The organism is Paenibacillus sp. ACRRY (genome assembly GCF_022346995.1).
Taxonomy (GTDB): Bacteria; Bacillota; Bacilli; order Paenibacillales; family Paenibacillaceae; genus Paenibacillus.
Genome location: NZ_JAKRNM010000004.1, coordinates 346030 through 461372, shown reverse-complemented (window position 1 = coordinate 461372; position 115343 = coordinate 346030). Strand labels below are relative to the sequence as shown.

The window sequence follows — 115343 nt, the reverse complement described above, 5'->3', positions numbered from 1 at the left end:
TCCAGCGTACTCGGGAAGCAGTTGCGGAACTGTGCGAGCAATCTCGGTCTGTGCTGCAGCTTCTTGTCCGCCTCCGCCAGAATATCTTGCACTGCCTGCGGCAACTCCAGATGCGGCATGGGAATCTTCGGTAATCTGAACTGTTCCATGGACGTAGTCTCCTTCGACATGAAGTGTGGTTTGATTGTTTGATGTCCTTTTAGGCACTTTTTATTATTGTTATTTTTGTTATCATAATATATAATAACGTTATTAAATGTAGTGTACTGTGACTTGGTAATGTCGTCAATTCGTAATTGCCACGAATTCACTTCAAATTAATATTCGTTTACATATGAAGGAGTCATGAACATGTCCCGCAAAGTATCCATTCAGACGCTGGCTGACCAGCTTGGATTATCGAAATATGCTGTTTCCCGTGCACTCAGTGGCAAGACAGGAGTCAGCGATTCTACCCGCGTCCGTGTGCTTGAACTCGCCAGAGCTCTGGGCTACCGCCAAAATACACCCGGAAGTACCGGTGTCTCCGCTGCTGTAGACCAATCGGAACCGCCATTCGCGCTCATCTGTATGAATCAGTTAAATCGCGGGGAGCCTCACTATTGGCAGCGGGTGTTGTCCGGCATGATCTCAGGCTGTAATGAACGGGGCTGGCATCATGCGATTGTATCTCCTTCGCTTGGTACCGGGGACGAACATACACCACCGGAACGGGCCATTGCTCCCCATCTGGACTGGGAACGATGTGCAGGCGTCATTGTCATGGGGGCCTTTCCTCATGCCGTTCTGCAGCGGTTAGCTCAGACAGGTCGTCCCATCGTGCTGGTGGATCATCAGGAACCGCTCCTGAACTGTGATACGATCAGCCATGATAATCTGGAGGCAGGCATCACCGTCGTGCGGTATCTACTGTCCCTGCAATCCCGCAGAATCGGGTTAATCACAGACGATGGCCGTGCGGCCAGCTTCGCACAGCGCAAGATCGGCATGGAACTGGCACTGAACCATTTTCATACAGACCAGGGTCACGCTGCCACATTCCGGGAATGGAATGTTCCTTATGAGCAAGGGGAATGGGTCGATCAGCTCGCTGCCAAAATCAAAAACATGCCGGAGCATGAGCGACCAGATGCCTGGATTGGCGTGAATGATGATATTGCTCTGCAATGGATGAACAAGCTGCAGGAGATGGGGATTTCCGCACCTCAAGACTGCCGCGTGATCGGCATTGATAATGTCCACTCTGCTGCAACGTCTTCCCCACCTTTGACGACAGTCAACCTGTGCAAGGAAGAGCTAGGACAGCGGGCCATTGAAGCTTTACAGAGACGAATTGAACGTCCGGGGACACCGAAAGAAACCGTCATGCTCGCCACTTCCCTTATTCCGCGGGAATCGGCTTAACTTGATATGCGTCCACCCCTTAACATCAGTACAATTTGTTGGATAGCAAAAAGGCCCCGCATGTTATTATGCGGGGCCTTACAACCTTTCTAATTTTCATGTTTCCTTCTGAGTAATAGTTCATGTTTGTTATTTTTGCCAAGGTAGGCTTGTAAACGATGGCAGATCTACTTTCCAATTCACATCGCGATATTCTCCGTTAACTAGCGCTGTTCTTTTTAAGGTGAATTTCGTTCCGCTTCCTTTGTAATAGCCGCGGACGATCAATTTCAGATTATCCGCAACATATTCTCCGTCAGTATTCGGCTGATCTGGAAAACCAATTACTTCAACGGGATACTCTTTCCCTTCCTGATCGACTGCCACCCAATGATCTCCATTAAAAGCATTTTGGAAAGACCCATACCCCTCCAATACAAGGGAGTATTCTTCCGTATCTCCGTTCGAAGCGTTATGAGAATCCAACAAAGATTTGTAATTGAAATCAGAAAATAAAATCTCATCTCCAAATTGTTCAAATTGTAGTACGTAGGTGTAAAATTCAGCATCCTCACGCATCTTCTCCAGGTCCACTTCCAAGGACTTCTCATCCCTTACCGGCATGGTGTACCCATCCAGGACAAAGCGAATCTTCTTCGCATTCACTGTCACAATAGCAGGGTCCCACGTCTCAGACAATCTCATCTGTCCACCATCCAGGCTTAACTGACTCGTATCTCTTAACCTGAATTTGGCTTGACGGGCATTTGTCCTGTTTCCGTTAAATACACGGTACTCATTAGTTTCAGGTATTTCCAGATGGTACAGCAATTCCATTTGTTTCTCCCAATCCTCTCCGACTTTGGCACGCAATTGATCACTCAGACTCACATTCATGTCAAGCCTGGTTCCGTTTGGAGTTCGCACCAACTGTGTCATATCCAATTTCAAACCTTCCGGCGTCGTATATGTGTTATTCATCGGAGCTTCGACAGCCAGTGATTTGGCTTGGGTCATATCGATATTGAACTGGAAGCTCCAATCCACCGTGACATCTTTGTCTTCGTACGATTGTGTCTCGAAATTAAAATAGCTTCCTATATTCAAATAACCCAGCTCCCCGCGTACAACCACCTCATCGGGGATTTCATCCTGCAGATGGTATACAAATCTCTGATATTTTGAACCATTCTGAATTGGATCCCCAAATGAAGCTAAGGATGCAATCGAGTTTCCTTGCCCATCTGTAATATGAATCCTTCCCATCGCGGGATAAACCGAATATATCGTACTCCCATCAGGTGCATTTTGCTGTACAGTAAGTACAATCTGTGAACGGTCCACAAGTACATCTTCGATCTTAAGCGTGTAACCCTGATCCTCGATATGAATATTTGGATTAACCACAAGACCGAGCGGCTTGAGACGTTTGTAATCATCAGCCAGATAGGAGTACTTCAGCTCCTCTGGTACAGGAATATTGGGAAGCGGAGGATTATTCACCGCGTTGACCGCAGGTTGTTCAGGTCCTACTTTATAATCCCTAGCAAACCAGGCTCCTCCTGCCAGAATTACAACAGCCGCTGCTGTAACCCCCATACGGCGTATCCAATGGGTTTTGGAAGACCTTTTCACGGAAAAATTCAATTCTGCTTCACGTTCCATGGACACACCATCCAGTTTTTTCATCACCTGAAGTGTAAAGTCAGCATCCGGCTCCTCGCGGAATAAATGCTGTTCCAATAACCGGTCCTCATTACTTGGAGTAGGCTTCATATGTGGCTAACCCTCCTTTGCGCTCCATCTGTTTCTTAAGCATCTTTTTCCCGCGGTACATGGCGTTTCGAACCTGCGCTGCACTCATGCCAGTGATATCGGAAATTTCTTCATAGCTCAGCTCATTGGTATATTTCAACAGCAGGACAAGCCGGTATGATTCTGGCAGTTGTTCCATCTGGCGGTATATTTCGCGCTGCATCTCCTTATGCAGCACATGCCTCTCCGGCGTTTCTTCACTGGCTGGCTCCATAACCGATTCATCTGCCGTCATGACCGGTTTCTTTTGCCTTATAAAATCCCGCATTCGATTCACAGCAATGGTATATACCCAGGAAGAGAAACTGCTTCCTTCCCTTCGGGACGGGAGATAGCGGTAGATCCGGATAAACGTGTCCTGTGCAAGATCCTGCGCATCCGGATGACTCGCGCCCATTCCGCGCAAAATGCCGTAGACTTTATTTTTATATCGATCCACGAGCAAGGCGAACAGTTGTTTGTCCCCCGCAATAATACGCTCGATGAGCTCCTCCTCCTGCATATGTTGAGTCATGTAATCCCCCTTCTCTACAGCTCATGCATGGTTCTGTACTATATAGACGGAAATACTTTCCAAAACTTCTCACTTTCTTCAAAAAAAGAATTCGCTCAAGTCCGGTTCAAAGCCGGTTGGGCGAATCCACTATAGTCAGCCTCAACGTTTCTCGGTAATAAAATCGCTAAGCTGTGAGTAAATAGCAACAATCTCATCCATCGACATGCGCACCAGTCCGCTCGAAGAAGGTGCAACGAATTCCTGAATTTCCGGGACAACCGGATCGTCCTGAAATCCCCACTCCACTTTGGCACGCTTGCTGTACTGGGTGTATACCCCTTTCCCGACAAAACAGGCGACGTCCGGTCGGTACTGCTTCAGCTTTTGCCGCAGAATCTGGCTTCCCTCCGCATATTCTTCACGTGTAATATCTTCCACGCCCCTCGTGGGCCGGGCTACAATGTTGGTAAATCCATACCCCAATTTGAGCAGATCCTGATCTTCTTCCGGATGATATAAACGAGGGGTTAAGCCGGAACGCTCGAGAATGCGCCAGAACCGATTGCCTTTATAGGCATAATGATGGCCGGTTTCGCCTGATGTAATGCTGGGATTGAATCCGATAAACAGAATCGATAACCCAACATCCAGATGATCTGGAATCATATTCACATGACCTCCCTAGTGTATAAAATGATATAATGGTTGAAGTATTTACGAAATCGGACTGAAATTTTCATGAAAAAGGAAGCTGAACAGATGATAGCAGACATCATGCTTGAAGTCGTCCTGCCCGTCTTTCTCCTAATCGGAGTTGGGTCCTGGATGCAGAAGGTGTTCAAGCTGGACTTGTACACCCTCGCCAAAATCAATTTCTATTGTATTACCCCCGCAGCCGTCTTTATGAGCATGTATCATTCCGATATGTCGGGTGAACTGCTCGGGACGGTCACTCTCTTCTACGCCATATATGTAGTTATTCTGTATATCGTAGGATCCGTATTCGCACGAACACTTCGATTGAACAAAGGCATGAAGGCCGCCTTTAACAACAGTGTCATGCTGGACAATGCTGGCAACTATGGCCTGCCGATCAATGCGCTTGTGTTTCGCGGAGACCCGCTGGCATCTTCCATCCAGGCTCTCGTGATGTCCCTACAGTCGTTGCTGACCTTCACGTACGGCGTATTATCCATCCAGGGTGCGAAGCTGAAAGGGAACTACCGTGCAGTCATTATTGGATTTCTCAAAATGCCGGTTCCCTATGCTCTCTTACTGGGGATTCTGTTCCATATGTGGAAGGTACCACTGCCAACGTTTCTGTCCATGCCACTGACGTATGCGCAGCAAAGCATGGTTGCTGTGGCACTGTTGACCCTCGGCGCGCAAATTGTCAAATACCCGATCCGGCTGTACCGTCTTGATGTGTATATTAGCACATTTCTGCGTCTCCTGATTGGCCCGGCCATCGGAATCTCCATCGTATTGCTTCTGGGTCTGGAAGGGATCGCCGCACAGGCACTGATCATCGCTTCCGGAATGCCTACCGGGGTGAATGCGTCCATTCTGGCCGAGGAATATGATAACGAACCCGACTTTGCCGCCCAAACGGTACTTATCTCGACACTCTTGAATATTATTACCATTACTGCACTCATTTCTCTTGCCAAAACGTTTTGATGCAACTAAAAAAGTCCATGCGCTCCGCCAGTCGGATGAGCTTGGACTTTTTTTGGTTATGACATATGCGATCTGTGCGAGTAACCCCTACTTGCACAGCCAAAAAGAAAAACTAGGATTCAAACGTCGTCCGTTCCGGAAACTTGCCGCCTTCCCTGAACAAACACCGGACCAGCCGCTGCGCCGCCCGATTGAAGAAAAAGCTGGGGTTGACCCCTTCAACCTGAACAGGTTCCAATTCCTTCACACTTTCCTTGATCTTGTTCATTTCAATCAGTCCCATCTTCCGCTCATTGGGTCCGAATCGATAAATAACCTTTTCATCGTCCTCCGTCTGTTTTACCAGCAGAATCATGGATGCCATGCAGGTTACCTCCTATCGTTACGTTATGAGATTCCAATGACTACTTGCTATATATAACATTATTACCCAGATAACCATGGAAGGATATAGGGCTTTGGTTCGTTTATATTGAAGTTAAGACTCCTGATTCAAATGTTCTTAAATGTAAAGTTTTTACAAATAAAACGAAAAACAGGCTCGGAATCTCATCCGAACCTGCCTTCATCTCAGCTAATGGAAGGTGTTTTTCACTATTTTACGGACCATCACAATCGTGGATCCACCTTCTCAGACTCCAGCGCTAACGTGGCAAGCACACATTCATGAACCCGCTCCACAGGCTCCCTGCGTACAAAACGCTCAACTCCCTCCATACCCAGAGCGCTTTCCATTAGGGCATGGCGTTCCTTCTTGGATGTTTTGCGTTTGGTGAGCCGGGACAAATTCTCGGGTGCCAGGTAATCCATCCCATAGATGATGTGCAAATATGCACGCCCTCGTACTTTAATCGCAGGTTGGATCATTTTGTTCCCATTCCATGTGCGGAAGGTTTCTGGCTTGATAACAATGCCCTCATGTCCTGCTGCCGTCATCTCATCCCACCAACGAATAACTTCTGCTTCATCCGCCTCACTCGTAATCACCCGATATTCCGTCTCCATCACGAAGCTGGACATCCGGGCGAACTCTCGGTTCTGCTCCATATGCCATTCATGTGTCTGATCCCAGAACGTTCCCGTGCTGTGAGCCAGGGTGTGGAACGGCGCTATACGGATATCCCCGAGTTCCTTCACATCCCAGCAGTAGTTCTGAAATACGTCACGGAATGTAGTCGCATTCCCCAGTTTGACTTCGGTCTCCTGCAACCATTCACTCACATCTCGTCCGGCGGCTTCCGCTTCCCGCAGTTTGTCCAGCACCGTTCCGCGATCCATGAGCGAAGCCTCGGCCACATGCGCATATTGCGAAGCAATCAGTTCCCGAGCCTTCAGGTTCCAGGGGACAATCTCCGCATCCAGCAATACAAACTCCGTCTGATGGCGTTCAAAATATCCGTCTGCGGTCAGATCTGCATGCAATCTGGTCAGTACCTTCTGTTCTGTGGTTGGGTCAAAAAAAGATCGCCCTGTCCGGGTCACAATGTTCCCCAGCATCGGTCTACCCACTCGCTGCTTCGCAGCTTCCTGATCGCGGAAGAGGAGCAGAATGGCACGGCTGCCCATATGTTTCTTCTCAGCCACCATGCGCGTAACACCCTGCGACCGGTAATATTGGAATGCATCCCGCGGATGCTCCAGATAGCCTTCCACCGAAGAGGCCACTGGCGGTGGGCTCATGGTAGGCGTGATATAGACCAATTCCTCCAGCGGTACGGTAAAGTGGGAGAACGTATCAATCGCCGTCCGGGCTACCTCACCCTGGATGGATATGTCCAGTCTGGATCCGGTCTGCACCGTAAACCCTTCCTTGAATTTCCGAAGGTTTGGCGGTGCAAACCGGCGCTGTTCCCAGCGCTTGAGCGGGCTATCCGGGTCTCCAGCATAATCCTGCAATGCCGCGACGCTAACGGACTCACGTTCCGGCATGCGCCAGCCCGTCAGCATCCCCCCAAATACAACGCCCTGATCAATATTGACCGTATCATTGACGATCGTAGGATATGGACGGGGATCATGTCCCCAGACGATACATTCGCCTGAAGCGTGATCCACGTACCATTCCTTCCGAACCGGCCGTCCATACTCATCATTTCCATCCACGTCACCATAGCGGCAGTAATCCTGAATGCGTTTGGATTGCTTTCCGATAAAATGATCCCGAATACCCGCGTGTGCCACAACCACCTGGCGTACCCCGTTCCGGGAGAATACCAGATGGGAAGGTGCATTCAGCAGAAACTCTCTTAGATCTGTGCGTATTCGCTGCGCTGGCTCTGTGCCATGTTCTCGTTCCAGGTCGCTCAGCTCCTGCTCAACAAACTCATCTCCATGACTAAGCGTAACGTCCCGACCGTCCAGATAACGGGCAATTTTCCACCCATGGTTGCTATCAACCATGTAGGCTAACCCTGCGGCACAATGCTGCTGCCAGAACATTAAACATGGAAGCGATGCAGGTCCGCGGCTGGATACGTCCCCAACCGAGACCAGCTTTCTTCCCTCAGGGTGACGGTATAACCCGTTTTCTCCCTCTTTTACATATCCCAAACGAATGATTAACTCGATCATTTCATCATAACAGCCGTGAATATCGCCAATGATATCAATCCCTACGCCCATGTCGACCATCAGTGGATTGGCAGTACGGGCAAATTCAAGTTCATCCGGCTGCTTCAGCACGTAATTGGCATCGAAGCCATCTTCACGGATGGTGCGCAGTGTGCGTTTGAACTGCTGCACCTGCTGCTTCACCCGCTGACGGCCACGTGGATAATCACGCTGAGCGTCCCGCTCAAGCAGCTCCTTCTCCGGAACATCGAGTACGATCGCAATGACAGGTACATGGGCTTTTCTCGCGAGATGAATAAGACGCTGACGATCTTCCGTATACAGATGGGTCGCATCGACCCAAGTCAGCTTGTTCAATCTGCAGCGTGTCGCCAGCATGGCTTCCATGGCTTCAAAAGCCTTGGCCGATACCTGCTGATATTCGGCATAGATCACATCCGCTTCGCTTCGCGGACGATTCTTCCAGTCCACATATTCATCATCTCCGACCAGCATGCGGAACTGATCCGAGGAGACGGCTTCCGTACGTTTGATGACTCCTTCCTTCACGAGTCGTTCCAGCAATGTGCTTTTGCCGCTATTGGACGGACCGACAAGCACGACGATGCCTGCATGAGGCAGGTGTATTTTGCGGCGTCTCTTATAATCCCTTCCTGCCATCGGATCATGAGTTGTTCTGCCTGTGTCCATTCCTTCTGCTGCTCCCCGGTTATCCCTCATGTTGATCTCTCCTTTCCTTCCTGAAAATCACCAGCTGGGTTGGCTGACCGAAGCCTTCTGCATGCTCGCCTATCCCGCTGATCTCAAAGCTGTACCCTCCCTGCTTCGTCCACGTCTCGCACTGGGCTTCCAGTTGCGCCCTGGTCCATTCGAAGCGATGGTCGTGATGGCGGAGGCTCTCCTGTTCCATTGCATATACTTCGTTGTATTCCTTGTTCGGGGTGGTCACGAGCAGGACTTCCGGCTGGTATTCGTTCATGATCGTATCCATGATGCCGTCCAGTCGGTAAGCTTCGATGTGCTCGATGACCTCGCACAGGATCATGACGTCCTGATGCTGCATCTGCTCATCAAAATAAAACAGTGAACCAATGACTGGCTCTGGCATAGCCGCGATCCCGCTTCGTCCTTCCAGCTTGGCGAAGCGTTCCATGGCCCGCAGCCGGGACTGTCCCGAAGGCTCCACAGCCAAGATGGACTCCACGCCTGGAATATAAGCTAGGCGGGCGGATAACTTGCCTTCGCCGGCACCCATATCCACAATGCGGCGCTTAAGCGGAAGGCCTGCAACCACATCTGTGATTGCACGATAGCGTAGTTCATTTAACCGAACGGGTGGTTCCTCCTGCTGAGACGGAACGCTAGGCCCATCGCCTTTTTCATAGGCACTCACGTAATCTTCCCCGGCATTCACCGCCTCCACAGGCGCAGATAGAACCCCCTCCTGACGCTCATACTGCCGAATCAATTCGGCGAACCGCAGTGTACGCTTGATGATCATTTCTTTCATCGGATGGCTGTCCAGCCAACCTTCTCCGTAACGCTTGATTTTATCGATTTCATCCTCGCTGATGAAATAATGTTTATAGTTATCAAGCACAGGAATGAGCAAAAATAACTGGCGCAGTGCATTCTGCACAGTGACCTGACCGCGAAGAATGATGCGGCGGACAGTGCTTTTCTTTTTCAGATCAAACGTATAGGTTAGCTCGTCTCTCTCCAAGGTCACAGCGTAGCCAAGTGGCGAGAACAACTCCTCAATGGCTTGATCAGGCAGATCCGATGCCACCGGTCCGAACGAGAGCTCCATGTCGAACGGATGCCCTACATACTGTACATAGGCTTCCTTCGGTTTGCCATTAAGTGCGGTCCCCAGTGCCGAACGTATGTAAGAGCAGAACAAGCTGCTGGTCACAAATTCACGGTCGTTAATATACTGCGTAATATCGTAACCATCCGGTGTGCCTCTAACCAGATCAACGGGATCAGGTTCGGCGTGCATCAACACTTCGGTTTCACGTTCTGTAGCTGTTGTATATACCATTCTTACGCGCACACTCTTGTCCGTTCGGTCATACACATTATTCGGATTCTTCGAGAGTAGATGCGATACAATGTCTGCTCCCTCTCCGCTTGCTTTCAATATCAGATGCATGGATTACTCCTCCTTCTTCCTACTCTTTATCCGCCCATGCTTCATCCAGCGCAGATCGGAAAATTCGATTCAGTTCTTCGTACTCTACAACCTGATCATTCATCATATCCGCAGCTATGTGTCCGAAATGCTCGATGTTCTCTGCCAAATAGGAATGAATGGCTGGCAGCTTCGGCTCCAGATCCAGTTCCTCTCCAGCTCTTTTCCTTCTCAATAGCTCTTGAATCTCGACATATAGGGCCGAACCCGCAGGTATAATCTCCTTGACTAACTCATCAAACTCCATGGGCGGCATGGTTTCATAACGTTCAATCCAACCGCAGGCGAGCAGCGGACGCAGCACATAGAAATACTTTTTGATCTTCACCTGCTCGCCTTGCAGATAATCCCGGAAGTTCCCTTTGGCCATATTCAGATAATGGTACATGCAGGACTTGGGCGAGAACGTAAGCGGAGACCATGCACGAATGTGCTCTGCCACACTGTACCGCTCGTCGTAGCGAATGGGCGATTGCAGCCACTCCAGCAGGGGTGGATTTGATTTTCGAAATAACTTCAGTGCCTTTTGCAGATCCCAGCCGTTGATATCCAGCTGATCACTGATCGGACGTTCAATCACATCCCGTTTATCTTCAATCGACAAGTACCACTCCAGCGGCCTCACGTACAGAAAACGCACATCATAATCACTATCCTGTGAAGGAAATCCCCAAGCCCGACTGCCTGACTCGCACGCATAGATAATGCGAATCTGTTCCTCCTGTTCAATCTGTGCAAGCTGCTGCCGGATGGTTTCTCTCATTTCGTCATGAATGTGGGTCATATCTGCCTACCTCCTTTATCTCTTCTGCTGCTCGCCACCGTATCTCTTCATACCCTCATTATGTCTAACCCATCCACAGAAGAACATGGTGAAAGTATGGCGACCTTTGTAAGTTTAAAATGAAACCCGCCACGCTTCCTGTTACAATGAAGGGATACAAGAAGTGGGGATCTCCACATTGCTTAATCCATATTTGCCTGACTCCAGGCCACCAAGGAGTGATGATTCATGGCCAAAGAAAGCTTTGACAAAGAAATTCAGTTTCTTCGCATGCTGTCTCTGACAAGCGGTGCATACAATCGCAAACAGTATGCCGAACGACTCGGCATCTCCGTACATACTTTTGATAAAACGACGCGCAGGTTAAAAGAAATCATGCAATCCGTGGCGGACCAGCACCACGGTTCAGAGCCGAACAAAGAGATGACGGACCTCATCCGTTTCCAATATGGGGAATCTGCGGAACCCCTGCTTCTGTTCCTTTTTCGGGCCAAATCGATGAAAGAAACAGAGGTTCAGCGGCTTTCTGTCATTTTACATACACTGCAAGGCAGCGCGCTGACCGCGATGGAACTGCTGGATGCCTGCTGCGCCGATCTGCCTGAGGAACTCGCATTACCTGACGAAAAAACGATCCGCACCGATCTGAAGTATTTGGAAGAAGTCGGTGTAATCCGGAAGGAACCGGGTGGCAGGCCTTATCGCTATATGCTGCAGCAGGACGTCCTTACCAAACTAACGGCCCAGGAACAGCTGGAGTTATATGATTTTGTGGACATCATGGCGAATACCCAAGTTCCCTCTGTACAGGGATATCTGCTAAGAGACAGCCTGAAGAAGGCAATTGCCGCAAGCTATCCCGAGCAGGAAGTAACCGAACCTTTTATATACAAGTACCATTATTATTCCCGCATTCTGGATGAGGCCCATCTGTACACCCTGCTTAGTGCCATTCGCCAGTGCAAGCGAGTCCAGTTTGTCTATTTTTCACCCAAAAAGCCATCCAGCTACAGCTCGCAGAATACGAATCCGCGATTCGAACGCGAAGCCGGCGGACATTCCAATCAGATCCTGCCGCTCGAAGTTGTATATGATCACCAGTATGGCCGGTGGTATGTCATTGGATATCAGGGACGCCGGGGGTTCGTGAAGTTTCGAATGGAGGGCATCACCCAGATGGAAGAACTGGATGCGGTAAGCTCAGAGTATATGCACGATCTCAAACAGCAATGGACAGAAGTCAGCCGGTACAGCTGGCTGGTGGATACGGCGAAGACGGTTACGGTTCAAGCCCGGTTTTTCCATCCTGAGAGCGGTCAGCGCAACTTCATTCTGGATCGGGTACGCCTGCAAGGCCAGTGGGGCACGATTACACCCGAAACCGATCATACCTTTCTCTATGAGATCCGGGTTAACGGTACGACGGAGATTAAACCATGGCTTCGGAGTTTTGGCTCCAGCTGCGAGGTCATTGCACCTCACAGGCTTCGTCAGGAGATGATTAAGGAATGGAAGGAGATTGCCCAATATTATGAATCTGTTCGAGAAGATGTTCAACTATCAGATCATGACGAGATTGAATGAAACTGGACTGTTCACCTGGACTTCACAGGAACGGGCCTGGCTCCGGATGATGCTGAATCACACTGCCGCCCAGGAAGCATTAAGTCCTTCCACTTACCATAAACTGCAAGAAATGCTGGATGCGGAGCCGGACATGAACCTGCAGGAGTACTTGACCGAGAAAGCCAAAAGCGAAGAACACAGCGTCTCCCATCCCCTGCTCAATCCACTGCGCAAAATCATAATGAACCATCAAGCTTTTCGACTAACGGGGCATGTTCGCAATGGACGAATCATTCAGGATCAATTCGGATTCCCGTACAAGCTTGAATATTCCATGGTTAAGAAAGAGTGGTATGTGCTCTGGTACGCCCCCCGATTCGGGAAACTGATGTCGACCAAGCTGCACAGCATTATCACTGTAGAGTCCGAGCACCTTGAACCGCAAAACGTCTCACGTTATACGGAGCAAATCCGCTATTTGACTGAGAAACGTAAGACAACCATCACGATTGAAGTACTGCCGGAGTTCAATCAGGAATTGTCACGCATTCTATATGCCTTCTCCTGCTTCGAGAAACAGGTAGAGTATATGGAAGCTCAGCATTCCTACCGGATTGAGCTGACGATCCCCCGAAGCGAAATGGATTATGTGTTGTCCAAAATGCGCTTTCTCGGCAAACGGGTGCGGATTGTAGACAACGTTGTGCTGCGCAATCGCATGTCCGAGACAGCAGCCAAGGTGCTTGCACGTTATGCAGCCCCCGAGGCTCAAGGTGAGCCAGACCTGACTTCTGAGGCCAAGGTGTCCACATAACAATGAACAACCCGAACCATGTGGTTCGGGTTGTTCATGCGCGCTATGTGGCAGCGGAGTTTCGTCTTTTGTTGATGGCATGCACACCCATAACGACAGCAATCAATTCATAGGTATCCAGCTGATCCGATTCGTTACTCAATACAAAAGCTCCTGAACTGAACCAGCCGCTCGTGCGCCTGAAGCTAGCCACAATTCTGCCGCCCATTCCGGTAACATCATATTCCTGGGAAAATGCCGGTGCAGATACTTCATAGATTCCTCGCGGTCCAGCATCGTATTCGTATCGTTTACTAAAAAAGCTCATTCTGGCTCGGAGGACCCCAAGATGTCCTCCATCCGCTGAAGTGACATCCCAGCGATTGCTTAACATCCCAAAACGACCGCTGCAGATCAGTCCCGCTGGACCAAACACATCTAGTGAAGATCCGAATAGACTTTTCAGATCCAGATGTCCGGCCTGCTCCTGATTCCCGTCCATAATTTCGGTGTATCCTGCGTTGAAAAAGTTATCTCTGAAGTAGAGTTCCATAACATCCTCCCCTTTTGCTGAAATTAAACCTGCCCGGTAAAGTCCACACTATATATGTATTTACGTATGTAAATTGGAAATGGCTTCACAACTTGTCGAATTCTTAGTATTCCAGCCATAAAAAAACGGACGATCTTGATCGCCCGTGTGGTTCATATCGCCCCGAAGTATGCTGCTAAACCTCTACTTTTTTATTATTCAGATATACAGCCACTCCAACCATAATTACTGCCACAATAATCTCAAATAGGATACTCCCCAGCCTTCCATCTGACCACAAAACTCCATTCGCTGTAAGTGTGATCCCTGTACTCTCTTGAGTAAACTGGAACAACTCGTTCGGGTTGAAACGACCAGCAAGAATGACATTCTCCAGCCAACTGATCAGATTGGTCAGCACGAAGAATGAGACGATACTAATCCACGGGCCTGCTTTCCACCTGAAGCTGCCTCCAATGGATATGGAGAGAAAAATCATGATGGTCATAAAGATGGCAACCCACCAAATAAACAACAGCAGAGTAAGCCAATCCGAAAGATGAATACCCGAAAGATGGATGTAGCTAAGAAAGTGCATTCTTGCATTCGTGGCAACATAGAGGAAATAATGAATGATGGCAACTGCTGTTAGCCCCAGCCCACACAGTGTACCAAATATTAGCGGAGACAATAGGTGAGACAGTCCTGTTACGGGTACGAGACGACGATTGTACGCACGGATGTTGGACCAGTATGTCTTAATCATTCTCACATAGATGGCTACACCTGCCCCCGCATAAGCAATAATACCAATAATTAGCCCTGCCACCTCGGACATGAACAATGCCAGACCGATCTGAACGATGATCAATACAACCAGCCCTGCCAACAGGATATTCCAATTCCTTCTAAAGTCATATTTCAACAATGTCATCATTCCGCATACACCTCCTTGAACATTTCATCCACACTTTTACCGTATTTCAGACGAAGCGTCTCAACCTCTTCCTGCATCACTTTCTCGCCCTCACGGATGAAAATGACTTCATCAAAAATCCGTTCAATATCGGTCACCAGATGTGTTGAAATCATCAGACTGCTGTCTTCGTCATAGAATTTTACGATGGCATCCAGAATTTTGCCGCGGGCAACGGGGTCAACACCGCCGATCGGTTCATCCAGCAAATACAGGCGAGCCTTGCGGGAAAGAGCCAGTGTTAGTTGAAGTCTTTCATTCATGCCTTTGGATAAGTGTCTTACCTTGTCACCCTCAGCGAGCTTCATAAAATCAAGCATTTCCCTGGCCTTTGCCTCATCAAAATCAGCATAAAAATCCCGGTAGTATGCAATCGCATCACGAACCTTCATCCATTTCTCGGTCAATGGACGATCCGGCATGAAGGAAACGAGCGATTTGGTCTCAAGCCCAACCGGTTTACCCGTGATCTGAATGGTCCCACTTGAAGGATGCAGCAATCCGGCAGCAAGCTTCATCAAGGTACTCTTGCCGCTGCCGTTGCTGCCAAGAAGCCCGACAATCCTGCCTGGCGCAACCGTAAGCGTAACATCGCTTAGTGCCCGCTTGCCGCCGTACATTTTACTGATGTGATTCAATTCAAGGATGTTACTCATGCCCTGCTCCTCCCTTCCCCTGTTCATGACTGTGCTGTGACGACTGACCTCCAGCAATGGCATCCGCAACGATCGTAACAATATCCTGTTCTTCAATCCCGAGCTCCTGCATGCCTGTCAAAAAACGCTCCAGCAGTTCTCCCGCCATTTCTTTTTTGATGGTCATTATTTTCGACTCCTCACTTGTGACATATCTGCCCAGACCCCGTTTCGTTTCGACCACTTCTTCCCGCTCCAATTCCTGAAATGTCCGTTGTACCGTGTTGGGATTAATCTGCAGCTCAGCCGCCAATTCCCGGACCGAAGGAATCTTATCGCCTGCCTTCAGTGTGCCTGTTACAATCTGTTTCTTGATGTACTGCATAATCTGCAGGTATATAGGTAAGTTGTTATCGAATTCCATAGCCACAAAGCACTCGCTCCTCTCTGTACCGGTGTGTTAGTTACATAGTACACTAGTGCTATGTTGTTGTAAAGCCTATTTATTTCTATCCTTATGCTGCAATTCCACATGGATGTCCTATGACTATGGGCCAAAATAAAAAAAGAGCAGATCATATAAGATCTGCTCTATCTTCAACCAAGCTAATTGGTGAACCAGCCTGGTACACCACTACGCCAATTTATACAACATCCAGAGGAACTTTACCTGCTGGTGCCGGGAAGGCTTTATTTAACCGTTCCACTTCTTCACTTGTTAAAACAATATCCATGGCTGCGGCATTCTCTGCCACATGAGACAACTGCACAGCTTTGGGAATCGCAAGCACATCCCCATCCCGGATAACCCACGATAACGCAATCTGTGATGTGCTCACTCCGCGGTCTGCAGCAATGTCGCGTATAACCGGATGCTCCAGCAGCTCGGTACGCAGCCTGCCTCCCTGAGCGAGCGGGCAGTACGCCATGATGGGAACATGCCTTTCCCGGAGCCAGGGCAGCAGGTCCATCTCAATACCGCGCGATGTAGCATGATACAATACCTGATTTACGGCGCAATGCTGGCCAGCCGGAATATTCCATAGCTCCTGCATGTCCTCCGTGTCCAGATTGGACACGCCCCAGCGCAAGATTTTACCCGCTTGCTTCAGCTCTTCCAATGCTTGAACCGTCTCTTGCAGAGGTACGCTTCCCCGCCAATGCAGCAGATATAGATCCAACCGGTCTGTACCCAGACGCCGGAGACTGTTCTCACAGGCTGTCACCATCTGTTTGCGATCTGCATGATGCGGATAGACCTTGGAGACCAGAAAAACATCATCCCGGCAGTCCGCTATCGCTTCTCCGGTGACTTCTTCCGCCCCGCCTTCAGCATACATCTCTGCCGTATCAATCACTGTCATGCCAAGTTCAATCCCGTTACGCAATGCTCTTACCTCTTGTGCACGGGCTGAACGGTCTACTCCCATGTACCATGTGCCTTGTCCTATGGCAGGCAGGGACGTGCCGTCAGGCAGCAGAACTGTACGCATCTTTTCTCCATGTGTTGCCATTTTGCATTCCTCCTATTCTTATGACGTATTTCGAAATCATGGCTTGTCGTGCTGGCCTGGCTTGTATACTTCACTCGCACGCTTCCATCGTCCCACCATCATGATATACAGCTGTTCCAGCGGCAACGACAGACTGCTCTGGGCAATATTCACCGTAGCATCCACCATCTGTGTATTCACAGTCATCAGCTTGCGCTTCACTCCGGTCTGACGATCCAGGAAGGCTTGCTCATCCTTTAGTTTAACTCCGATCATGGTCTGCCCCATCAACTCATACATAAAAATGTTCTCTACATCTTTCCACGGAATGAAGCCTCCCGACGTATACGAGGAGGAGTCCACGAATCCTTGCTCATTGACGACAAAGGAAGGTTCCTTCTTGATGATCTTCACCAAGCTGTATGCAAGACAGAGTCCAAAAAACAGGACGGAAACCAGACCTACAACCGCGGAAATGACAGAATCCCCTGTATCTGAAGAATCGCTGAACATCAAAAAAAATCCGGCCGCCACAAAAAGTGCAGCTCCGGCCGCAAGCCATGCCATTCGTTTACGGCTCGGATATTCCACATGCTGTTGTTCATAGGATGTCGACAATCTCGTGCTCCTCCTTTAATTCGAGTGAAATAGGCAATGATTTATACCTTCTATATAAGAGCAGTAATGTTAACAGACAGAAAACACATAGGTTATTAACCAAAACAAACCCACTTCAAACAGGACAATCCGGCCCCACTTCATCCCGTTCATGACAATTCAACCATTAGGATTCGCCATACGTTCAGTAATTCCTCCTGGGTACGATATCTGCAGAGCAGCAATCTTTATTCGTGAAGAAGCATGTTGTCCTCCCCCCTGCTTTCCTTTAATATAAATGGAAAGGTTAGGAAATTACACTTGTAAAACAAGGTGGGAGGATAATCAATGCACAGTCTGCGTGGCATCACATCGGAAGATCTTTATCAGATTACATGGGTGAATGATCCAACCCCGTCTCCTGGAGGCGAACAGCTGGTATATGTAAGTCGGAAGACGAATGACAACCGGGACGGTTACTCTTCTCACCTGAGACTCCTTCATCTGGAAAGTCAGAAGGACAGGGTATTTACCTCCGGTGACAAGGATCACTCGCCCTCCTGGTCGCCGGACGGGTCACAGCTTGCCTTTTTGCGGGAGCATGAGGGAAAAACACAAGTCTGGATCATTGCCTCAGATGGCGGAGAAGCACGACAAGTCAGCCAGCTGAAACACGGAGCAAGTTCCCTCGTCTGGTCTCCGGATGGCCAGGCGTTACTTGTGAAATCCTCTGTCGATATGCACAGTGAAGCAGAAGACGAATCCAATCCAGACAACAAACTGCCGCAAGAACTTGTTGTTGATCGAATTCGCATGAAATCGGACGGCGGAGGATTATGGAATGGCAGACGCTCTCACCTCTTCCGAATCTCGGTTGACGGCGGTGAAGCCGCTCCAGTTACCTCAGGCCATTTCGACGTCGGTGATTATGCATGGTCACCTGACGGAGCGTCCATTGCCTGGATTGCCCAGCTGCCGGAAGCGGGCGAGGAGCATAACGATTATGCACTGACCAATCATGTGTACCTAGCCAAAACAGACGGATCTGATATACAGCAGCTGACTCCGGAAGGATTCACCTTCAGTCGACTGGCTTATGCACCGGATGGACAATCCCTAGCCCTGCTTGCAAGTGATCGCTCTTACGGAAATGCCACTCTCGTGAAGCTCTACACGCTCCCGATCTCGGGTGGTCAACCGCTGTGCCTGACCCGTGACTGGGACGTACAGATGAATCATAGTATCGTCGGAGATATGCGCGCCCATCTGACGACAACGGGGCCATTATTCACTCGCGATGGCTCTTCCATTCTCTGTTTGGCTACCGTTCATGGCAGCGTCCGAATCGCACGTGTTGCTCTGGATGGCAGTCAAGCGGAGTATGTATTGCCTGCGGAGAAAGAGTTTTATCAGTTTGCGGAACTGGAGAATGGTGAAATGGTTGCCGCCGCTGCCGACACGCAAAGCCCAGGAGATCTCTTTTGGTATCCCAAGCCGGATGATCACGGAGCCGAGTCCATCCAGCTGACTCACAGCAATCCAGAACTGCAAGGAGAGATCCGGCTCAGTGTACCGGAAACGTTCTGGTTTGATACCTCGGATGGCCTGCAGCTGCAGGGGTGGATTATGAAACCAATCGGCATGGTAGATGGCGTCAAAATCCCAACCATTCTTGAGATTCATGGCGGTCCTCACATGATGTATGGCTTTACCTTTATGCATGAATTCCAGATGCTTGCTGCGCAGGGCTACGCCGTCGTCTATACCAACCCACGTGGTGGTTTGGGTTATGGACAACAGTTCGTGAATGCCTGTCGTGGTGACTACGGCGGTGGAGATTACCGTGACCTTATGGAGACCGTTGATTATGCCTTGTCCACCTATGAGTTCATTGATGAAACCCGCTTGGGCGTCACCGGAGGCAGCTATGGGGGCTTCATGACCAACTGGATTGTTGGACATACAGACCGGTTCAAGGCAGCCGTCACGCAGCGGTCCATCTCCAACTGGCTCTCCTTTTACGGTGTCAGCGACATTGGATATTTTTTCACCGAAGATCAGATTGGCGGCAATGCGTGGGAGGATACGGAACTATTATGGAAACACTCTCCTCTGGCTTACGTCGGGAAAATAAATACGCCCCTGCTGATCCTACATGGTGAACAGGACCTTCGTTGTCCGATTGAACAAGCTGAGCAATTGTATATTGCCCTGAAGCGCCGCAGACAAACGACCCGTCTCGTTCGTTTCCCCGGAGCTAATCATGAACTTTCCAGAGGCGGTCACCCTCATCTGAGAGTGAGACGTCTGGAGCACATCGCCAGATGGTTCAACGAGCACTTATAAGTTATTTCATGGGACAAGCCGAGTGAAGATACAACCATCGCAGGAAGGAAGTCATCGGGAAGATGGCGCTGCGGTGGTTTTTTTGTGTGAAATAAACCCTTTAGCCGAATAGCAGCTTCTGTACAGTGGATAGAGTTGAAAGAGAAGAAATGCTACATAGGTCAGTATTGATGTAATGCTCAGGTGAATAAATCCAATGAATTTGGACCATACCGTAGGGAGTTTAGAATCAGGTCAAGAGTTGCGAAAATAACAAATTTATTAGATAATTATCTGTCGATTGTGGTCGAATGAACGGATTAGAAGGGGGAACCTAATAATGAAGAAAAACACATTTGATGAGCCGATTAATCGTCTCTCTACCGGTTCGGAGAAATGGGACGCACTGGAGGAGATCTTTGGCGTGGCCGATGCGCTGCCTATGTGGGTCGCTGATATGGACTTTGCCGCACCACCATCTGTCATTGAGGCATTGCAGACACGGATGGAACATGGCATTTTCGGTTATACCATGCGTACGGATGCATATCACGAAGCGCTAAGAGGATGGATGGAACGCCGCCACAACTGGAAAATCAACGATGATTGGGTTGTGTTTACACCTGGGATTGTTCCAGCCCTAAGCATTGCCGTTCAACGTTTTACGGCACCGGGTGATGCTGTTGTGATTCAAACTCCGGTCTATGCCCCCTTTTACGAAGTGGTACGTGGCCAGGACAGAGAATTGATGACGAATCCCCTCCGTTTCGAAGACGGACGCTATTCCATGGATCTGGAACATCTGGAATCCTGCCTGCAGACAGGCCGAGTGAAGATGCTTATCCTTTGCAGCCCTCATAATCCCGTTGGACGTGTATGGTCTCGCGAGGAGCTTGAAGGCCTTGCTGCGCTGTGCGTGCAATATAATGTACTTGTGGTCTCGGACGAAATCCATGCCGATCTTGTGCACGAACGTGGCACGCATATTCCACTGTCCCAGGTTTCGGAGGCCATTGCCGATCTGAGCATCATCTGTACCGCACCAAGCAAAACATTTAATATTCCCGGTCTGTGTACATCCAACATCATTATTCCAAACGCCAGCTTGCGCGAATCCTTTACCCAGGGCGTTAAAACGATGGGCCTTGCCAGCATCAGCACACTGGGCGCCATTGCAGCCGAGGCTGCCTACAACGGAGCCGAACAATGGCTGGATGACTGCCTCGCCTATATCCGGGGAAATATGGAATACGTTCAGGAGTATGTCGCGAAACACATGCCTGATGTAGGCATTGATTTGCCTGAAGCGACCTATCTGCTCTGGATGGACTTCAACAAGCTTGGTGTTCCCCAGGAAGAACTTGTACGACTGCTCCTGAACGAAGCAGGTCTTGCCTTCAATGACGGCACCGTCTTCGGATCGGAAGGCACGGGATACATGCGCATGAATGTAGCCTGTCCACGGTCCACGGTTGAAGAAGCCATGCGCAGACTTTCCGTGATGGTGAATCAATTGAACAAACAAAACTAATACCTATAAAATAAGCCATCTTCCTTGATCAAGTCGAAGGAAGATGGCTTATTTTACAGCTAGGATACAGGCATGGGAATGATTCGGTCACAAAGTTTATTCAGCAGGTCAAGATCATGACTGATCACAAGCAGCCCCAAATTACGCTCACGAGCCGTATCCATTACAGTATGCCAGATTTGGGCCTGTGTGATGGCATCCAGCATTGTTGTCATCTCATCGGCAATCAGGTAACGCGTTTCCTTGCCCAGTGCGCGGGCCACGCAGAAGCGCTGCAGCTCCCCACCAGACAATTCACCCGGTCTGCGATCTAGCCATTCAGGCTGAATACCCAGAGCATTCAGAATCGGATGCTCCGTCATCTCAGCTTCATGTAATATACGGCGCATTCGCCAGCGTGGGTTGACTGCTTTTTCCGGGTGCTGAAATACAAGTTGAACCGGACAGGCTCCAGCTCGGGGAAGTGGCTTGCCGTCCATCAGCACTTCTCCTGCCATAGGTTCAGCATACCCTGCCAGGATGCGTCCCAGGCTCGTTTTGCCACATCCACTGGGTCCCCACAATCCGACGACTTGTCCCTGCTCCAGCTTCAGGTTCAACTCCCGAAATATCCAATGGTTCTTGTCGTATCCGTAACCGGCATTCCGTGCTTCAAGTGGCATGAACACACCTCACCTCTCCGCCTCGCAGCTTCCTCAATTCAGGATGTTGATCTGTACATGCAGATGTCGCAGCAGTACAGCGGGGTGCAAACGGACAACCGCTTCCCTTCCGCTGATTCGCCAACGGCTGAGAGCCCAGGATGGGCTGGAAACCATTTTGCGGCAAAGCATTCCACAGTGCACGTGTATAAGGATGTCTCAATCCATCTCCTATGCCTGCAAAATCGATGACCTGCGCGATCTCCACACAGGAACCCGCATAGAATACAGCGATTCGATCTGCTGCGGTCAGCGCCGAGGCAATATCATGGGTAATCCACAGTATCCCTGCACCTCGGTCAGCCATTTCCCGAAATTGCTTCATCGTGTCTGCCAGCACTTCCGGATGGATTCCCGGTGTCGGCTCATCGGCAATAATCAGCTTGGGCTCACCGGAAGTCGCCGTTGCCATGAGTACCCGCCGAGCCATGCCTCCGGAGAGTTCATATGGATACTTCTTGCTGGTTCCCTGGGGCAATTGATAACGATCCGTCAGTTCCCTCTCTGCTTTAACCATCTGCAACCTGGATGATACCCGGCGCTCACCGGGCTTCCGGTGAACTGGCTGGATCTGCTTACCTACCTTGAGCAGCGGGTCCAGGTGAGTAACCGATTGGGGAATGTACACCAGTTCATCTCCGCGCAGACGAAGCTGCCGCTCTCTCGTCAGCGGCTCCTCAGCATAACAGATCTGTCCCTCAAGTCTGGCACTGGCAGGAAGGATGCCCATGATCGCTTGTGCCAGCACGCTTTTACCAGATCCACTTGCACCTACGACAGCTACAATCTCGCCTTCGTTCACGGTCAGATCCAGATCCTGAATGACCTCACTCTCCTCATATGCAAACCAGCCACGAGCTCGTCTGAATGAAACGGAGACCCCTTTTACTTCAAGAAGAGCCATGGTTATCCTCCCTCCCTTGAACTACCTGTCCCTGTCAACACTTTCAAACTGTTCCCGAGCACATCAAAGGCACGAACGACCAATAACAGTGCCAGCCCCGGGAAAAAGGCAAGCCACCACATGCCTGCGGACAGATATCTCATCGACTCTGACAAAATAATCCCAATGGCCGGCTGCTGCGGCGACAGCCCGAGCCCCAGAAACGTAATTGCAGCCTCATGCAGAATGGCATGAGGGAAGATCAGCAATGTACCCACGAACAACTGTGGAACCAAGTGAGGAAGCATGTGCTGTGTAGCAATCCGAAACCGGGATTGGCCCAGCCTGCGGGAAATATGAATATAATCTGCCGATTTCAGCTGAATCATCTCCGCACGAACAACCCGGGCCAGATTCGGCCAGTGGGTCAGTGCGATGGCAGCCGCAACACCAGCCAGGCCTCCACCGAAGACAAAGGCCAGCATCACGAGTGATACCAGATGAGGTACACTCAAGAACAGATCGATTAACCATGAAACCACCCTGTCGGCAAGCTTTCCTGAAGCAGCAATCAAACCGAGCATTAGCGCCACGATCCCTCCTCCGCACGCGGCAAGCAAACCAACCTGAATGCTGGTCGTCAATCCCTTCAGCGTACGCATGAACATGTCCCGTCCCAACCAGTCCGTGCCGAAGGGATGTGCCCATAACGGGGCCAAATTCCGGTTTTTCAACGAAGTTAGCGTGGATTCTGCGGGGAGCACGAACCCTGCCAGCCATACGATAACAATCCAGCCGAGTGCCAGACTCCCCCAGATCAGGGCTCGTTTGTGCGGGTTTGCATAGCTCCTCCGCTGCTTCTCAAAACGAGAACCCCCTGGAGACAATCCAGCTTGACGCCTCCACGGTTTACCGTCATTCCGCTTCTCCGCTTCATCAGATCCCCCTGTCCGCAGCCGCGGTACAGCACGAATGGGTCTGGAGGACTGCTTCATTTCCTGCTTCATGTTAACAGTTCCTCCTTCATCCGCGGATCAATGAACCGATAGAGAATGTCTGCCAGCAGATTGCCGGTAAAAACAAAGATCGTGCTGCACAGGACAAGCCCGAGCAGCAGCGGTACATCCCCCCGTAGTCCAGCCTGCACGGTGGCCTGCCCCAACCCCGGATAAGAAAAAACCTGTTCTGCAAGAACAGCTCCTCCAAACAATTCACTGAATGAAGCAAACTGCAGCGTTAACGCGGGCAGCACGACATGTCTGAATCCATGCCTGCGAAACAGCTGCACGCCTCGTTCGCCCCTTGCTCTGGCGAAGAGTATATAGTCCGAGTCCAGCACATCCAGCAGCTTCTGGCGGGTATGCAGGGCAATGGCTGCTACACCAGTCAGACTCAGGGTTAATGCAGGAAGAACCATATGCATGGCTCGATCTGTCCATGTCACCTGATCAGCTGCCATCCCTGCAGGAACACCCAAGCCAACCGGAAGCCAGCCGAGCCATACGCCGAACACCATAAGCAGCAGCAAGGCCATCCAGAATACCGGCGTGGAAGCCAGCGTATAGCAATACCAACAGATCAAGCGATCCAGCACGGATTCCCGTTTCATTGCTGCGACCGCGCCCAGACTGAAGCCAATCACACCGGATAAAATCCATGCCACCGCCATAAGCGCAGCAGAATTCAGGAATCGTTCCTGAATGATATCCGCAACCGGCTGTCTGTAGATCATCGACGTTCCCAGATCACCCTGGAGCAATGCCTGTCCCCAGGTGAATAGACGCTGGGCAGGCGGGTCATTCAATCCCCACCGTTCTTCAATCAGACTTCGCTGCTCGGCACTCACTCTGATCATGTCTCCCCCGATGTAGGCCTCGATCGGGTCCACGGGCGAGAACTGCATCAATATAAAAGCCACCACGCTGACTCCTGCCAGCAGAGATAGGAGTCGCAACAGCTTCACCCCAATAAACCTTCCCCATCCAAGAATGCCTGTCATACCATCTCTCCTCAATGTCGGTCAGAACTGGCACTGCATTGCCTACTTCGAGTTATCATCCCAGGACCATTCCTCCAGATTGGATGTCACCGGCCAGCCATGACCATGCGGGTGAATCTGTTGTTCACCAATGTTCAGTCCATCTTTGACCAAATACAGGTGATCAATATTCACCAGCCATGCCCAAGGGGCGTCGCCCTGATAACTGAATCCTGTCGTCCCGTCCCACTCTGCCTTCTGCCAGAACGGAAGAGCTTCCTCTTCACTCGTAGCTTGGAGAGCTTGCTGCATCCAGCCATCCACCGCCGGATTGGAATACAGCCCCACATTGTAGTATCCCTCCCCCTTGTGCGTGCTGCTGTACAGATTGTAGGTTTCCAGCGGGTCATGACTTCCCCATCCGAATAACACGGCATTGGCGTAAGCCTGCTTTTTCGTCTCTTCTCGGCTCTTGCCTTCCACATTGATTTTGATGCCAGCCTGGGCCGCCATATCCGCTGCAGCAAGGGCAATGGATTGTCTGGTCAGATCTCCTGCAAAATAGAGCAGGTTGAACTCGGCTTCCATACCGTTTTTTTCCACCACCCCATCACCGTCTGTATCTGTCCAGCCGCCAGCCGTCAGTATTCGCTGGGCTTCTTGAACGTCCGCATCTGCGAATACAGCGTCCGGATTCCCCCAAGGCAGATCATCACTGACCGAGTATGCAGGACGACCATGGCCCTCCAGCACGCCTTCAACCAATGCATTGCGGTCAATGGCCACGTTCACCGCTTGGCGAATGGCCAGGTCGGACGTCACATCGTTTCCTGCGGGGAAACCGTCAGCGGAAGTACCGCCCGCAGGTTGCATCGGAAACATGATTCCCCGGTTATCCACGGTTTTCACCGATTCCAGCGTCATGCCGCTTACCTCCTGCTTGCTGAATGCGGCGGGAATGGCTGCAATATCGACTGATCCCGCTTGGGCTGCCGCAAAGGCTGCATCCTCGTCCAGGTAGAGAAATGTCAGTTTGCGGAATGCAGACTTTTGACCGTAGTATTGCTCGTTTGCTTCCACGATGGCCTGTTGTCCCTTATCCCACTGCACTAGCTTGTAAGGACCGGAGCCGACAGGATGCTCAGCATAATCGGATCCATAGGCATGTTCAGGCACAATTCCAAGTGTAGTCAGGATACTGATAAACGTGGACTGAGGCGATTTCAATGTAAAGACGACCGTTGTTGAATCGGGAGCCTGCACTTCGGCCATATTTGTCAAATCGATAACCGATCCGCTGCTGGACGCCGTTTCAAATGTGAACTTAACATCTTCCGCCGTCAGCGGTTCACCATCCGAAAACTTCACGTCATCCCGCAGCGAAACGGTCCATGTGAGGCCGTCTTCACTGACAGAATGGTCTGTTGCCAGGTCATTGACCAGATGCAGCTTGGCATCTCTTTTCAGCAGAGTACTCTGAAAAAGCGGCGAACCGTACTGCCCCCAGCCTGTTGTCGGATCGAACCCGCCTTCCGGCTCTGTCCCTACCGCAAGCACCAGTTCATCCCTCGGGTGAGAAGCTGCAAGTGCCTGGCTCTCTTGAACCGATGAAGCACCTTGCGTACATCCTGCGAGCCCTACTGCACACAACAGTAAAAGACTAAGCCCTGCCTGACTTGAACGTTTTTTCCATGAAATCCCGTGCATGTTTCCCTTTTCCCCCTTTTGAAATGGACCACTTTCTCTCCTCTAAAAATGCAGCAATTCTCCCAACCAGATTCGTTCCAGTTCATATTCGTGTTACTATTTTTAGCAATTGTAGCACAATAACAAAATTACGTGTCAATAAAGTTAACTTCAAAATCCATATATTTTCATTTATAAAGGAATCCAGATAATTTTTTTGGCGTTTTTAAGTTTCTCGAATCAATAAGTGAGAATAGGTGACAACAAAAAAGACTGTTGGTGATGAACCAGCAGTCTACTCTCAAAACGTGGGCTATGGAATTGTGAATAACTACTTTGTTGACTTATCTGCGGATACACTTAATGCACTAATTGAACCAAATACCCAAACAAAAGCTAATAGATAAATCAATTTAACTTGGGTATCTTCGTGAAAAATTAGAATACAACAGAATAGAATAACTCCTGCAATCATTTGAATAGACATCATTGATCTTCTAAAGTAGATTGGAGCGAAAAAACATAGTATACCCGCTAGAAAGATAAACGGTTCTTCAGCCATGTGCCTGCACTCCCTTTTTTGTACAATGGATTCTAGCTATTATTATGATAATATAACAAGGTAACATGTTCCAAATCATGGTATATTTATATTATTAAATCATATAAGGAGAGCGCAGTGAATCATACATAGTTGAGATCACCGATCACAGAAAACGAATCCAGATACTAATTTTAAGGAGTTTACTATGCCTAATCAATTCGTAAAAAGTTTAATCGTAATGTGTTTGATGCTTTTAGTAATACCGACAACAACAATTTTGGCAGCCTCAGTCGTTAAGGATCCCGTTTTGGCACAAGTCATTCGAACAGATTTGAAGCTATCGGGTAAAAAAGAACTGAAAGCAAGCCATTTGAAGAAATTAAAATCCTTATATTCAATGGATGCAAAACGTAAGATTTCAAGTCTGCAAGGACTTGAATATGCAGTTAACATCGTGGAATTAGTCCTACCTGGCCATAAAATCAAAAATATAAAACCACTCTCCAAGCTGACAAAAATAAACCTATTGGCATTAGATGGCAATCAAATTACAGATCTATCTCCTCTTTCAGGATTACGCAATTTGGAAAGTTTATTGATTAGTGATAACCAAATAAGAAGTCTAGAACCTATGAAAAATTTACGCAATCTTACAAGTTTGCTTGCCAGCGGCAACCAGGTATCGGACTTAAGACCACTTCAGAAGACGAATCTTGAATGGATCATTATGGACCATAATCGGATCCAGGATTTGACACCTTTACAGAATCATCCAACTTTACAATATCTTTATCTGCAAGATAACCTCATTCAGGATATTGCTGTGCTTGAAACGATTCCTCATTTAACCGAGGTATATCTGGGTAATAACCCGCTGAATGAGCATGCGGAGCAGGTCGTGAAAAATTTAGAGAAGAACGGAGTAGTTGTAAGTCTGGAGATCGATGAAGTGGATTAGTCAAAATAAACTAAGTCTGAGAAATTTCATTAATGAAAAATTAATAACTCACTCTTCATACAGCACAAATGAGGCCGTTATACATTAACGGCCTTATTTGTGCATGGCAAAAGAACTAACTGTGTGGGTTAAGAATCGCGAGGATCTGATATCCTCCCAGTTTCCATTGATATGAACATTCTGACGAGCAATGCCTTCTTTTTGAAAGCCAACTTTCTCAAGCACTCGAATTGAAGCAATATTATGCGTCATTACTCCTGCTTCAATTCTATGTAATTTCAATGTATTGAAGCCATGGTCAACGACTAACCGAACAGCCTCAGTCGTATAGCCTCTACCATTGTTTTTTTGATCTAAGTCATATCCGATATATGCACTTTGAAGAGGGCCACGCATCACGTGGAAGAGGCTTACCGTCCCCACTAACATATGATCGGTGTTTGTAAAGATTCCAAAATTATATGCCTGGTCATTTTTTCTATCTTCGGCCTGCCTTTGAATACGCTTAACCTGTCCTTCCATCGTATAAAAATCGTCGGTGCGTGTCGGTGCATAGCTTTCAAAAAAATCACGGTTTTCTTGCTGCAACTGGAGTAGTCCGGCAGCATCATCAACGGAAATATCCCTAATATGTATGTTGACGCTTCTCATAGCAAGCCACTCCTTTTATAAATATTTGTGTAGATTATTGAGCGTTAAGCTCCGCTATCAATCGAGCATAAAGGTGATGTAAATGATAGCATATGTACTATTCAAACTCAAAAATGTAACCTCGTCGAATCTAAAATGATCCTGACCTTTACAAATTAAAAAGCCCAACTTCTCTGCAAAACAAAATTGCGAAAGTGAGCTTTTCAGTTACTTTAGTATTTTTTTGAACGAATACAAAACTGCTAAGTTGATTTTTCAGCTCAGCTATTTATTGAATTCATTAACTGGAAGAAGTATTCAGGTTGATGAGTCTTATTCAGGTAATACCATGAATGTAATGTATCTGGTGCAAAAACATCTAATTTTTTCAGTACTTCCATCGCAAATTCTAGAGGAGCTATTCCTGAGGCAGTAACTAAATTCACATCAGATACCGCAGGTCCCACCTCATAGAACCTTTCTCCTTTATAGTTTGGACATACCATTTTAGTGTACTCTAAATTATTACTTGTATGCTTTCTAGTATCTAAGTATCCCCTATTCGCAAGGGCGTCCGTTGCACCACAAATGGCAGCAACAATAGTGCCAAGCTCTAAAGCTTGGCCAATTCTTTCCAAGATAGGTTGATGAATTTCTTCATTCCAAGTAGTCCCTCCTGGCAAAATTAAAAGATCTTCACTCTCAAGTGTACATTCATCAAGGGAAATATCTGGTTTTATGCTCAGTCTTCCCATCGTAGTAATCATTTCTTTATTAGCTCCTACTGTAATTACGTTTATAGGTGCTACATCTTTTTTGAAGTATCTTCCTGAATTCAGTTCAGCAACTAAATATCCATATTCCCAGTCCGACATCGTATTAAATACATATAGAAAAACTTTTTTCGTTTGCATCCATCAACACTCCAATCACAATTGATATAGCCAACTGTAACACTACTTCACTGACAACTAGCGTCAGGGAAGTCATCCATTTTGATGGAAATTTATTAACTCCGACAAAACCTCAATCATTCTTTTCTTAAGGCTGATTGGCTCAATAATACGAATAGATTTACCGTACGATAATAGGAAATAAGGTACATATGTATGTATCATATCTCTCTCAAAATGAAATACAGCTTGATTTGAAGTCCGCTCTTGCAAATAATGTCCTAAAAACCAATGTTGGCAAATATCAGCTAATACACTTGTATCCCCATGAATAACCAAAGAAATAATCTCTTCCTTATCTTCTATAGTTGGAAGAAAGTTTTTCATAAAAAAGGCACGTGCTGAAAAATGTTCTGGCTGGTCAAACTTATTTTTGGTTAGCATTAGATCTTCAATTCGGTCTACTCTAAAGCTACGGATATCATTCCTAAGATGACAAAATCCAATCACATACCATTTATTATTCCAATAGATAAGTCTGTACGGATCAATCAATCTATCATGTATTTGCTTTCTGCCACTTTTATGGTGGAGGATTTTTACTGAGTACCCGTCTGCTACGGCCTGCTCCAACTCCTTCAAAAAAGGCTGCATCGAGCGTGAACTTAATCGACTTATGACTTCAAGACTAGTTAAATGTTGGTTTATCTTGGTTTCCTGCTCTTGATTTGAGTATTTACTTAGTTTTGAAATGGCCCTATCTAGTGCTTCACCTCCATAATATCCGGCTTCTTCTGCAAAAACTGCAGCATGAAATAGTGAAGTTTGCTCCTCAACATCAAAAAAAAGAGGAGCTTCAATAAAATTGTTCATTAAAGTGTATCCACCGTTATGTCCTGGTTCTGAAATGATAGGTACACCACTTGTTGAAATGGTATCAATATAACGATACACAGTCCTTATATTCATCTCTAACTTTTCCGAGATTTGTTTTGCAGTAATTTTTTCACCTGATCGAAGCATCCATAGAATGGCTAGCATGTTGTCTATTTTAGGCATGTCATTCCACCTCTATATAAATTCTCTTGTTAGTTTAAACCATGTTCTCCAGAGAGCTGTTGAATAAGGATAACGAGTATTCCTTTTGAGAGATCAAATTTTGGGTGATCCGTTGTATAACTTCTTTATCGCGGAGCTCCAGAAAATCTGGGACTAACAAATCCGCAGGTGCTATCCATTTCGAATCAATGATCTCCGCTGTATCTAACTGAAGAGAACCACCGATGATTTCACCAATAAAATGAAATAAAATAACCTGATGATTTGTGCTGCTCATAAAATTGTAAATGCCTGTAGTGGCTGTAAGTTTAACATCATACCCGGTTTCTTCCTTTGCTTCTCGACGTGCCGCCTCTAGAATATCTTCATGATATTCGACTCTCCCTGACGGGAAGTTCCACGTATTCTTAACAGTTGCTTTGTTTTCTTTGATCATAAGCACCTTATCTCCATGTATTATCGAGACACTCACAACCAATACAATCCCGTTTTGAGTCACGCTAAAAAACCTCCATAGTCTGAAAATCAATCTACCTCATCCGAACTTACCTTCCGTTCCCCAATGTTCTCGAAGTAAGAAAAAATATATCAACTGGTCTCTTAATTCTGTTTCTCGTTCAAAATTTAGTTTTCGCAGCAAGTTTATTGATTTTTCATTATCCTGCTCAACCGTAGCTTCTATGAAATCCAAGCTCATCTCTTTGAATCCAAAATCGATAACCGGCTTCAATGCTTCTTGCATGATTCCTCTTCCCCAATATTCCCGGGCTAAATCAAATCCGATTTCAGCTCTAGGTTGTTCGCCTTGAACCCGGCAATGGAAGCCACAAGTTCCAATTAACTCCGCGTTGCTTTTGCTGAAAATCCCCCAGCGGCAACCCGCATCCTCCAGATGAAAACTTATTATGTCTTCAGCTTCAACCTGTCTGTAACGATGTCAGGAAATATCATGGACAATTTTAATGACCTCCGTTAAGTAAATTATTCCAATTTCAGAGTACCACATCACGAAGCTATTCTGCTCAATCGCTTAGGGATGATTGATAATGGATGAACTGACCCGGTGTTTAATCCACACCGCTTGTTTAGTGTCTGAATATTACTGTATTTAGCTTAATGAAAACTACCTCTAGAGTATGAGGTCATAGAAGGTGGGATGGGAAAAATGGCTACTTTATCTACTGGGCCGATAGAAAACAATCCCGTTTCCGGGGTTAGACCGACACAACAGGTTACGATTAGATTGGTCAGTCGTGCTGCGGACTCTCTAACTGTATCTGTCCAGGGGTATGTGCTTAGCACAACAAGAACACTGTATGTGAGCGAAGTAATCAGTATCGCCCCTAACGAAGCAGTGACCCGAAATTATTATGCAGACTTAGATGCTTATGAGTTTGTTTTTGAAACAAGCACGGAAGGTGTGGAAGAGGTAGGTATTTCAGTGTGGGGCAAACAAGCCTCCGGACAATTGGTTGATGCACATCGTGTAGTAGATCACGAAAAAAACAGTTAAGAATATCGAGCAGATAAATCTACTCATAAGAAGGAGATGTAGCGATGAGCTTTTTATCGACAGGGCCGATAGAAAATAACGCTGTGAATGGTGTAAGACCGACTCAGTCGGTTACTGTCAGAATCGATAATCGCAGCGATGTGACAGCTTCCACGGTACAAATACAAGGGTATTACATGAATGGTGGATTGAGGGTTTTGTATGTCAGTGAATCTTTTGACATCGCACCGAATCAAGTAATAACCAACAATTATTTTGCCAACTTTGATGCATTCGAGTTTACTTTTACAACAACGGGGACAGTTAATGATCCAGTTCAAGTATCCGTATGGGGTAAGAGCAGCACAGGCTCTTTGGTAACAGCCCATCGGTTGGTTTCTTCCGAGTTGCTGGGTGAAGTACCAAGCATCACTGGAGTAACGGGTGCGACAGGGTCTCCGGGGGCTACTGGTGTCACGGGTGCGACGGGTTCTCCCGGGGCTACCGGGGTCACGGGTGCAACGGGATCGCCTGGGTTTACCGGAGTAACGGGCGCGACGGGTTCTCCAGGTTCTACAGGAGTAACGGGTGCGACGGGTTCCCCAGGTTCTACCGGAGTAACAGGCGCGACGGGTTCCCCAGGTTCTACCGGAGTAACGGGAGCGACGGGTTCCCCGGGTTCTACCGGAGTAACGGGAGCGACGGGTTCCCCAGGTTCTACCGGAGTAACAGGCGCGACGGGTTCCCCAGGTTCTACCGGAGTAACGGGCGCGACGGGTTCTCCGGGGGCTACCGGTGTCACGGGTGCGACGGGGGCTCCAGGCTCTACCGGAGTAACAGGTGCGACGGGTTCTCCGGGCACAACCGGTGTCACGGGTGCGACGGGTTCCCCAGGTTCTACCGGAGTAACGGGTGCGACTGGCTCTCCAGGCACAACTGGTGTCACGGGTGCGACAGGTGCTCCTGGGTCTACCGGAGTAACAGGTGCGACGGGTTCTCCGGGCACAACCGGTGTCACGGGTGCGACAGGTGCTCCTGGGTCTACCGGGGCTACTGGAACGGCTGGTGCTGGAGCTATCATTCCTTATGCATCCGGACTTCCAGTTGCGCTGACTACCGTATTAGGGGGACTTTTGAATACCTCCAGTTTAGTTGGATTTGGCAACAGTGCTACAGGTGTAAGTGTCAATGGAGGAATCATTGATCTCACAGGCGCTGCAGGCACCCTGCTGAACTTTGCTTTCTCCGCATCGCGTGCAGGAACGATTACTTCACTGGCCGCTTATTTCAGTACAACAGCTGGACTTAGCTTGGTTGGATCTACAGTAACCATAACTGCACAATTATTCAGATCCACTACACCTAATAACTCCTTTACAGCTGTACCGGGTGCACTGGTAACCTTGACGCCTCCATTGACCGGGGTCTTGGCCCTGGGCACAATATCCAGCGGATTGACAACAGGACTGAGCATTCCGGTAGCTGCCGGTGACCGCCTGCTCATGGTGTTCTCCGCATCAGTAACAGCGGGAATTGACGTTGCTACAACGTTGGCTGGATATGCAAGCGGCGGTCTTACCATCACTTAAGGAAATTCAGCCTAATATCAAATCAAGAAACAGAGACCCCTCGCCGATTATGGCGAGAGGTCTCTGTCTGTGTATGAGCATACAAGCTCTATTTTGCCGCTTGTTGAACAAAATCAGCCGATCACATTGGTCAGCTGCTTTCTTATTTTTATTATGCTATCGTTCCCCGCTAGCTTAACGATTTGAAAATTTAACTGATCCTTTTTCGTTAGTTTAATACAAACATATCATAGTACTCTTCTATGCTCCTAAGTAAAAAGGAGGTATACAAAAGGGGGGTTAGGATCATCCTATTACTAATAAATAGTAGTACTAATTATTAGGAGAGGAATGACGCTTATGAAAAAGATATTCAATGCTTCAATTGTTATTTTAATTCTGCTTATTAGTTCGACAGCCAATGCCGCATCCACCGCTACCAAAATACCGAATGCAACTGCAGACTCAGTCCAACTTGTTGAAAAAACAAAAAGTAAGATTCTCGATACTGATAATATTTCTTCCGTTATAGAGACAAGTTGGAGCTCTGTTTATTATGATTTTTATGGGGAGCCGGGACATAATTTTACTGTAACATGGCAAAAACTTGTTAATGGTAAGTATGTAACCCAACAAGTTTGGGAGGATAATTTTGATGAAAAAGGCCAGAGGCCAGGATCTTGGGCACAGGGGGCCAACACATCATGGAAAGTTCTTTTAGAAGATTCTGATAACGAATCTTCTGCAACATACACCTACACTATTGGTAACAGAAGTAAAAAAAGTCCTTAGATTTTATAAGGGCTTTTTTTATTTATTAATTACCCAAAATTAAGTTAACAAAATTTCAACAAATATAATAAGAATGTGTTCAGTAGCTATCTTTATTTCTTTATTTCAACTAACCTGCCTGTTAGTTGAACAAAAGCAGCCGATCACATTGATCAGCTGCATTCTTAATTCTATTGAACTAATGTATTCCGTTATTTTAAAGAAGGATGATTGGAGTTGAATAATAATTGGTTTAATCCTGTAATCACTTGCCAATGATTAAATTAATTAAAAAGTGACCACATAATGGTGACCAAGAACCACGGAGAAACCATCTCTACTTCTTTCTAACCGGAATCCATACCTCACAGATTGAATTTTGATACCTATCATCAACCCAATAATATTTCTCTATACATGGCCCTTCCACTTGTTCAAAATTCGTCGAGGGGAACCACTCGGAATAGATACGTTTCCAAATATTCAAAATACCCAATCCAATTTCCACCTCGTCCGGTATCTCCTCCCTACACTCAAATACCGCATAAGTTTGACTAGGAACATGAAGGATGTTAAATTCATCCGTAACCTGTTGTCCATTCGGTAGTTCTACTCCCATCAAATAACGTTTTGAACCATCCTCATTAAAGTCATAATGATAACCGTTCAGCAGTGATCCCGCTGGTCTCCCTACCAACTCGTTAATCCGATCATGAATACCATTCTTCCAAATGTCCTCCACAAACAGGGGTATCTCCTTGTAGGCATCATTTTGGATAGAAACGTTCTTACCAAATACCGTTGATTCCATTTCCTCCACGATTCGATAATTCATCTCGGTTTCTCCTTTAATTTGAACTTGAAAGGAGATTCGAGGAAATGCTTTAAGTCTCACATTCATTTTCTTAGCCGCACGAGGTGTAACCCCATGCATCCGTTGAAAAGCTTTCGTAAATGCCGCCGGACTGTCGTAACCGTACTTAAGCGCGACATCAATGACTTTACAATCCGTTCCCGCTAACTCATGCGCCGCAAGCGTAAGCCGCCTATTCCTCACGTACTGAGTTATAGTCACACCGGTTACTGCATGAAACATGCGCTGAAAATGATATTTTGAAGTCATTGCTGACCTAGCAACATCCTCAATCTCAATCGGCAAGTGCAGATGTTGTTCCACATAATCAATGGATTGACGAAGCAACTTAAGCATCTCCACGATCTCACGCCTCCTTTCTACTACAGTGTAAAAGAACAGTTGAATATCTTCTTGTTTAGAAGTGCTCCATTTTGTCTAGAAACTTAAGTGGTAAATGAGAGGATTAGTAATTCTTTAGTATGTACCATTCGTAACCGATTACAATCCCCTGATATTTAACTTAATATGAATACATATTAAAAGAGCGCTACCGATACCTTAAGAGAAACAACTGCTGTGGTGTGGCAAACTGTTCTTTGATTTCACCTGCCAGTTAATTAAATTAAAAGCAGCCGAACATTGAAGTCAGCTGCTTTCTTGGTTATATTAAGTTATCGTTTCTACGTTAATTTAATTCAATGGAGAAATCTTTTCACTCTGTGATGTGCTTGGGTACTTTGGGTGGATTACCAGCGACTATAGTAATCATAAATATTAAAGAAAGTAATTTATGTACTTCTGTGTTCTATTTTTTCATAAAGATCTTGCCCGTCATAGCTGCGATCTGTAACTACATCCCTTATGAACCGAACACCATTACTGGAATCTCCTCCAAACGAAGCCCCACTAAGCGCTCCTAACCCCATAATAAATGGATATAATATAACGGTTAATACTCTTTTCATTTCTTCAACCCCTATTCCTTTTATAGGTAATTTTATTATCATATTCCTATTTTTACGAATTTAAAGTTTAGAGGTTTCAGATCTCTCCAAAATAAAATATGTACGAGAAAAGTATGGATAATCAAGAAATTAGCAGAGATTTAATTAAAACAAGAGCGTTTTACTATCAACTATTAACTACTATATGTACTTCTACTGTTGTATCAGTTTCATTAATGTAAACTAACCTGCCCGTTGCTTGAACTAATGTTTCCCGTTAGTCTAATGAACCTCTATTATGCATTTGAATAATTAATCAAGACAACTCCTGACTAACTAAGGAACGAAGGAGTACCCCAAGTATCCGCAGAAGAACTTCGGCTCGTGCTCCTAGTTCGTATCTTCCTATAGTTGAACGGAAAAGAAGTATCTTTATATACTAAAAGTGAGACCTTTAGATCTAAAGTAATCTTCATCTTGTCTAACAAAAAGTTCATAACGTTTCTTTAACCATTTAAAGACCTACTCATGATGGTTGTATTTATACATGTATGAGTGATCCGGTAGGACGTCCAAATTTTTTTAAAAATAATCCCAACCTTTATTTCGCCTGGCACACTATATAAATGTCAGGAATTACAGATGCAACTATGGAGGCAAAAATGGATTCAATTGGTAAAAACGAAAAAGAAGCGGCGGAAGCGATTCGGAGCTATGTCAAACCGATTTTCGGTTTTGCCTTAAACCGGGTCAAGCAACGTGCCGAGGCGGAGGATCTGGCTCAGGAGATTATGCTGCAGTTGTTGAAATCCTTCTCTGGGGTGCGGGACATTAGAAGCCTTGACGCTTACGTCTGGACGGTTGCCCGATACACTTGGGTAAATTGGTTGAATAAGCGTGCGCATGCTCCCCAAGCGATCGAAATCAACGGCATGTCTGAACTGTCTGCCGCCCCTTCCCGGGAACCGCTTGACCGTCTGCTGGCAACCGAAGCTTCACGCGAGCTGCGCCGAGAAGTGGCGTTTCTGTCCGACATCCATCGCCGGATCGTGGTCATGCATTACTACGATGAGCTTAAAATCGGCGATATCGCGATTGCTCTGAACATTCCTGTCGGCACGGTGAAGTGGCATTTGAGCGAGGCTAAAAAGAAGTTACGGAAAGGGATGAAACGTATGCGTACAACAGGAACTTTAAGTGTCAATCCGGTCAGCATGGGGGAAATGGGCCATTCCGGTTCGGCCGGCAGTTTGGGCGAAACCAACGATTTTCTTGGACGCGCCTTGGCGCAAAATATCGTTTACGCGGCTTATCACAAGGCGCGGACCGTACATCAAATCGCGGAGGAACTGGGTATGCCGCCGTCTTTGTTGGAAGACGAAGTCCGACACCTGGCCGATTACAATTTTCTCATCCAAACCTCTCCCGGCAAATATCAAAGCAACACCATCATCTGGGACCTCTTCGAATTGGCCGTAGCCGGTCATCAATTTTGGCAAGATTGCGCCGCCGAAGTGGCTGATGTTCATTTTGACGCGTTAATGGAAGTTCGCCGGCAAGTTGAGGATAGCGGAGTGTACGTTCCGGACGGCGACTATAACTTCCTGCTCTGGACCTTGCTGCCCAAGAACATCGAGGAGCAATCTTGGCGGAGCATGCCAGCAGGCGAAAACTTCGACGCAGTCGCACCAATACGAAAGGATGGAGGTCAATATATTGCCTATGCAGCGTTAAATCGGAGCCACTATACCGATCCAGGTTTTGATATGAGTAGTTACGTCACCTTCGGTCCGTCTCTCCGCTACGTCGAAGACACTCCCTTATACTTGTGGCAATTCAATACGTACTGGAGCGACCGCGAAACGGATTGGCGTTTCCTGGAATACCGGAATGTCGAGATTTGTCATGCGTTCCAACAAGGGGAACTGCCCGACAACGAAGAGAACGCCGAGCAATATTCGTTCCTGCTGGAGAAGGGGTACATCCGCAAGACGGAGGAGGGGTACAAGTTCAATGCGGTTTGGATCGACTCTCCGCAAACGTTGGATCAGTTGAACAAGGCAATGCCGGACTTGTCCGCTCTGTATGCACCTGCTGTCGGCAAGCTCTACGACAAAATGCTCAACCTGTTCCTGCAAAATCAGCCGAAGCATTTGGAGCCGCAGCTTGCTTACATGGTAAGAGGCAACACCGGCGGAGGCCGGCTGGTCGCTTATATTTTGAAGCATTTGATCGATAACGGGAAGTTGAAACCGCCATTGCTGCACCAGCAGAAGACGATTTCAACCTGGATGGGGCCGGTCAAGTAAGTTGGTTTACACAAAACTCTGTCTTTCCACTCTGCCTGTCCAATGATGTGATTAGGACATAGCTATTTCACCACATCCCCCTCCTGAACGTATGAAAATGATTAAAACTACCCGCTTGTTGAACAAAAGCAGCCGATCACATTGGTCAGCTGCTTTCTTTGTTTTAACGCTATCGTTTTAATTTAGTTTAATGAAGGTCTGCATACTTTACTCTTGTTTTGAAGCATGGTCATTGCGTCCTTATATTCAAATATTATCGTAATTCCATTATGCTACTTAATTTTTGAAAATCACGACCATATGCTTGCTTCCCATATATTCAACGGAAGTATTTAACTGCTCCGCCACAAAACGAACAGGAACGAACGCACTGCCGTTCTTCAGAAGTAAAGGAGCATCTTGCATCACCGTTTGCTGGTTTACTTTTACCTGCCTGTTCCCTACAACCCAACGAATCGTTTTACCATCCTTCTGAATCGTTACCTCTTTGGTGCTCTGGTTCCAATTCACGGCTGCCCCAAGCTTCTCGGAGATGAAACGAATCGGCACATAGGTACGTCCTGTCTGAATAAATGGCGCTGCGGTAATACGATAAGCACTGTCTCCTACATAAGCAGTCGTGCTGCCGATCACCAAGCGCTGTGTCTTACGCTGACCGCCAGGCAACTCATTTCCTGCCATTTTCACAAATAGTTTATATGTTTTCGATCCCTTGGTTAAATCTAAATAGTTATTTTGCAGTTCAAGTGGTTCAATGAATGCACCTGTATCATAATACGGTAAAAAACCACGTTGTTGGAGCGGCTCTAAATCCCAGACTCGATTGTTTTTCAAATAGAGGTAAGACAATCTTTGAAGATTTCTCAACGGCTCCAAATCATAGATCAGGTTAGATGATAAATCCAGAGAAAGTAAGTTAGTTAATTTAGATAACGGAGTAAGATCTTTGATGTTATTATTCGCAGCATCGAGTCTCCAAAGATTAGCCAATCCTGCTAGCGGCTTTAGATCTGTGATCTTGTTAGAACTTATGGACAACGTATTTAGATTAACTAGTCCCGCTAGCGCTGAAATATCATTCAACCGGTTCCTTGATAACGATAAATCTGTCAACTTCGTTAACTTCCCAAGGGGCTTAATATCCTCAAATTGATTGTCACTCAAATCCAAAGTCGTCACATTGACTGCATACTCCAAACCCTGCAAACTCTTAATTCCTTTACCCGCTAAAGGAACGTCCGTCAGTGACTCTAAATCCTCTTTTGTTAGGGATTCATCGTCGTTTTTATTCAATAATGACTTAAGTGCTTGCTCTAGATTGGGATCCTCAAAAGCCAAAGGCTGTTGGTTAGACGCCTCCATGTAAGCCTGTCCTGGTAAGCCCAAACATAGGACAAAAATAATTAATAATCCAGCAAGATATTTCTTCATTCTGACCATTCCTCTCAAATCACTGTATAAACTAGCCAATAGTTGTTTAGATTAAGACGCACTTTCCAAAGAAAAGTTGTATTGAAGAGTAAGATAAGTATTCTGCTCGTTAGTTGAACAGCCCATCGAGTTGATCCGTTGCCTTCTTTCTGTTATTGATTCATGACCCGTCTCGTAGTCGATGGCAGCAAACAGTTTGGCTCCTGTATGCTCGCCATGAGTTGTTCTTGCGAGCAGATAAACAAAGTATCTTTAAGGAATCTGAGATAGCAAGAAAATTAGATCAAATCGGACCTAATACGAATCAACTAATTTTTGAAGGCGAGTTTTTTTAAAAGTAGATGAATCAACATTTCTTAAATCGTATCCCAATTCGTTACTCTTAAATGAAACAGATGAAAACCCGACTGATACTGATGTTCCATCAAGTTTACGGTCCGATAGACATCTTGGTGAGTCGCCTGATAGACCAGCTGGAAAGCTGACTCATCACCTAATATTGCTTTTTCAAGCCATTGAATTAACTCTTTATCATTCATGGGGGCCCCTCCTGAACGTGATACAAATCTTAATTCGCTCCCGTGTGGGAAAAGGTTCAGTAGACGAAAAAACTTTTTTAATAGCCTTTAGTATTAGCTTTTCTTAGTCAAAGCTGTTCTCCTGCAAAACCAAGGTGTATATGGAAGCATAGCAAGGCTGTATAAATGGTTTCTCAATAAAAAAAACAGTCGATCCCAATGACCAACTGCCGCTCTGTTTATATTAATCTAAAGTTTCCTGTTAGCAGAATACTTAATTTTTAATCCAATCATTGAAATGATCTGCTACAAATCGAATTTCGCTCTCATAGTGAGCCAAGTGTCCTTCATCCACCATTTTTTGAAAGGCCAAGTTCCCTTCCGCAGCACCATTCCTCAACGTATCACACATCGTTGTCAATCGTTGAATAATCCACTGACACAGTTCATTAAGGATGGGAATTCCATAGGATTCAAAAAACAATTGGATTCGTCGACTTCGCTCTCTAGAGTGTAAATCTGATTGGTATACTACCGTTGCTCCCGAGGAATGGTTAGGCTGAAAGCTGGCAAGCGGAACCGATGTATACAGGGTATACGCGATGTCCCACATGCGGGGACCGGGGCCAGCCATGTCAAAATCGATCAGCGCTACAGGATTCTCATTTTGAAAAACAACGTTATACAACGCAGCGTCATTATGACATATCACTTCGTGCTCACGATCGTCGGCATAACTAAGCTGCCATTCGCCATTTCCCATGAGAGAAGACCCTTCAGTCGCATCATGAAAACGGCGTAAAAGACAAGCTAAACCCACAAGCGTTTCATCTGACCACATATAAGGTTCAAGTTCAGGATACTCGTTTCCCGGGACTTCCCCTGGAATGAATGATAATATTTCACGGTCAGAGTCGTCGATTCCGAGGAATTTTGGTGCCCCCTCAAATCCTTGCTTCTCTAAATGTTCAAGCAGCTCATGAACACTCGGACTCCAATAACCAGTGGGACGGAGAACCATATTCTCCTTTCGTATAATGTGATTCACATTTCCACCCTTCAATACTTCTTCCTGAGTCACTTTGTCTCCCCCTTTTTACACTTAGATAATTGGGTTAGATATCTTTTTATTCTTTAAGGAACAATGACCGACTGCTGCCTTTACTCTTATTGTGCTAACGATTCCCGTTCTGTGAACCAAAAACTGCCCTGGTTGCTTCTATGAAAGATAGCATGATTGGTGAAAGCCACTTGTCTTTATGCCATAACATCTGTGTATATACCTGCAAGTCCGGAATTTGCCATGGAAGGACAACAAGTTCTCCACGTTCAACTTCGGATTCCGCGACGATCTCAGGAAGAAAGGCAATACCGATTCCTGAAATTGCACATTGTTTAATGGCTTCAGCACTTTGAAACTCTAAATATGTAATGCTATCAATGCCCTCTCTCTCAAATGATCGATCAAACATCGTTCGATAAGGACAACCCTTTTCATTCGTCAGAAATACTTCTTCGTGAAAATCTTCGAGCTGAAGCACCGTTCGTTTGGCGAGTGGGTGATCTGGAGCAGCTAACAATCGAAAATGTTCTTCCAGCAAAGGTTCCACGGAAAGTCCAGTCGAACGAATGGGTTCATCCAACATATAAACAATATCTGTGGTCCCCTCAAAGAGCGTTTGTTTGAGCTCTTGGTTCGGAACTGAGCGGAAGATTAGACGAACTCCCGGATGCTGCGAACGAAAACGTTGGAAGACAGGTGGAAGCCGGTAAGAGCAAATGACCTCATTCGCACTTATCGTTAAGGTACCACTTAGTTCTGCATTATCATGGACAGCACTACGGGCTTCGTCCATTTTTTCAAGAATACCTTTGGCGTGTGTTAAAAAGCGTTTACCCGCAGTGGTGAGCGCGAGTTGCTTGCCCAACCGATCAAAGAGGCGAACACCTAGCTCATCTTCCAATGCTTTAATTTGCATCGTGACGTTGGAAGGAACGTAGCTGAGAACTTCAGCTGCCCGTGTGAAATTCAATGTTGCCGCAACCGTACAAAACGTATTCAGTTGACGTAATTCCATCCGATGCTCCCCCTTCATCTTTCAATTTAATTGAATGCTATCTTGAATTCTATTCACTTTTATTGAGAGTAGCACAGCACTATACTGAGCACAAGAGATCACAGTGAACATGTGGTTTTTCATTTTGAAGGGAGCGACTATGCGATGGACTATGAAATTTTTAATTTGGGTGATGTACTTTTACAATCAGGAGTGACGTTACCCAATGCCTTTCTTGCTTATAAAACATACGGAAAATTAAATGAACAGAAAGATAATGTTGTTGTCTATCCCACGGCTTTTGGGGATCAGCATGTTCAGAATGAATGGCTCATTGGCAGCGGAATGGCACTCGATCCAGAGAAATATTTTATTATTGTTCCCAATTTGCTGGGCAATGGGCTATCTTCCTCTCCCAGTAACACGCCTCCTCCGTTTGATCGGGCTAACTTTCCACAGGTAACCATCTATGATAACGTTCGATTCCAGCACCAACTGCTGACCGAAAAATTCGGTATTCAAAAGATTGCTCTCGTCGTCGGGTGGTCGATGGGCGGCATTCAGGCATTTCAATGGGGGGCAAGTTACCCGGAGATGGTCGAACGAATCGCACCTTTTGGAGGTATCGCCAAACCATGGCCTCACACATTTGTGGTCCTGGAAGGCGTGAAAGCTTCGCTGCTATCTGCAGTCGGCTTCGACTCAAGTAAATTAAACCAACTAAGTTCTACAGACATGCGTGCCGTTGGTCGAGTGTATGCCGGATGGGGACTATCACATGCCTTTTATAGAGAAGAGCTTTACCGTGAGATGGGATTTGACACATTGGAGGATTTTGTAGCTGGTGTCTGGGAAGATAGCTTTATGAATATGGATCCTCATAATGTTCTGGCCATGTTATGGACAGGCCAGCATGCAGATATTAGTGCCAACTCTACCTATAACGGAGATTTTGATAAGGCACTTCAGAGTATAAAAGCTCTCGCCTGTATCATGCCGGGAAGCACGGATCTCTTCTGCACAGCGGACGATAATAAATACGAAGCTAAGCGTATACCAAATGCTGTCCTGAAACCAATCCAATCGATCTGGGGCCATTTTGCCGGTCGTGGAATTAACAGTGCCGATAATCTATTTATTGATGACAATCTAAAACACTTGTTGTCACTTAACACGAAAGAATAGAACGTCAATTGTCCTATATTCACAAAACTCTTCTATCCTGCCCGTTAGTAAAACAAAAGCAGCGGATCACTTTGGTCAGCTGCTTTCTTGGTTTTATTGAGCTATCGTTTCCCGTTAGCGGAATACAAAAAACAATTTAAAAGCCCATCAAACTCCCCATTAACCCTGCAAATATTGTCCCGACAATAAAAGCAGCTATATGTATTAATATTCTATATCTTAATTTAGTTGTTGTTAAAGATAAGTATAGTTTCAACATAAAATATAATAAAATGATATTTATTGGCGTCTCAATCAATGCTGAAATAAATCTATTACTAAAAAAGGATGATTCATATAAAAATTCTCTAAACAGAATATCAACAGCAATGCCACAAAATGATACCATGACTTGATAAACAAAAAACTTAAGGTTGTTCATTTAAAGCAAAACTCTCCTTCAAAAGTATAAACTCTTCGTTGAGTAAATCCATTATCTCACCTAATAAATAGCGATATTCATTCAATAAATTAATTGTACTTAAGATAATGCTTTTCGTAACTTGGATAATTTCACCTTCACTAACCTGCCCGTTAGTTGAACAAAAGCAGCTGATCAATACGATCAGCTGCTTTCTTGGTTTTATTGAGCTATCGTTTCCCGTTAGTTCCATGCTCTTATCTATCGAACAAAAAGAAGCAATCCTAAACTACCGCTATGGTACAGGATGAATAATCCTAGACCAATTAAAACAACGGGTACTGCTACGTGTCCATATTCCCCCAAAACCTTTGCTATGACTGGGGCTTTGACAAGTTTGTAACCCAGGAAAATCCATACCGCCAGCATAATGAAGAATACAACTAAAGTTATGATGTTTGCGTTTAGGGACTGCCCAGCAAAAATCGGTATATAAATAGCAATGTTATCTCCGCCATTCGCAATAGTAATTGCAGATACTGCAAATAATGACCCGGCTGTAGAAGTATTTTTATCATCATGATCTGACTCAGTACTTCGAAGATTTAATAACCCCTTAAACCCCAAATAGATTGGAACCAGACCTAATAAGCCAATCCAAGGTACTGGGATTAGAAACGAGCTGAGCGCACCAATGATGCTTAGGGCTATAAGCGAACTAAAGCCAAGATACTGCCCAATTATAATCTGCCGTCTGTTTAGGCTCGCAGAAGAAAGTGCAATGGCTTCTCCTCTTTCTTCAACTTTAGTTGTCCTTAGTTGTGAAAATAATGCCATTAGTACAAAGATATCATCTACGTTTGAAGAGGCAAACGCGACAATGGATGAAATGATGGTTGTAAACATTTTGAATACCTACCTTTCTCATGATTTTGTAATCAACTACTCACATAAATAATCGGGATTACTCCTTTCTCATGATTCTGTATATTTAAATGACAAATAAAAAAGGCCTAATGTATGCAAAAGCATACATAGGCCTAAATCCCAGTTTGAATCAGTGTCAGCACTGATTATCAGTGTCACCACTGATTGACTACGAACACCATAAATGGTGAAAACTGCCCCCGTCCTATGAGGTTAATTATGCGGTTATTAGTTGTATACCATCCATTAAGCATGTCTGTCAATAATTAAACTAACCTACCCGTTAGTTGGACAAATGCAGGCGATCACTTGGTCAGCTGCTTTGTTTGTTGCATGAGCTATAGTTTTTAATAAACAGTATCTTGTTCAATTCCGTTTTATTTCGTACATATCAGCTAACTTCTCATATAGTTTAACTCGCGATCCAAGACCTTCTTGAGAACTCGAGATAATAAGTTCTTCAACTTGTAAATCATCAGCAAGGAAATCTAATTGTTGCTTCAATTCGCTCCATGTACCGATAATTATCGTCGACAAGTAATTGTTGACCATGTATTTTAGTTCATTAGATAATTGGTCAATTTCAAAGTCTTTTACATCAGTCTCAATATTTAAGCCAAGGCCTTTTAAATATCTTAACGCAAGACGACTCTTGAGGTATTGCACCTCTTTGGCTGTTTCAGCACCGATGACAGATATTCCAACAATCGTCCCACTAGCTTCTTTTTTATGCATCTCCCGATACCGTTTGCGGTATTGATTAATGGATTCTTTAGTTCCCGAAGGGTTAAAGTTATAAGCGTACACATAATTCAACTTCTCTTTAGCAGCAAGCTGAGCACTGTATAAACTCGAGCCTAATATCCAGATTGGAGGCAGTTCGACTTCTTCAGGCATAGCTACAACATCTGGGAAGGGATGACTTTCATATTGTGTTGATGTGCTATCGTATCCCATTAGTTCATAGAGTAATTCCTGAAAATTGTCACCTCCATGAGGATTCGGATGAGAACGTCGAATAGCTAATGCAGTCCTCCCGTCCGTGCCGGCTGCACGCCCAATTCCTAAATCAATCCGCTTGGAGTTGAATGTTTCTAATAACTTGAAATTTTCAGCAACTTTTAGAGGAGAATGGTTGGGAAGCATGATGCCTCCGGAACCGACTCTAATATGTTTTGTATTTGCAGCAATCTGGGCTATTAATATCTCTGGTGAGGCACTAGCCACGGATGGCATGTTGTGATGTTCCGTAACCCAAAATCGAAAATACCCGAATTCTTCAGCCTTTTTGGCCAATTTAATGGTATTCATTAGTGCTTCTTGACCTGAGGAATCTAGATCGACCGGTGCCATATCTAATATCGATAATCGTTTAATCATTTACATCATACCACCTTATTGTGTAGTTTTTCTGCCATATTGATAAGGCACCCCCAAATGTTCTCGTAGCGTCTCTCCTTCATAGTCATCATGAAATAGTTGTCTTTGCTGAAGAATAGGAATGACATTCTCAACAAAAGTAGGTAAACCATCATGGGATCTATCGTTAATAATTACAAAACCATCACAAGCACCAGCTTCAAATAACTCTTGCAGTTGATCTGCAACTTGTTCAGGGGTACCTACTACACTTCGATGAAAGTCTGTAATTCCCCCGGCGATTACCTCAAAAGGTGTTTCTCCTTTAAGGAGTCGTTCAACAGCAGTTTTAGAATGAAGCTGATACGGATGAGGGTACAATTTGGCACGAAGTTCTTCCGACAAAGGAAGCTGTAACTGAGAGTAGGGAATGGAGACACTCACCAAGGTGGAAAGATGATTCAATTTTTCTTCGAGTACATATTCATTGTGTAAATTCAAATTATCCATTTGTCGATCTAATGCCTCTTGGTTTGTTTGTCCAAGCGTAACATTTATGCCCATAAAAATTTTGACTTCATCGGGGTCGCGACCGATTACACTACAAACGTCATTTAAATTTTGACGATGTTCCCGCCCACTCTCCACATCGTCAACAATCGAATATATGCCAGAAGAATAAGAAGCTGCGAGTTCGAGTCCTTCCCTTCCGCCTCCAGCTTGAAAAATAACCGGCTGTCCTTGAGGAGAAGGGGGAATAGGAAGTGGACCCCGGGAAGCAACGTGTTGCCCCTGTAAGTTGATAGGTTGAATCTGTGAAGTGTCCGCAAATATTCCGTTGCTAACATCGAGTTTTAGAGCAGATTCACCCCAGCTCCCCCATAATGCTTGCACGATCTGAATAAATTCATGTGCGCGTTCATATCTGCTCTTTCGATCAGCAACATTAGACCCATAATTAGCTGCGATCATTGGATCGCTCGTTGTGACTGCATTCCATCCAATCCGTCCACCACTTAACACATCTAGTGCTTTAAGTTGTCTGGCAACATTGTAGGGTAAATTAAACGTCGTGGATTGTGTAAGCACAACGCCAATTCGTTTGGTTTCGCGGATAATCTGGCTTGTGACAACAATGGGATCAATTGTCGTTGATGGAACATTTGAAGTGAGATCATCTCGTAATGACGGGTGATCCGCCATGAAAAGAAACTGAAACTTTCCTTTCTCAGCCCATTTGGCTATGTGAATGAAGTGATCTGAATCCATATAGGCAGAAGGGTTTGCACCTTTCATCTTCCAAGCAGTTTTTGAAGAACCATAAGTAACATTCTGTGCGCCCAGAATCATTTTTTTTGTTGACGCCATAGAGCAACCCTCCATCTTTTGTAAAAGTAGTGTCTTGTGATATGATCAGATTACGCCTTGCACTTATTTTTAACAAGTACTATGTTTTGTAATAGGTACTATTAAAAATGATAGTAATGAGTAATTATAGTAATGAGGTGAAGTCATTTGGAATCCAATAAGCGATATGATCCCGGTTGCGCACTGTCAAAAGTTCAACAACTGATCGGTGGGAAATGGAAATTGATGTTGTTGTGGTATATTTCGGAGGAACCTCGAAGATTCGGAGAAATACACAGAACCTTTCCAGACATTACACAAGCGATGTTAACTAAACAGCTCAGGGAACTTGAAAACGACGGGTTAGTACATCGTGAAGTCTACAAAGAGGTTCCGCCTCGGGTTGAATATTCATTAACGGATTTAGGTAAACTCTTTGTGCCGATTTTACGTCATATGTATGACTGGGGCGAAGAGCACCTAAAAGAATAAAATCAACGTATAAAAAGAGCGAAAGAACCTCTATCAGGTCTTTCGCTCTTTTGTATGGTGATTTTTTTCTACATAGTTTTAAGCAAGTATTATGTCTAATCTAGTTTTAGAAACTCACCTTTACTATCATTTTTAATAGTATCTATCAAAAAAATAGGTACTTTTATAAATCACTAAATTGGTTCATGATGTGGTTATTCAATTCAAGGAAGGAGTTTTAAAATGAATGTAGTTATAATCTATGCTCATCCATATGACGGAAGCTTTTGCAAAGGATTGTTAGAGACAATTGTTCCGACGTTAGAAGCTCGAGGAGCTAATATAAAGGTTAAAGATTTGGTGAAAATGAACTTTGACCCGGTCATGAGACCCGAAGATTTGAGAGCAGCCAAGACTAAGGTATACACAGAAGCTGTTAAAGCCGAACAAGATGACATTCTTTGGGCCGATGCGATCATCACGATAGCTCCTGTATGGTTTGGGATGATCCCGGGTTTCCTTAAAGGATATTTTGACAAAGTATTCATTACTGGATTTGCATATGATCAAGGTCTCGGTTTACTTTCTGGAAAAAGAGTGTTCTCACTATTTACATTTGGTGCGAACGATCCTTATATCGAATTAGTGAACCAATATAGAACGCTTGAATACCTTTGGGATAATATCTTTGGTATGGTCGGATTCGATGATATTGCTACAAAATACTTTACTCGCGTGCCGACATCAAGTGATGAACTGAGACAACAGTACTTGGTTGAGGCTTCAGCATTCGTCAATCAAATTTTTGATCGGAAACTTGGGGAAATTGGACAATTGGGACACGCTAGATTACTTACTCATCTCACCGCCAAAGGTCATTTAAATGAAAAATTTAACTAAGTATTTATAAGCAGTCTAGCTAAAGCAAGTTGTCTGTAAGAAGAATTCTATACACAGCATTAAAAATAAATGTTTACATTGTTTCTTCATTATACTAACCTGCCCGTTAGTTGAAGAAAAGCAGCAGATCGAGTTGATCGGCTGCTTTCTTTGAAATATTGAGCTATCGTTTCCCGTTAGCTTAATGAGTCGCTGATCGGAATATGTTTTTGTCCCACGACAGCCTGATCCCCTAATCGGTGCCCTTATCTCAACCCACACATAACTCCACGAAACTTCCGGTATCCAGACAAAAGCGGTGTTGAAAAGATTCAGGTATTATAGGATTTTATGTTATGTCTCAAGTATCGCTAAGTTTATGCTTTTTCCGAAAAGCTGTAGAAGTGTTTCCATATGTCTTTTTAAATACACGGTTAAAATAACTTAAGCTTTCGAATCCAACAGATGCCGATATATCAGTAATTGAATAGTCAGTGCTTTGTAACAGTTTAGAGGCTTTGTCTAAGCGAAACCTAATTAAATAATCTATTGGGGAGTCTGACATCTCCTCCCTGAAGCAGCGTAATGCTTCGTTTTTACTAATGTTTGCTGCCGAGGCAATCTCGGCAAGGCTTAGCTTCCGGGAGTAGTTGTCCCAAATATATTTTAACATTGACCTTAGCCTGACCTGCGTAGAGATGTTTGTAGTTCGGGCCAATTGAATTAAATTACTCCGGTTCACATAAAGAGAACGCCATATTGAGGTTATACTTTGTTGTACATCCAGCTCTCTAGTTTCACTGTCCGATTCCATTAAGTTAAATACGAGTTGAAGCTGACTTAGCATCTTCCTTTGCCATTCTATGTCTTGTGACAAGATCAAATAGGCATTTTTAGAACTAATGATCGGCTCCACAAACTTTTGATATACGATTTGATTCATCCCAGAAACAATTTCAGGAGAAAGAACAATATTTGGGATAATCGCTCTTTCATTGCTCTCAAAGCCATGAATAATTTTTGAATTAATGAAAATACCATTTCCTTGCTCTATTGGGATTAAGTCATTTCCTATTTGAAATGTCGCCTTCCCTTTCTGTACAATGGCAAACTCAACTTCACTATGCCAATGCTGGTTTACTTTATTAATCCCATATGCTTCAGTATCATCCAAATAATACTCTATAGAAAAGTCGTTGGATCCGTGAGACTTCAGTTCGCGAAGTTGATTATCCGTTGCAACTATATTAACCATCTCATCAAGTCCCCAATTCATGTGATATTATGCTACTATTTCTCTCTATATTACAAGGATTTTAAAAGAGGATGTGATATTATGCAATATATTATTGCGCAATAATATACAAGATTCCACTTGGGGGTTATCACAGTTGGCGACGATGCTATTAATCATTGTATTTATTGCATATATTAGTTTGGGTTTACCCGATTCACTTTTTGGATCAGCCTGGCCAGCAATTTATACTGAGTTTGGTTTACAAGTATCTTTAGCAGGTTTTGTCACTTTTGCAATTTCCGTATGTACCATTATTTCGAGTCTATTTGCTGCAAAGGTCATAGAGAAACTAGGAACTAGCAAAGTTACAGCTATCAGCGTAACGATGACTGCAGTAGCGTTATTTGGATTTTCTATTTCTCCCAATTTATTGTGGCTATGTATTTTCGCGATCCCCTTAGGTTTGGGCGCAGGTAGTGTAGATTCAGCTCTTAATAATTATGTTGCCCTTAATTACAAAGCGGTTCATATGAATCTTCTACATTGCTTCTATGGGGTAGGGGTCTCTTTAAGTCCTTATCTAATGTCATTAGCGCTTTCTGGTCATAACAATTGGAGAGAGGGTTACCGGGTAGTATTCTATATCCAGGGTATTATTGCGTTAATCACCATTATTACCTTGCCTGTCTGGAAGAGAGTCAAACATAATCACAATGACGCCAACACAGATAATTTCAAAACGGTGAGTATTGCTAATTTAGCCAAATTACCTGCTGCACGGACTGTTTGGTTGTTTTTTATAAGTTCATGTGCGATTGAATTTACCGTTGGAATATGGGGTAGTACTTTCCTTGTGAAATCTGAAGGGCTAGCAGCACAAGATGCTGCCAAAATCATAACTTTTTACTACATTGGGATGGCTCTTGGAAGATTGATGTCAGGTATCTTAGCTAACAGATTGTCAAGTTGGAAATTAATTCATATCGGTGTAAGTATCGTTTTGGTAGCCTTAGTCTTACTTTTATCTCCCTTCGGTTCTATTGTGTCTGTTATTGCATTGTTCTTAATTGGTTTTGGTAATGGTCCTGTATTTCCAAATCTAATCCATCTAACACCAATAAATTTTGGTAGAGAGCTATCTCACTCCATGATGGGGACACAAATGGCTGCAGCATATATTGGTATAACTTTTGTTCCTCCAATATTCGGAATCTTAGCTCAACATCTAGGCACTTCAACGTTTCCTTTCTTCATTCTCCTTCTATTTTTAATCATGATATTTTCAATGTATCGATTAAAAGGCATACTATGTAGACAAACGGTAAGGGGAACTAAACATGAGTCTCTAAGCTGATTCCGGTACTCTACCGGAGGCAGTTTATTTAACCGATCCAGTTACACTGACGTAAGTCCGATAGGGTATACGTAACAGTAAATTATTTTTTAGGAGGAAGAACAAATGTACAGTACGATTAATGAGTTTATCGAGGATTGGAAAGAAGAGGGTGAATCTACTCAGAAGCTATTTGATGCCTTGACGGACTCATCCCTTGATCAACAAGTTTCACCAAATGACCGTACTTTGGGCAGCATTGCTTGGCATATTGTTACAACTATTCCTGATTCCCTCTTTGGAATAACTGAAATGGCACCAGAACGTGATTCAATTCCTACTGAAGCAAAGGAAATTGCTGAGACCTTTCGTAAAATCCGCACCGCAGTATCGGACACGGTTAGTACGCAATGGACGGATGCTACCTTAAGTGAGCCCCGTGATTATTTCGGGATGGATATCCCACTGCCAGTATCACTTCAAATGATTATCAAGCATCTCATTCATCATCGGGGGCAGATGACTGTCCTTATGCGTCAAGCAGGTTTAAAGGTTTATGGAGTGTATGGTCCTTCTCGCGAAGAGTAGATACTGACATGGAAACTCCCCGAGTGTAATGTTACTAGGCAAAACAAGGTTAGAAAAACGGTCTCGTTGCAACTAGAAAGTGAAAATAATGAAACAGTTATACGGCCTTGTTCCTGAATTTCATTGGACTAAGGCCTTTTAATTTTGCTTGTAATCTTCGTATTTCTAAATTGAATATAGGTTTCGATTTACTTTCTTGAGGTTCTTTGATGTCCCGTAACTTTGCAAATGAAAGATTCCATTGGCCCGCGCTATCCTGCCCGTTAGCTTACGAAAAAAAGCCGACTAATTAGCCGGCTACATACTTGAATTAGTATAAAACGTTTGAATGAGAACTCACCGCAATTGGTATGCTTCCAATTTCGACTCGTAGCAAATTTATGATGTTATTTGCTTTCCAAAATAACAAATAACAATGTACATTAAGCAATTTCCGGGCACACACTGGGAAAAGATTAATCATATCGGCTCATCTTATTCATGATGATGTTTGCCGTGATGGTGATCATGGGTATGGCGGCTTGCGAGTTTGTTCAGCTCATCCACATATGTAACAGAGAGCTCAGCATAGAGCACTCCTTTTTGCACCTGAATCTGTTGATGCAGATGACGCAAGCGTCCGAGGTTTCCCCTTACGGCGATTACCTCCAAGCATTGGTCGTGGTTCAGATGTACGTGCATGTTGGAGATAATGTCATGATGCGCCTGATGCTGCAATTCCATCAAACGGACCGGCAGATCGCTGATATGGTGGTCATAGACCATAACAATCGTTCCTGCCACATCCTGATCGGACTGTAGACGGGAAGGCTCCAGCAATGTTTTGCGAACCAGATCACGAAACGCCTCGGACCGATTTTTGTACCCCCGCTCTTCAATATATTCATCAAACTGTTCAATCAGCGGAGTAGGGAATGCCACGCCGAATCGGGTCAAATCTTCTTTATCAGCCATTCATAGCCTCCTGCACATCGTTTACACCTGAGTGTACCATAGTCCGGCTGCTTCATCGACGATGCTTCTGCAAAAATCGGACAGCCTCCTCCAGCGCCCTTTTCCCGCCATCAGTCTGAAGTTGAAATTGATAGTCATGTCCCAGCTTCTCTGCAGAAGCGGTAAAAAACAGCGTTTCCGTTTCAACATCCAGTCGTTTCAGCATCTGTGCCAGTTCAACCGATTGCCCGGTTAACGGGTCATGATTGCCTGAAGTAATAAATGAAGGCGGATAGTTCGGCGTAACCTGCAGCACGGTCGACATCTCATCCAGACGAGGAAATTCTTCAAAAGCCTTGATTCCTGTATACGACCAGAGGAATGTCCGGATGAGAGGAAACCCGCTTTCGCCAACGGTACTCATATTATATGGTCCACAGTATAGAAGAACACCTCGCAGCTCTTCTGGGTCAATCGAGGGTTGTATATTCATGAGCTGAGCAAGGGCCTGATTCGTAACCACTGCTGCGGTCTGACTGGCAATTTGAGCACCCGCAGAATTGCCTGCGAGAAAAATATTTTTGGGATCTCCCTTAAATTCTGTGGCATGATCCTGAATATAAGTCAGGGCCCGACTGGTTTGAAACACAGGCGCCGGATATGTGGCATCTGGTGCAAGTGCATAGTTCATACTGACGACCACGAACCCCCGCTCAGCCAAATGTACTGCATAGTCGGCTATGTCTTCTTTATCACCCAAGACCCAACCGCCCCCATGCACCCACAAGACAACAGGCAGTAATTCAGTCGCTGCTGACGGATAGTAGATGTCCATCGTACTGTTGCTGCGTCCCCCATCAATATAGGCGACATCCTTCAGATGGCTTACCCCTTCAGCCATAACGATATCTGAGTCAGATGGAGCAAGCTTGATTAGCGTTTTTAAAAAGAAAACAGGAATTTTGGGTGTAATCTGTGCGCCGATATAAAGAGTAAATATAGTTACCATGACGATCACGCCCGGAATCCAATACGGCTTGCGTCTGTACCATGGCCTTGCCGTACCTTTGGTGTCTAACTTTAACTGCAACAGGGTCACCTCTGTTCATTCGTCTGTCTGCATCTAAAGTGGTGTACGCCTGGGGTACTGGCTGGGTTTCCATTTATTGTGTCTTCTTGGCCAGTTCTTTTTTCACTTTCAGGTAGGTATCCGCAACTTTTTGCTCCAATGTATAGATATTTTGTTTGGAGCCAGCCCACTTCTCCGCAGCTGAAGAGAGCTGATTCAATGAACTCAATACACGTGAAGGCTGGCCGTCTTTGATATTCTGTTTGAACAATTTCATTGCGTTCGTATATCGCTCTTTGGACAGGCTTGCCTGTTTTTTGGCGGTTTGGATCTGTTTCTTGAACGGATCAGCAGCCGCAAGCATGGTGCGCAGACGCTTATCTTCTGTACTTTTGCGTTTGCGGGCATCGGCCAGCTGCTGTTTCTTGATGCGAATATCTGCCTTCGCCAGCTGTACAGCAGGTTTCAGCGTGTCTGCCTGAGCACGGAGCGCCGCGGTCCATTCCTTGTTCTTAGCGGCTCTGGCTGCAGCGAGCTGCTTGTTGACCGCCGTGTACAATGTAAACATCGGTTCATATCGGGTTTGGGTACGCTTCAGCGTATCGGCCAGTGCAGCCAGTTTCGCCTCATCCGTTTTTCGTATTTCCTGACGAAGCCTGGCTAACTCAGCCGTATTCGCTGCATGAAGGGTTTTGGTTTTCTGCTCCCAGTTCTGCTCCTGCGCTGTCCATGTGCCCACTTTTTGATACGTTTGCTGAAGAGAAGCTTTCGTCTGGGCGTCTGCCTTCTTAAGCAAGGCATCCCACGACTTCTGGGCGGTTACGCCAAGATCCGGGCCAGCCGCCTCGGCAGCTGACGTAAAAAGATGCATGGAACCCAAGCTGGCTACCAGAACCAGCACGATGCAAAATCGAGCAATAAATCCTCTACCCCTTCTGCCACTTACGCTACCGGAACTCGCAGTACCATCCATCGTGTAGTGATCTTCCACCGTGTTCATTGAACCTTCCTCCTCATTTACTCAAAATGTAGTGTATCTTCTTCGTTCTCCAGTTGATCCAAGGTGAATCGGCCGAAACAAACACCAAAAAAAGCACCCGCAAAATCAGACTATTGCCTGATTCTACGGGTGCTTCCCCTATTAACCGTTCCCTATACGATTCGCGATTATCTTATTCTGGAGCGAATCTCAACCTTTTCAAATATATTCCAATACAATCATTTCGTCAAGCAAGCCTCATAGGCTAAAGATTCCGCAGCGGGAGAACCCTTCCCGCTCACCATTCCATCTACTGTTCGGACAAAATGGCTTTCATCTCTTCGGTCAAATCTTCTTCCTTCAGCATCATATAGATGTTTTCCCCACGTACGGCATTCAGCTTAATCTGATAAACGGTCGCTTTCTCCGTCCGCTCTCCTGATCGCTGACGTTCTAGCAGGTCGCTAATTATTTTTTTGTTTTTAGTTGCGACCTGCTTGCTGCTGCCCAGACTTCCATCAATATATTCCGGCTGAGTATATACCCACTGAGGATTACCCGGACTGTCGATCTCCTGCTTCACAAACTGCGCCGAAGCAATTTCGTCTGCCGTGACAAGCAGTTGATCATATAATTTGTTCTCTTTCAGCCACCCTATAACCCGGTCATAGCTTGGTTTGATTTCGTAACTCCACATATCTCTCGGTTGATACGGATCTTTGGATTGGGATTCCTGATTTATTTCCGCATTTGCAAACGACTGCCAAGGGGAACGCTGTTCCTCATAGGTTTGGTCGAGAATATCCTGCTTCAACAGCTCCTTGAACTCCCGGACCTGGTCAGGACTACCAAGGTATATTTTGCGATACGAACTGATGCTGGAGCGGATACCAATACTGAGAATATCCTCATCCAGTTTGTACGTATCATAGGCCACCTTTTTATAATCCTCCAACTGTTTCAAGGCCATTAGTTCCTGTCGGAATTCAGTTTCAGGAATTTGGTATTTACGCTTCATGACCTTGCCGTTATTGAGCTTATAACTGATATACACATACTCGTCATAATCATCATCCGGATTTACAGGGTCTAGCAACGGCAAGTCAGAATCGATAATTTTCTGATGAAGAGCAAGTACCGCCCCCAGAAATTCAGGATTATTCGAGTAAAATGGCTGATCATCCATCTTCTGATTCACACCGTTAACGTAAGTGTAACGATCTCCTCCAAGCTTAATGCTTTGGACATCATTCACTTCCGGCACTCTGGCAGCGTAACCGTTCCAGTCGGCGACAGGCACGTACAGAATTAACCCGGATAGAAGGCCATATATAACCAGCTTGGGCAATAATCTGACGTTCCAGATCAGCCACGTTTTGCGAATAATCATCTCGGCCACAATGTAACCGACTATGCCGCCGAGAATATATCCGAAGATGGTCCACCCGGTGGATCCTGGCGGTGCAATGATAGTGAAATAGGCTCCGCCAATTAAAACCAGCGTAAACATCAAGCCAAAGCGAAATATTGGTTTTACAAGGGTAAATGTAATCGCCTGAGTAGCGGATTCCACCTTTCGCTTGGCATATAAAACATAAGCCATTGGGATGAACAAGATGGCCAAAGCTGCGTATATTACGAGTTCCACACCGATCACCGGATAATTCCTAATTGAAGCCATCCGAAGGACAAGGGACATTTTCTCTGCGTAGCTGTTCATATCACTATATGGATATCCAAGCAGATAATGCTGCAGGTGCAGAGTAAAGATAAACCAAAACACAACAGGCAGTAACAGGATTGCATATACCGTTAGTCCCTGCAGTACAGATTGGCCAATACACATGCCCACAGCTACAGTCAGCATAAACATAAACAGTGAATAAATGCTCATGCTAAGGCCCCACATCCAGATCTCACTGCCGTCAAAGATGAAGGCCATACGATCCTGCGCTGCCCACACCCAACCTGTAATCGCGGTGGTAAGCCAGATCGGGATCAGGATCATTCCAAAGCCGGAGAGCAGATTGACCGTTAACAGATGTTTGCGCTTCAGTGGCAAACCGTGGAACAAGTCCGACGGCGCTCCGGATTGCATATAACGCAATAGAAAAATGCCCATCGCCACCGGGAACGTGATCGCAAACAAAATATGAGTTTCCCCATTTGCCTGAAACAGGCTGGTAATCTGTTGCGGGATATCCCTATGTGCCGTGGCAATATATAGTGGCAGCGAAAACAGCAGCGTGATCAGGTACAGTATTCCGAGCCAACCGTGCTGCCTGAAATTTTGGAACAGGATGCCCCGGTTACAGAATAATCGGTTGAATATCATACCCTGCATCCTCCATTTCATAAATAAATATTTCTTCCAGCGTCAGCGGCAGCACGTCCAGCAGATAAGGATTCAAGGTCCGGAACCGTTCCGTCACTTCCTCACGACTGCCTTTGACAATGTACAGCGAGACACTTCCCCGCATCTCTTCATGTAAAATATTCAGTTCATCCATCGCCTTGGCATCGTCAGGATGACGGAAAGCCACCTGAATCTTATGAGTATCGGCCTTCAGATCATCGAGATCCTTCTCTACAATAATGCGGCCCTTGTGCATAATGGCGACGTGGTCACACAGATCTTCAATTTCGCGCAAGTTATGGGACGAAATAATAATGGTCACCTGACGCTCAGCGGCTTCCTGAAAAAGCAAATTTTTGATCTGCTGCCGCATCACCGGATCAAGGCCGTCAATCGGCTCATCCATGAGCAGCACTTCCGGCATACAGCTCAGCCCAAGCCATACAGCTGCCTGCCTGCGCATGCCTTTGGACATGCGATGCAGCTTGCGTTTTACATCCAGCTTGAACACCGTGGCCAGTTGTGCGAATCGCTCCTCATTCCAGCGCGGATAGACGGAACGATAGAAGGCAGCCATCTGGGCAATAGAGGACTGCGGGAAAAAGTACGGCGCATCCGCCATGAAAATCGTGCGGCCTTTGAGATCCATATTTTCATAAATCTCAGCCCCGTCAATACGAACGGTCCCACTGTCCTGATGATAAATGCCGGCCATGATTTTGAGCAACGATGTCTTACCTGCCCCGTTGGAGCCGAGCAAACCGTAGATGGATCCTTTATGTATGTGCATCGTAACGCCATCCACCGCTTTTTCATGTTCAAACGCTTTAATCACCTGATTCAGCTCAATCATTCGGCTCCCCCTTTTCGATACGGGCCATCGCTTCCTGGAACAAAAGCGTCATATCCGCCTTCGTTAAGCCGGAATACGTCGCTTCTGCAATCAGCTTCACCAGTGCTGCTCTAATCTCATCTCTCATGGCTGCATTCGGATGTTCCACAGACGATGATACGAAGCTCCCTTTTCCCTGCAAAGAGTAGATATACCCTTCACGTTCAAGCTCCCGATAGGCCTTCTGAATCGTATTCGGATTGACAGTCAGCTGCGCTGACAGTGTGCGAACCGAAGGAAGCTGCTCATCAGGTTGGAGAACACCGTATACGATCATTTCCTTGATTTTGTCCACTAGCTGTTCGTAGATCGCCTTACGGCTGCGTACATCTAATTCGAACATCCCGCACCTCCTCTCCTCGAAAATAATGTAATACCCCATAAGCGAAATCGAATGACTGTATATGAAGTGTATGCTTTCTAGCACTAGGTGTATTAACTGTACTATTATTATTAATACAGTTAAAATGGATTGTCAACGGTAACTTTGACTTCTCGTTTAATCCGCGATACCTTTATATATACGAAGTGACATATACAACATCCAAGGCCCGGTTAACGAGGCAGCGTATGTAATTGGGTCATGTTCAGACAAATACATGGAAAGGTTGTTCCTCTCTTTCGCATTCCGTTATGATGGAGATGACCAAATATAGCGTTGAATCTAACACCTTATAAGGGAGAACTCCGATGAATCAGCAAAATCAGGCTTTAAATCATACAGAGCCAGACGGCTCGGCAACGAACCATGCGGTTCCGCGCGTATTGATCGTGACTGCCGTGGATGCGGAGAAAGATGCCGTACTTCGCGGTCTGGGTGACCAAGCCGCGGAAATGTTTGACGTGATCGCTGGCGGGGTGGGCCCGGCAGCGGTTGCAGCAAGTACGGCAGCCACGTTGGCATTCGCCGCAGCGGCTGGCGGGAAGGCGCTGGCGCAAGGTTCCACCGCGCCAGCCGAATCGGATGCGGCGCAGGCATCTGCCGCATCCCCGGGGCCCCTTGCCGGAGCAGGCCTGACCCCAGCGTACAAGCTGGTGATCAGTGCCGGCATCGGCGGCGGGTTCCCCGGCCGTGCGGACGTCGGCTCACTTGTGGTGGCCGACGCCATGGTGGCTGCCGATCTGGGCTCGCAGACGCCAGACGGCTTCCTGAGCGTGGACGAGCTCGGATTCGGCTCGTCCCGTGTGGCGGCGGACGCAGAGCTTGCCGCTCGCCTGCGCCATGAGCTGCAGCGGGCCGGGCACGCTGTCAGCGGAGGCACAGCGGTCACCGTGTCCACGGCGACCGGAACGGCCGAGACGGCCACGGAGCTGCTGCGCCGCGTGCCGGATGCCACCGCCGAAGGAATGGAAGGCTTCGGCGTGGCAACAGCGGCCAAGCAGTTCGGCGTACCTGCGCTCGAACTACGGGCCATATCCAACGCGGTCGGTCCACGCGACCGCGATGCCTGGCGCATCAAGGATGCCCTGGATGCGCTCCAGGCAGCAAGTTCCATTTTACGGGAGGTACTTACATCATGAAAATTGCATTTTCCCCTTGTCCTAACGATACATTTATCTTTCACGCTTGGGTGCACGGACGAATTCCGGGTGCTCCGGAACTGGATGTCCGCTATGCGGATATCGATATTACGAATGGTCTGGCTGCTAACCCCGGCGGCCCAGATGTCTTGAAAATTTCCTATGCAGCTCTTCCTTACGTGCTTAACGAGTATGCGCTGCTGCCTTCCGGTGGAGCGCTGGGAAGAGGCTGCGGACCACTCATTCTTACAGCTAACGGCACTACCGATCCGGCATATCTGTCCGGACGCCGGGTTGCCGTGCCAAGTGAACGCTCAACCGCTTATCTGCTGTTCCGTCTGTGGGCAGCGCAGAATGTTCCAGGAGGCGTGGGCGAAATTGTTGTGATGCCGTTCGATCAGATCATGCCAGCGGTACGGGATGGCAAAATCGATGCAGGTCTGGTCATCCATGAAGCGCGCTTCACGTACCAAAACTACGATCTGAAGCTGATGACCGACCTCGGCAGCTGGTGGGAAAGCGATACCGGCCTGCCAATTCCGCTCGGAGCAATCATTGCACGCCGCAATCTGGACGCTCATGCACTCGCTGGATGGGCACGTGCATCCGTGGAATACGCCTGGGCACACCCGGATGAATCCAAAGAATACGTCATGGCGCATGCACAGGAAATGGACCCGGATGTTGCAGCACAGCATATCGATCTGTACGTGAACGAGTTCAGTGCCCATCTGGGCGATGACGGCTATGAGGCAATCACAGCCCTGCTTGGACGAGCGATGAAAGAAGGCCTTGTTCCCGAATTCGATCTGAATCTTCTGCGGATCTGAGCCAGCAAGCAGCAAGCTGTTCGTTAGGATGGCAATGGAGTCTGCTTACGTTGGGTTTTAATTATTGTAGTCGCTAACGAACCTGTCGCAACCTATTCGGAGAATTCAGTCGTAATGGACAGGCTGATGAACATTAGACACGTTATTCGGACAGAAATGTAGGAAGACCCAGTGAAACGATGAATTAATCCATCTACGATGCGTTACAACCAAGCGTACCTCTGGTACCTCTTCCAATAAGAGATATTGAGTTCGTTAGCTCTACTCAACAGATCGACTCATCAGCTCTAATCATCTAAGCAGCAACACTGGTTGCCTGTACCGCGCCACTAGTTATCAAACAAAAAGGGGCTGTCCCAAGTCATGAACATGACTTCATGGGACAGCCCCTTCTATCTAAATTTTGTTCCTTAAATCGAACCTAGCACATTACAAGTTAGAACAATACATATTCCAGAAAACGTTTTAGTTACTCCATCCAATCCCTATTGCAACGAAGTTTACTCACTAGGTAAAGTCAAAGTCACCCTTAACTTAGCTACTACCTTACATACAAGAAGACCATGATTTACGCTTCCGCCACCACGGTGCGGATCATGACCCGCAAGGCATCAAGCATTGCAATTATCGGCAAGGACGGCACCGATGGCTGCAGCAATGACATCTCCGTCGAAGCCGGGAAATGGACAAATCCCGCCCGGATCGGGAGCTGCTGCAATCGAATGTAATCCAGCACACGATACATCGTATTGTTGCAAATATACGTTCCAGCGGTATTGGATACCGCTGCCGGAATGCCTGCCGCAGTCATATTGTTCACCATCGCGCGGATGGGCAATGTCGAGAACAGGCCGTCCGGACTGCCTTCGGTTATGGGCTCGTCCACAGGACGCTGTCCCTGGTTATCGGCATAGGAGCCAGGCGGAATGTCTTTTACATTCACAGCGATGCGCTCTGGCGTCACAGCCGTCCGGCCTTTGGCAAGACCGCAGGCAATCACGACATCCGGGCCGTATGCTTCCATCTCGGCAATCAGCAGATCCGCACATTCGTCGAAATGTACCGGCAGCAGCACGGTTTTCAGTTCGGCGCCTTCCACTACTTCCTGTGCGAGAGCTTCCATCAGTTCTCCCGTGGGGTTCACGGCATCCCCGCCAAAAGGCTCAAACCCCGAAATCAGAATTTTCATCCTTGTCCCACTCCCATCCATTCATCTCTTATCTCGTATGATTTCTCTGCACACTTACCTACATAGAACCATCCGGGTATGGTTGTTTACCATTACTCAAATTTATATCGCAAGCCCCACTGTCCACGGATGGTATCCATCAGTTTCATGATCTCAAGGGACTCGTCCAGCGGTATAATGGAGCTTTCCGTTTTGCCTTCCAAGATGCAGCGTCCAGCCTCTTCTGCTTCAAATGCATAGCCGATGCTTGTCCGATCATCCGTAAACTTCTCAGGCTCGTCCTGACCATTCACATGCAGATAAGCTTCTTTCCCGGCAAGGAACAATGGTAAACGGATGTACCCTTCCGTACCATACACGACAGCTTCGTTACTCAGGTTAAGACGGACTGCCCCGTTCAATGATGCCGAGCGTCCTTCCGAATAAGAGAGTAGTACGGAGAACTGTTCATCCACACCGGTCTCTCCGATGTTCGCCGTGCTCCAGACATGCTGCGGCTGCTCGCCAAAGATCATGGACGCGAATGAGACAGGATACACGCCAGCATCCAGCAGAGCGCCCCCGCCCAGATCCGGGTTCAGCAGCCTTCCTTCAGGCTCCCAGCCGATACGGAAACCAAAGTCCGCTTTGACAAGCCGCACTTCACCGATTCGTCCTTCGGCAATCCACTTCCGCGCCTGAACAATTGGAGGCAAGAAACGCGTCCACATGCCTTCCATCAGGAAGAGCTTGCGGCTGCGAGCCGTCTCCACCAGCTGCTCCAGCTGACGTCCGTTCATCGTGAACGGCTTCTCACACAGCACTGCTTTTCCCGCTTCCAGACAAGCCATTACATTCTCTTTATGAAAAGGATGCGGCGTAGCAACATAGATAATGTCCACTTCTGGATCCTGCAGCAGTTCTTCATACGATCCGTATCCGCTTGCAAAACCATATTCAGCTGCAAATTTCTCCGCACTTTCCCGTGTACGCGAACCAACCGCTGCCTTCACGGCATTGCCGGCATGCTCCAGATCTCTGGCAAACTGGGATGCGATCCATCCTGTGCCCATAATGCCCCACTTCACCTTGTCCTGTCGTCCAGTAACTCCTGTCATATGAAAGCCTCCCTTGTATCCTATTGGTAGAACCAATTCTGACTCTCCTCTATATTACCAAAAAGAACCTCTGACGTCAGACGTTGGTTTCACCTCCTTCCTCGCATGCTTGCACAGAACTGCTTTCATTTCAATTCTCGAGCATTTTTGCTAAGATTATCAGCAGATCACGGATGAAAGGAAGATCCTGCTGTGTCTACTCTCGTAACCATTCAACACCTCACCAAGCATATTGGAACGACCGAACAGCGTCTCTTATTCGAGAAAGTGAATACCTCTGTCGATGAAGGAGAGCGAATTGCCGTACTGGGTGCATCCGGCCAGGGCAAAAGCACGTTGCTCCGCATCCTGTCCTTATTGGATGTGCCCGATGGCGGAGATATCCTCTGGAAGGGCACCTCCTACCTCGATTCCGATCCCAGGACCTGGCGCATGCGCATGTCCTATGTTGCACAACAACCCGTTATGCTTGCAGGCAGTGTTGAAGACAATTTGAAGACTGTGCATTACCTCCACCGGACACCCTATGATGCGAATCTGGCTGGACGTCTGCTGGCCGGAGTGGGACTGGAAGGACTCGATATCCATAAGCGGGCCAGTGATCTCTCTGGAGGGGAAAAACAGCGCATAGCGCTGATCCGTTCCATCATGCTTCGCCCCAAGGTGTTGCTGCTGGATGAAGTCACCGCTTCTCTGGACCGGACCAATGCCAAGCTTGTCGAACAGCAATTGACCGAATGGAGCAAGCAAGAGGGTATTTCACTCGTATGGATCACTCATGATCAGGAACAGGCACGCTCGTTCAGCACAACGACATGGTTCATGGGCGAACAGACCCTGCTGGAACGCCAGCCTACCTCCCTTTTCTTTGCCCGTCCGCATTCGGAACTGGCCCGTCAATACATTCTGCGCCCTGCCCCCGAGGCAGATAAGGAGAACACATGTCCATCCTCGCACTGAGTTTTACCATCATATTTATTATGCTGACCATGCTGATTTCGGTTTGGCAGAAGCTTGGTTTGGAGAGAGATATTGCTGTAGGTACCGTTCGTTCGGCAGTTCAGCTGCTGTTGGTCGGATATGTACTTCAATTTATCTTCAACTCGGACCACCCTGCACTCATCATTGCGATTGTAGGTTTTATGATAACCGTGGCATCTTTCAACGCGGGCAAACGAGGCAAGGGATTACGCCGAATCTCCTTATATATTGCAGCAGCCATTACGGTGACCGAATTATTGATGATGGGACTTCTGCTGGGTCTTCACATCGTCGAGCCGACCCCGCAATACATTATTCCACTCAGCGGAATGACGATTGGTAATGCGATGGTTGTCTCAGGGCTGTTCCTGAATCAGATGAAACGTGAGGTTGAAGCTTCCAAAGGGGAGATTGAGACACTGCTCTCTCTTGGGGCTACGCCCAGACGTGCATTTCAGGATGTATTGAAACGCTCTGTAAAATCCAGCATGATTCCGACCATTGACGGGATGAAAACGGTAGGTCTCGTTCAGCTTCCGGGCATGATGACCGGCATGATTATCGCAGGCGCCGATCCCGTCGAAGCTGTCCGCTACCAGATTCTGATTGTGTTTGCCTTCACCAGTTCGGCTGCCATAACCAGCATCATACTGAGTCTGCTGACGTACAGACAATGGTTTACCTCAGATATGCGTTTACGCTCGTTATAGAAAGAATCGATTCATTCATTGAATATATAGAACGAAAGGAGGCCCCTCCATGATAAGCAAATCAAATATGGTTCATCATCCGAACGCCCATCCCTCTGCGTCCAACAACATGAACCGTACCATTACGGCCATGGGCAAGGAAGCTGTATCACCGAGTGATCTGGGGCTGTTCCTGGAAGATACCCTGCTCGAACTTCACCAAACAGACCTGATTAGGTTCACGAGCAAGGAATGGACTTGGATTAAACCCGATATTGACCACCATACCTTCATATACATGCATAAATTTACGGGTAAACTGATCATGAATGGTACCGAACACCTCGTTAGCCGCAAATCAGCCTTCCTCTGCATTCCAGGCAATACCATGGAATTACTCTGTGACGCAGGCCATGAGACCGAGCTGTATATAATCAACTATGATCTGTTCCGGGCAGCGGAGAAAAGCGAAACACGAATTATTTATGAGCGTGAATCAAGCTTCCCGATAACAGGCTGGATTCAGGGCCCTTATTACGGCATACAGCGCATTGCAGCACAGCTGACTGCTGAAGACGGACCAACCTCTCTTAAAAAGAAAATGCTCATGACCGAGTTGCTGCACATGCTCTGGCCTCAGGAAGAGCAGATAAATAACGATAGCGCAGCGGACGACCCGAACCAGTGGCTCCAGGTAACGATGCAATATATGCGCGACAACTATATGCATGAGATAAAACTGGAGAAACTGGCCGAACTGGCTGGCATGCATCCATCGTATTATTCGCAGCTCTTCAAGAGCCGGATGTACAAAAATCCAATTGAATACGTAACCCATCTGCGCATGAACCGTGCCAAGGAACTGCTGATGACCTCAGACATGCGCATTCGCGATGTGGCCCGAAGTGTAGGTTACCGGGACGAATTTTATTTCAGCAGGCGTTTTCGAAACCATGCTGGCTACGCGCCAACGTCCTATGCGAAGCAGGTGCACCGCAATATTGTTTCGCTCTCATACCCCTACACCGACCACCTGATGACCCTCGGCATAACACCTTGTGCGGCTCAGATTCAGGGACATCTACCCCATATTCCGAAATCGCTCAGTCTGCCATTTCATGCCTATGAGCCCTGGGAGCAAGGACGTCAGGCATTTCTGGATGTGAACCCCGACCTGATTCTGGCCAAGGACAATGCAGCCGCAAAAGCTATGGAACATATCGGGGATATCGCTCCGATTATCACCATCCCCTGGAATCAGACCGACATGTTCGGTCATCTTCATACGATTGCTTCCATCGTGGGTCGCACCCAAGCAGCAAGTGACTGGCTGGAACGGCACGAACGCAAGGTTGAGCGTGCACGCAAAAAGATCAGGGATACGCTTGGACAAGCAACTGTTGCAGTGTGCACATTAACTGAGAAGGGGCCACGTATGTACAGCACCCGTAACTTCGGTCATGTATTTTACCGCAGCCTGCAGCTGACTCCACCTGAACGTATTCAATCCGAGCTCGCTGGTAAACCTCCAGGTGTAGGTTTCAACTGGATGTCTATCACTCCAGGAGAATGGGATGGATTGGAGGCCGATATTCTGCTGCTGGCCGTGACCTCGGTGAAAGAACGCGCCTCCCTGCTGCATCATATCAACACTGATCCGCGATGGAATCAGTATCCGGCTGTCCGAAACGGGCATGTTCATGTTATCGATTGGAATTCCTGGGTTGTCTATGCACCCTATTCCATCAACATCCAGCTGGATGAGGCGGTTATGCTGTTGACGAACAAAGGATCCTTTTTGTAATCTAAAAAATGTCCATCACCCGAATCTTAATTTATGCCATGTACGGGCCTGAATTAAGATTTTATAATGGACTCTAATTGATAATGATAATCAATAACAGCAGAAATGATCTTGCTGGCATCAAAAGGAGTGACTCCCATTCAACATCCGGGACTACCACGTCGTCCGTCCAATTCAAGAAAATCCCCGGTGACGATAGGCCTACTGTTTTTGTCAGCCATCGCCATTTTGCTGATTAGCCTGTTTGTCGCCATATCACTTGGTGCCAAATCGTTAACGCTCGAAACGGTATGGGCTGCCATATTTCAGTACAATCCGGCTCTGACACCGCATCAGATTATACATGAGCTTCGTCTCCCCCGCGTAATTGCTGCCGCTGTCGTTGGCGCAGCCTTTGCGGTTGCTGGGGCCCTTATGCAGGGAATTACGCGCAATCCGCTGGCGGATACGGGAGTACTGGGCATCAACGCAGGTGCCACCTTCATGGTAGCGTTGAGCTTTGCCATGTGGCCGGGACTGCCTTATGCCTGGCTCATGGGCCTTTCTTTCATTGGTGCCGTGCTTAGCACGCTATTTATTTTCCTGTTGGGGTCGGCCGCGCCGGGGGGACTGACATCCATGAGGCTGACGGTTGCAGGTGCTGTCGTTGCAGCCATGCTAAGCTCGCTCAGCACGGGTGTCGCGATTTATTTTGACCTGAGCCAGGATCTCGCCTTCTGGTATGCCGGTGGCTTTGGCGGTATTGAGTGGCGGCATCTGAGACTCATTGTTCCTGTGCTTCTGACCACGTTGCTGCTTACCATGCCTCTTGCCCGGAGAGTATCTCTCATGTCGCTCGGAGAGGAAGTTGCGCTGGGCTTGGGGATTAATATTCGCGTGACCCGATTCCTTGCCCTCACGGCTGTGGTCATACTGGCAGGCGTGTCCGTATCCGCCGTTGGCTCAATCGGATTCGTCGGGTTAGTCATTCCGCATATTTCCCGTAAACTCGTCGGTGTCAATTATCGTCTGATCATTCCCATGTCCTCCCTGCTTGGAGCCATCCTTCTGGTATTGGCCGATCTGGGGTCACGCATCGTAAATCCACCGGAGGAACTGGCGGTAGGCATCATGGTTGCTTTTGTCGGTGTACCGTTCTTCCTCTATCTGGCCCGCAAGGAAAGGAGGGCATTGTAACATGAGATCTGCTGTGCCTTCACGGGGAAAACGATCCATCACAGTCAGCGTTACGCTGCTCTGTATTGCATGCGCGGTTATCGTGATTAGCCTGAATACGGGTACGATTCGCCTCTCTCCGCTCGCTGTACTGCAAACCCTGCTTGGCAATGGTAGTCCGGACGATCAGATTGTGTTGTTCGATTACCGTCTGCCTCGCATTCTCATTACCGTCCTGTCTGGAGCAGGACTTGGCATCTCGGGAGCGGCCCTTCAAGGCATCACGCGCAATCCGCTTGCCGATCCCGGCATTCTTGGCCTTCATGCAGGAGCAGCATTAGGGCTGATGGTTTTCGTAAGTCTGTCCTATTCGATGGATGGCTCGATTGCCCTGCTGATCCCCTTGTTTTCTTTTGCAGGCGGTGTCATCTCGGCACTGATCATTATGCTGCTCGCCTATGACCGGCATAACGGGGTATCTCCCATCAAGCTGATCCTTGTCGGTATCGCTGTCGCCGCAGGGTTTCATGCGCTAACGTTATATCTGTCTCTTCGTCTGGATGAAGATACGTATTCCTTCGCCGCCCGCTGGCTCGCCGGTAGTGTGTGGGGACGGGATTGGATTCACGTGCAGGCTCTGCTTCCATGGATTGCAGTCTGTGTTCCCTACATCTGGAGCCGTTCCAAAACGCTGGACGCTTTCGGTCTTGGAGATGCAGCCGCCACGGGCATCGGTACACCCGTTCGATCCCAGCGCATTTGGCTTCTCTTATGTACTGTGGCGCTGTCAGCCATAAGTGTATCCATGGCCGGAGGTATCGGATTCATCGGGCTGGCCGCACCACATCTCGCCCGCAGACTTGTAGGTCCGATGCATCGACATCTGATCCCGGCGGCCGGTCTCATTGGCATGGTCATCCTGGTTACTGCGGATACGATTGGACGAACGATTTTCCAACCGAATGCCATCCCCGCAGGGATTGTGGTGGCTGCCATTGGTGCACCTTACTTTTTATATCTGCTGGTGCGAACCAAATGACAGAAGCCGTTGATCTACTTTATTCAATCTAACTATTAACATCCATGTGATGTCCAAGGAGAATGTGAATATTCATGTTAAAGAAAAACCTATTGCTTGCTCTGAGCATTTGCCTGATATTTGTGCTTGCCGCTTGCGGAACTGCCAGCAATTCTGACTCTTCATCCGCTGCTGGCAGCACTTCCAAGGGTAGTACTTCCGAGCAGCAAGATAACAGTCAGGCTTCTGGAGAACAACGCATCGCGTCGATGTCCATCCACCTGACCAATGACTTGCTGGCGCTTGGCATCACACCCGTGGGTTCCGTTATTGGTGGCGAAGCCAAAGCATTCCTGTCCCATGTTGCGGATCAACTGCAAAACACGACGCCACTTGGTCCGGTGAAAGATCCAGATATGGAAGCCCTGCTTGCCCTGAAGCCGGATGTTATCTATCTGGATGAAGAATATTCCGGTGATGACATTGCCAAGTTTGAGAAAATTGCTCCTGTGCATGTATTCAATCTGGATGATGGCACATGGCGTGATCACCTGAAGGATATTGGCAAGCTGGTTGATCGCGAGAAGGAAGCAGAGCAATATATTCAGGATTATGCGGCAGAGACCGAAGACGTAAAATCATTAATCCACGACGAGATCGGTGAAGGTAGCGTGATGGCTATCCGTGTAACTGCCAAAGAATTGCGTGTATTCAGCACGCGCCGCCCAATGGGGCCAATCTTGTATGATGATCTTGGACTGACCCCGGCCAAAGGCATAACGGATATTGATTCCACCAAGCCTTACCAGGTGATCTCCCGTGAAGTGCTGCCAGATTTCGATGCAGATGCCATCTTCGTGGTGGTTAACTCGGATGAGGAAGCGGAGAACATGTTCAAAGAACTGCAAAATAACCCGATCTGGCAAGGGCTAAACGCCGTTAAAGCCGGTCACGTGTATACCATCGGCGCACAGCCTTGGCTGGACTATTCCGCAATCGGCAACAAAATGGCAATGGATGAGGCCAAAGAGATGTTTACCCAAAAATAAACCAGCACATCACTGGGAAAATCACAAAAAAACCTCGCTTACGAACTGGAGAGGGAACGCAGACTTCTGTCCTGTTCTCCTCCGTCCGAAGCAGAGGTTTTTTCTATATATTAATGAAAGCCTGTCATCCCTCATCCTCATAAGGTACAAACGACAATCTCAACATCCGTGTCAGCAAACGTATCCTGAATAATGCCGCTTACTTTGTCCCATTTCAGCCTGTCGAGCCCGCAACCAATCTGCGGCATGGCCAGCTTACTGATGTCTTGTTCTAGACAGATGTCTCGCATCGATTGCACCGCACGGGTAAACGATGAATAGGTTGGTTTATTCGAGAACTTCGCCTTGGTCACCAGATTCAACGTACGACCTACCGGGTAACACCGTCCAATCTCAAGAGGTTCCTGCTTGGCCTGCTCCTGTAGAACCTGAAGCCCGAATCTTTCCCGAAACTGTACTGCAATTCCCGCCCCCATGCGGGCATCAGCGGAAATACAATGAGCCAGCGTATAGGCATCATCCATAGCAAATAAATCCTGTTGGATCTCATGAAATTGCATCTAGCTCATCCCCTTCTTCACATTTTAAAATGCCTCATTTGCTGTTCAAAGCAATTGTTCTTGAAACGCCTTGAGTATTCTCTGTCCCGTTGATCTGTCCAACACAGCAAATACAATTTGCTCAAAGGACTGCCTGAAATTCTCCTGTACCAGGACATCATGGAAATACCTCGCCACATCCACCGGGTCATTCCGGAACACCCCGCAACCATAAGCCCCCAGAACAAGGGTAGAATGTCCATTCATCGTTGCCACGTCCAAAATATACCGAATTCGTTCTTTCATGACCGATTCGATCTGCTGATCATCTGCCTGCCCTCGTTCCTTCACAACACCAGCATTTACGGCAGGTGCCGTAATAAAAGCCGTCGTGTAATATTGGGCTAGCAGCCGATCCTCGTCATCACGTATGATGGGTACATTTGGTGAATAGATCATGTAGTCTGAATACAGGCAGGTGCGCAGCTTACGATTATGATCATACATTTCATTCATTTGTGAAATACAAGGATATAACCCGGTAGCCCGGGCGAGACTCTCTTCTTGTGCCTGACTTCCACCCAGGAAACCTCCACCCGGATTTTTTGCTGAGGCAAAGTTAAGACAAACGACATCCGTTCTCCCTTCATCTACAACGAGACGCGAAGCTGCTGCAAGCGTCGTCTCACCGGTGACTTCAATCTTGGCGGCTGCAGACTTAGGCGCTGCTTGTAATTGACGCACCTGCTCCCGAAGTTCGGGAAGCTTGTTCGGACGGTATAAAACGGAGCCCTGAATCGCTCGTTTCAGGTCTTCATCAATCGACACCCTGCGGTCAAATCCGTTGATGTACTGCCCCTCTTCCAGGATGGCCAGTGTTTCCTGGGCAATGCGAGCCCGGCCCGAGCGCTGATTCGTGCTTTTTAACTGGTTATTTTTCATATGCTGGTGTGCATTCATTCTAATCACTTCCTATCTCATCTCTTAGCCGGGTCAGAATCTCACCAAGCCAGTTGGTTCCTCTCCAAGTTCTGCGATGGCGGATACGTGGATCTTCCTCTGCCAGTCCAACGCCCCAGATCCGGTCATCCGGGCTTGCTTCCACAAGGGTCGTGCCACGGGTGGCGAGCAATGCGGCGAGCAGGTCTTCATTTTGTGTGAATTTGGCCTGGTTACCTTCATAAACAATGCGTTTGCAGTTCGCTTCCCATATTTTCTGGTCGAACCCTGCTACCTGTCTGCCGAGCTTTTTTTGAACTGAAGCCGAGCTCGCCTTCAAAATCTTGTCCCCCATGGCCTGATCGCCAAACAGCAGTGCTTTTTGATGCATCATGTACTGTTCAGCACTCGTATAACTGATTCCGTTCACCGTAAAATCAGCCGGATGCCACTGGGAAAAGGGGGATGCGGTACGCCAAAAAAAAGTAAACTTCTCCATGATTCCTGATGTCCTCCTTTCAATAAAACAATTATGTTGTCATACGCTCCGGGTTCAGTCTGTATAAGCGGGAAGGACGATGCCCTGCATTGCCCGTAAACTCTTCGGTTTCGATCACCCAATCCGCGATTTTGCGCCGGAAGGCTGCAGCTAGAAGCTTTTTGCCACTAATAATCTCATAGACCTTCTGCAGGGCCGTCAGCGTAAATGTCTCCGGCATCAGATTAAAAGCAATATCCGTATACTCCACTTTGGATCGTAATCGTTCCAGCGCATAAACCATGATCTTGGCATGGTCAAACGCTATGCCCTCCACTTCCAAAATGTTCATGCTGCTGCTTCGCACGCTTCCTTCCACAGCTTCCTTCACCTCAATGACAGCCGATAGCTCCTCTGTTCCATTCGACAACGTCAGCTGCACTCTTCGTTCCGTCGTACGACCTCGTTCATGAATATGACGCTTCTCCTCAAGGAGCCGCTGTTCTACCCTGAACCAGTCCGCATCACTCGCATCATCGCCTGCTTCCAGCTCAAGCTCGCTGCTATCAACGAGCGCCATGTATGAGCAGCTGATTACCCTTGTACGAGGATCGCGTTGCACATCGCCCCACGTGTACAACTGCTCCAGATAGATGTCATCCAGCCCGGTCTCCGTAACCAGCTCGCGGCGTGCTGCATCTTCCAGAGATTCCTGCATGGACACGAATCCACCCGGTAATGCCCACTTGCCCATATAGGGATGACCACCGCGGCGAATCATCAGCAGCTGCAGTGCCGGTTCAGCAAGTTTGCGATAATTGGACTGAGCTTCGCTCCTTATCGTGAAGACAAGCATATCTACCGTCACCGAAGGACGCTCATAATCACCTGCATTATATGTCTCCAGAAACTGCTGCTCGCTTATATTGCCATGATTCAGATGGTCCAATGGTCGGCCCTCCGAATAACCTTCATTTGTCATATTTAAAACTCCATTCTGTTATTAACAAAATGTTATTAACAATTAGATAATAAGAAGTTAACACATCTATTAGCCTTCGTCAATATTTCCCATATTGAAAAAAATAAGTGCAGTACTTGCTGTTTATTTTAACACATGTGTGTTATATTGTTTTTAATTCACTCGTACTATAAAAGGAGGATGATCCGCAGGAATGAAAAGAATCGTATTATTGGATGTTCTTAGAGGATTTGCGATTATAGGTACACTGGGGACGAATATTTGGCTTTTTGCTTACCTGGGCGATCTGAACAAAATGTTTGGAGATCCGCTTCAGCCCTGGTGGTCCTCAGGTGATCGTGTACTGCAAACACTGATGCTTATGCTGGTCAACGGAAAATTTCTCGGACTGCTTACTCTTCTCTTCGGGGCAGGCATGGAATTAAAACGGCAAAAAGCGCTTCGTGAAGGATATGTCTGGCCGGGCGTTTACATATGGACATGTGTGCTGCTGCTCATTGATGGATTGCTGCACTACACGTTAGTCTTGGAATACGATGTGCTGATGAGTTATGCAATCACTGGCATCATCGTGTCCTTCATCATCAACCGTTCCCGCCGCTTTATTTTGATCGTGATGGGGCTCATGGGTGGTATCCATCTCATCGGAGTGGGCGGAATTACCGCACTGTTGGCCTTTACAGAGAGTGGTGCCACCTTCAATAACATGGACGTGATTGCCAAGCTATACGCCACGGGAACATGGTGGGAGCAGGTTCTATTCCGGCTGGACAACTTTGCTTTCTTTCGAACAGAGTCCATCATCATCATGCCGCTGAATATATTTCTGTTCCTGCTGGGTTCCATGCTCATGCGTGCAGGCCTATTCTCAGACGAGGCATCCGGACGTCTTAGACGCCGCAAATGGATGAATTTCGGGCTTGCCGCCGGCATTCCTCTGAACTTGCTCCTGCTGGTGCCGGGAGGTAGCATGGACTTGTTTGTTCGGTACATCAGTGCACCGATCCTTACGTTCGGCTATCTTGGGCTAATCGCTTACATGCTGGAGAAAAATAGGTTCGCCAGTCTGTTCAGGCGGTTCGAAGAGATTGGCAAGATGGCATTGAGCTGTTACATTCTGCAAAACATTCTGGCTTCCGCCATCTTTTACGGATGGGGTCTGGGACTTGGTGGTTATCCCCCTTCGCTTGTGATTGTGTTACTGTGGGCCGGCATCTGTATCGTATTGATGTTATTCTCACATGTATGGCTGCTCAAATTTAAATGGGGACCGGTCGAATGGTTATGGCGCAAGCTCTCCATCTCTCCTGCCGTCAAATCACAGTCACGGACTGAACAGATGTAATATAAATGGTTCCCTGAATTGAGCAACACAGTATTTCACCCTCTCTAGTTCGAGCTGCGGATCCGTTCCGGAGTTCTTTTTGTTATGTGCAAAACCTGCATCGCTCCGTGCGGGTATACGTCGCATCCACCTTTTAAATTTGACCTTACAAATGCCTTGACGATATGTAAGATCAAACTTATGATTTAGTTAGTCGACTAATTAAAAGGAGGGTAGCTTATGAATTCAGCCCGCAACGAACGGCTGCTCGGACAGTTATCCGAACTTGTGAAGCTGCATCGCTATAAAGTTCATGAGAAGCTGGTGAACCACCCCGAGCTGTACCCCGGACAACCGCCACTGCTGTTCCAGCTTGACCGTCAAGATGGTCAAACCCAGAAAAGTCTGGCCGAGCAGCTTCGCCGTGCTCCTGCAACCGTTACGGTCATGCTGAAACGCATGGAAACATCGGGATATGTAAGGCGTGAAGCCGATCCGAATGACCAACGCAGTCTGCGTGTCTATCTGACCGACCAGGGCCGCAGCGCGCTCAAGGATTTGAGAGAGGTATTTCAGGAACTGGAGCACCAGGCTCAGGAAGGATTTACACCAGAAGAAACGCAACTCATGTCAGCGCTTGCACAGCGCATGATTCACAACCTTCGTGAATCCTGATTTACGCACGCATTTTTAGCAGCATGATTTTTAGACTTCATTGAATGAGGTGATTTTTCTATTGTGGACGTTAAAACGATTTTTGACGCCTTATAAGTCAGCCGCCATACTCGCTCCACTCCTTATGGTGCTGGAGGTAGCCATGGACCTGCTTCAGCCGAAGATGATGTCCAGCATCGTCGATGATGGTGTGCTTGCAGGCGACCTGCCCCATATTGTACGCACAGGGCTGTTCATGCTTTTGTTTGCCCTCATTGGCTGGGTTGGCGGAGCAGGCTGTACGCTCTTTTCCAGTAAAGCGTCTGTTGGATATGGCACCGATCTGCGCCAGGAGCTGTTCGACCATATTCAAACCTTTTCCTTCCGTAATCTGGACACATTCCAGGAAGGCTCGCTCATTACACGTCTAACGAGTGATATCACACAGATGCAGACCTTTGTGCAGATGCTTCTGCGAATGTTCATCAGATCGCCGATGCTGATCATCGGCAGTATTATTATGGCATTTACGATCAGTATCAAGCTGGCGCTGATCCTCATGATGACCGTACCCGTTCTCTTTGTCATTCTGTATATTCTCATATCCGCTTCCTATCCTCTGTTTGCCAGCGTGCAGAACAAGCTGGATCAAGTCAACGCCGTTCTCCAGGAAAATCTCGCTGGGATTCGTGTCGTCAAGGCTTTTGCACGGGCAGGCACGGAGAAAAAGCGTTTCAATCAATCCAATGAGGATTATACGGGAACAGCGGTGAAAGCCTGGCGCATTGTTACGCTGAATGCACCTGTACTCAGCCTGATGCTGAATGCGACGATTGTGGCCGTATTGTGGTTTGGCGGGTTTCAGGTTGTAGGAGGCGATATTGCAGCCGGGGATCTGATTGCTTTTATCAACTATGTAACGGTAGTGCTCTCCTCCCTCACCTCCATCGGTATGATGATGATGAGTTACTCCCGGGCCAAGGTGTCTGCTGCACGGATCAACGAGGTTCTACATACAGAGCCGGACATTCAGTCAGGCCATGAAGCTCATAGAGAGAATACATTGCCGAATCAGGCAATTCAGGTAGGAACCAATCCGGCATCCACGACCACTGGCCAACCAGGTGAGGTGGAATTCCGGGACGTTTCGTTCCGTTATGACGGCGAAGATGCCCTCACGGGAGTTAATCTTACTGCGCGAGCAGGGGAAAAAGTGGCTTTACTCGGTTCCACCGGTTCAGGTAAGACATCACTCGTGCAGCTGATCCCCCGCCTATATGATGCCTCACTCGGTGAAGTACTTGTTGGCGGCGTTAATGTACGGAACTGGGATCTTCAGCTCCTGCGCAGCAGAGTGTCCATCGTATTGCAGGAATCCATTCTGTTCAGCGGCAGCATTCGGGATAATATTGGCTTCGGCAGACCGGATGCCACGGATGCCGAGATTCGTGCGGCGGCGCAGGCAGCGGCAGCGGATGAATTTATCATGAACCTGAAAGATGGATACGACACGGAGCTTGGACAGCGGGGAGTCAATCTCTCCGGCGGGCAGAAACAGCGTATTTCCATTGCGCGTGCCCTGCTCATGCGGCCGGATGTTCTTATTTTGGATGACAGTACGAGTGCAGTCGATTTGCGGACCGAAGCAAGCATCCAGAGAGCACTCCATTCCCTGATGAAAGACAGTACAACCTTTTTAATTGCACAGCGCATATCCTCGGTGAAGGATGCTGACTGTATTTACGTGCTGGATGAGGGGGAAATCGTGGCAAGTGGTACACATGACGAACTCATGGCCAATTCCACACACTATCGATCCATTTATGATTCACAACAACGGAAGGAGGATGTTCAATTTGGCTAAATCTGCATCTTCCTCCACGCAGCCACCTGTCGTTCCTCCCATCGGAATACCTGGACCGGGCCGGGGACCTGTTCCGAAAGTAAGAGCCAAAAATGCCAAACACGCCATCCTGCGAGTCTGGTCTTACATGGGACGCCATCGCAAAGGGGTTATTACGGCTCTGGTCCTTACCGCTCTGGGAACACTACTTAATCTGGCGGGGCCCTACCTTCTCGGCCGTGCCGTCAATGAGCATATCGTGCCGAAAGTGACAGATGGCCTTTTGAAGGACTGCCTCCTGTTACTGACGGTCTATGTCCTGAGTTCGCTAATGATGTGGGGACAGTCTTATGTCATGATCGGCGTATCCCAATTGACGGTGAAGGATCTGCGTCAGGCTTTGTTCTCCAGGCTGCAGCAGCTGCCCATAAGCTTTTTTGACAAAAATCAAAGCGGAGACTTGATGAGCCGGGCTACCAATGATATTGATAACGTGTCCACTACCCTGAATCAGAGCGTGACCCAGCTGATGTCCAGTGCAATCCTTCTTGTCGGTTCGCTGTCGATCATGCTTGCTCTGGATATCCGGTTGACGCTTCTCAGTCTGGTGACCGTGCCGTTAATCACGATTGCCACCAAGCTGATCGCTTCCAGAACACGCAAACATTTTTCTGCCCAGCAGAAGCTGCTCGGTGAGCTGAATGGTTATGCGCAGGAAACGATCGCCGGACAAAAGGTGGTTGCCGCCTATAACCGTCAAGAACAGGCACACCAGCATTTTGAGAACCTGAACGAAAAGCTGCGTACAGCCAGTACACAGGCGCAAACCGTATCCGGGCTGGTTGGACCTACGATGAACGTCATGAACAATATTGGATTTGCCATTCTCGCAGCAGTTGGTGGATGGATGGCCTACCACGATTTAACGTCCATCGGACTGATTGTAAGCTTTCTCGCTTATTCCCGGCAGATTGAGCGGCCTCTTAACGATCTTGCGAACCAGTACAACCTGATTCAGGCAGCCATTGCCGGTGCCGAGCGTGTATTTCAGATTATGGATACGCCAAGTGAATACGATGAGAAACAGGAGAAACAGCTGGATCACATTCAAGGCAAAGTTGTTTTTGATAATGTATCCTTTGGATACAATTCCGACAGAGCGATTTTGAAAAATGTCAGCTTCACCGCGCAGCCTGGCGAGATGATTGCCCTCGTGGGACCAACGGGTGCCGGCAAAACAACCATTATTAACTTGCTCCCCCGCTTCTATGAAATTACAGGCGGAAGCATTACCATTGATGGCACGGACATCTCGGAGCTGGAGAAGGATCACCTCCGGCGCGGACTCGGCATTGTGCTGCAGGATGCCTACCTGTTCTCGGGAACCATTCGTGATAATATTGCCTACGGCAAGCCGGATGCGACCGATGAGCAGATCAGGCAGGCAGCTAAGCTGGCCAATGCCCATTCATTTATTCGCAAGCTGTCCCAAGGTTACGACACCCCCATTATTGCGGGCGGAAGCAATCTGAGCCAAGGACAGCGGCAATTGCTGACGATCGCTCGGGCCATCCTCGCCGATCCGGCCATTCTCATTTTGGATGAGGCAACGAGCAGTATTGATACCCGCACGGAAATGCAGATTCAGGAGGCGATGCGCACGTTGATGAAAGACCGGACCAGCTTCGTCATCGCCCACAGATTGAGCACGATCCGGGAGGCAGATCAGATTCTGGTGATCGATTCAGGACAGATTGCCGAACGAGGTAACCACGAGGATCTCATGCAGCAAAAAGGGTTTTATTATCAGCTCCATCAAGGTCAGCTAAACTGATCCATCAACTAAGCAACAACATCAAAACGCCGCACGAAGGTTCCGTTATTTCGGACCTGTGCGGCGTTTCATTTTATCGCTTCATTCGTACAATTCCTCGTGTAGTTTTATTTAAAAAATTCAATGTGTGTTCCTTAAATTCAGAAGGAGGTAAGTTGTTTATTGCTTCAATCGATTGATCGAGAGTTCGCTTTTGGCGAAATAAAATGGTATTAATCTTTTTTATCGTGCTTATTTCTTCATTTGTAAATCCATTTCTTCTTAGACCAATGATATTAATACCATGTATATACGAACGTGAACCATCTACTAAAGAATATGGAACAATATCTTGTGAAACTTTACTTCCCGCCCCAATCATTGCAAATCTTCCGATGTTACATGATTGATGTACACCAGAACCACAACCAAAAGTAATATAGTCTTCAATATTAACATGTCCGCCAATTTGCACATTATTGACGATAACGTTATGATCTCCCATTAATACATCATGTGCAATATGAGCATAATTCATAATAAAATTGTTATTTCCTACTCTCGTGAAACAATCTCCTTTTGATGTGCCTTTACATATGGTGACATACTCTCTCACGATATTATTTTCTCCAATAATGAGATACGATTCTTCACCTTGGTAACTTTTATCTTGTGGATCTGAACCGATAATGGCACCATGCGAAATATAGTTATTCCCCCCCATTATTGTGTTAGGCCCTATGATAACGTGGCTTCCAATCCTACACCCGCTGCCTATCTTTGAATTTTCTTCAATGATACTGAAAGGTCCGACTTCGACATTGTCCTCAATTACTGCTGTAGGATGAATAATGGCTGATTGATGTATCATTTAGCACCTTCCTTTGTTTTGGAAAGTGCATCAAGTTTTTCATTTAGTTTTTTTATTGTTTTTGGGAGTCTGGAAAGTGCAGCCGATTCTCGTAGTTGTCTCTTATGTGAACGAGCTATATATCCCGACACTATCGAGTTCTCAGGCATGTTTTTAGTAACCATAGTTCTAGCTAAAACAACGCAGTTGTGTCCAATGGTGATATTATTAATAACCGCACTTCCACCAGCCATTATGACGCGATTACCTATTTTCGACGAGCCGCCAATTGCACTTGTGCCTGCGATAATGCAGTGCTCACCAATTTGGACATTATGACCAATTTGAATAAGGTTGTCCATTTTGGTTCCTTTACCAATGGTTGTTGAATCAAGTGTTCCGCGATCAATAGTGGTGTTTGCACCAATTTCAACATCATCAAAAATAATGACATTTCCAATATGGGGGATTTTCACTTGTCTTTGCCCATCCCATTCAAAACCAAACCCGTCAGCGCCAATCACTGCTCCTGAGTGAATGATGACATTATCTCCGATGAAAGTATCATGTAAAACAGTGACATTAGGGTGTATCAAACAATTCGTTCCAATGGTCACATTTTTACCGATAAATGAGTGCGCGGAAATGATTGTATGATCACCAATAGAAACATCTTCTTGGATTACCACCAAATCGTCAACTTGCACATTGTAGCCTAACTTTACCGAAGGATCGATTGTTTTTGATGCTACTACACCACTACTTGTAGTTTCCTGATTAAACATTTTAATTAAGCGAATAAAACCGAGCCTAGGATTTTTCACCTTAATAACAGGTACTTTAAATTCTTTTATTGTTGTTTCTGGCACAATGAAGGCTGAAGCATTACATTGATCTAATTTGTTTAGATTTTTATCTGTAACAAAAGCAATTTCTCCCTCTATAGCAGCATTAATTGAACCTACGCCTGTTATAATGACATTGCCATCACCTATTAAAATTCCATCTAACTGTTCAGAAATTTCATTTAAATTACATGGCACGATATAGTCTCCTTTTTGTATTTAGATTAGATTATTTAATAATTCTCGAGCGAAAACAGTATTCAAATAATGAGAGGTTCCCGATCCTATGATTTTTGCATGAAAAGAGGGATTCAAAGCTAAATCGCCAATAAGATCCAACAACTTGTGACGAGACAATTCATCATGAAAGCGTAAGTTGGGATGAATTTCCTTATTACCAACAACTATTCCATGCTCTAATGAAGCTCCTTGAATCAAACCTTTGCTTCTTAAGTACATTATTTCTTCTTCAAAACAAAATGTCCTAGCTGGCGCAATATCAGTTAAGTAATCGTTTTCTATAAAATTAAAATTGGATATTTGATCCGAGAGGTAGGCAACTTTATGTTCATTTTTAAAACAAACGCAATAGGAAATCATTGAGGAGGGATAAGCTTCAAGAAAAGAATTACCGTGTTCAACTCTAACTTTTTGTTGTAAATGAAGGTACGTTTTTTTGACTTCTTGCTGCAGATGGCCAACTTCTGAAATCTTGGCTGCAATGTGGGTAGAGCTTCCATCAAAAATAGGTAATTCTTCACCATTAACATCAATAATTACGTTATCGATGCCCATCCCGCGTACAGCAGACATTGTATGTTCAACCATAGATACAGTGTATCCATGCTTGTTTTTAAGCTGTGTGCAACGTTCTGTATTGGATACATTACCGATTTTAGCTTCAATAATTTCATATGGATCTACATCCACTCTTCTAAAAACAATACCCGTGTTTGGTTGTGCAGAATGTAAAGTTATCTCTGACAAATTCCCACTATGTATAGCAATGCCGTCTAATGTAAAACCATTACGAATCGTTTTTTGGTACATAGCATCCCCTCCATTTTATTGAACATTAGTCTACTGAAATAATTTCTCGCATGCGGATCCTATTTTACATGTATTATATCGATTATGATTAGCTGATGTTGTCGATATTTGGAGGTTCGTCAAATTCACATTGAAGTAAAAATTCGGTAATTAAACTAAAACAAAATGTTATTATCTTACGAGGTATGACACGTATGAAGATGTTCACAGTGCCGTTCACCGTTATATGTGATACTACAATAACTAACGTTAAACGGAGTATTTCGGCGGTCTGTTTCCGAATGAATGCTCAAGAACAGCAAAACAAGAAAACCTTAGCACTCATTGAGCTAAGGTTTCTAAATAAACTATTTTTTTTGTTTTTTATCTGTCTATTTAACGGTGAGTAGTTCAGCGTTTTTGTTTGCTGGAATTGCCCCCATAGGTAAATGAAGGGTGAATGTAGCGCCAATCCCTATTTCACTATGAACGGTAATTTTGCCATGATGGTCCAAAGCAATTTTCTGACAAAGCGCCAGTCCAAGTCCTGTACCTTCTTCCTTGGTCGTATAAAATGGATCAAAGATCATCGCCAGTGTGTTCTCCGGAATACCGCTGCCAGTATCCGTAATCGAGATAAGTGCTTCTTCTCCATCATGTAACAAACCAATACGCACTTCACCCGGATCTTCCATTGCTTCAAAAGCATTACGAATCAGATTAATCAGAACCTGTACAATCTTGTCCCGATCCATATTGACCACAACTGATTCGCCTGCCATCTCTAATGTAATCCGGTGACCGCGAGATGCTGCATCTGACTCGGTTAATGACAAAACACGCTCAAGGCACTGGTCCAGCTTCTCCGGTTTCATTAGATGAGCCTGCGGCTTGGAAAATTGCAGAAACTCTGCAGTCAGGTCCGTGACCCGGATCACTTCGCCCATAATCACTTCATACCAGGGGGCAATATTGAACGCTTGTCCGCGTGACAGCTGCAGGAATCCACGAATCGCCGTGAGCGGATTACGGATCTCATGCGCCATGCCGGCTGCCAGTTCTCCAACAGCCCGAAGCCTTTCTGAACGGTAGATCTCTTCTTCATTCTTGATCCACTTGCTGCGCTGTGCCTGAAATAACCGTTCCTCTGCAACCGTTATGAACTGCTGGAGGGTCTCTGCTGTCTCCGGATAGATCGAAATGCTATACGTGACCTGTAATCCTTTCAGATCTGTGGTTTGCATCGTACTCATTCGTTCCTCGATACCCGCAACCTCGGGCAAAATGATCGAAAATCGATCTCCGGCATAACGGGATACCCCATATGCATCCGCAAAATGCTTGGAGATGCTCCCCCCTGTCCCCGCTATGATGGTGCTCCAATTGTCTTCCACTTCCTTGTTGAATCCGTTGAAGTTCTGGATGTTCAGAAGAATGAGCAAAAAGGAGCGCTGCTTCTCTGCCGTCTCTTGCAGTGCATTCATATATCCTTCATAGTTGAGCAGCCCTGTAAGCGGGTCGTGCAGGGTGAGGAATTGATTTTTTTCGCGCAATCTGCGCTTTTCAGCTTCGCTGTTAATCAGCGTATGATATAGAAAAATGATAACAATTGCTGTGAGTAGATCGAATAGGGAAACCGACAATGTGTAGGCATCTATCGTTACGTAGGATAGCCGAATCCCTGTATATTGAAGCACGAGCAGGAGAGAAATGGGCAGGGTCTGCTCTACGCGCTGTTTGTCCTGAATCATTGTCATGATGAGCAGGTAATATAACATGTTACACCAGTTCAATTCACTGAAATAATGGAATACGCCAAGGAAAATCCATTGGATTTTTTGTAATACAGGATATCGTCTTTCTCCATAAATGCTAGCAACAAATAAGACACCGGCAAGGATCATCCATGTGAGGCTGGAAGTACGGTCCAAAAAATAAGAGGACAGGATTACAAGCAGGCAACCCAGTGGGAAAATAACCCTTTTCATCGTGTACGTTAGCAAACAGCCTCGCCCCCTTTGACAATCTACTCACATCTAACATTTTAATTACATGTATTATATCGATTATGACTAGCTAATGTTGTCGATTAATGGAAGCTCTCCAAATCGGAATGGATAGGGCTCATGGGTTATATACCATTTATTTAGCGTCTTGAATAGCTGTTCTGCACATAATTCATCCTTTTTCTGGTATGTTATAATACAATAATGGATTTATTTTCAATAAAACTGGAAGTTGAAGGTGATTTTCATGGTGGAACGTAGAAGACCATACGGAATTGGCACATTTTCTCTGCTCATTGTGGCTTTGGGATTTGCATTTAATTATGCATGGGGGCCTGAGGATTTTCGGTTCAGTTATTATTTATTTCATCAGATGAATTGGCCCATCTATAGCAAAGGTGACGAAGGATTTGTCATTCCAACCGTCATCACTGCGATCTTCTGGATCCCTGCCATCATCATTGCCAGAAAACACAATGTACACTATGGTACAAAAACCGCTTCGATCTTGGCCGGAATGATGCTGCTCGTCTGTTTCATTGGCCCTTTGGCTACTGTACTCGAGTGGCTTATCTATTCTTAAACACAAAGCCAGCGCTCTGACATTCCAGAGCGCTGGCTTTGTTCTTTCCTCTCAACATAACTATTTCTTCGCCATATATTTGCGGATATCAAATGCAACGGCCGCGACTATAATTAATCCTTTAATAATCAGCTGCCAATAGGGACTTACACCGATAAAGGTAAGACCGTAGTTGATGACGCCGAAGATGAGCACACCGGCCATAACGCCCGGCACCGTACCGATACCTCCGGCAGTTGAAACACCGCCAACGACACATGCCGCAATGGCATCCAGCTCATACATATTGCCGTAGTTATTCGTCGCTCCACCTGTGCGCGCTGCCTCCAGCACACCACCCAGTCCATACAATGCTCCCGCAATGGCATATAGAGCAATCAAATTACGTGCGACGTGAATTCCCGACACATGTGCGGCCTGGATGTTGCCACCAATGGCGTACATATTTTTGCCGAGACGGGTTTTGTTGAAAACGACCCAACAGATTAATGCTACTGCAATCGCAATCAGTACAATATAAGGGATCGAGTAGCCACCGCCCAGATCAATGTAGCCTGATCCGATCACCGTGAAGTCCGGTCTAAGTCCTCCGATCGGCTGTGACTGGTTGGGCTCTGTATCAAAATAAATTGAGTTCAACCCGTAGACAGCCACCATCGTTCCCAGTGTCGCGATAAATGGAGGCACATGCAGTTTGGCGACAATAATCCCGTTTACCAATCCGACAATCAGACCAGCCACAATCCCGATTATAATGGGGAACCCGACCCATAAATGAGGCAGATCCGGGAAGAAGCGATTGGCATATTCGTCAATTTGCAGCATGGATGCGGATACGACAGCCGTCAGACCTACCACCCGTCCAGCAGAAAGATCGACCCCGCCAGTGACAAGGATGAAGGCCGCCCCAAGTGCGATAATGGCCCGTGTGGAGGATTGCTGTAAAATATCCCGAAGTGTAGAGAAAGCAAGGAAGTTCGGGTCCGCAATGGCAATGCCGATGACAAGCAGAATAAGTACGATAAAGATGGCCCGCTGCGTTACATACTGTTTCACCTGATTGATTACTTGCGTGTTCATCTGTTTCCTCCTGTCTAAGCCATCCGCTGCTGAGCGGCCAGCCTCATAATATCCTGCTCTGTGGCCTCGGCTCCATCTACAATGCCGGTCAGCCTTCCTTCACTCATCACCATGATCCGGTCGGACATCCCAAGCAGTTCGGGCATCTCCGAGCTGATCATGATAATGCTTTTGCCCTGACGAGCCAGTTCCGTAATAATGGTGTATATTTCAAACTTCGCGCCCACATCAATGCCCCGCGTCGGTTCATCAAGCAGCAGAATCTCCGGGCTGGTCAATAGCCAACGTGCCAGAAGCACTTTCTGTTGATTCCCCCCAGACAGGTTTCGAATCAGCGTGTTAACGGAAGGCGTTTTGGTTCTGAACTTCTGGACTTGCTCCCTTGCCTCCTCGCGTCCCTTCTTCTCATCCAGCAGTCCGACCCGGTTTCGGTACCTTTCCAGACTCGCAATGATCGTATTTTCATACACGGACAACACCGGAAATATGCCCGTAACCCTACGTTCCTCGGTCAGCAGCGCCATATGATGACGTTTCGCTGCGGCGGGTGAGTTAATCTTCACCTTGCGTCCATGAATCGAGATTGTACCGGAAGAAAGACCGCGCAGTCCGAACAAGGATTCGATCAGTTCCGTCCGCTGCGCTCCAACGAGTCCGCCAATGCCCAGCACTTCGCCTTTTCGGAGCTCAAACGTAACATCTCTGAACGAGTGGGCCTGACTCGATGTTAACCCTTCCGCCTTCAAGATCACTTCGCCCGGAACGTTGGTCCGTTCCGGAAAGCGTTCGTCCAGATCCCGTCCAACCATGCGGGTAATGATCAGATCGGTAGTCAGATCAGCGGCATCCCAGGTACCGACAACAAACCCGTCACGCATAATGGTGACTTCGTCCGAAATCGTGAGGATTTCCTCCATTTTGTGTGAGATGTATATAATCGACACACCCCGGCTGCGAAGCTCGTTAATGATGGTGAACAGCTGCTCGACTTCTTTGCCTGTCAGAGATGAGGTTGGCTCATCCATAACAATGACTTTCGATTGAAAAGAGACCGCTTTGGCGATTTCCATGGATTGTATTTTGGACACCGATAACGTTCCTGCCTGTGCCTTCGGGTCGATATCCAGATTCAGGTCTTTAAACAAGGCCAAGGTATCAGCGTACATCTTCTTCTCGTTGACCAGTAACCCTCTCATCGGGAAACGTCCCAGCCATATATTCTCCATCACAGGACGATGAGGCACCGGATTCAGCTCCTGGTGGATCATGGATATGCCGTGCTTCAGTGCTGCTTTGGAATTCGGAATATCCACTTCTATTCCATCTATTCGAATCGTTCCTTCATCCGGTCGGTACATGCCAAACAGACATTTCATCAGTGTCGATTTACCCGCTCCATTCTCTCCCATCAGGGCGTGGACCGTTCCGGGCTTAACCCTCAGGGTTACCTGACTGAGTGCCTGCACACCCGGGAAACCCTTCGAAATCCCGTCCATTTCCAGCAGATATGGTGATGCCATGTTGGTTCCTCCCTTCCATATGCCCAGAAAAAAGGACGCCACCTATTAAGACGGACGTCCCTCTCTGCTGCTGTTATTGGGCGTCGGCAATGTTGTCTTTCGTAATTTTCTTGTAGGCGATCCAGACATATTTGCCATCCGTAATGTCATACCCCGTATTTTCCTTCGTCGGCGTCTCACCCTTGGCGAGTGCAGTAGCCAAAGCCACCGTTGCAGCCCCTTGGTTCTTCGCATCATTCAGTACGGTGCCCAGCATCGTGCCGTCCTGAAGCGCCTGAATGGCAGGAGCGGTTGCATCCACACCAACGACAGGCATTGCCTTGCCGTCCTTGAAGTATCCTGCTGCCTTCAGTGCTTCAATGGCACCGAGTGCCATGTCGTCATTGTTGGCAAGTACAGCTTCAATCTTATCGCCGTGGGAAGCGAGGAACGCCTGCATTTTCTCCTGTCCTTTGACCCGATCCCACATCGCCGTGTCTTCCGCCAGTGCCTCTACTTCAATACCGGCATCCTGGATCGCCTGTACGGAGTATTTGGTCCGCAGCTCTGCATCCTGGTGACCCGGCTCGCCTTTCAGCATGACGTATTGCAGCTTGCCGTCCCCGTTTTTGTCCGCCTCGGGATGGGCTTTCCAGTAATCCACAATCAGCTGGCCGGAGATCGTACCCGACTCTTCCGCCTTGGCACCAACGTAGTACACCTTATCCCATTTATTCATGTCTTCGGCAACCGGCTCACGGTTCAGGAACACGACAGGAATGCTTGCCGCCTTGGCCTTGTCAATGATGACGCCTGCCGCAGTCCGGTCAACCGGATTCACAGCCATCGCGCTGTATTTCTTGGATACAAACAGGTCCACCTTCTCATTTTGGGTCGGCTGTGCGTTCTGGCTATCCACGATATCGAGTGTGGCTTTGCCTTCGGCTGCTGCCGTCATCGCATTCCGTACGCCCGTCATGAACGTATCATCGAATTTGTAGATCGCAACGCCAATTTTCGGCGTCTCCGTTCCGCCTGCTGCCTGCTCTTCCGTACCCGTTCCCGTACTTCCACCCGCACTGTCTCCACCGCTGCTGCAGCCCGCGGCCGCAACCATGAATGCAGTAAGCAGCAGTGTCATCCACGTTTTCTTCATATCCTAATGACCTCCCCCAAGTTCATTCGGCTTCACCGATGTCTTTATTATGAAAGGGTTTACACTATTTTCGAATACAATATCTTCATCTGTTTTATCGAAATCTTCCTCTGTTCGGTTCGTGTCTTCTATCCTCATTGAACAAACGGAAACAGCAGCTTCTGGTTATCCATCCAGAACATATTATCCGTACTGACCAGCTTCGTTTCCAGCGTCACTCTGGCTTGCACCTGCTGATTATTCAGTCGTGCCACGGCCTGATTCAAACCAAGGTACCCTGCGCTGAAGCCATTTTGCACAATAAGGTACTGGAATACCCCTTCCTGCAGCTGCTCCAGCTGCTGCTGCTCACTCCCGAAGCCTACAATGTTGACCTGCTGCTCCAACTTGCGGCGATGCAGCTCATCCGCCGCTCCCAGAGACGCGGGCTCCTGCAGGGCGATGAAGCCGTCTACCTGCTGCTCGTCCAGCAGCTGCTTCGCTGCCTGCCAGCAAACATCCCGGGTGCTGCACACGGACTTGGGTTCGACCTGAATACCCGGATACTGTCCGAGCGCTTCCATGACCCCCTCCTCCCGGTGGATTAGCCCTGGATTCACAGGATCGGGCCCCAGCAAGGCTACGCTGCCCCTTCCTCCCAGAAGTTCGGCCATCGCTTCCCCTGCCTGCCGCCCAGCCTCCACATTATCCATCGAAATGACACTCGTAATCCCTTCTACAGGGAACTCATCGTTGAGAACAATCACCGGAACACTCATGCCACTCTTATTCATCGTTTGGGCCTTCTGAATAATGTCGCCAAGCACCTTCTCACTCAGTGGATCAACGAGCAGAGCGGAAGCGCCCTGTTGCAAAGCCTGCGTGACCGCTCGGATCTGAGCCTGTTCGCGCTGACTGTACGCCAAAATGTCCTGCACGGACAACTCCTGTGGCTCTCTGGCTCGGCGAATCGTCGAATCAGGATTGGATGGTGCATACGTTGCTGCTTCGGATGGAAATGCCTCCACCGTCAGCAGTTCAGCTCCATGTTCCTTGGCTGCCGCTTCTGCGCCGAGCCTTATTGCTTCAGCAAGTTCACCTGTCCCAGCAGGAGTGATTAGAGCGACACGAGGTGACGGCAGTACCGAATCGGCATTGGAGATGCCGCATGCTGTACCCAGGAATAAACAGCAGCCCGCCGCAACGATCCCCATACATCTGGGTACACGGAGGATGGACTGACTGAACTTCTTGATGGGATCTGCACGAAAGATCCTGCGGATGATTGCTTTATCTTCATTACCTTTTATCATAAAAATCGCCATCCTCCCGTTCGCATTGAACCGGTATCCGAATCCAGACCGTCGTTCCTTCCTCCAGCTCACTCTCAAATTCAAGACCGTACCCTTCCCCGTAATAGAGCTGAATCCGGTCATGCACATTGCGCACGGCTACCCCTGATCCAGCACCACTCTTCACGATGGGGCTGCCCTGAAGTAGTCCTGCCACCTGCTCCTCCGTCATGCCGACCCCATTATCCGTGATGCGGAATACCAGCTGGTCGCTCTCCCGATAGACACGGATCTCGATGCAGCCTTCATCCGTGTGATACTCAATCCCATGCACGATGGCATTTTCAATTAACGGCTGAAGGACCAGCTTCAGTGTCAGACAGTCCAAGGTATCCTCATTCGCATTCAGGCTAAACCGGAATTTGCGCTTGAACCGCATCTGCTGAATGGTCAGGTAATGATGCGCATGCTCCAGCTCTTCACGGACGGTAATAATGGTTTTTCCTTGGCTGAGACTTATGCGAAATAGGCGTGATAGCGATGTGATCATGGTGATCACCTCTTCATTACGACTCATGCCCACCATCCGCACGACAGAATTCAATGTATTGTAGAGAAAATGAGGATTAATCTGGGCCTGCAATGCTTCCAGTTCTAGACGTCGTTTCTGTTCCTGTTCATGGATGATCTCATTCATCAGGGTACGAATTTTGTACACCATCAGGTTAAACCGACGGGATAGCCGCTCCACTTCAAGTGGTCCCTGAATGGCCAGCTCCACGTTGAAGTCCCCTCTCTCCACGGCTTTCATCTTCCGCTCCATCCGCCGGATTGGACGTGTCAAACTGGAAGAGAGCAGCATGGATACGAGAATGACGAGTATAAGCACAACCAGCAGTACCCGGACGAGATAGCCATTGACCTCCTGCCGGGTTGTCATGATTTCATCCAGGTAGGCCACACCGACAATTTTCCATCCGATATTGGCAACAGACTTTACGGTGTTCAGCCTTTTCTGTCCATCCGCTTCATCTTCATAACTGCCTGTAGCCACCAGGGCCTGTTCGATATTTTCGCTTTTGAGTCCCATGTACATCAGCTGCTGCTGCGGATGATAAACAATGTTGCCTGCACTCTCGTCGATGATGTAGACATATCCCCGCTGCCCCAGACTGACCCGGCGACTCAATTCATCCATCTGTTTGAAATTGATATCCACCAGCAGAATAACCTGTCGATCCTGACCATTTTGCCGTACTGTAATGCCTTTACTCATCGATACGACCCACTTATAGGGGCCTGAGTACATGTTCTGAATATGAGGCAGTGAGAAGCTAAGGTGGTCCGGCACTCTGAGCGCAGATTGAAACCACCCTTGCTGTGTCACATGGGCGCTTGATTTCAGCTCGGCGGAAGGTCTATTCTTGAGCAGTTCGCCCTTGGAGTCGAGCAGTGTAATGGAGATAATGTCCTCCCTGCTGCTGAGCAGGGTATCCAGCTGTTTGTCCACCTGCTCCCCTTCCCAGGTTCCGTCCCGCAGCATATGCTCCTCGATGGCTCGGTAGAGATGCGACATGCTCCGAACATAATCCTCCAGGTTGTAACTGACCTGATCTACAATCTGCCTCGTTGTCAGTTCGGCGCTGCGTTCGGCAGCCTGTGTGAATTTGTCATGCAGAAGCAGGGCCATGATGGTGAGCACAAGTACGATGAAGATGGAAAAGGACCACGTAATAATAGACCGAATACTGCTGACCTTCGAAGATCGAAGACGGAAACGAAGCCGGAGCCATAACTGTCCCATCCATCCGGCTAACGTTCTCATCGTTCTGCACCTTCACGCGTTGTCAGCAAGAACTGTTTGCGATACTCTTTGGGCGAGACGCCGATATGTTTCTTGAAGCAAAAACTGAAATAATTCGGTTCGGAGAAGCCTACCCGTTCTGCAATCTCAAACGACTTCAGCTCCGTGGAGCGAAGCAGTTCCTTGGCCGCCTCCATACGGATCTGCATCAAATATTGCAGGAAGGTAAGCTGCACTTCTTTTTTGAAAATGCTGCAAAAATAACCTGAACTGATATGCAGATATCCGCATACCTTCTGTATGGATAGATCGGTATCCGCGTAATGTTCCTTCGTAAACCGCAGCGCCTGCTCCACAATATCCTTATATACATGCTGGCGCCCGCTGGCAATCCGGTGCTGTACGAGCACGCAGACTTCCCTCACTTTGTCTTGTGCCTCGGACAGTCCCGGCAATCGAAACATATCCGCATACAATTGGAATCCTGTACCAAAGATATCCTCCATGTCCTCCCCTGATGCCTGCGCGGACTTCCATACCGTCGTCAACACTTCAATCAGGTACAGCTGGATGTCCCCTCGACCATGCTCCACCGTAATTTCCCGGAAAATGATATCCAGTGCGTCTTCAAGCTCCGTTCTGGTTCCTGCCTTGAGCGTACGGGTCAGCGCCTGCTGCTTCAGCTCGTCAAAACGCAGCTTGCCTGCAGTCTGCCGCTCCACGTCTGCAATATAGATAAGCGAATCCGTCCCCGGCACCAGTCTGTAGTCGAGCGCCAACAATGCATCCTCATAAGCATGTTTCACATCCGAGAGGGTATCGACCATAGATCCAGAACCCACGGTGGCTGGGATGCGCAAGTAGTGATTAATGCTGCGGATGACATTTTCAAGGGCCTGCTGCTGACGTTTCTCCCCTTCGCCCGAACCCCAGCGATCAATAAAAAGCAGAACAATGGCTTCCTGATGCATAAAAGCATGTCCTGCCCCGTGTTCCTTCCATACCTCTTCGGCAATGTTAAGTGCAGCGAACTGCTTCAGTTCCGCATCCTCGGAGTGACGCAGTGATCCCCCGGAACCGTGGTGATCCTTCTCCTCCGATACGTTGTCTGCCTTGACCAATTTCTGAGTATTCGCTCCCACTTGGTGGCCATTCTTCTTCCCATCGCCCTCCATGTGCAGCGTCAGAACAGATATAGCATACCGCTCACCGTACAGGTCCAGACCGCACTGCTTGGCTTTGCCATGAATGTACGCCGGCGATTTCTGCCGATGCAGCAGCGTAGCCATCAGATCGGCTTGCACCAGCGGCAAGCTTGTATAATAGTGATCCCTCAGCTGCTGGACGTCTTCACGTTCTGCCACTTCGGATGCCATCTGCGCTCGCAGACGTGTAAGCAGTTCGGTCAGATGCCCGGCTGAGAACGGCTTCAGCAAATATTCATCCACACTCAGTGAGACCGCCTGCCTCGCATAATCAAATTCATCATAACCGGTCAAAATGACAACCTTCACGAGCGGATTGCGTTCCCGCAGCCTTCGCGCAAGTTCCAGTCCATCCATAAACGGCATGCTGATGTCGGTTACCACAACATCCGGCTCAACCCTCTCGGCCATCTCCAGCGCTTCACGGCCATTCTCTGCCAAACCGACGATTCGCAGGTCCAGGGCCTCCCAATCCATCTCTATGACTAATCCTTCGCGTACGTCTTCTTCATCATCCACCAGCAATACCCGGTACACGTCCGAATTCCTCCCCCAGCTCATTGGAATAAGGCAAGATGCCTCATGTATATGTCGTTTCAATCCAAGGTTGCCATCATACTATACAATATTATTCCATTTGTGTAACCGCTTACTTTATGGAGGAGAAAGGATTATACTGATATCACATTTCTCTTGAATTCATGGTAAATTATAGTTAAATTATTTCGAAAAATTCGAGAAAGGAACATGTTATCTCAAATGAACAGATTACAAGCTGGATTGATAACCACAGGGATCGGCGCCGTATTGCTTTGTAGCGGAGCCATTACCGAAACCATTCGATCTGATCAACTTCATTCACCTACGGAAACATTGATGTGGGAAAATTATTCTCAGGACCTAAGGAATAAATTAACACGTTCGTGGAGCGAAGGATTAGAGGCCATCCACAAGGTTATGGGTGAAGGCGAGGATGAAGATAAGGAAAACCTAAGCAAGTGGAAACTGTATTATGATTTGGAGCATGCCAAACACCAGATTCCCCGCAAAGAGCACTCCTCTTTCATTCATGTCTATTACGGTGAAGCCCGAAGATCCTTGCTTGAAAATGGTGATGTCATGCCTGCCCTGCTTCTGAACCCAGACCATTCAAAAGCCATTCAGTTCTGGGAGAAGCATGATGGAACGTATGCAATCATAATAATGGAGAAACGATTAGATGAGGATGGATCGCGCAGATGGCTTGAAAGTGGTGCGCAGATCATCAATAAGCCCTGACCCGCTCAACAGCGGATCAGGGCTATCATTCGTATGAAGTCTAGATTAATAATTACGGTTGCAAGACTCCTTTATATCTTTTTATCTAATCCAAATGAAGAGGTTCCTTCTCCTGCTCTACGGGATTGGCATTTAACTCTTTTACATAAATCATTGTTCGATCTGGATTCGTATGTCCCATCATTTCAGCCAGACGATGCAGTGGAACACGCTCAGCCATGGCATAGCCAAACCGATGACGCAGATCATGTGAACTTAGTCCTTCCAATCCGGCTACGGTCATCACTTTTTTAATCAAATGGCGAAGCGCCCTCTCGGTCAAACGATCATTAGTCTTCTCCGAAGGAAACAGGTAAGGGCTACCTGGACTCAGATCTTCCATATACTTTCTCAACATCGTAACACACACGATGTTCAGTGGAATTCTTCGTTGTCCGTTTCGTTTATCGGCCCGCACCGTAAGCTGCCCGCTTCGCTTACCCAGTTCAATATCGACTGGCTCCAGATTGCATACCTCCATCGTCCGCAGCCCCGTATGGAACATTAAGAACAAGATAGTCTGATCACGCAGAGAGTTCCCCTGTCCGATCGCGGAGAGAAAAGCTTCTTCTTCTCTGGGTGTCATTCGGCGAGGACTCACCTTGTCTTCGGGAATGAACTTTAGAGGTTTGGAAGGATCACTGTTAATTTTGGACTCTGCTGCAGCCCATTTGAACAAGCGCTTCAGTGTAATCAGTCTGCGGTTAATCGTAGCTGGCTTCAGCTGTAAAACATTCTGCGAATAATCACGGTAGCTCATTAACGTGGATGTAATTATGTTTTCAATTCTGATATCCTTTTCTCCAAATGCTGTATTTCCTTTGCACCATTCAAGAAAATGCTTCAGATCACTCGCGTATTCCTTTAATGTTTTGGGAGTCAATTTAGCCTGAATTGTAAGCATATGTATGAATTCCTGGACAACCATTTCCCCATGTACCGGCATACCAGATACCTTATCCATTAGAAAAAACCTCCAAATCTTGACTTATATTAGCGGACATGGTATTATTATATTAATCGATACATTAGCGGACATCAAGTCTGTGGTTTAAATGCACCTGATCAGCGTTAATTTTACATTAGCACTTATCAAAATGGTCGCTTAAAAACTTATTTTTTGGAGGAATCACATGCAAACAGGTACAGTGAAATGGTTCAACGCGGACAAAGGGTTCGGTTTTATCGAAATTGAAGAAGGAAATGACGTTTTCGTTCATTTCAGCGCAATCCAAAGTGACGGTTTCAAAACATTGGATGAAGGACAACGCGTTCAATTCGAAGTAACCCAAGGTAACCGTGGACCACAAGCTGAGAACGTTACAGTCATCTAATAATATCCAAGCTGCCTTTACAGGCAGCTTTTTGTTTGCATTCTCTTCCTTCGCTTATTCATTTAAGCAGCATACAACAGTACCGGAAAGAAGGTTTTTATTAAAACGAACAACAATAATTATAATGCAAATGCAACATTTTCTACGGTTGATGATATTCTTAACTATTATTCCGACAAGAAAACAAACCAGGATAACGCAAAGGACCACACCCATTCAACAGCCCCTTCGGCAGAGTCTGAACACACTCCATCATCACCCACTCGCTAACGAACAATCTCAGATTGGACAACAAAAAGCCCTGCTCCGCTTATAAACGGTCCAGGGCTTGATTTATGTTTACTCCAACACCCAGGGAGAGTGTATCTTGGGGACATCATTAATCAACTGCCTTGTATAAGGATGCTCCGCATGATGAATGACTTCTTCTGCTTTTCCTGCCTCCACCATCCGCCCGTGTTCCATAATACAGATCGTGTCGCTCACATAATAAGCGAGACCCACGTCATGGGTAATAAACACAATGGTCATTCGGTTCTCATCACGCAGCTTGAGCAGCATATCGAGAATCGTGGAACGCGAACAGGCATCTACCATGGAGGTAGGCTCATCGGCGATCAGTACTTTCGGGTGCAGCATGAAGATCCTCGCAATCATTAACCGCTGCATCTGTCCACCGGACAGCTCGAACGGATATTTGTTGTACAACTCCTCAAACTTCAGGTTTACGAAGGAACAAGCTTCCTTCATTTTGATGTACGCTTCATCCTGGCTGAGCTTCAAGCCTTGCAATTTAATGCAATCCACGAGCAGCTTCTCTACCCGGTGAAAAACATTGAACGAGGAGAATGGATCCTGAAAAATGGACTGAATATCCTTCCAATAGGCTTTGCGTTCACGGTATCGTCCAAGCTGTCTCGGCTTGCCGTTATATTCGATAGCCCCACTCGTTTCTTTCAGCAGTCCCATAATCATCTTCGCAAGCGTAGTCTTACCACTGCCGCTCTCTCCAACAATCGAAATAATCTCACCTTCGTGAAAATCAAAGCTTACATCGTCTACCGCCGCCTTTTTACGGTTGCCTGTACCGTATACCTTCGTCAGATGACGGCCACTGATCAGCACCTTGCCCATCGCCATGCGGGTTCACTCCTTCCGGGAGTCATGAATCAAGCTGCTCCTCTTTCCTGATCTGCTCCAGGATTTCCGGTGTCAGCAGGCAGCGATAGATTCGTTCTTCGACTTGGATATTCTCAATCTTGCCCTGGCGACATTCGTCCGTAACCAGCGTGCAGCGCTCTGCGAATCGACAGCCTTCAGGCACATGCTTCAGATTCGGCGGAGCGCCAGGTATCGCTGCAAGCTTATGTTCCTTCATCCCCTCTTCCGGCACAATGATGGACCCCATCAGTTTACGAGTATATGGATGCAGTGGATTGAAGATCATCTGATCCGCCGTTCCCCGTTCCACAATTTCACCGGCATACATGACCATAATCTCATCCGTGACATGATACAGAAGCGGCAGCTCATGGGTGATAAACACCAGGGACTTGATCACTTCGCGTTTCAGCAAATCCTTCAGTAGACGGATGACCGCCTTCTGTGAAGTCACATCCAGAGCGGATGTCGGTTCATCCGCAATGAGCACTTTGGGATTCAGAATGGTTGAGATGGCAATGACCGTTCGCTGCTTCATGCCACCGGACAATTCATTCGGATACATATCCAGCACATCCGGGGACAGATTCAGTGATTGGAAACGCTCGGCTGCCATCCTCCGCACTTCCTGACGCTTCATCTCCGGACGATGTTCCTTCATAATATCCTCGATGAACCGGATAATGCGCAGCGTTGGATTGAGTGCATTCATGGCAGCCTGCGGGATATAGGCAATTTCCTTTCCGAGAATGTGGGAGCGCAGCTGCTCCTTATTCAACTGCATAATATCTGTTCCATTGATCCGGATTGAACCACTGCCATAATGCAGGGGCGGGAAATAAAAGCCCATCAGGCTGAGTGCCAGTGTTGACTTGCCGCAGCCGGACTCCCCCGCTATGCCTAGCGTCTGCCCTTCTTTCAGTCCAAACTCCACCCCGTCAACCGCATAAACATTCTCTTTGAGCCGGGTACGATAATAGGTTTTGAGGCCGCTGACCTGAAGTATAGGTTGGTCCATGGTCTTAGCTCCTTATTTTCGGATTAAAGATTTCGTCCATGCCCGTATTCATCAGATAGAGCGAGAACGTAATGACGGCAATGGCCATTGCCGCAGGAATGAATGCCCACCATGCTCCTGCTACCGGAGCTTCAAATACCAGTGCCCAGTTCATCAGAATGCCGAGTGATATTGTGTTATACGGACCGAGCCCCAGCATCGAGATCGAGGCTTCGGACAGAATGCCCGAGGCGGTCTGGAGCACAAAGGCCATGACGACATAAGACGCGATATACGGCAGAATCTCATGAATAATAATACGCGGTGTGCTATGTCCCGAAATTTTCGCGATATGCACATGATCCCGGCTCCGCAGGGATGTTGTCTGTGCACGTACCGCCCTGGCTGTCCAGGGCCAGCTCGTGATGCCAATAATGACGGCCGTTACAAGCGAACTGCGTGAATCGATACTGACCGAGATCAGAATCAAAATGATAAACGAGGGAATCACGATGAAGATATTCGTAACTGCTGTCAGGAAATTGTCCAGCATGCCCCCGATATATCCGGATACCAAGCCCATAATCAGACCAATGACCGTTGCAAACACACCTGCTATCAGCCCCACCCGTACGGATGTCTGGATGCCATACATCAATTCCAGAAAGATATCGCGTCCAAAGTTGTCTGATCCGAGCAGCAATCCATTCCCCGGAGGCTGGAACGCCATCGCAATCATCTCCAGCGGATCACTGCGATTAATAAGCGGGTAGATGGTAACGAGCAGCAGCATGCCTACAAAAGTCACCGCACCGATCATAAACTTGGGCGACTTCAGCAAAATAGAGATCGAATGCTTCATGTCATTGTTCCTCCATTTGAGCAGCCTTAATGCGCGGATCAATAAAGCCATATATTACATCAATCGTGAAATTGGCCAGCAGCACGGCAACGGCAATCAGAAGTGTACATCCTGAAATAAGCGGATAATCGAGCTGACGTATGGCTGTGAACAGCCAGGTACCAATGCCCGGATAACTGAACACAATTTCACAGATCAATGATCCGCCAACCATGGTGCCAATGGAGAGCGCCAGTCCCGTGATCTGCGGCAGCATGGCGTTGCGGAACACATAGCGGGCAATGCGGCCATCCCGGATGCCAAGCAGTTTGCTGTACAGCACATAGTCCGAATTCAGCTCATAGATCGACATCTCCCGCATGCCAATTGCCTGACCGCCAATGGTCACGAGCACAATGGACAGGAACGGCAAGGTATGGTGGCGTATGACCGACATGATAAAGTCAAAGCTCAGCTGAGGCACCATCTGAAAGTCATATCCACCGGACAGCGGAAACCATTTCAGTGTTAAAGCAAAGACATACAGCATAATAATAGCCAGAGTGAAAAAAGGTATGGAATTGATAAACAGCGCTACAGGAAACAGCACTTTATCAAAAACGCCTTTTCGGTACGCCGCGATGGCACCGAGCAAATTGCCGATCAACCAGCCCACCAGGATAGCTGGGAGTTGAAGCCCCACCGTCCAAGGGACGGCGGAGGCCAGAATGTCTGTTACAGGCTTCGGATATAGTCCGAAGGACGTGCCGAGATTGCCTGTAAATAGATTTTTTAGATAAATGCCAAACTGGGTCCACAAGGGCTGATCAATACCAAATTCAACGGTAAATGTCTCATACACCCGCTTGATGGAGTCCGAATCAGTCATGCCTGCGGTCATTTTGGAAGCGATCATGCTCACCGGGTTGCCTTCAATCAATCTTGGCAGAATAAAATTCAATCCGACGGCGATGATCAGGGTCAGGCCATACCAGAACACTTTTTTCGCTACATATCTGGCGTAGGCATTCATTGGATCCAGCACCCCCCGAATTTTACGGATAAGGCCATATCTGTACTAAGGTGAGAAGCTTCTTTCATCACCTAATTATGAATTTGGTAAAGTGCCTTGATGCCTGCGCCATCCATGGAAATCTGCGGTGGAATGTTGGTACCGTCCCCTTCGGACGGGAAGCCTTTCCAGACAGACTCATTCACGGTATCAAACACCCACGGTCTGTACATCAGTGGAATGGACGGGATGTCTTTGAGCCAGATCGTATTCAGTTCGGTGTAAAGGGATTTCAGTTTCGCCTCATCGGATACGGAAGGAATCTCTTCAATGATTGCGTCTGCACGGTCATTCTGGTAACGGCCCCAGTTCCAGAATGCCATCTCGCCGAGTGGGGCAACGCCTTTCGAATACATGATGGTCATGGCACGGTTCCACGGCTGGCTCGGACTCACACCGCCCGCAGGCGTGTTCATGATGATATCGAATTTGCCGGTCTGCAGATCATTGGTCCATACCGGGGATTCCGGGAATTTGGTTCGAATCTCAATACCAATGGCCTTGGCACTCTGTGCGACGATCTCCAGGGCCGCATTCCAGTCAGACCAGCCATATGGACACTCAATCTCAAACGGCCCGAGACGGGTACCATTCAGTACACGAATGCCATCTTTGCCTTTGGTAGCCCCAATCGAATCAAGCAGCGCATTGGCCCCTTCCACATCGGTGGTCCATTGCAGAGACTTGATTGCATTCTGATCCATATATTTGGACTCGGCATCCGAGTTCAAGGTCAGCGAAGGCTGCATCGGTGCAGAATAACCGCTCATCGCCAGTTCAGAGATCTTGTCATAGTTGATGCTCATGGCAATGGCCCGGCGGACATCTGCGTTATCCAGTCCGGCTTTGGAGAGATTGAAGAAGATGCTCGGCATGGAACCCGGGAGATAGTAAGGAGCATCTTTCAGATAGGTTTTGACCGGAGCGCCGCCTTCCCACATTTTCCACACCTGCGGGATAAACTGTTGGGAGACGTCCACTTGACCACTCTTGAACGCCAGATCCCCTGCTGCATTATCCTTGTAGATCACATGGGTGATATACTTCGGTGCTGGCAGCTTGCCGAACAGCTTTTGTCCCCAGTAGTTATCGTCGCGAATAATGGTGATTTTCTGATCATTATAGAAGTGCAGCTTGTAAGCTCCGGTACCGACCGGGTTATCGTTGATTTCTTTGCGGATCGCTGTCAGATCATTATTATTTTTCTTCTCGATCTCTTCCCAGATATGCTTCGGCAGCATAGGGATTAACTCAATGCTATCCAGTACGGTCAGTTTGTTGGGATTATCCGGGTTCAGCTTGATCTCCACGGCCTCTGCTCCATCGGCTTTCACTTCCTGAATGTAGGTCCAGAAACTGCTCCAGTTAATGTCGTATTTCTTGCCCAGTTCATAGGTGTACACTACATCATCTGCGGTAAAAGCCGTTCCGTCACTCCACTTCGCATCTGCGTTCAGCTTAATCCGAAGTGTCGTGTCATCCGTCCATTCGTATGACTTACCCAGCAGCGGCTCAAGCGCTCCATCCAGCTGGTTCACCATAAATAAAGTTTCATACAGGAGTTCCCTGGAGTTTCCGTAATTCACTGGAAAGGCGGGATTACCGCTGAGCAAATTGAAATTGGTGGGAGGTCCCCATTGCAATCCATTGACATACAGCGTCTCGTTGCGCGGAGTCTCCTTATTGGTTTGTGGGGCCGGTTCATTTTGGGTCGTTGCAGCAGGTGGATCTACCGTTCCTTGCGGTTCACTTACCGACGGTGGCTGAACACTTTGGCATCCGGCAATTAAAGCAGCCGACAATAACAGGGCGATGAGCAGTTTTGCAGCACTCTTGACTCGCATCCTGAACCCCTCCGTGAATTCATATTGGTATTTGGAAGCGCTTACTTAACGATATTCTATGAGATATATCACATGAAACATTCCATCCCATTCCTCTATGTCGAGACAATATTTCTTACAGCTAGGCCAAGGGGGTAGGCATATGATGTCCAAATAAAAACAGCCGGCTCCGTCAGGAACCAGCTGTTGCCTCTTTTTTTTGGGAAACCAATTCTACCTGCTATTTAAAAGTTCCTTCAATGTCTGCAGGTCATATGTGGAAACCAATTGTTCCAAGTGGGTATCCAGCCACTCTTCATCCTGATCCCACCATTTCAGTTCCAGCAGCAGCTCAATCGTTTTGTCGTCAAAGCGCTTTTTGATCGGCTTGGCTGGATTGCCACCAACAATGACATAAGGCTCGATGTTCCGTGTTACCGTCGAATTGGACGCAACGATGGCACCGTCTCCGACCGTGATACCAGGCATGATCGTTACATTTTGCCCAAGCCATACGTCGTTACCCAGTACGGTATCGCCCTTAAATGGCAGCTGATCCAGAGTGGGCGTTACTCTCTCCCATTCTCCACCGAAAATATTGAAAGGATAGGTCGTCATGCCTTCCATTCGGTGGTTTGCACCATTCATAATAAAAGTCACACCTTCTGCAATCGCACAAAACTTGCCGATCACCAGGCGATCCCCAAGAAAATCATAATGATGCAAAATCCGGTCATAGAAATGTTCAGGCGGATTACTATTGTCGCTATAGTAAGTATAGTCACCGATGTCCACATTGGGGCGAGGCGGCAAATTTTGAATATAACAAACGGTGCGAATATTCTCGTTGGGGAAAAGTTTTGTTTTATCAGGAGCCATACGTATTCCTCCTTTTTCCACCATTGTAACAGATATTAGATCTTAAACGGGCTGAGCGATGTCTGAAGCTCTGAGGAAACATCGGACAGCACAGCCGCAGAGGCTTTGATCTGTTCCACTGACTTCAACTGTTCATGAACAGATCCGGCAGCCTGCTGCGAATTGGCACTGGCCGTCTGCGCATGGCGTGCAATCTCGTGCACGGAAGCGACGATCTGTTCCACGCCGGCAGACATCTCCTCACTTGTCGCTGCCATGTCCTCAATTTCTGTTGCGATCCTTAAGTTTGTGTCCCGGATCAGGCTGAAGTTTTGTTCCGTTTCACGAGTCAAGCGCAGCCCCTCCTGCACTTCATCCTTCACGCGAGACATGGCTGATAGGGACAGCAGCATGTCCTGCTCCATGGCTTTGACCAGTTCTTCAATGCGGCTAGAAGAGTCTCCGGCCTGTTCAGCCAGTTTGCGAACCTCGGTAGACACCACGGCAAAGCCTCTGCCATGCTCCCCTGCTCTTGCAGCTTCAATGGATGCATTAAGAGCAAGAAGATTGGTTTGATTCGCAATCTCGTGAATGGTGGTAACCATCTGGCTAATCTGCGCAGACTTCACTTCCAGCGTACGAATGACTTCATCCGTTGTTGTAACGGAAGATTCGATCGTCGACATCTGCTGAACCGTCAGCTGCACCGCTTCCCCTCCGGTTTCCGCCTGCCTGCGGGAGTACAGGGCAGATTCCGAGATGCTGGAGGCCTTGTCTGCCATCCGCTGCACTCCAATGGCCACCTCTTCCATGGCCTGCAGGTTCTCTTCGGTACTGATGGTCTGGCTCTCTGCCCCTCTGGCGACCTGTTCCACCGACGAAGCAATCTGTTCCGATTCCCGTGCCGTCCGTTCCGCAATGGTCAAGAGTATGCCGGTCGAATGCTTAGCCTTCTCCCCCGCTTGAAGACCACCCTGAATAATCAGTTGCAAGCTGCTTCTCATCTCGTTATACCCGGCACCCAGCATGCCAATTTCATCTTGGACGTGATCAACAACCGGCTCAGTGAAGTCCCCCGTGCCTGCACGTTTGATCGCCATAGACACCCGTTCGATTCTTAATTTTACTCTGCGAACATACAGAATAATGGCTGTAATTGCTACTCCCATCGCAAGCAGGAATACAATCAGAAAAGTCTTCAGAAATGAAGAGATAATGACATCAATCAGTGATTGAGATGCCCCCACATAGAGAATTCCGATGATTTCCCCGGCTGCATCCTTAATCGGTTGATATGCTGTCTGTACATTCTGTCCAACGACAACGGCTTCACCGTAGAATTTCTCTCCCTGCTGCAAAACAGCCTGAGCTACCTGTTCCGATACTTTCGTCCCGACAGCACGCTCTCCATCCATCATTACATTGGTTGCCACGCGCTCTTCCCCGCGAAAAATGGTGACGGTATCTCCCGATGCCTCACCGATCTCATCCACTAGTTCGAAGTTGCTCTCCATTGCTGTCTCACCTTTGTAAAGCTCGCCATCCTTGATGGCCCAGTCGCCGGGGTGTTTGTATGTAATGATTCGATCCGCCATCTCCAAATCCCGCTTCGCCTTTTCCGTTGCAAATGTCGTAATTCCCTGTCTCATTTCCAGAATTACACTTACCGCTACGGCTGAGGAAAACACGATAAATATGCTGATAACGATCAAACTGATTTTGGTACCGATGCTCATGCTTCGCATGTGTTGAGCCACCCATTTCCCTGTATGATTGAGGTGATACCGAAGCGAATTTCGAATCGATTTCGATTATCACATATAGAGTTATCGGTAGGCACATTCACATTATTTATAAGTTTTCAGTGATATTTATCACAATTTTTCATTGAAAAAACCAAAACATTTCCGTGTTTTCCGTAATCGTGTATGAATGTCCTTCTGTCTGGAAATTTTGATGTCCTGAATAGATCAATCAGATATGTCTGGATTCATATATTCATATTCACTAGAAGAATACAAAGCCGGTTTTGAATAGGGATCACTGAACATAACACATGGAAAAAAGGAACCAAAAAAGAGACCCGATGTGCTTATCGAGTCCCTTTTTCCATTCTAAACTATTTGGATGTAAGACTTACTTGTGCTGCCGCTTGGTCCCAATCGACAGTCAGTCCCAATCCTTCAGAGATGAAGCGTACAGGGACCAGTGTACGGCTGTTTTGGATAATGGCTGGTGCATCGATATCAAGCGTCTCCCCATTAACCGTTGCCGTGCTGCTTCCAATTTGTAGTACGAGTGTCTGGTCGTTCAGAACAGCAGTTACCGTCTTCGCTGTTTTGTCCCAAGTCACCTCTGCACCCAGCGCTTCAAGAATGGCATTGACTGGTACCATCACCCGGCCGCTCTGCTCCAGCGGATCCTGATCCGGGAACGAAATCGTTTGGCCATCCAGGGTAACGGAAATGGTCTTATCTGTTGTTCCCGTTTCAGTAGAAGTTTCTGAGCCAGCATCTTCCGTAGTCTCAGGCAGCGGTGTCACTTCGCGTCCGAGCTGCTCTTGCAAGTTCGCAAGTCGGTTCAGGGCAAATGTCGTCAGCGATCCTGCCGCCATCGAACCCATACCTCCGCCACCGCCAAAGTTACCGCCGGGACGTGTCTGCGTATTTCCTGTGCTCGCGGCTGCATCTGTTGCTTCTGTTCCGCTGGTGCCATCTGGCTGTGAAGGTGGTGTCGTTCCATCTGGAGGCGTCATTCCTTCAAAACCTTCCGGAGGTGTCATTCCCTCCATGCCCTCTGGCGGAGTCATGCCTTCGAACCCTTCTGGTGGCGTTCCACCCATACCGCCTGCTGCATCAGCATTTGCAGAGTAAGCGATGTTGGATTCGAACTGTTCGGTTGTGTAGAATTTGGTTGGATCTGCTTCTACATAAGGACGGATGACATCAGCAAGTTCTGTAATACGGTCTTGGATACCTTCCAGGTAATCCGTCAACTCGTTGACATAGTTCAAGTATTTTTCCTTATACTCCGGCACGGCAAGCAGGTTGTTAATCATTGGTACATTTTCCATGCTTATGCCGAGTACAGGCTCGTCCACGGATACGTTCGTTGCGTTGGTATTGGTCGTAGTTGATCCGGTTGTCGTTGTTCCACGTCCGCCTCCACCCGAATATCCATTGAAGGACATGTTAAAGTCCCAAGGCACAACCGTGAACTTGCCATCGGCATCGCTGTAGAGCATGTAGTTGTGCCCTTTGTCACCGTTATAGCTGTCATAGTTGCCGAAGACCATGTTCCCCGCGATATATTGAAGTGCGGAATCAACGTCGAGCACGCTCTCGATATCACCTTTTTCTCCTTCAGGCATGTCATTCAGCGTTTTGATGAAGCTTTTGAGTTTGGTTTTATTCTCGTCCGTACCCAAATCTTCCGTGAGTGTGCTATAGTCGCTGCCCTCTTCATATTGAAGATAACTTCTCTCGTCAGTATCATAGAGAACACCGTCTTCGTAATCTTCACCGTAGTTGCGCTCCAGGTAGCTATCATCCACCGCTTCAACACCTGTATAGAAACCAACCAATTCGCCGTTAACATACAGGTTGACGTAGTTCGTCATCGGTACATCCATACCAATACTACGCAGCGCTTCATAGTGAAGAACTTCACGCATATACGATGGATCTGCGTAGTTGTTGTTCAATACCATTTTGTCGAGACCCAGCAGGGTTTGCGTTTTGTCGTATTTATCAAACTTCAGTCTGAAGCTGTAACGGTCCGAATCTTCCATGGATGCCACGGACTTCAGTGTCAGATTGCCTTTGGTGGAGAAACCGACATTATCCAGCTTGTTGCCATCCACTTCCACGCTGACCTTCTTATAGTCCTTATCCAGCGGACTTTCAAGCATGCTCTCCCAATCCGCATCATCAATTGTAACGTTGATATCAATGACATTATCCGTCTGGAATAATGATTCGTATGCTTGTGTAACGCCTGTGCTGGTCGTTGCAGCTGTATCCTCTGCGGCATACGCTGCGTTAGGGCTAACGATCAGGCCGAACGACGACGTCACCATCGTCACGGATAGTGCCGTTACGGCAAATTTTTGTAGTAAATTATTCAAATGATAAATCCTCCTTCTTGGTTTCTGTTAAGCACCTGAGGCTTATAGGAACCATCGTAGAGGACAAACCTTTAATGAATCTTAAATGTGTTCGATGTTATATCGTCTAATGGGCGGGTGATCCTATTTGGACCCCCAGATCGATTGATTGTTGGAACCGATTAACGAGAAGGTCATGACTTCATTATGACTGGCCGACTCATTTTTCTGTTTGAAGAATATGCCCTTGTAGGTCGCCCCGTTAATCACCATCGTGCAGTAATACGTACCAGCAGTATTGGACCACGTACCAGTTACTGCACCGGTTATCGTACCATTGGAATTCAGCGTCACGCTTTGGGTAGGCAGCATGCCTACACCGCTGATGGAAGCATCCAGTCCCATGTTGACGAACTGATACGTTCCCGCCATGTCGCTTGAGCTATAACCAGTGGAAGAGATACTGCTTCCCAAAAATTCGTATACGGCCGTCACCGGCCATTTGTCAGCGTTCAGGAATTGCTGATGCGCACGAACCTCATGATACTCCGTTCCATTATTGAACCGGGTGTGATAGATCAAATACCTTGCTCCGTCCGTATCTACAAAAGCGGAGTTATGCCCTCCTGATTTGTAACCGAGCGGTATGCCAGAGAATGCATAATTACCAAACAGCTTGATGCCTCGAGTCGACTGGTCGACTGAAGCGGAGGCATATACGGCCTGATTGCCCGCAGCATCGGTGTAAGTTCCATCAATGGTCGTAGAACGGTATAAGCGCATATGGTAACCACCTTCATTGGCCAACCCGCCGTAAGTTACATACAAGTAGTAATACCCTGCATCCTTATCATAAACGATATAGGGAGCTTCTCCTGTTTTGCCGTAACCTCCGGCAATGCGCTTGCCGAAATAACGATCGGTATTGCCGTTATCCGATCCCGGATAGATGGGCTGTCCGGTGTCCGGATTGATTTGCAGAATATAAATCCCTCCTGACCAGGATCCGTAGCTCATCCACAACTTTCCGGAACTGTCGTAAGTTAAGGTAGGATCGATGGCATTCGGGAACAGGGTATTGTTAAAACCTCCATTGCTCAAGAACCAACCGCTCCGCGTGCCGGACAGACTTCCTTTATCGATCAGCTCAGGAATGTTGGTGTGCTGATACCACGTATTTACGGTTTTGGCTCCAAGTGAGGACGTGGTCGTAATTGGATTGCTTCCACTTGTGAATCCAGAGTAGATGATCGTATCGATGTATTCGTAAGGCCCCTTCACAGATTTGGACACGCCGAATCCGATAGCTGAGCGGATATAGGTGGAAGAAGTGGAGTAATACAGCATATAGGCTCCCTTGGAACCGTCCGCCCATGTGTATGAAGCATTGTAGATCGGCGATGCAGGCGCCCATACCGCATGACCACCAGAACTGTCTTGGTCATTATAGCCAGCCCACGCATAGGAGACAGCCAAGGCGGATGTCAATGCAGCTCCCGAGCTGCGAGATGCATTTCCGGTACCGCCTGCCTTGACCAGCTCCCATTTCTGCATCTCTCCGCCCCAGTAGTTCCACTGCTGTATATTGGCGCCAGCCGTCGTGCTGCCAGCTGCCACATCCAGTGCACTAGTATATCCGGATGCCTTGGTTAAGAAAGCAACGGAACCATCCGCATTTTGCTGGATCCGGAACAACTGCATCGTACCGCCCCAATAGGCCCACTGCTCAATGAGAGCTCCATCGGCAGCCGAGCCGCTATTCACGTCGACAGCACTTTTATAGGCTGAGTTGGCAGTAAGGAGATAGTAGTCCCCGTTGCCGTAATGCATAATTCTGAACTTCTGTGCGTCGGAACCGTTATAGGACCACTGCCGAATACCTGTCCCATCGGCAGATGAGCCATCGGTGACATCCAGGTATAGGTTGCTGTTTTTATTTTTGATGTAATAGTACCCTTCGAAGGTAGAGGGGGCGTACAAGGTACTATTGGCATACCCCTGCGTTCCCTCGTAAGACCAGTTTCGGAGATCCGTGCTGCTGGCCTGAGCCAGATGAGATCCGTAAATGTAGTATTTGTTTGTGGACGAATCATAATAAATGGAAGGGTCATGTACAGACACCCGGGTTGTATTCGAAGTTGTTGATGAACTTGCGGCCCCCAATGCATTTCCACTGCCAACGCTGACAGCCAAAAGTACAAATATGAGCATCATCGTGGTCAGCTTATTCCATAACTTGTATACACGTTGCATGTTTGAATCAATCTCCCTTCATAATAGGTAGCTTATATCGCGAATTAACAATGATGTTTCTCTGTATATCCAATCAGTAAAGCGCTTTCATATTTATGATAAAAAATAAATTCTCTCTCTTTTGCAATCCATCTTTAATGGAACATACTTTTGTTACTTTATGAATGGATATATTAACCTCCTCTCATAATGATAAGCCGTATAGCGATTCTGGATTCGAACACTATACCCCACCTCATAATAAATGCATTTCCTTGTCGAAGTAAGGGGATTACTGTCGTTATGGAAAATAAATATATATATTAATAAATTTGTAATTATGTAATCTTTGATCACACCCTTACAAATGAAAGCTCCACTCTTGAACTGCTCATCCGCACGTTACTCGGCTCAAAATAGATATATCCATTACTGATATCTGGAGTCCATTGAATCATGTATTTACAGAGAATATATGTTACTATTTTCCAGAGTAAGGAGGGTTACCATGTATAAAAGATTCGTTTTACTTGTATCCGCCGCTTTCCTATTAACAAGCTGCAGTGAGCCCGGTGCACCTGCCGAGAACACTCAATTGATCGAGCAGAATGCCGAAATGACCCAAACCATCAAGGAACTCAGAGAAGAGAACACTCGCCTACAGGAAAGCGTAAATGACGAGGAAACCAGGATAAACCTGAGAGAAACCCTGAATATGACGTTTAAACTCATGGCTGCCATGGAATCAGAAGATACCGCATATATCGAGTCCGTATCTTCTCCCAATGTGGAGATTGCCGCTAGCAGAAATGCATTGGTAGTTCAGCATGGAGATTCTTCTTATGAAGCAAATTTCATCAAGAGTATACCTTGGGATGAGTTCGAGTTCAGAGGTTATGATCAAAAGGATTCAGACCACTTCATGCTTTTTATTGCCCGAATTATGACTACAAAAGGTTCGGAGGGAACGATCGAGTACGAGTTTTCCTTCGTGCGTTCACCCGAAGGGGAATGGTTATTTGACGGGTACATCTCTTAAAATGAACTCATAAAAAAAGTGGTGCTCCATGTTTAATGGAGCACCACTTTCATTTCGATTTAAGAATCTACTTCCACCCGCTGAAGAAAGGTTCGGGTGCGATTCAGCTTGGGGTTTCCGAAAATTTGCTCCGGCGGGCCCTCTTCGGCGATTTCACCGTTATCCATGAAGAAAACCCGGTCCGCAACATCACGAGCGAAGCTCATCTCGTGGGTAACGATCATCATCGTCATATTCTCCTGTGCGAGATCCTTGATCACTCGCAGCACTTCTCCAGTCAACTCGGGATCAAGTGCTGAAGTCGGCTCATCAAATAGCAGGATGTCTGGCTGCATCATCAATGCGCGGGCAATCGCCACGCGCTGTTTCTGTCCACCGGACAGATTGGCCGGATAGGCATCCGCCTTGTCGGACAGCCCTACTTTACCGAGCAATTCCAGGCTTCGCTGGCGGATGATTGCCGTGCTTTCTTTTTTCAACGTCTTCGGTGCCAGTTCCAGATTGGCTTGTACAGTCAGATGCGGGAACAGATTAAAGTGCTGAAACACCATCCCCATCCGATCCGTGATTTTGCGGATCTCCGCAGTCCCCGCATAACGGCCATTGCCAACCAGCGTCTGATCTTGAATGCGAATTGTTCCACCCGAGATATCCTCCAGATGAATCAGGCTGCGCAGCATCGTACTCTTGCCCGAGCCCGAAGGGCCAATCACGGCAATGACTTCACCGGGTGTCACATTGAAGGTTACCTGTTTCAGTACATCAAGTGTGCCGAATGATTTTCTTAACTGATTCACTTCTATAATATGTGTCATATGCAGACAGTCCTTTGATTAATCAGATTTAATTTATTCAAATGAAAACCGCTTCTCCAGCGCCTTGAACAGCAGTGTGAGCACCAGTGTCATGAGCAGATACATGATCGCTGCGACAAAAAATGGGATTAGCTGCAAATCCCGGTTGACCGCGGCTTGGGCGTAGTAGAGCAATTCAGGAACCGCGACCGCATAGAGCAGAGCCGTATCCTTAATCAGCGTAATGGACTCATTTGCCGTTGCAGGCAATACGACCCGGATCATCTGTGGAATAATGACTTTGGTCATTGTCTGCCACTTGGTTAAGCCGAGAACCTGTGCAGCTTCATGCTGCCCTTTGTCGATGGAGAGCAAACCGCCTCTGAAGATTTCGGCAAAGTACGCCGCATAGTTCAGAATAAATGCAATCGCCGCTGCAACGAAACGATCGAACACCAGATACTCTCCAATCACAGGAAGCAACGGAAGACCGAAGCAGAAGAATAGTACCTGCAGCAGCAGTGGTGTTCCCCGCATGACATAGACGTACGTATGTGCAATCCATGCCAGTGGTTTAATTTGGCTTCTCATCGCCAGGGTAACCACGAATCCAAGCGGTACGGACAGCACGATGGCGAGCAAGAACATAAAGATGGTTGTCTGCGCTCCCTCAAGCATAGGCTTCAAAATAGTAGATATATAATCCCAACTCATGATTTTTTGTCTCCTCTAATCTGTTAACCCCGCACTCCAATGGAGTCGATGCTCCAAGAGGAATACGGGGTCATATTGTTCTGATCGTATGTCAGGCGCTAACCTGTCTATTTCAACACCTTGTCTTCACCCAACCACTTGGTTGAGATCTCGGCAGCTGTTCCGTCTGCATTCAGTTCATCCAGTGCTTTTTGCAGCTGATCGAGCAATTCCTCGTTGCCTTTTTTGATACCAATACCATATTGCTCCGGTGCAAGGGATTCATCCAGCAATTTGAAAGTTCCCTCTTCCTTCGACATGTAATATCTTGCCACCACTTCATCAATGATAACCGCATCCAGACGTTTCGTCTTCAGATCCGTCAGTGCAAGAACGTTATCCTTGAATTCGGAAGCATTCACTTTATCCTTCAGAGGACTGGCTGCGAGTGCATCGGCCGCTGAGGACAGAGCCTGCAATCCCACATTTTTGCCATCCAGCTCATCCAGCTTCGTAATTGGGGAATCGGCCAGTGTAATCGCAACCTGACTATTTTCCAAATACGGCTTCGTGAACAGCACTTTTTCCTTGCGCTCGTCCGTAATCGTGTACCCGTTCCAGATCATGTCAATCCGGCCGCTGTTCAGCTCTGATTCTTTGGAAGACCAGTCGATCGGCTGAAATGTGACTTCTTTACCCATTTTCTCCGCTGCAGCTCTGGCGTAATCAATATCGAAGCCTACAATTTCATTTTGTTCATCCCGGAACCCCATTGGAGCGAACTTGTCATCAATCCCCACAATAATGGAGTTGTCGTCCTTGCTTCCCGAGCTGGAACAACCTGCTACAACGATCATGCATATGCTGATGAATAATAGTAATATCGCTTTTTTTCTCATCTCTAGAACCCCTCCATGTCTGTAACCAAAACCCAAACGCTTTAGTTCGTTACCACGTTATCAGAGACTTATAATAACATAGCATGGGAGAAGAGTCGAGTGTCTTGCCTATTTCCTAAGTTTTCATGCAGCTCAATTGTCAACAATTTGTGAAAACGCCTCTTGGACTTTTGCTGGTTTCTCCAGCTTCGAACGTACCACGGAATCCCATTGGACAGGGTCCTGAAGTAGTGTCAATTCCGTACCTGCCCATTGCTGCGCTGCTTCACGGCTTAATGCATGGCTGGTATCCTCGAACTGATATACAACCTGCTTGAGATTATCAATCAGCACAAAATTGGCAGTCGCATTATATACGAGTATTTGCTCAAGATCTTCCGCCTCCATCTCACTCGTATCCAGGCTGTAGTTGACTTGAGCCGTGAATGTTTCCGGGTACAGTTGGTACCCGTTCAATTGATCATGTAAAGGCAATGCCTGATTCAAATGACTGAGATTGGAGAAATCCCCCATGTATGGACTTTGATATTTCTGCAATGCGGCAAAGTCATGAGTCATTGGATACTGCTGCTCCGCTTCGTACTCCGCTTGTTCGGCTTTCAATTTCGGATTAACCATACCTTCTACAATAATGAAGCCAATGACGCCAATCGCAACGAGAGCTATAATCCATTTATTCTTTATCGTCATACCACATCACCCACCTCATACTTGCTAACGATCCGATATGCTCTGTGCACGACTAGAGGAATAATAACGCTTAATAAGGGAATGGCAAACGCAATTGCGATTACAGCAAACTGGTACGGTCCTTCTACCTGAATCGGTCTGCTATACCATAGGTTGCTGCCAAAGCGTACTGCAGCCTGTGTTCCCCATAACACCAAGATGAAGCCAGCCCATATCCACCATAATCTTCTCGCCCACTGCATTAAAAGTGGCGTACGAATAACCGTGATGTCCTCCCTGTCCTGATGATTATTTTTGTTCTTCAACATATAAAATACATACGTTCCACCAACAAATAGGCTGACAATCATGAGCAAGTTGTTTAATACATTCCCTTCCACAAGTATCCTCATTGGAATCGTAATAATCCAGGCAATCAAACTGTAGATCAGAGCTGACTGTAAAACAGCCGTCCAATAAGGAACCCGCTGCACCTGGTGGTTACCGGTAAAGATATCATCTAAGCCGGCTACATGCTCAATTGCGTTCTGAAACGCCTGATCCTCATTCATTCCCTGTTCAACATAATCTTCAATTCTAGCCGTAAGGTTGCTCTGAATCTCTTCTTTTAATTCCCGATTGGCCTGGGTGTCCGGTGCCTGTTCAAAAAGACGATTCACATGGCGCGTAATACGAGCTTCCATTGTCATATTCCTTCATCTCCTCCTTGAGCGGAAATAATCATACAGTCGATAAGCGATTTGGCTGCTTGCCAAGCTTGGACCTGCTGCTTATAAATTTCACGTCCATCCAGGGTAATCCGGTAATATTTACGCCGTCCTCCCTGTGTCTCTCCCCCCCAATAGGATTCAACATAACCACCCTTCTCTAGACGTTTCAGACTGGAATACAGCGTAGGTTCCTTGAGTTCAAACCGCTCTCCACTCTTCCGGTAGATCTCCTTGATAATGCTGTATCCATAGTTATCCTCCGGTATAAGTACACTTAGAATAATGGGGTCAATGTTACCCCGAATTAAATCACTGTTAATGGCTTGCTCATCCATCTGCCCCACTCACCGACTTTCTTCTTTCCTGTGTATACTATAAGACATATTACTATGTGTGTAAAGGTAATATGTGTTGTGATGTAAATACTCATTCTTCTGAGCAACATTCCTCCCCTGCTTTTCGTATGGAATATATTGGGGAGGTGTTTGAGATTAACTTCATTAATTCAGCGAGAGTGTGGACTACCTTTATCCTGCTTGGATCTGTGCTCCTATTGTCCGGGTGCAATACTAACCAATACAACATGAAGTTTCCTCAGGGGATACTTCATTTGCTTTTGCCGTTCATCTCGTGGAGAAAAAATAAAAAAACAAGGCCCCTCCAACACATTGGAGTGGGCCTTGTCATGGTTCACATTCGACTTATCTTCTGATCAGATGAATCTTACGATTATTGCTGCACTTTCTCGCGGTCTTTCCCCTTATCGGACTCACCCGCATTTTTGTTCGCTGCATCACGATCCTGCTGCATCTCTTCGATCGTTTTCACCTTGAGACGTGCTGCACCTTCATATTCCTTCGTAGGAATAAGATCACCGGCAGCAAGTCTGGCTTCTGCGGCTGCAATGGCTTCACCATATTGCGGCAGCCACTGCGCCTGAGCAACCAGCATTTCGTCAACCATTTGCCAAATTTCTTTTGGATTACATACGGCACCAACAAGCGGATCCATCATGAATGCTTGACGAAGCAGCTTGTCATCTCCGTGTACAGCCGCTTCAACCGCAAGCCGTTGCACCGAAATACTCACATTACATACCGCAGCTGGACCCAGTGGAAGATCACCGACATGCGGCATCGAGATGCCGTTGCGATCCACATATCCTGGTGCTTCAATAATTGCATCATTCGGGAGGTTGGAGATCACGCCGTTATTAATGGTATTAAAGTGACCGCGATATACACGTCCCGTTTCCAGACTTTCTATAATGTATGAACCATGTTCTCCGCCACGTTTTTCCGGAACAAATTGCATCGGTTCATCCTTCATCCAATTGGGGAAATCCGTCTCGAACCAGTTTCTACCCTCTGTACACACGCGTAAATACCCGCCCGTCTCTCCGTTAATCCAGTTGCCCAGATCAATCCAGTCCTGAATCTCTTCTGGACGTTTGCGGTACCATGGCACATATTCGCTAAGGTGCCCGTTCGATTCCGTGCTGTAGTAACCGAAGCGGCGCAGCATATCGATCCGGACTTTCTCGGTACGACTGTACTCCGGATGTTTTTCAAAAGCTTCAAGCAAATCACCTGTAAGGTCTTTGCCTTCGTGAGATGCCTTGATGTACCAGGTCTGATGGTTGATACCCGCGCACACAATATCCACTTCATTCATCTTCAATCCGAATGCTTCCGCAATTTGGTGATGTCCATGCTGCACACCGTGACACAATCCGATGGTACGTACGCCGCCATATTTATTGCAAGCCCATGTTAGCATGGCCATTGGATTGGAGTAATTCAGGAGCAGCACGTCCGGTGCACCCTGTTCGCGAATATCCTTGCAGATGTCCAGCATTTCGGCAATTCCGCGCTGCCCATACATAATGCCTCCCGCACACAACGTATCGCCGACACATTGATCCACCCCATATTTGAGTGGAATATCCACATCGGTTGCGAATGCCTCCAGCCCTCCAACACGAATTGTACACAGTACATACTTCGCGTCCTTAAGCGCCTCTTTTCGGTCTGTGGTAGGCTGAATCTGAATATTGAGTCCGTTCTCACGAATATCCCGCTGGCATAGCTCTGTCACCATGTCCAGATTCTGCTGATTAATATCGCAGAACGCAATCTCTATGTTGTTAAACTCCGGTACCGTCAACAAATCCCGCAGCAAACCCCTTGTAAAACCGATACTTCCTGCCCCGATAAATGCCACTTTAAACGACATTCGCATGTCCTCCCGTAATCCGAAATGATTCGTTTCGGTTAATGACCTCACTTCATGAGATCATTGTATCAACGGAAAATGAGGAAGCGTTATCAAAATCATGACCTGTTCCAGATCAGGTTGTCAAAAATCCTAACTTCTATTATCAAATGCATACTTCTCCCTTGGCTAAAAATAACACAATCCACTCATTCCTCTGGTGGATACTGGCTGACATGTCTCTCCATCATGGACCGATATTCAACCGGAGTCCAGCTTGTATATTTTTTGAATAACATGTGGAAATACTGACGACTTCCCACGCCCACGTACTCCGAAATTTCCGAGATTGGGATATTGGTCTGCTGCAGGAGCATCTTGGCCTTCTCCATTCGAAGCATCGTAAGATAGTCGGTTGGGGTCCGCTGGGTGTGCTGACGAAAAATGCGATGCAGATAGCCGGGATGCAAATTGACCGCTGCCGCGATATCCTTCATCTGAATGCTGCGATCCATGTTGTGATGCATGAACTCAATGGTTCGTATAACATATAGCTCCGTCTGGTCCGGCGCACTCCGGCTCATCTCCCCACGCAGCCGCGCAACCCGGACCAGCAGCTGGATAAACAGTGTACGCACCAGCGTTCCCTGTTCCGGTGACTTGAGATTCCTGGCTTCGCGATGATGTGACCGTTCATCAGAAGGAATGATTCGCACCTGGATAGCAG

At 47.2% G+C, this 115343-nt stretch carries 108 protein-coding genes and 1 pseudogene (2 of these 109 only partly in view); 32 read left to right on the top strand and 77 right to left on the bottom strand.

Going from position 1 to position 115343, the window contains the following annotated elements; all coding sequences use genetic code 11:
• Window positions 1–149, bottom strand: the 5' portion of a protein-coding gene (locus MH144_RS18030; RefSeq protein ID WP_239302653.1) for a glycoside hydrolase family 125 protein. The gene continues 1171 nt to the left of window position 1, outside the view; only the first 149 of its 1320 coding nucleotides appear in the window; its start codon is at window positions 147–149; its stop codon lies beyond the left edge, outside the window.
• A 202-nt stretch (window positions 150–351) separates the two neighbouring features.
• Here MH144_RS18030 and MH144_RS18025 point away from each other — a divergent pair, with 202 nt between their 5' ends.
• Complete coding sequence (locus MH144_RS18025; RefSeq protein ID WP_239302652.1) at window positions 352–1404, top strand: LacI family DNA-binding transcriptional regulator; 1053 nt, start codon at window positions 352–354, stop codon at window positions 1402–1404.
• 129 nt (window positions 1405–1533) lie between these two features.
• Here MH144_RS18025 and MH144_RS18020 read toward each other — a convergent pair whose 3' ends face one another.
• The 3 genes from MH144_RS18020 to MH144_RS18010 all read right to left on the bottom strand — a co-directional run bounded on the left by MH144_RS18020 (window position 1534) and on the right by MH144_RS18010 (window position 4360).
• Window positions 1534–3159, bottom strand: a complete 1626-nt coding sequence (locus MH144_RS18020; RefSeq protein ID WP_239302651.1) for a DUF4179 domain-containing protein — start codon at window positions 3157–3159, stop codon at window positions 1534–1536.
• Window positions 3140–3712, bottom strand: a complete 573-nt coding sequence (locus tag MH144_RS18015; RefSeq protein WP_239302650.1) for an RNA polymerase sigma factor — start codon at window positions 3710–3712, stop codon at window positions 3140–3142. The genes MH144_RS18020 and MH144_RS18015 overlap by 20 nt, the downstream gene beginning before the upstream one ends.
• 141 nt (window positions 3713–3853) lie before the next feature.
• The gene (locus tag MH144_RS18010; protein WP_239302649.1) at window positions 3854–4360 is read right to left on the bottom strand and encodes a mismatch-specific DNA-glycosylase; all 507 of its coding nucleotides are present in this window, start codon (window positions 4358–4360) and stop codon (window positions 3854–3856) included.
• Between the two features lie 93 nt (window positions 4361–4453).
• Here MH144_RS18010 and MH144_RS18005 point away from each other — a divergent pair, with 93 nt between their 5' ends.
• Entirely contained in the window at window positions 4454–5374 is a 921-nt protein-coding gene (locus MH144_RS18005; protein WP_239302741.1) for an AEC family transporter, read from the top strand.
• Window positions 5375–5486: 112 nt separating this feature from the next.
• On the opposite strand, the gene MH144_RS18000 is transcribed toward MH144_RS18005, so the two are convergent.
• From MH144_RS18000 to MH144_RS17985, 4 genes are all read right to left on the bottom strand, one after another.
• On the bottom strand, window positions 5487–5738 hold the full coding sequence (locus MH144_RS18000) for an RNA-binding protein (RefSeq protein WP_095288864.1): 252 nt from the start codon (window positions 5736–5738) through the stop codon (window positions 5487–5489).
• Window positions 5739–5983: 245 nt separating this feature from the next.
• The gene (locus tag MH144_RS17995) at window positions 5984–8605 is read right to left on the bottom strand and encodes a polynucleotide kinase-phosphatase (RefSeq protein WP_239302740.1); all 2622 of its coding nucleotides are present in this window, start codon (window positions 8603–8605) and stop codon (window positions 5984–5986) included.
• A 49-nt stretch (window positions 8606–8654) separates the two neighbouring features.
• A complete protein-coding gene (locus MH144_RS17990) occupies window positions 8655–10100 on the bottom strand; it encodes a 3' terminal RNA ribose 2'-O-methyltransferase Hen1 (protein WP_239302648.1) in 1446 nt (481 codons plus the stop codon).
• Window positions 10101–10119: 19 nt separating this feature from the next.
• The gene (locus MH144_RS17985) at window positions 10120–10923 is read right to left on the bottom strand and encodes a nucleotidyltransferase domain-containing protein (RefSeq protein ID WP_239302647.1); all 804 of its coding nucleotides are present in this window, start codon (window positions 10921–10923) and stop codon (window positions 10120–10122) included.
• 228 nt (window positions 10924–11151) lie between these two features.
• Here MH144_RS17985 and MH144_RS17980 point away from each other — a divergent pair, with 228 nt between their 5' ends.
• Complete coding sequence (locus MH144_RS17980; RefSeq protein WP_239302646.1) at window positions 11152–12507, top strand: helix-turn-helix transcriptional regulator; 1356 nt, start codon at window positions 11152–11154, stop codon at window positions 12505–12507.
• Window positions 12455–13303, top strand: coding sequence for a WYL domain-containing protein (locus tag MH144_RS17975; RefSeq protein WP_239302645.1), 849 nt, complete (start codon window positions 12455–12457; stop codon window positions 13301–13303). The genes MH144_RS17980 and MH144_RS17975 overlap by 53 nt, the downstream gene beginning before the upstream one ends.
• 43 nt (window positions 13304–13346) lie before the next feature.
• Here MH144_RS17975 and MH144_RS17970 read toward each other — a convergent pair whose 3' ends face one another.
• The 6 genes from MH144_RS17970 to MH144_RS17945 form a co-directional block, all read right to left on the bottom strand.
• Window positions 13347–13835, bottom strand: coding sequence for an LURP-one-related/scramblase family protein (locus MH144_RS17970; RefSeq protein WP_239302644.1), 489 nt, complete (start codon window positions 13833–13835; stop codon window positions 13347–13349).
• A 175-nt stretch (window positions 13836–14010) separates the two neighbouring features.
• The gene (locus tag MH144_RS17965; protein ID WP_239302643.1) at window positions 14011–14751 is read right to left on the bottom strand and encodes a hypothetical protein; all 741 of its coding nucleotides are present in this window, start codon (window positions 14749–14751) and stop codon (window positions 14011–14013) included.
• Window positions 14748–15446 carry an ABC transporter ATP-binding protein gene (locus tag MH144_RS17960; RefSeq protein WP_239302642.1) on the bottom strand — a complete coding sequence of 233 codons (699 nt, stop codon included), beginning with the start codon at window positions 15444–15446 and terminating at the stop codon, window positions 14748–14750. The genes MH144_RS17965 and MH144_RS17960 overlap by 4 nt, the downstream gene beginning before the upstream one ends.
• Complete coding sequence (locus tag MH144_RS17955; protein ID WP_239302641.1) at window positions 15439–15855, bottom strand: GntR family transcriptional regulator; 417 nt, start codon at window positions 15853–15855, stop codon at window positions 15439–15441. Before MH144_RS17955 ends, MH144_RS17960 begins: the two co-directional genes overlap by 8 nt.
• Before the next feature lie 214 nt (window positions 15856–16069).
• Entirely contained in the window at window positions 16070–16939 is an 870-nt protein-coding gene (locus tag MH144_RS17950) for an aldo/keto reductase (protein WP_275440164.1), read from the bottom strand.
• 36 nt (window positions 16940–16975) lie between these two features.
• Entirely contained in the window at window positions 16976–17536 is a 561-nt protein-coding gene (locus MH144_RS17945; RefSeq protein WP_239302640.1) for an STM3941 family protein, read from the bottom strand.
• A gap of 327 nt (window positions 17537–17863) precedes the next feature.
• Between MH144_RS17945 and MH144_RS17940 the strand changes: the two genes are divergently transcribed.
• Both MH144_RS17940 and MH144_RS17935 read left to right on the top strand, forming a co-directional pair.
• On the top strand, window positions 17864–19861 hold the full coding sequence (locus MH144_RS17940; protein ID WP_239302639.1) for an alpha/beta hydrolase family protein: 1998 nt from the start codon (window positions 17864–17866) through the stop codon (window positions 19859–19861).
• Between the two features lie 319 nt (window positions 19862–20180).
• Complete coding sequence (locus MH144_RS17935; protein ID WP_239302638.1) at window positions 20181–21371, top strand: MalY/PatB family protein; 1191 nt, start codon at window positions 20181–20183, stop codon at window positions 21369–21371.
• Between the two features lie 59 nt (window positions 21372–21430).
• On the opposite strand, the gene MH144_RS17930 is transcribed toward MH144_RS17935, so the two are convergent.
• From MH144_RS17930 to MH144_RS17905, 6 genes are all read right to left on the bottom strand, one after another.
• Window positions 21431–22033: an ABC transporter ATP-binding protein gene (locus MH144_RS17930; protein ID WP_239302637.1), complete on the bottom strand. Its 603-nt coding sequence runs from the start codon at window positions 22031–22033 to the stop codon at window positions 21431–21433.
• Window positions 22023–22976: an ABC transporter ATP-binding protein gene (locus tag MH144_RS17925; protein ID WP_239302636.1), complete on the bottom strand. Its 954-nt coding sequence runs from the start codon at window positions 22974–22976 to the stop codon at window positions 22023–22025. The genes MH144_RS17930 and MH144_RS17925 overlap by 11 nt, the downstream gene beginning before the upstream one ends.
• 2 nt (window positions 22977–22978) lie before the next feature.
• Window positions 22979–23962 carry an ABC transporter permease gene (locus MH144_RS17920; protein ID WP_239302635.1) on the bottom strand — a complete coding sequence of 328 codons (984 nt, stop codon included), beginning with the start codon at window positions 23960–23962 and terminating at the stop codon, window positions 22979–22981.
• Entirely contained in the window at window positions 23959–24954 is a 996-nt protein-coding gene (locus tag MH144_RS17915; protein ID WP_239302634.1) for an ABC transporter permease, read from the bottom strand. The genes MH144_RS17920 and MH144_RS17915 overlap by 4 nt, the downstream gene beginning before the upstream one ends.
• A gap of 42 nt (window positions 24955–24996) precedes the next feature.
• A complete protein-coding gene (locus tag MH144_RS17910) occupies window positions 24997–26640 on the bottom strand; it encodes an ABC transporter substrate-binding protein (RefSeq protein WP_239302633.1) in 1644 nt (547 codons plus the stop codon).
• 310 nt (window positions 26641–26950) lie between these two features.
• The gene (locus tag MH144_RS17905; RefSeq protein WP_239302632.1) at window positions 26951–27181 is read right to left on the bottom strand and encodes a hypothetical protein; all 231 of its coding nucleotides are present in this window, start codon (window positions 27179–27181) and stop codon (window positions 26951–26953) included.
• 187 nt (window positions 27182–27368) lie between these two features.
• Here MH144_RS17905 and MH144_RS17900 point away from each other — a divergent pair, with 187 nt between their 5' ends.
• Window positions 27369–28121: a leucine-rich repeat domain-containing protein gene (locus tag MH144_RS17900; protein WP_239302631.1), complete on the top strand. Its 753-nt coding sequence runs from the start codon at window positions 27369–27371 to the stop codon at window positions 28119–28121.
• Window positions 28122–28236: 115 nt separating this feature from the next.
• On the opposite strand, the pseudogene MH144_RS17895 reads toward MH144_RS17900, so the two are convergent.
• The 5 genes and pseudogenes from MH144_RS17895 to MH144_RS17875 form a co-directional block, all read right to left on the bottom strand.
• A pseudogene (locus MH144_RS17895) lies at window positions 28237–28772 on the bottom strand (GNAT family N-acetyltransferase).
• 260 nt (window positions 28773–29032) lie between these two features.
• Window positions 29033–29665 (bottom strand): type 1 glutamine amidotransferase family protein, encoded by a 633-nt coding sequence (locus MH144_RS17890; protein ID WP_239302630.1) that lies wholly within the window; start codon window positions 29663–29665, stop codon window positions 29033–29035.
• A gap of 72 nt (window positions 29666–29737) precedes the next feature.
• Window positions 29738–30703 (bottom strand): helix-turn-helix transcriptional regulator, encoded by a 966-nt coding sequence (locus tag MH144_RS17885; RefSeq protein ID WP_239302629.1) that lies wholly within the window; start codon window positions 30701–30703, stop codon window positions 29738–29740.
• A 34-nt stretch (window positions 30704–30737) separates the two neighbouring features.
• Entirely contained in the window at window positions 30738–31202 is a 465-nt protein-coding gene (locus MH144_RS17880) for an NUDIX hydrolase (RefSeq protein ID WP_239302628.1), read from the bottom strand.
• Window positions 31203–31238: 36 nt separating this feature from the next.
• Window positions 31239–31610, bottom strand: coding sequence for a GNAT family N-acetyltransferase (locus MH144_RS17875; protein WP_343226067.1), 372 nt, complete (start codon window positions 31608–31610; stop codon window positions 31239–31241).
• A gap of 258 nt (window positions 31611–31868) precedes the next feature.
• On the opposite strand from MH144_RS17875, the gene MH144_RS17870 reads away from it, so the two are divergent.
• The 3 genes from MH144_RS17870 (at window position 31869) to MH144_RS17860 (ending at window position 34555) form a co-directional block, all read left to right on the top strand.
• On the top strand, window positions 31869–32216 hold the full coding sequence (locus tag MH144_RS17870) for a hypothetical protein (protein ID WP_239302627.1): 348 nt from the start codon (window positions 31869–31871) through the stop codon (window positions 32214–32216).
• Window positions 32217–32260: 44 nt separating this feature from the next.
• A complete protein-coding gene (locus tag MH144_RS17865; protein WP_239302626.1) occupies window positions 32261–33784 on the top strand; it encodes an exosporium glycoprotein BclB-related protein in 1524 nt (507 codons plus the stop codon).
• Window positions 33785–34123: 339 nt separating this feature from the next.
• On the top strand, window positions 34124–34555 hold the full coding sequence (locus MH144_RS17860; RefSeq protein WP_239302625.1) for a hypothetical protein: 432 nt from the start codon (window positions 34124–34126) through the stop codon (window positions 34553–34555).
• Window positions 34556–34871: 316 nt separating this feature from the next.
• Here the strand turns inward: MH144_RS17860 and MH144_RS17855 are convergent, their stop codons facing one another.
• The gene (locus tag MH144_RS17855) at window positions 34872–35744 is read right to left on the bottom strand and encodes an AraC family transcriptional regulator (RefSeq protein ID WP_239302737.1); all 873 of its coding nucleotides are present in this window, start codon (window positions 35742–35744) and stop codon (window positions 34872–34874) included.
• 434 nt (window positions 35745–36178) lie between these two features.
• Window positions 36179–36355 carry a hypothetical protein gene (locus tag MH144_RS17850; protein ID WP_239302624.1) on the bottom strand — a complete coding sequence of 59 codons (177 nt, stop codon included), beginning with the start codon at window positions 36353–36355 and terminating at the stop codon, window positions 36179–36181.
• A 641-nt stretch (window positions 36356–36996) separates the two neighbouring features.
• On the opposite strand from MH144_RS17850, the gene MH144_RS17845 reads away from it, so the two are divergent.
• On the top strand, window positions 36997–38643 hold the full coding sequence (locus MH144_RS17845) for an RNA polymerase sigma factor (protein WP_239302623.1): 1647 nt from the start codon (window positions 36997–36999) through the stop codon (window positions 38641–38643).
• 276 nt (window positions 38644–38919) lie between these two features.
• Here the strand turns inward: MH144_RS17845 and MH144_RS17840 are convergent, their stop codons facing one another.
• The 4 genes from MH144_RS17840 to MH144_RS17825 form a co-directional block, all read right to left on the bottom strand.
• A complete protein-coding gene (locus tag MH144_RS17840; RefSeq protein ID WP_239302622.1) occupies window positions 38920–40074 on the bottom strand; it encodes a stalk domain-containing protein in 1155 nt (384 codons plus the stop codon).
• A 356-nt stretch (window positions 40075–40430) separates the two neighbouring features.
• The gene (locus MH144_RS17835; protein ID WP_239302621.1) at window positions 40431–40613 is read right to left on the bottom strand and encodes a hypothetical protein; all 183 of its coding nucleotides are present in this window, start codon (window positions 40611–40613) and stop codon (window positions 40431–40433) included.
• A gap of 253 nt (window positions 40614–40866) precedes the next feature.
• Window positions 40867–41673, bottom strand: a complete 807-nt coding sequence (locus tag MH144_RS17830) for an aminoglycoside phosphotransferase family protein (RefSeq protein WP_239302620.1) — start codon at window positions 41671–41673, stop codon at window positions 40867–40869.
• A 94-nt stretch (window positions 41674–41767) separates the two neighbouring features.
• Window positions 41768–42670 carry a LysR family transcriptional regulator gene (locus MH144_RS17825; protein ID WP_239302619.1) on the bottom strand — a complete coding sequence of 301 codons (903 nt, stop codon included), beginning with the start codon at window positions 42668–42670 and terminating at the stop codon, window positions 41768–41770.
• A gap of 144 nt (window positions 42671–42814) precedes the next feature.
• Between MH144_RS17825 and MH144_RS17820 the strand changes: the two genes are divergently transcribed.
• Window positions 42815–43834 (top strand): alpha/beta fold hydrolase, encoded by a 1020-nt coding sequence (locus tag MH144_RS17820; RefSeq protein WP_239302618.1) that lies wholly within the window; start codon window positions 42815–42817, stop codon window positions 43832–43834.
• A 136-nt stretch (window positions 43835–43970) separates the two neighbouring features.
• On the opposite strand, the gene MH144_RS17815 is transcribed toward MH144_RS17820, so the two are convergent.
• The 5 genes from MH144_RS17815 to MH144_RS17795 all read right to left on the bottom strand — a co-directional run bounded on the left by MH144_RS17815 (window position 43971) and on the right by MH144_RS17795 (window position 47888).
• Window positions 43971–44255 (bottom strand): hypothetical protein, encoded by a 285-nt coding sequence (locus MH144_RS17815; protein ID WP_239302617.1) that lies wholly within the window; start codon window positions 44253–44255, stop codon window positions 43971–43973.
• On the bottom strand, window positions 44242–44487 hold the full coding sequence (locus tag MH144_RS17810) for a hypothetical protein (RefSeq protein WP_239302616.1): 246 nt from the start codon (window positions 44485–44487) through the stop codon (window positions 44242–44244). The genes MH144_RS17815 and MH144_RS17810 overlap by 14 nt, the downstream gene beginning before the upstream one ends.
• An 8-nt stretch (window positions 44488–44495) precedes the next feature.
• Entirely contained in the window at window positions 44496–45140 is a 645-nt protein-coding gene (locus MH144_RS17805) for a cadmium resistance transporter (RefSeq protein WP_239302615.1), read from the bottom strand.
• A 387-nt stretch (window positions 45141–45527) separates the two neighbouring features.
• Window positions 45528–46541: an LLM class flavin-dependent oxidoreductase gene (locus tag MH144_RS17800; protein ID WP_239302614.1), complete on the bottom strand. Its 1014-nt coding sequence runs from the start codon at window positions 46539–46541 to the stop codon at window positions 45528–45530.
• A 15-nt stretch (window positions 46542–46556) separates the two neighbouring features.
• Window positions 46557–47888, bottom strand: coding sequence for an NtaA/DmoA family FMN-dependent monooxygenase (locus tag MH144_RS17795; protein WP_239302613.1), 1332 nt, complete (start codon window positions 47886–47888; stop codon window positions 46557–46559).
• A gap of 147 nt (window positions 47889–48035) precedes the next feature.
• Between MH144_RS17795 and MH144_RS17790 the strand changes: the two genes are divergently transcribed.
• Together MH144_RS17790 and MH144_RS17785 are read left to right on the top strand one after the other, a co-directional pair.
• On the top strand, window positions 48036–48359 hold the full coding sequence (locus MH144_RS17790) for a winged helix-turn-helix transcriptional regulator (RefSeq protein WP_239302612.1): 324 nt from the start codon (window positions 48036–48038) through the stop codon (window positions 48357–48359).
• Between the two features lie 222 nt (window positions 48360–48581).
• On the top strand, window positions 48582–49238 hold the full coding sequence (locus MH144_RS17785; protein WP_239302611.1) for an NAD(P)H-dependent oxidoreductase: 657 nt from the start codon (window positions 48582–48584) through the stop codon (window positions 49236–49238).
• 340 nt (window positions 49239–49578) lie between these two features.
• Here the strand turns inward: MH144_RS17785 and MH144_RS17780 are convergent, their stop codons facing one another.
• Complete coding sequence (locus MH144_RS17780) at window positions 49579–50493, bottom strand: AraC family transcriptional regulator (RefSeq protein ID WP_239302610.1); 915 nt, start codon at window positions 50491–50493, stop codon at window positions 49579–49581.
• A 124-nt stretch (window positions 50494–50617) separates the two neighbouring features.
• On the opposite strand from MH144_RS17780, the gene MH144_RS17775 reads away from it, so the two are divergent.
• Complete coding sequence (locus MH144_RS17775) at window positions 50618–51808, top strand: MFS transporter (protein ID WP_239302736.1); 1191 nt, start codon at window positions 50618–50620, stop codon at window positions 51806–51808.
• Between the two features lie 105 nt (window positions 51809–51913).
• A complete protein-coding gene (locus MH144_RS17770) occupies window positions 51914–52375 on the top strand; it encodes a DinB family protein (RefSeq protein ID WP_239302609.1) in 462 nt (153 codons plus the stop codon).
• Window positions 52376–52849: 474 nt separating this feature from the next.
• Here MH144_RS17770 and nikR read toward each other — a convergent pair whose 3' ends face one another.
• From nikR to MH144_RS17740, 6 genes are all read right to left on the bottom strand, one after another.
• Window positions 52850–53329 carry a nickel-responsive transcriptional regulator NikR gene (gene nikR / locus MH144_RS17765; RefSeq protein WP_239302608.1) on the bottom strand — a complete coding sequence of 160 codons (480 nt, stop codon included), beginning with the start codon at window positions 53327–53329 and terminating at the stop codon, window positions 52850–52852.
• A gap of 52 nt (window positions 53330–53381) precedes the next feature.
• Window positions 53382–54398 carry an alpha/beta hydrolase gene (locus MH144_RS17760; RefSeq protein WP_239302607.1) on the bottom strand — a complete coding sequence of 339 codons (1017 nt, stop codon included), beginning with the start codon at window positions 54396–54398 and terminating at the stop codon, window positions 53382–53384.
• 73 nt (window positions 54399–54471) lie between these two features.
• Entirely contained in the window at window positions 54472–55377 is a 906-nt protein-coding gene (locus tag MH144_RS17755; RefSeq protein ID WP_239302606.1) for a hypothetical protein, read from the bottom strand.
• A 289-nt stretch (window positions 55378–55666) separates the two neighbouring features.
• Window positions 55667–57691, bottom strand: coding sequence for a hypothetical protein (locus MH144_RS17750; protein WP_239302605.1), 2025 nt, complete (start codon window positions 57689–57691; stop codon window positions 55667–55669).
• Entirely contained in the window at window positions 57666–58565 is a 900-nt protein-coding gene (locus tag MH144_RS17745; RefSeq protein ID WP_239302604.1) for an ABC transporter ATP-binding protein, read from the bottom strand. Before MH144_RS17745 ends, MH144_RS17750 begins: the two co-directional genes overlap by 26 nt.
• A complete protein-coding gene (locus tag MH144_RS17740; RefSeq protein ID WP_095288792.1) occupies window positions 58558–58947 on the bottom strand; it encodes a GntR family transcriptional regulator in 390 nt (129 codons plus the stop codon). Before MH144_RS17740 ends, MH144_RS17745 begins: the two co-directional genes overlap by 8 nt.
• Window positions 58948–59294: 347 nt before the next feature.
• Here MH144_RS17740 and MH144_RS17735 point away from each other — a divergent pair, with 347 nt between their 5' ends.
• Window positions 59295–60125, top strand: a complete 831-nt coding sequence (locus MH144_RS17735) for a futalosine hydrolase (RefSeq protein ID WP_239302603.1) — start codon at window positions 59295–59297, stop codon at window positions 60123–60125.
• Window positions 60122–60955, top strand: coding sequence for a 1,4-dihydroxy-6-naphtoate synthase (locus tag MH144_RS17730; RefSeq protein WP_239302602.1), 834 nt, complete (start codon window positions 60122–60124; stop codon window positions 60953–60955). Before MH144_RS17735 ends, MH144_RS17730 begins: the two co-directional genes overlap by 4 nt.
• Window positions 60956–61523: 568 nt before the next feature.
• Here MH144_RS17730 and MH144_RS17725 read toward each other — a convergent pair.
• Both MH144_RS17725 and MH144_RS17720 read right to left on the bottom strand, forming a co-directional pair.
• Complete coding sequence (locus tag MH144_RS17725) at window positions 61524–62144, bottom strand: pyroglutamyl-peptidase I (RefSeq protein WP_239302601.1); 621 nt, start codon at window positions 62142–62144, stop codon at window positions 61524–61526.
• Window positions 62145–62236: 92 nt separating this feature from the next.
• Window positions 62237–63241: a Gfo/Idh/MocA family protein gene (locus MH144_RS17720; RefSeq protein WP_095361174.1), complete on the bottom strand. Its 1005-nt coding sequence runs from the start codon at window positions 63239–63241 to the stop codon at window positions 62237–62239.
• Between the two features lie 192 nt (window positions 63242–63433).
• Between MH144_RS17720 and MH144_RS17715 the strand changes: the two genes are divergently transcribed.
• From MH144_RS17715 to MH144_RS17690, 6 genes are all read left to right on the top strand, one after another.
• Complete coding sequence (locus MH144_RS17715; protein WP_239302600.1) at window positions 63434–64201, top strand: ABC transporter ATP-binding protein; 768 nt, start codon at window positions 63434–63436, stop codon at window positions 64199–64201.
• A complete protein-coding gene (locus tag MH144_RS17710; protein WP_239302599.1) occupies window positions 64183–64932 on the top strand; it encodes an ABC transporter permease in 750 nt (249 codons plus the stop codon). The genes MH144_RS17715 and MH144_RS17710 overlap by 19 nt, the downstream gene beginning before the upstream one ends.
• 49 nt (window positions 64933–64981) lie before the next feature.
• Entirely contained in the window at window positions 64982–66715 is a 1734-nt protein-coding gene (locus MH144_RS17705) for a helix-turn-helix domain-containing protein (RefSeq protein ID WP_239302598.1), read from the top strand.
• Window positions 66716–66904: 189 nt separating this feature from the next.
• Entirely contained in the window at window positions 66905–67891 is a 987-nt protein-coding gene (locus MH144_RS17700; RefSeq protein WP_239302735.1) for a FecCD family ABC transporter permease, read from the top strand.
• Window position 67892: 1 nt separating this feature from the next.
• A complete protein-coding gene (locus MH144_RS17695; protein ID WP_239302597.1) occupies window positions 67893–68909 on the top strand; it encodes a FecCD family ABC transporter permease in 1017 nt (338 codons plus the stop codon).
• 74 nt (window positions 68910–68983) lie between these two features.
• On the top strand, window positions 68984–69937 hold the full coding sequence (locus MH144_RS17690) for an iron-hydroxamate ABC transporter substrate-binding protein (RefSeq protein WP_239302596.1): 954 nt from the start codon (window positions 68984–68986) through the stop codon (window positions 69935–69937).
• Window positions 69938–70074: 137 nt separating this feature from the next.
• On the opposite strand, the gene MH144_RS17685 is transcribed toward MH144_RS17690, so the two are convergent.
• Genes MH144_RS17685 through MH144_RS17670 form a run of 4 tightly spaced genes read right to left on the bottom strand, consistent with a single transcriptional unit; the run spans window position 70075 to window position 72875 of the window.
• Complete coding sequence (locus MH144_RS17685) at window positions 70075–70497, bottom strand: macro domain-containing protein (protein WP_239302595.1); 423 nt, start codon at window positions 70495–70497, stop codon at window positions 70075–70077.
• Window positions 70498–70542: 45 nt separating this feature from the next.
• Window positions 70543–71436 carry a TIGR02452 family protein gene (locus tag MH144_RS17680; protein WP_239302594.1) on the bottom strand — a complete coding sequence of 298 codons (894 nt, stop codon included), beginning with the start codon at window positions 71434–71436 and terminating at the stop codon, window positions 70543–70545.
• A gap of 1 nt (window position 71437) precedes the next feature.
• On the bottom strand, window positions 71438–71914 hold the full coding sequence (locus tag MH144_RS17675; RefSeq protein WP_239302593.1) for an NADAR family protein: 477 nt from the start codon (window positions 71912–71914) through the stop codon (window positions 71438–71440).
• Between the two features lie 31 nt (window positions 71915–71945).
• The gene (locus MH144_RS17670; protein ID WP_239302592.1) at window positions 71946–72875 is read right to left on the bottom strand and encodes an NUDIX hydrolase; all 930 of its coding nucleotides are present in this window, start codon (window positions 72873–72875) and stop codon (window positions 71946–71948) included.
• A gap of 193 nt (window positions 72876–73068) precedes the next feature.
• On the opposite strand from MH144_RS17670, the gene MH144_RS17665 reads away from it, so the two are divergent.
• From MH144_RS17665 to MH144_RS17650, 4 genes are all read left to right on the top strand, one after another.
• Complete coding sequence (locus MH144_RS17665; RefSeq protein WP_239302591.1) at window positions 73069–74220, top strand: DUF418 domain-containing protein; 1152 nt, start codon at window positions 73069–73071, stop codon at window positions 74218–74220.
• 219 nt (window positions 74221–74439) lie between these two features.
• Entirely contained in the window at window positions 74440–74874 is a 435-nt protein-coding gene (locus tag MH144_RS17660; protein WP_239302590.1) for a MarR family winged helix-turn-helix transcriptional regulator, read from the top strand.
• A gap of 61 nt (window positions 74875–74935) precedes the next feature.
• Window positions 74936–76717 (top strand): ABC transporter ATP-binding protein, encoded by a 1782-nt coding sequence (locus MH144_RS17655; RefSeq protein WP_239302589.1) that lies wholly within the window; start codon window positions 74936–74938, stop codon window positions 76715–76717.
• Complete coding sequence (locus MH144_RS17650) at window positions 76701–78530, top strand: ABC transporter ATP-binding protein (RefSeq protein WP_481857372.1); 1830 nt, start codon at window positions 76701–76703, stop codon at window positions 78528–78530. The genes MH144_RS17655 and MH144_RS17650 overlap by 17 nt, the downstream gene beginning before the upstream one ends.
• A 73-nt stretch (window positions 78531–78603) precedes the next feature.
• Here MH144_RS17650 and lpxA read toward each other — a convergent pair whose 3' ends face one another.
• The 4 genes from lpxA to MH144_RS17630 form a co-directional block, all read right to left on the bottom strand.
• The gene (lpxA, locus tag MH144_RS17645) at window positions 78604–79380 is read right to left on the bottom strand and encodes an acyl-ACP--UDP-N-acetylglucosamine O-acyltransferase (protein WP_239302587.1); all 777 of its coding nucleotides are present in this window, start codon (window positions 79378–79380) and stop codon (window positions 78604–78606) included.
• Window positions 79377–80402 carry a UDP-3-O-(3-hydroxymyristoyl)glucosamine N-acyltransferase gene (lpxD, locus tag MH144_RS17640; RefSeq protein ID WP_239302586.1) on the bottom strand — a complete coding sequence of 342 codons (1026 nt, stop codon included), beginning with the start codon at window positions 80400–80402 and terminating at the stop codon, window positions 79377–79379. The genes lpxA and lpxD overlap by 4 nt, the downstream gene beginning before the upstream one ends.
• 21 nt (window positions 80403–80423) lie before the next feature.
• Window positions 80424–81254, bottom strand: coding sequence for a UDP-3-O-acyl-N-acetylglucosamine deacetylase (gene lpxC, locus MH144_RS17635; protein WP_239302585.1), 831 nt, complete (start codon window positions 81252–81254; stop codon window positions 80424–80426).
• 371 nt (window positions 81255–81625) lie between these two features.
• Entirely contained in the window at window positions 81626–83236 is a 1611-nt protein-coding gene (locus MH144_RS17630) for a sensor histidine kinase (protein ID WP_239302584.1), read from the bottom strand.
• A 253-nt stretch (window positions 83237–83489) separates the two neighbouring features.
• Here MH144_RS17630 and MH144_RS17625 point away from each other — a divergent pair, with 253 nt between their 5' ends.
• Window positions 83490–83822, top strand: a complete 333-nt coding sequence (locus tag MH144_RS17625; protein ID WP_239302583.1) for a hypothetical protein — start codon at window positions 83490–83492, stop codon at window positions 83820–83822.
• 60 nt (window positions 83823–83882) lie between these two features.
• Here the strand turns inward: MH144_RS17625 and mglC are convergent, their stop codons facing one another.
• The 6 genes from mglC to MH144_RS17595 form a co-directional block, all read right to left on the bottom strand.
• A complete protein-coding gene (mglC, locus tag MH144_RS17620) occupies window positions 83883–84902 on the bottom strand; it encodes a galactose/methyl galactoside ABC transporter permease MglC (protein ID WP_239302582.1) in 1020 nt (339 codons plus the stop codon).
• A gap of 14 nt (window positions 84903–84916) precedes the next feature.
• Window positions 84917–86422, bottom strand: coding sequence for a sugar ABC transporter ATP-binding protein (locus tag MH144_RS17615; RefSeq protein ID WP_239302581.1), 1506 nt, complete (start codon window positions 86420–86422; stop codon window positions 84917–84919).
• 73 nt (window positions 86423–86495) lie between these two features.
• The gene (locus tag MH144_RS17610) at window positions 86496–87557 is read right to left on the bottom strand and encodes a galactose ABC transporter substrate-binding protein (protein ID WP_239302580.1); all 1062 of its coding nucleotides are present in this window, start codon (window positions 87555–87557) and stop codon (window positions 86496–86498) included.
• Between the two features lie 134 nt (window positions 87558–87691).
• Window positions 87692–88849 (bottom strand): substrate-binding domain-containing protein, encoded by a 1158-nt coding sequence (locus MH144_RS17605; RefSeq protein ID WP_239302579.1) that lies wholly within the window; start codon window positions 88847–88849, stop codon window positions 87692–87694.
• The gene (locus tag MH144_RS17600; RefSeq protein WP_481857371.1) at window positions 88836–90653 is read right to left on the bottom strand and encodes a cache domain-containing sensor histidine kinase; all 1818 of its coding nucleotides are present in this window, start codon (window positions 90651–90653) and stop codon (window positions 88836–88838) included. The genes MH144_RS17605 and MH144_RS17600 overlap by 14 nt, the downstream gene beginning before the upstream one ends.
• Complete coding sequence (locus MH144_RS17595; protein WP_239302578.1) at window positions 90650–92374, bottom strand: response regulator; 1725 nt, start codon at window positions 92372–92374, stop codon at window positions 90650–90652. The genes MH144_RS17600 and MH144_RS17595 overlap by 4 nt, the downstream gene beginning before the upstream one ends.
• Before the next feature lie 222 nt (window positions 92375–92596).
• Between MH144_RS17595 and MH144_RS17590 the strand changes: the two genes are divergently transcribed.
• Complete coding sequence (locus tag MH144_RS17590; RefSeq protein ID WP_239302577.1) at window positions 92597–93115, top strand: hypothetical protein; 519 nt, start codon at window positions 92597–92599, stop codon at window positions 93113–93115.
• A gap of 85 nt (window positions 93116–93200) precedes the next feature.
• On the opposite strand, the gene MH144_RS17585 is transcribed toward MH144_RS17590, so the two are convergent.
• The gene (locus MH144_RS17585) at window positions 93201–94118 is read right to left on the bottom strand and encodes a tyrosine-type recombinase/integrase (RefSeq protein WP_239302576.1); all 918 of its coding nucleotides are present in this window, start codon (window positions 94116–94118) and stop codon (window positions 93201–93203) included.
• Window positions 94119–94287: 169 nt separating this feature from the next.
• On the opposite strand from MH144_RS17585, the gene MH144_RS17580 reads away from it, so the two are divergent.
• Window positions 94288–94488 (top strand): cold-shock protein, encoded by a 201-nt coding sequence (locus MH144_RS17580; protein ID WP_095288763.1) that lies wholly within the window; start codon window positions 94288–94290, stop codon window positions 94486–94488.
• Between the two features lie 339 nt (window positions 94489–94827).
• Here the strand turns inward: MH144_RS17580 and MH144_RS17575 are convergent, their stop codons facing one another.
• The 9 genes from MH144_RS17575 to MH144_RS17535 all read right to left on the bottom strand — a co-directional run bounded on the left by MH144_RS17575 (window position 94828) and on the right by MH144_RS17535 (window position 107598).
• On the bottom strand, window positions 94828–95628 hold the full coding sequence (locus tag MH144_RS17575; protein ID WP_239302575.1) for an ABC transporter ATP-binding protein: 801 nt from the start codon (window positions 95626–95628) through the stop codon (window positions 94828–94830).
• A gap of 22 nt (window positions 95629–95650) precedes the next feature.
• Entirely contained in the window at window positions 95651–96667 is a 1017-nt protein-coding gene (locus MH144_RS17570) for an ABC transporter ATP-binding protein (RefSeq protein WP_239302574.1), read from the bottom strand.
• 4 nt (window positions 96668–96671) lie between these two features.
• Window positions 96672–97508, bottom strand: a complete 837-nt coding sequence (locus MH144_RS17565) for an ABC transporter permease (RefSeq protein WP_239302573.1) — start codon at window positions 97506–97508, stop codon at window positions 96672–96674.
• Between the two features lies 1 nt (window position 97509).
• The gene (locus MH144_RS17560) at window positions 97510–98520 is read right to left on the bottom strand and encodes an ABC transporter permease (protein ID WP_095288759.1); all 1011 of its coding nucleotides are present in this window, start codon (window positions 98518–98520) and stop codon (window positions 97510–97512) included.
• A 71-nt stretch (window positions 98521–98591) separates the two neighbouring features.
• Entirely contained in the window at window positions 98592–100403 is a 1812-nt protein-coding gene (locus tag MH144_RS17555) for an ABC transporter substrate-binding protein (protein ID WP_239302571.1), read from the bottom strand.
• A gap of 213 nt (window positions 100404–100616) precedes the next feature.
• Entirely contained in the window at window positions 100617–101261 is a 645-nt protein-coding gene (locus MH144_RS17550; protein WP_239302570.1) for a Vat family streptogramin A O-acetyltransferase, read from the bottom strand.
• A gap of 35 nt (window positions 101262–101296) precedes the next feature.
• Window positions 101297–102985, bottom strand: coding sequence for a methyl-accepting chemotaxis protein (locus tag MH144_RS17545; protein WP_239302569.1), 1689 nt, complete (start codon window positions 102983–102985; stop codon window positions 101297–101299).
• Between the two features lie 374 nt (window positions 102986–103359).
• Window positions 103360–105366 (bottom strand): CotH kinase family protein, encoded by a 2007-nt coding sequence (locus MH144_RS17540; protein ID WP_239302568.1) that lies wholly within the window; start codon window positions 105364–105366, stop codon window positions 103360–103362.
• A gap of 123 nt (window positions 105367–105489) precedes the next feature.
• Window positions 105490–107598 (bottom strand): RICIN domain-containing protein, encoded by a 2109-nt coding sequence (locus tag MH144_RS17535; protein ID WP_275440162.1) that lies wholly within the window; start codon window positions 107596–107598, stop codon window positions 105490–105492.
• A 487-nt stretch (window positions 107599–108085) separates the two neighbouring features.
• Here MH144_RS17535 and MH144_RS17530 point away from each other — a divergent pair, with 487 nt between their 5' ends.
• Entirely contained in the window at window positions 108086–108616 is a 531-nt protein-coding gene (locus MH144_RS17530) for a hypothetical protein (RefSeq protein ID WP_239302567.1), read from the top strand.
• Between the two features lie 59 nt (window positions 108617–108675).
• Here the strand turns inward: MH144_RS17530 and MH144_RS17525 are convergent, their stop codons facing one another.
• The 8 genes from MH144_RS17525 to MH144_RS17490 all read right to left on the bottom strand — a co-directional run.
• The gene (locus MH144_RS17525) at window positions 108676–109431 is read right to left on the bottom strand and encodes an amino acid ABC transporter ATP-binding protein (RefSeq protein WP_275440161.1); all 756 of its coding nucleotides are present in this window, start codon (window positions 109429–109431) and stop codon (window positions 108676–108678) included.
• Window positions 109432–109464: 33 nt separating this feature from the next.
• A complete protein-coding gene (locus MH144_RS17520; protein WP_239302566.1) occupies window positions 109465–110124 on the bottom strand; it encodes an amino acid ABC transporter permease in 660 nt (219 codons plus the stop codon).
• Window positions 110125–110231: 107 nt separating this feature from the next.
• Window positions 110232–111002 (bottom strand): amino acid ABC transporter substrate-binding protein, encoded by a 771-nt coding sequence (locus MH144_RS17515; RefSeq protein WP_239302565.1) that lies wholly within the window; start codon window positions 111000–111002, stop codon window positions 110232–110234.
• A 132-nt stretch (window positions 111003–111134) separates the two neighbouring features.
• Window positions 111135–111692, bottom strand: coding sequence for a DUF4825 domain-containing protein (locus MH144_RS17510; protein WP_239302564.1), 558 nt, complete (start codon window positions 111690–111692; stop codon window positions 111135–111137).
• Window positions 111689–112381: a permease prefix domain 1-containing protein gene (locus MH144_RS17505; RefSeq protein WP_239302563.1), complete on the bottom strand. Its 693-nt coding sequence runs from the start codon at window positions 112379–112381 to the stop codon at window positions 111689–111691. Before MH144_RS17505 ends, MH144_RS17510 begins: the two co-directional genes overlap by 4 nt.
• The gene (locus MH144_RS17500) at window positions 112378–112737 is read right to left on the bottom strand and encodes a PadR family transcriptional regulator (RefSeq protein WP_239302562.1); all 360 of its coding nucleotides are present in this window, start codon (window positions 112735–112737) and stop codon (window positions 112378–112380) included. Before MH144_RS17500 ends, MH144_RS17505 begins: the two co-directional genes overlap by 4 nt.
• Before the next feature lie 394 nt (window positions 112738–113131).
• Window positions 113132–114637, bottom strand: a complete 1506-nt coding sequence (gene melA / locus MH144_RS17495; RefSeq protein ID WP_239302561.1) for an alpha-glucosidase/alpha-galactosidase — start codon at window positions 114635–114637, stop codon at window positions 113132–113134.
• Between the two features lie 188 nt (window positions 114638–114825).
• Window positions 114826–115343: the 3' portion of an AraC family transcriptional regulator gene (locus tag MH144_RS17490; protein ID WP_239302560.1), read on the bottom strand. 493 nt of this gene lie beyond the right edge of the window; only the last 518 of its 1011 coding nucleotides appear in the window; its start codon lies beyond the right edge, outside the window — the gene reads right to left on this strand; its stop codon occupies window positions 114826–114828.

Bases quoted from the DNA above. Each gene is read 5' to 3' on its own strand.
- MH144_RS18025 (WP_239302652.1), top strand. From the start codon at position 352: ATGTCCCGCAAAGTATCCATTCAGACGCTGGCTGACCAGCTTGGATTA.
- MH144_RS18020 (WP_239302651.1), bottom strand. From the start codon at position 3,159: ATGAAGCCTACTCCAAGTAATGAGGACCGGTTATTGGAACAGCATTTA.
- MH144_RS18015 (WP_239302650.1), bottom strand. From the start codon at position 3,712: ATGACTCAACATATGCAGGAGGAGGAGCTCATCGAGCGTATTATTGCG.
- MH144_RS18010 (WP_239302649.1), bottom strand. From the start codon at position 4,360: ATGATTCCAGATCATCTGGATGTTGGGTTATCGATTCTGTTTATCGGA.
- MH144_RS18005 (WP_239302741.1), top strand. From the start codon at position 4,454: ATGATAGCAGACATCATGCTTGAAGTCGTCCTGCCCGTCTTTCTCCTA.
- MH144_RS18000 (WP_095288864.1), bottom strand. From the start codon at position 5,738: ATGGCATCCATGATTCTGCTGGTAAAACAGACGGAGGACGATGAAAAG.
- MH144_RS17995 (WP_239302740.1), bottom strand. From the start codon at position 8,605: ATGGCAGGAAGGGATTATAAGAGACGCCGCAAAATACACCTGCCTCAT.
- MH144_RS17990 (WP_239302648.1), bottom strand. From the start codon at position 10,100: ATGCATCTGATATTGAAAGCAAGCGGAGAGGGAGCAGACATTGTATCG.
- MH144_RS17985 (WP_239302647.1), bottom strand. From the start codon at position 10,923: ATGACCCACATTCATGACGAAATGAGAGAAACCATCCGGCAGCAGCTT.
- MH144_RS17980 (WP_239302646.1), top strand. From the start codon at position 11,152: ATGGCCAAAGAAAGCTTTGACAAAGAAATTCAGTTTCTTCGCATGCTG.
- MH144_RS17975 (WP_239302645.1), top strand. From the start codon at position 12,455: ATGAATCTGTTCGAGAAGATGTTCAACTATCAGATCATGACGAGATTG.
- MH144_RS17970 (WP_239302644.1), bottom strand. From the start codon at position 13,835: ATGGAACTCTACTTCAGAGATAACTTTTTCAACGCAGGATACACCGAA.
- MH144_RS17965 (WP_239302643.1), bottom strand. From the start codon at position 14,751: ATGATGACATTGTTGAAATATGACTTTAGAAGGAATTGGAATATCCTG.
- MH144_RS17960 (WP_239302642.1), bottom strand. From the start codon at position 15,446: ATGAGTAACATCCTTGAATTGAATCACATCAGTAAAATGTACGGCGGC.
- MH144_RS17950 (WP_275440164.1), bottom strand. From the start codon at position 16,939: ATGGCAACACATGGAGAAAAGATGCGTACAGTTCTGCTGCCTGACGGC.
- MH144_RS17940 (WP_239302639.1), top strand. From the start codon at position 17,864: ATGCACAGTCTGCGTGGCATCACATCGGAAGATCTTTATCAGATTACA.
- MH144_RS17935 (WP_239302638.1), top strand. From the start codon at position 20,181: ATGAAGAAAAACACATTTGATGAGCCGATTAATCGTCTCTCTACCGGT.
- MH144_RS17930 (WP_239302637.1), bottom strand. From the start codon at position 22,033: ATGCCACTTGAAGCACGGAATGCCGGTTACGGATACGACAAGAACCAT.
- MH144_RS17925 (WP_239302636.1), bottom strand. From the start codon at position 22,976: ATGGCTCTTCTTGAAGTAAAAGGGGTCTCCGTTTCATTCAGACGAGCT.
- MH144_RS17920 (WP_239302635.1), bottom strand. From the start codon at position 23,962: ATGAAGCAGGAAATGAAGCAGTCCTCCAGACCCATTCGTGCTGTACCG.
- MH144_RS17915 (WP_239302634.1), bottom strand. From the start codon at position 24,954: ATGACAGGCATTCTTGGATGGGGAAGGTTTATTGGGGTGAAGCTGTTG.
- MH144_RS17910 (WP_239302633.1), bottom strand. From the start codon at position 26,640: ATGCACGGGATTTCATGGAAAAAACGTTCAAGTCAGGCAGGGCTTAGT.
- MH144_RS17905 (WP_239302632.1), bottom strand. From the start codon at position 27,181: ATGGCTGAAGAACCGTTTATCTTTCTAGCGGGTATACTATGTTTTTTC.
- MH144_RS17900 (WP_239302631.1), top strand. From the start codon at position 27,369: ATGCCTAATCAATTCGTAAAAAGTTTAATCGTAATGTGTTTGATGCTT.
- MH144_RS17890 (WP_239302630.1), bottom strand. From the start codon at position 29,665: ATGCAAACGAAAAAAGTTTTTCTATATGTATTTAATACGATGTCGGAC.
- MH144_RS17885 (WP_239302629.1), bottom strand. From the start codon at position 30,703: ATGCCTAAAATAGACAACATGCTAGCCATTCTATGGATGCTTCGATCA.
- MH144_RS17870 (WP_239302627.1), top strand. From the start codon at position 31,869: ATGGCTACTTTATCTACTGGGCCGATAGAAAACAATCCCGTTTCCGGG.
- MH144_RS17865 (WP_239302626.1), top strand. From the start codon at position 32,261: ATGAGCTTTTTATCGACAGGGCCGATAGAAAATAACGCTGTGAATGGT.
- MH144_RS17860 (WP_239302625.1), top strand. From the start codon at position 34,124: ATGAAAAAGATATTCAATGCTTCAATTGTTATTTTAATTCTGCTTATT.
- MH144_RS17855 (WP_239302737.1), bottom strand. From the start codon at position 35,744: ATGCTTAAGTTGCTTCGTCAATCCATTGATTATGTGGAACAACATCTG.
- MH144_RS17850 (WP_239302624.1), bottom strand. From the start codon at position 36,355: ATGAAAAGAGTATTAACCGTTATATTATATCCATTTATTATGGGGTTA.
- MH144_RS17845 (WP_239302623.1), top strand. From the start codon at position 36,997: ATGGATTCAATTGGTAAAAACGAAAAAGAAGCGGCGGAAGCGATTCGG.
- MH144_RS17840 (WP_239302622.1), bottom strand. From the start codon at position 40,074: ATGAAGAAATATCTTGCTGGATTATTAATTATTTTTGTCCTATGTTTG.
- MH144_RS17835 (WP_239302621.1), bottom strand. From the start codon at position 40,613: ATGAATGATAAAGAGTTAATTCAATGGCTTGAAAAAGCAATATTAGGT.
- MH144_RS17825 (WP_239302619.1), bottom strand. From the start codon at position 42,670: ATGGAATTACGTCAACTGAATACGTTTTGTACGGTTGCGGCAACATTG.
- MH144_RS17820 (WP_239302618.1), top strand. From the start codon at position 42,815: ATGGACTATGAAATTTTTAATTTGGGTGATGTACTTTTACAATCAGGA.
- MH144_RS17815 (WP_239302617.1), bottom strand. From the start codon at position 44,255: ATGAACAACCTTAAGTTTTTTGTTTATCAAGTCATGGTATCATTTTGT.
- MH144_RS17810 (WP_239302616.1), bottom strand. From the start codon at position 44,487: ATGGAACTAACGGGAAACGATAGCTCAATAAAACCAAGAAAGCAGCTG.
- MH144_RS17805 (WP_239302615.1), bottom strand. From the start codon at position 45,140: ATGTTTACAACCATCATTTCATCCATTGTCGCGTTTGCCTCTTCAAAC.
- MH144_RS17800 (WP_239302614.1), bottom strand. From the start codon at position 46,541: ATGATTAAACGATTATCGATATTAGATATGGCACCGGTCGATCTAGAT.
- MH144_RS17795 (WP_239302613.1), bottom strand. From the start codon at position 47,888: ATGGCGTCAACAAAAAAAATGATTCTGGGCGCACAGAATGTTACTTAT.
- MH144_RS17785 (WP_239302611.1), top strand. From the start codon at position 48,582: ATGAATGTAGTTATAATCTATGCTCATCCATATGACGGAAGCTTTTGC.
- MH144_RS17780 (WP_239302610.1), bottom strand. From the start codon at position 50,493: ATGAATTGGGGACTTGATGAGATGGTTAATATAGTTGCAACGGATAAT.
- MH144_RS17775 (WP_239302736.1), top strand. From the start codon at position 50,618: ATGCTATTAATCATTGTATTTATTGCATATATTAGTTTGGGTTTACCC.
- MH144_RS17770 (WP_239302609.1), top strand. From the start codon at position 51,914: ATGTACAGTACGATTAATGAGTTTATCGAGGATTGGAAAGAAGAGGGT.
- nikR (WP_239302608.1), bottom strand. From the start codon at position 53,329: ATGGCTGATAAAGAAGATTTGACCCGATTCGGCGTGGCATTCCCTACT.
- MH144_RS17755 (WP_239302606.1), bottom strand. From the start codon at position 55,377: ATGAACACGGTGGAAGATCACTACACGATGGATGGTACTGCGAGTTCC.
- MH144_RS17750 (WP_239302605.1), bottom strand. From the start codon at position 57,691: ATGATATTCAACCGATTATTCTGTAACCGGGGCATCCTGTTCCAAAAT.
- MH144_RS17745 (WP_239302604.1), bottom strand. From the start codon at position 58,565: ATGATTGAGCTGAATCAGGTGATTAAAGCGTTTGAACATGAAAAAGCG.
- MH144_RS17740 (WP_095288792.1), bottom strand. From the start codon at position 58,947: ATGTTCGAATTAGATGTACGCAGCCGTAAGGCGATCTACGAACAGCTA.
- MH144_RS17735 (WP_239302603.1), top strand. From the start codon at position 59,295: ATGAATCAGCAAAATCAGGCTTTAAATCATACAGAGCCAGACGGCTCG.
- MH144_RS17730 (WP_239302602.1), top strand. From the start codon at position 60,122: ATGAAAATTGCATTTTCCCCTTGTCCTAACGATACATTTATCTTTCAC.
- MH144_RS17725 (WP_239302601.1), bottom strand. From the start codon at position 62,144: ATGAAAATTCTGATTTCGGGGTTTGAGCCTTTTGGCGGGGATGCCGTG.
- MH144_RS17720 (WP_095361174.1), bottom strand. From the start codon at position 63,241: ATGACAGGAGTTACTGGACGACAGGACAAGGTGAAGTGGGGCATTATG.
- MH144_RS17710 (WP_239302599.1), top strand. From the start codon at position 64,183: ATGTCCATCCTCGCACTGAGTTTTACCATCATATTTATTATGCTGACC.
- MH144_RS17705 (WP_239302598.1), top strand. From the start codon at position 64,982: ATGATAAGCAAATCAAATATGGTTCATCATCCGAACGCCCATCCCTCT.
- MH144_RS17695 (WP_239302597.1), top strand. From the start codon at position 67,893: ATGAGATCTGCTGTGCCTTCACGGGGAAAACGATCCATCACAGTCAGC.
- MH144_RS17690 (WP_239302596.1), top strand. From the start codon at position 68,984: ATGTTAAAGAAAAACCTATTGCTTGCTCTGAGCATTTGCCTGATATTT.
- MH144_RS17685 (WP_239302595.1), bottom strand. From the start codon at position 70,497: ATGCAATTTCATGAGATCCAACAGGATTTATTTGCTATGGATGATGCC.
- MH144_RS17680 (WP_239302594.1), bottom strand. From the start codon at position 71,436: ATGAATGCACACCAGCATATGAAAAATAACCAGTTAAAAAGCACGAAT.
- MH144_RS17675 (WP_239302593.1), bottom strand. From the start codon at position 71,914: ATGGAGAAGTTTACTTTTTTTTGGCGTACCGCATCCCCCTTTTCCCAG.
- MH144_RS17670 (WP_239302592.1), bottom strand. From the start codon at position 72,875: ATGACAAATGAAGGTTATTCGGAGGGCCGACCATTGGACCATCTGAAT.
- MH144_RS17665 (WP_239302591.1), top strand. From the start codon at position 73,069: ATGAAAAGAATCGTATTATTGGATGTTCTTAGAGGATTTGCGATTATA.
- MH144_RS17660 (WP_239302590.1), top strand. From the start codon at position 74,440: ATGAATTCAGCCCGCAACGAACGGCTGCTCGGACAGTTATCCGAACTT.
- MH144_RS17650 (WP_481857372.1), top strand. From the start codon at position 76,701: ATGTTCAATTTGGCTAAATCTGCATCTTCCTCCACGCAGCCACCTGTC.
- lpxA (WP_239302587.1), bottom strand. From the start codon at position 79,380: ATGATACATCAATCAGCCATTATTCATCCTACAGCAGTAATTGAGGAC.
- lpxC (WP_239302585.1), bottom strand. From the start codon at position 81,254: ATGTACCAAAAAACGATTCGTAATGGTTTTACATTAGACGGCATTGCT.
- mglC (WP_239302582.1), bottom strand. From the start codon at position 84,902: ATGAACACGCAAGTAATCAATCAGGTGAAACAGTATGTAACGCAGCGG.
- MH144_RS17615 (WP_239302581.1), bottom strand. From the start codon at position 86,422: ATGGCATCACCATATCTGCTGGAAATGGACGGGATTTCGAAGGGTTTC.
- MH144_RS17610 (WP_239302580.1), bottom strand. From the start codon at position 87,557: ATGAAGAAAACGTGGATGACACTGCTGCTTACTGCATTCATGGTTGCG.
- MH144_RS17605 (WP_239302579.1), bottom strand. From the start codon at position 88,849: ATGATAAAAGGTAATGAAGATAAAGCAATCATCCGCAGGATCTTTCGT.
- MH144_RS17600 (WP_481857371.1), bottom strand. From the start codon at position 90,653: ATGAGAACGTTAGCCGGATGGATGGGACAGTTATGGCTCCGGCTTCGT.
- MH144_RS17590 (WP_239302577.1), top strand. From the start codon at position 92,597: ATGAACAGATTACAAGCTGGATTGATAACCACAGGGATCGGCGCCGTA.
- MH144_RS17585 (WP_239302576.1), bottom strand. From the start codon at position 94,118: ATGGATAAGGTATCTGGTATGCCGGTACATGGGGAAATGGTTGTCCAG.
- MH144_RS17580 (WP_095288763.1), top strand. From the start codon at position 94,288: ATGCAAACAGGTACAGTGAAATGGTTCAACGCGGACAAAGGGTTCGGT.
- MH144_RS17575 (WP_239302575.1), bottom strand. From the start codon at position 95,628: ATGGCGATGGGCAAGGTGCTGATCAGTGGCCGTCATCTGACGAAGGTA.
- MH144_RS17570 (WP_239302574.1), bottom strand. From the start codon at position 96,667: ATGGACCAACCTATACTTCAGGTCAGCGGCCTCAAAACCTATTATCGT.
- MH144_RS17565 (WP_239302573.1), bottom strand. From the start codon at position 97,508: ATGAAGCATTCGATCTCTATTTTGCTGAAGTCGCCCAAGTTTATGATC.
- MH144_RS17560 (WP_095288759.1), bottom strand. From the start codon at position 98,520: ATGAATGCCTACGCCAGATATGTAGCGAAAAAAGTGTTCTGGTATGGC.
- MH144_RS17555 (WP_239302571.1), bottom strand. From the start codon at position 100,403: ATGCGAGTCAAGAGTGCTGCAAAACTGCTCATCGCCCTGTTATTGTCG.
- MH144_RS17550 (WP_239302570.1), bottom strand. From the start codon at position 101,261: ATGGCTCCTGATAAAACAAAACTTTTCCCCAACGAGAATATTCGCACC.
- MH144_RS17545 (WP_239302569.1), bottom strand. From the start codon at position 102,985: ATGCGAAGCATGAGCATCGGTACCAAAATCAGTTTGATCGTTATCAGC.
- MH144_RS17535 (WP_275440162.1), bottom strand. From the start codon at position 107,598: ATGCAACGTGTATACAAGTTATGGAATAAGCTGACCACGATGATGCTC.
- MH144_RS17530 (WP_239302567.1), top strand. From the start codon at position 108,086: ATGTATAAAAGATTCGTTTTACTTGTATCCGCCGCTTTCCTATTAACA.
- MH144_RS17525 (WP_275440161.1), bottom strand. From the start codon at position 109,431: ATGACACATATTATAGAAGTGAATCAGTTAAGAAAATCATTCGGCACA.
- MH144_RS17520 (WP_239302566.1), bottom strand. From the start codon at position 110,124: ATGAGTTGGGATTATATATCTACTATTTTGAAGCCTATGCTTGAGGGA.
- MH144_RS17515 (WP_239302565.1), bottom strand. From the start codon at position 111,002: ATGAGAAAAAAAGCGATATTACTATTATTCATCAGCATATGCATGATC.
- MH144_RS17510 (WP_239302564.1), bottom strand. From the start codon at position 111,692: ATGACGATAAAGAATAAATGGATTATAGCTCTCGTTGCGATTGGCGTC.
- MH144_RS17505 (WP_239302563.1), bottom strand. From the start codon at position 112,381: ATGACAATGGAAGCTCGTATTACGCGCCATGTGAATCGTCTTTTTGAA.
- MH144_RS17500 (WP_239302562.1), bottom strand. From the start codon at position 112,737: ATGGATGAGCAAGCCATTAACAGTGATTTAATTCGGGGTAACATTGAC.
- melA (WP_239302561.1), bottom strand. From the start codon at position 114,637: ATGTCGTTTAAAGTGGCATTTATCGGGGCAGGAAGTATCGGTTTTACA.